The 90855-nt window shown below is 59.3% G+C and carries 83 protein-coding genes, 5 tRNA genes and 2 pseudogenes; 40 read left to right on the top strand and 50 right to left on the bottom strand.

Annotation, left to right across the window (positions count from 1 at the left end; translation table 11 throughout):
• Positions 1–357 precede the first annotated feature (357 nt).
• From PMI30_RS10370 to PMI30_RS10390, 5 genes are all read left to right on the top strand, one after another.
• Positions 358–1713: an FAD/NAD(P)-dependent oxidoreductase gene (locus tag PMI30_RS10370; RefSeq protein ID WP_008011462.1), complete on the top strand. Its 1356-nt coding sequence runs from the start codon at positions 358–360 to the stop codon at positions 1711–1713.
• Positions 1710–2825 carry an NAD(P)/FAD-dependent oxidoreductase gene (locus PMI30_RS10375; protein WP_008011461.1) on the top strand — a complete coding sequence of 372 codons (1116 nt, stop codon included), beginning with the start codon at positions 1710–1712 and terminating at the stop codon, positions 2823–2825. Before PMI30_RS10370 ends, PMI30_RS10375 begins: the two co-directional genes overlap by 4 nt.
• An 18-nt stretch (positions 2826–2843) precedes the next feature.
• The gene (locus tag PMI30_RS10380) at positions 2844–3890 is read left to right on the top strand and encodes an ABC transporter substrate-binding protein (RefSeq protein ID WP_008011460.1); all 1047 of its coding nucleotides are present in this window, start codon (positions 2844–2846) and stop codon (positions 3888–3890) included.
• 289 nt (positions 3891–4179) lie between these two features.
• Positions 4180–5304, top strand: a complete 1125-nt coding sequence (zapE, locus tag PMI30_RS10385; protein ID WP_032835705.1) for a cell division protein ZapE — start codon at positions 4180–4182, stop codon at positions 5302–5304.
• 204 nt (positions 5305–5508) lie between these two features.
• Positions 5509–6810, top strand: a complete 1302-nt coding sequence (locus PMI30_RS10390) for a leucine-rich repeat-containing protein kinase family protein (protein ID WP_008011456.1) — start codon at positions 5509–5511, stop codon at positions 6808–6810.
• A gap of 112 nt (positions 6811–6922) precedes the next feature.
• Here PMI30_RS10390 and PMI30_RS10395 read toward each other — a convergent pair whose 3' ends face one another.
• Entirely contained in the window at positions 6923–7627 is a 705-nt protein-coding gene (locus PMI30_RS10395; RefSeq protein WP_007903391.1) for a YebC/PmpR family DNA-binding transcriptional regulator, read from the bottom strand.
• Between the two features lie 231 nt (positions 7628–7858).
• Between PMI30_RS10395 and PMI30_RS10400 the strand changes: the two genes are divergently transcribed.
• Positions 7859–9283 (top strand): type VI secretion system Vgr family protein, encoded by a 1425-nt coding sequence (locus tag PMI30_RS10400; RefSeq protein WP_008011454.1) that lies wholly within the window; start codon positions 7859–7861, stop codon positions 9281–9283.
• Positions 9284–9286: 3 nt separating this feature from the next.
• Here the strand turns inward: PMI30_RS10400 and PMI30_RS10405 are convergent, their stop codons facing one another.
• Positions 9287–10678, bottom strand: coding sequence for an FAD-dependent oxidoreductase (locus tag PMI30_RS10405; protein ID WP_008011453.1), 1392 nt, complete (start codon positions 10676–10678; stop codon positions 9287–9289).
• 12 nt (positions 10679–10690) lie between these two features.
• The gene (locus PMI30_RS10410; RefSeq protein WP_008011450.1) at positions 10691–12016 is read right to left on the bottom strand and encodes an MFS transporter; all 1326 of its coding nucleotides are present in this window, start codon (positions 12014–12016) and stop codon (positions 10691–10693) included.
• A 267-nt stretch (positions 12017–12283) separates the two neighbouring features.
• Here PMI30_RS10410 and PMI30_RS10415 point away from each other — a divergent pair, with 267 nt between their 5' ends.
• Positions 12284–13156: a LysR family transcriptional regulator gene (locus tag PMI30_RS10415; protein ID WP_008011448.1), complete on the top strand. Its 873-nt coding sequence runs from the start codon at positions 12284–12286 to the stop codon at positions 13154–13156.
• A gap of 202 nt (positions 13157–13358) precedes the next feature.
• On the opposite strand, the gene PMI30_RS10420 is transcribed toward PMI30_RS10415, so the two are convergent.
• Complete coding sequence (locus PMI30_RS10420) at positions 13359–14222, bottom strand: LysR substrate-binding domain-containing protein (RefSeq protein ID WP_008011446.1); 864 nt, start codon at positions 14220–14222, stop codon at positions 13359–13361.
• A gap of 113 nt (positions 14223–14335) precedes the next feature.
• Between PMI30_RS10420 and PMI30_RS10425 the strand changes: the two genes are divergently transcribed.
• The 3 genes from PMI30_RS10425 (at position 14336) to PMI30_RS10435 (ending at position 17135) form a co-directional block, all read left to right on the top strand.
• Positions 14336–15445 carry a 2-aminoethylphosphonate--pyruvate transaminase gene (locus PMI30_RS10425; protein ID WP_008011443.1) on the top strand — a complete coding sequence of 370 codons (1110 nt, stop codon included), beginning with the start codon at positions 14336–14338 and terminating at the stop codon, positions 15443–15445.
• A gap of 122 nt (positions 15446–15567) precedes the next feature.
• Complete coding sequence (phnX, locus tag PMI30_RS10430) at positions 15568–16395, top strand: phosphonoacetaldehyde hydrolase (RefSeq protein ID WP_008011441.1); 828 nt, start codon at positions 15568–15570, stop codon at positions 16393–16395.
• A gap of 191 nt (positions 16396–16586) precedes the next feature.
• Positions 16587–17135 (top strand): cytochrome b, encoded by a 549-nt coding sequence (locus PMI30_RS10435; RefSeq protein WP_008011439.1) that lies wholly within the window; start codon positions 16587–16589, stop codon positions 17133–17135.
• Positions 17136–17261: 126 nt separating this feature from the next.
• Here PMI30_RS10435 and PMI30_RS10440 read toward each other — a convergent pair whose 3' ends face one another.
• The gene (locus PMI30_RS10440; protein WP_008011437.1) at positions 17262–18194 is read right to left on the bottom strand and encodes a 1-aminocyclopropane-1-carboxylate deaminase/D-cysteine desulfhydrase; all 933 of its coding nucleotides are present in this window, start codon (positions 18192–18194) and stop codon (positions 17262–17264) included.
• Between the two features lie 171 nt (positions 18195–18365).
• Positions 18366–20405: an NADPH-dependent 2,4-dienoyl-CoA reductase gene (locus PMI30_RS10445; RefSeq protein WP_008011435.1), complete on the bottom strand. Its 2040-nt coding sequence runs from the start codon at positions 20403–20405 to the stop codon at positions 18366–18368.
• A gap of 208 nt (positions 20406–20613) precedes the next feature.
• On the opposite strand from PMI30_RS10445, the gene PMI30_RS10450 reads away from it, so the two are divergent.
• Together PMI30_RS10450 and PMI30_RS10455 are read left to right on the top strand one after the other, a co-directional pair.
• Positions 20614–21744: a carbon-nitrogen hydrolase family protein gene (locus PMI30_RS10450; RefSeq protein ID WP_008011433.1), complete on the top strand. Its 1131-nt coding sequence runs from the start codon at positions 20614–20616 to the stop codon at positions 21742–21744.
• 4 nt (positions 21745–21748) lie between these two features.
• Complete coding sequence (locus tag PMI30_RS10455; protein ID WP_008011431.1) at positions 21749–22789, top strand: AraC family transcriptional regulator; 1041 nt, start codon at positions 21749–21751, stop codon at positions 22787–22789.
• A 3-nt stretch (positions 22790–22792) separates the two neighbouring features.
• Here the strand turns inward: PMI30_RS10455 and PMI30_RS31320 are convergent, their stop codons facing one another.
• From PMI30_RS31320 to PMI30_RS10515, 13 genes are all read right to left on the bottom strand, one after another.
• Positions 22793–22975, bottom strand: a complete 183-nt coding sequence (locus PMI30_RS31320; protein ID WP_008011429.1) for a hypothetical protein — start codon at positions 22973–22975, stop codon at positions 22793–22795.
• A gap of 162 nt (positions 22976–23137) precedes the next feature.
• Positions 23138–23977, bottom strand: coding sequence for a DUF2242 domain-containing protein (locus PMI30_RS10460; RefSeq protein ID WP_008011428.1), 840 nt, complete (start codon positions 23975–23977; stop codon positions 23138–23140).
• A 212-nt stretch (positions 23978–24189) separates the two neighbouring features.
• Entirely contained in the window at positions 24190–26061 is a 1872-nt protein-coding gene (locus PMI30_RS10465; protein WP_008011427.1) for a SurA N-terminal domain-containing protein, read from the bottom strand.
• Positions 26062–26163: 102 nt separating this feature from the next.
• Positions 26164–26240, bottom strand: a tRNA-Asp gene (locus tag PMI30_RS10470).
• 53 nt (positions 26241–26293) lie between these two features.
• Positions 26294–26566, bottom strand: a complete 273-nt coding sequence (locus PMI30_RS10475; protein WP_002552737.1) for an HU family DNA-binding protein — start codon at positions 26564–26566, stop codon at positions 26294–26296.
• Positions 26567–26715: 149 nt separating this feature from the next.
• The gene (gene lon, locus PMI30_RS10480) at positions 26716–29112 is read right to left on the bottom strand and encodes an endopeptidase La (RefSeq protein WP_007901802.1); all 2397 of its coding nucleotides are present in this window, start codon (positions 29110–29112) and stop codon (positions 26716–26718) included.
• Between the two features lie 264 nt (positions 29113–29376).
• Entirely contained in the window at positions 29377–30660 is a 1284-nt protein-coding gene (gene clpX / locus PMI30_RS10485) for an ATP-dependent Clp protease ATP-binding subunit ClpX (RefSeq protein WP_007946893.1), read from the bottom strand.
• A gap of 113 nt (positions 30661–30773) precedes the next feature.
• Positions 30774–31409 (bottom strand): ATP-dependent Clp endopeptidase proteolytic subunit ClpP, encoded by a 636-nt coding sequence (gene clpP, locus PMI30_RS10490; RefSeq protein WP_007901795.1) that lies wholly within the window; start codon positions 31407–31409, stop codon positions 30774–30776.
• A gap of 93 nt (positions 31410–31502) precedes the next feature.
• Positions 31503–32813, bottom strand: a complete 1311-nt coding sequence (tig, locus tag PMI30_RS10495; protein WP_008011426.1) for a trigger factor — start codon at positions 32811–32813, stop codon at positions 31503–31505.
• 399 nt (positions 32814–33212) lie between these two features.
• Positions 33213–33288, bottom strand: a tRNA-His gene (locus tag PMI30_RS10500).
• A gap of 78 nt (positions 33289–33366) precedes the next feature.
• Positions 33367–33451 (bottom strand) — tRNA-Leu (locus PMI30_RS10505).
• 57 nt (positions 33452–33508) lie between these two features.
• A tRNA-His gene (locus PMI30_RS10510) sits at positions 33509–33584 on the bottom strand.
• Positions 33585–33616: 32 nt separating this feature from the next.
• Positions 33617–33693 (bottom strand) — tRNA-Arg (locus tag PMI30_RS10515).
• A gap of 275 nt (positions 33694–33968) precedes the next feature.
• Here PMI30_RS10515 and folD point away from each other — a divergent pair.
• Positions 33969–34823 carry a bifunctional methylenetetrahydrofolate dehydrogenase/methenyltetrahydrofolate cyclohydrolase FolD gene (gene folD / locus PMI30_RS10520; RefSeq protein ID WP_007901791.1) on the top strand — a complete coding sequence of 285 codons (855 nt, stop codon included), beginning with the start codon at positions 33969–33971 and terminating at the stop codon, positions 34821–34823.
• A gap of 239 nt (positions 34824–35062) precedes the next feature.
• Positions 35063–36001: a D-alanyl-D-alanine endopeptidase gene (gene pbpG, locus PMI30_RS10525; protein ID WP_008011424.1), complete on the top strand. Its 939-nt coding sequence runs from the start codon at positions 35063–35065 to the stop codon at positions 35999–36001.
• Positions 36002–36057: 56 nt separating this feature from the next.
• On the opposite strand, the gene PMI30_RS10530 is transcribed toward pbpG, so the two are convergent.
• The 3 genes from PMI30_RS10530 to PMI30_RS10540 all read right to left on the bottom strand — a co-directional run bounded on the left by PMI30_RS10530 (position 36058) and on the right by PMI30_RS10540 (position 37331).
• The gene (locus tag PMI30_RS10530) at positions 36058–36282 is read right to left on the bottom strand and encodes a hypothetical protein (RefSeq protein WP_007901789.1); all 225 of its coding nucleotides are present in this window, start codon (positions 36280–36282) and stop codon (positions 36058–36060) included.
• A gap of 7 nt (positions 36283–36289) precedes the next feature.
• Positions 36290–36508: a DUF6021 family protein gene (locus PMI30_RS10535; protein WP_008011421.1), complete on the bottom strand. Its 219-nt coding sequence runs from the start codon at positions 36506–36508 to the stop codon at positions 36290–36292.
• A 94-nt stretch (positions 36509–36602) separates the two neighbouring features.
• Positions 36603–37331 carry a peptidase C39 family protein gene (locus tag PMI30_RS10540; RefSeq protein ID WP_008011419.1) on the bottom strand — a complete coding sequence of 243 codons (729 nt, stop codon included), beginning with the start codon at positions 37329–37331 and terminating at the stop codon, positions 36603–36605.
• A gap of 171 nt (positions 37332–37502) precedes the next feature.
• Here PMI30_RS10540 and PMI30_RS10545 point away from each other — a divergent pair, with 171 nt between their 5' ends.
• Complete coding sequence (locus PMI30_RS10545) at positions 37503–37673, top strand: hypothetical protein (RefSeq protein ID WP_177318849.1); 171 nt, start codon at positions 37503–37505, stop codon at positions 37671–37673.
• Positions 37674–37752: 79 nt separating this feature from the next.
• Here PMI30_RS10545 and PMI30_RS10550 read toward each other — a convergent pair whose 3' ends face one another.
• Together PMI30_RS10550 and PMI30_RS10555 are read right to left on the bottom strand one after the other, a co-directional pair.
• Positions 37753–38502 (bottom strand): TerC family protein, encoded by a 750-nt coding sequence (locus PMI30_RS10550; protein WP_008011416.1) that lies wholly within the window; start codon positions 38500–38502, stop codon positions 37753–37755.
• Between the two features lie 28 nt (positions 38503–38530).
• Positions 38531–38773, bottom strand: a complete 243-nt coding sequence (locus tag PMI30_RS10555) for a hypothetical protein (RefSeq protein WP_008011414.1) — start codon at positions 38771–38773, stop codon at positions 38531–38533.
• Positions 38774–38909: 136 nt separating this feature from the next.
• Between PMI30_RS10555 and nhaR the strand changes: the two genes are divergently transcribed.
• Entirely contained in the window at positions 38910–39809 is a 900-nt protein-coding gene (gene nhaR / locus PMI30_RS10560; RefSeq protein WP_008011412.1) for a transcriptional activator NhaR, read from the top strand.
• 4 nt (positions 39810–39813) lie between these two features.
• On the opposite strand, the gene PMI30_RS10565 is transcribed toward nhaR, so the two are convergent.
• On the bottom strand, positions 39814–40968 hold the full coding sequence (locus PMI30_RS10565; RefSeq protein WP_008011410.1) for an MFS transporter: 1155 nt from the start codon (positions 40966–40968) through the stop codon (positions 39814–39816).
• A 336-nt stretch (positions 40969–41304) separates the two neighbouring features.
• On the opposite strand from PMI30_RS10565, the gene sstT reads away from it, so the two are divergent.
• Positions 41305–42537, top strand: coding sequence for a serine/threonine transporter SstT (gene sstT, locus PMI30_RS10570; RefSeq protein ID WP_008011408.1), 1233 nt, complete (start codon positions 41305–41307; stop codon positions 42535–42537).
• Positions 42538–42676: 139 nt separating this feature from the next.
• Here sstT and PMI30_RS10575 read toward each other — a convergent pair whose 3' ends face one another.
• Entirely contained in the window at positions 42677–43186 is a 510-nt protein-coding gene (locus PMI30_RS10575) for a DUF1993 domain-containing protein (RefSeq protein ID WP_008011406.1), read from the bottom strand.
• A gap of 126 nt (positions 43187–43312) precedes the next feature.
• Here PMI30_RS10575 and PMI30_RS10580 point away from each other — a divergent pair, with 126 nt between their 5' ends.
• Positions 43313–43960 (top strand): YceH family protein, encoded by a 648-nt coding sequence (locus PMI30_RS10580; RefSeq protein WP_008011405.1) that lies wholly within the window; start codon positions 43313–43315, stop codon positions 43958–43960.
• Between the two features lie 186 nt (positions 43961–44146).
• On the opposite strand, the gene PMI30_RS10585 is transcribed toward PMI30_RS10580, so the two are convergent.
• Positions 44147–44665 carry a cupin domain-containing protein gene (locus tag PMI30_RS10585; protein ID WP_008011403.1) on the bottom strand — a complete coding sequence of 173 codons (519 nt, stop codon included), beginning with the start codon at positions 44663–44665 and terminating at the stop codon, positions 44147–44149.
• A gap of 194 nt (positions 44666–44859) precedes the next feature.
• Entirely contained in the window at positions 44860–45678 is an 819-nt protein-coding gene (locus PMI30_RS10590; RefSeq protein ID WP_008011401.1) for a shikimate 5-dehydrogenase, read from the bottom strand.
• Between the two features lie 239 nt (positions 45679–45917).
• On the opposite strand from PMI30_RS10590, the gene PMI30_RS10595 reads away from it, so the two are divergent.
• The 3 genes from PMI30_RS10595 to PMI30_RS10605 all read left to right on the top strand — a co-directional run bounded on the left by PMI30_RS10595 (position 45918) and on the right by PMI30_RS10605 (position 46964).
• Positions 45918–46292, top strand: a complete 375-nt coding sequence (locus PMI30_RS10595; protein ID WP_008011399.1) for a hypothetical protein — start codon at positions 45918–45920, stop codon at positions 46290–46292.
• A 194-nt stretch (positions 46293–46486) separates the two neighbouring features.
• Positions 46487–46681, top strand: coding sequence for a hypothetical protein (locus PMI30_RS10600; RefSeq protein WP_008011397.1), 195 nt, complete (start codon positions 46487–46489; stop codon positions 46679–46681).
• A 100-nt stretch (positions 46682–46781) separates the two neighbouring features.
• Complete coding sequence (locus PMI30_RS10605) at positions 46782–46964, top strand: hypothetical protein (protein ID WP_007901757.1); 183 nt, start codon at positions 46782–46784, stop codon at positions 46962–46964.
• Here the strand turns inward: PMI30_RS10605 and PMI30_RS10610 are convergent.
• A complete protein-coding gene (locus tag PMI30_RS10610; RefSeq protein WP_008011394.1) occupies positions 46961–48022 on the bottom strand; it encodes an AI-2E family transporter in 1062 nt (353 codons plus the stop codon). The genes PMI30_RS10605 and PMI30_RS10610 overlap by 4 nt on opposite strands.
• A gap of 174 nt (positions 48023–48196) precedes the next feature.
• On the opposite strand from PMI30_RS10610, the gene trhP reads away from it, so the two are divergent.
• Entirely contained in the window at positions 48197–49522 is a 1326-nt protein-coding gene (gene trhP, locus PMI30_RS10615) for a prephenate-dependent tRNA uridine(34) hydroxylase TrhP (protein ID WP_032835713.1), read from the top strand.
• A 160-nt stretch (positions 49523–49682) separates the two neighbouring features.
• Here the strand turns inward: trhP and PMI30_RS10620 are convergent, their stop codons facing one another.
• Entirely contained in the window at positions 49683–50546 is an 864-nt protein-coding gene (locus tag PMI30_RS10620) for a LysR family transcriptional regulator (RefSeq protein ID WP_008011392.1), read from the bottom strand.
• A 96-nt stretch (positions 50547–50642) separates the two neighbouring features.
• On the opposite strand from PMI30_RS10620, the gene PMI30_RS10625 reads away from it, so the two are divergent.
• Entirely contained in the window at positions 50643–51554 is a 912-nt protein-coding gene (locus PMI30_RS10625; protein ID WP_008011391.1) for a DMT family transporter, read from the top strand.
• A gap of 148 nt (positions 51555–51702) precedes the next feature.
• Here the strand turns inward: PMI30_RS10625 and PMI30_RS10630 are convergent, their stop codons facing one another.
• Positions 51703–52419, bottom strand: a complete 717-nt coding sequence (locus PMI30_RS10630; RefSeq protein ID WP_008011390.1) for a FadR/GntR family transcriptional regulator — start codon at positions 52417–52419, stop codon at positions 51703–51705.
• A 283-nt stretch (positions 52420–52702) separates the two neighbouring features.
• Here PMI30_RS10630 and PMI30_RS10635 point away from each other — a divergent pair, with 283 nt between their 5' ends.
• The gene (locus PMI30_RS10635) at positions 52703–54049 is read left to right on the top strand and encodes an MFS transporter (RefSeq protein ID WP_008011389.1); all 1347 of its coding nucleotides are present in this window, start codon (positions 52703–52705) and stop codon (positions 54047–54049) included.
• Between the two features lie 23 nt (positions 54050–54072).
• Positions 54073–55416 (top strand): glucarate dehydratase, encoded by a 1344-nt coding sequence (gene gudD, locus PMI30_RS10640; protein WP_008011388.1) that lies wholly within the window; start codon positions 54073–54075, stop codon positions 55414–55416.
• A gap of 195 nt (positions 55417–55611) precedes the next feature.
• On the opposite strand, the gene PMI30_RS10645 is transcribed toward gudD, so the two are convergent.
• The gene (locus PMI30_RS10645) at positions 55612–56484 is read right to left on the bottom strand and encodes a LysR family transcriptional regulator (protein ID WP_008011387.1); all 873 of its coding nucleotides are present in this window, start codon (positions 56482–56484) and stop codon (positions 55612–55614) included.
• Positions 56485–56641: 157 nt separating this feature from the next.
• Here PMI30_RS10645 and ampC point away from each other — a divergent pair, with 157 nt between their 5' ends.
• Entirely contained in the window at positions 56642–57811 is a 1170-nt protein-coding gene (ampC, locus tag PMI30_RS10650) for a class C beta-lactamase (protein ID WP_008011386.1), read from the top strand.
• A gap of 222 nt (positions 57812–58033) precedes the next feature.
• Here ampC and PMI30_RS10655 read toward each other — a convergent pair whose 3' ends face one another.
• Both PMI30_RS10655 and PMI30_RS10660 read right to left on the bottom strand, forming a co-directional pair.
• Positions 58034–58309, bottom strand: coding sequence for a hypothetical protein (locus PMI30_RS10655; protein WP_008011385.1), 276 nt, complete (start codon positions 58307–58309; stop codon positions 58034–58036).
• A 16-nt stretch (positions 58310–58325) separates the two neighbouring features.
• Entirely contained in the window at positions 58326–58703 is a 378-nt protein-coding gene (locus tag PMI30_RS10660; protein ID WP_008011384.1) for a DUF6124 family protein, read from the bottom strand.
• 500 nt (positions 58704–59203) lie between these two features.
• On the opposite strand from PMI30_RS10660, the gene PMI30_RS10665 reads away from it, so the two are divergent.
• On the top strand, positions 59204–60571 hold the full coding sequence (locus PMI30_RS10665; protein WP_008011383.1) for an AAA family ATPase: 1368 nt from the start codon (positions 59204–59206) through the stop codon (positions 60569–60571).
• Positions 60564–61196, top strand: coding sequence for a hypothetical protein (locus tag PMI30_RS10670; RefSeq protein ID WP_008011382.1), 633 nt, complete (start codon positions 60564–60566; stop codon positions 61194–61196). Before PMI30_RS10665 ends, PMI30_RS10670 begins: the two co-directional genes overlap by 8 nt.
• Positions 61197–61339: 143 nt before the next feature.
• Here the strand turns inward: PMI30_RS10670 and PMI30_RS10675 are convergent, their stop codons facing one another.
• On the bottom strand, positions 61340–61873 hold the full coding sequence (locus PMI30_RS10675; RefSeq protein ID WP_008011381.1) for a DUF4174 domain-containing protein: 534 nt from the start codon (positions 61871–61873) through the stop codon (positions 61340–61342).
• Positions 61874–62052: 179 nt separating this feature from the next.
• Between PMI30_RS10675 and PMI30_RS10680 the strand changes: the two genes are divergently transcribed.
• Positions 62053–62421 (top strand): VOC family protein, encoded by a 369-nt coding sequence (locus tag PMI30_RS10680; RefSeq protein WP_008011380.1) that lies wholly within the window; start codon positions 62053–62055, stop codon positions 62419–62421.
• Between the two features lie 7 nt (positions 62422–62428).
• Here the strand turns inward: PMI30_RS10680 and PMI30_RS10685 are convergent, their stop codons facing one another.
• The 3 genes from PMI30_RS10685 to PMI30_RS10695 all read right to left on the bottom strand — a co-directional run bounded on the left by PMI30_RS10685 (position 62429) and on the right by PMI30_RS10695 (position 65669).
• Positions 62429–63787, bottom strand: coding sequence for an erythromycin esterase family protein (locus tag PMI30_RS10685; RefSeq protein WP_032835699.1), 1359 nt, complete (start codon positions 63785–63787; stop codon positions 62429–62431).
• A gap of 93 nt (positions 63788–63880) precedes the next feature.
• Entirely contained in the window at positions 63881–64666 is a 786-nt protein-coding gene (locus PMI30_RS10690) for a sulfite exporter TauE/SafE family protein (RefSeq protein WP_008011378.1), read from the bottom strand.
• 253 nt (positions 64667–64919) lie between these two features.
• Positions 64920–65669 carry a hypothetical protein gene (locus PMI30_RS10695; protein WP_008011377.1) on the bottom strand — a complete coding sequence of 250 codons (750 nt, stop codon included), beginning with the start codon at positions 65667–65669 and terminating at the stop codon, positions 64920–64922.
• Between the two features lie 250 nt (positions 65670–65919).
• Between PMI30_RS10695 and PMI30_RS10700 the strand changes: the two genes are divergently transcribed.
• The 3 genes from PMI30_RS10700 to PMI30_RS10710 all read left to right on the top strand — a co-directional run bounded on the left by PMI30_RS10700 (position 65920) and on the right by PMI30_RS10710 (position 68513).
• Complete coding sequence (locus PMI30_RS10700) at positions 65920–67068, top strand: aldose epimerase family protein (RefSeq protein ID WP_008011376.1); 1149 nt, start codon at positions 65920–65922, stop codon at positions 67066–67068.
• A gap of 122 nt (positions 67069–67190) precedes the next feature.
• On the top strand, positions 67191–68012 hold the full coding sequence (locus PMI30_RS10705; RefSeq protein ID WP_008011374.1) for an aldo/keto reductase: 822 nt from the start codon (positions 67191–67193) through the stop codon (positions 68010–68012).
• A 30-nt stretch (positions 68013–68042) separates the two neighbouring features.
• A complete protein-coding gene (locus PMI30_RS10710; RefSeq protein WP_032835709.1) occupies positions 68043–68513 on the top strand; it encodes a DUF1810 domain-containing protein in 471 nt (156 codons plus the stop codon).
• On the opposite strand, the gene PMI30_RS10715 is transcribed toward PMI30_RS10710, so the two are convergent.
• The gene (locus PMI30_RS10715) at positions 68478–70838 is read right to left on the bottom strand and encodes a DNA polymerase II (RefSeq protein WP_162130609.1); all 2361 of its coding nucleotides are present in this window, start codon (positions 70836–70838) and stop codon (positions 68478–68480) included. The two genes, PMI30_RS10710 and PMI30_RS10715, sit on opposite strands and share 36 nt — an antisense overlap.
• Before the next feature lie 292 nt (positions 70839–71130).
• Here PMI30_RS10715 and PMI30_RS10720 point away from each other — a divergent pair, with 292 nt between their 5' ends.
• The gene (locus PMI30_RS10720) at positions 71131–71571 is read left to right on the top strand and encodes a CBS domain-containing protein (protein WP_008011368.1); all 441 of its coding nucleotides are present in this window, start codon (positions 71131–71133) and stop codon (positions 71569–71571) included.
• 138 nt (positions 71572–71709) lie between these two features.
• Here the strand turns inward: PMI30_RS10720 and PMI30_RS10725 are convergent, their stop codons facing one another.
• Both PMI30_RS10725 and PMI30_RS10730 read right to left on the bottom strand, forming a co-directional pair.
• Entirely contained in the window at positions 71710–72330 is a 621-nt protein-coding gene (locus PMI30_RS10725) for a glutathione S-transferase N-terminal domain-containing protein (RefSeq protein WP_008011365.1), read from the bottom strand.
• A gap of 98 nt (positions 72331–72428) precedes the next feature.
• Positions 72429–73523 carry a DUF1615 domain-containing protein gene (locus PMI30_RS10730; RefSeq protein ID WP_008011363.1) on the bottom strand — a complete coding sequence of 365 codons (1095 nt, stop codon included), beginning with the start codon at positions 73521–73523 and terminating at the stop codon, positions 72429–72431.
• Positions 73524–73708: 185 nt separating this feature from the next.
• On the opposite strand from PMI30_RS10730, the gene PMI30_RS10735 reads away from it, so the two are divergent.
• Entirely contained in the window at positions 73709–75238 is a 1530-nt protein-coding gene (locus PMI30_RS10735) for an FAD-dependent oxidoreductase (RefSeq protein WP_008011362.1), read from the top strand.
• Positions 75239–75307: 69 nt separating this feature from the next.
• On the opposite strand, the gene hemB is transcribed toward PMI30_RS10735, so the two are convergent.
• From hemB to PMI30_RS10750, 3 genes are all read right to left on the bottom strand, one after another.
• Entirely contained in the window at positions 75308–76282 is a 975-nt protein-coding gene (gene hemB, locus PMI30_RS10740) for a porphobilinogen synthase (protein ID WP_008011359.1), read from the bottom strand.
• Positions 76283–76515: 233 nt separating this feature from the next.
• Positions 76516–77358, bottom strand: a complete 843-nt coding sequence (locus PMI30_RS10745; protein WP_008011357.1) for a PhzF family phenazine biosynthesis protein — start codon at positions 77356–77358, stop codon at positions 76516–76518.
• Positions 77359–77381: 23 nt separating this feature from the next.
• Positions 77382–78089, bottom strand: coding sequence for a glutathione binding-like protein (locus PMI30_RS10750; protein ID WP_008011355.1), 708 nt, complete (start codon positions 78087–78089; stop codon positions 77382–77384).
• 337 nt (positions 78090–78426) lie between these two features.
• On the opposite strand from PMI30_RS10750, the gene PMI30_RS10755 reads away from it, so the two are divergent.
• Entirely contained in the window at positions 78427–79098 is a 672-nt protein-coding gene (locus PMI30_RS10755) for a histidine phosphatase family protein (RefSeq protein ID WP_443216308.1), read from the top strand.
• Positions 79099–79293: 195 nt separating this feature from the next.
• Here PMI30_RS10755 and mnmH read toward each other — a convergent pair whose 3' ends face one another.
• Both mnmH and selD read right to left on the bottom strand, forming a co-directional pair.
• On the bottom strand, positions 79294–80397 hold the full coding sequence (mnmH, locus tag PMI30_RS10760) for a tRNA 2-selenouridine(34) synthase MnmH (RefSeq protein ID WP_008011351.1): 1104 nt from the start codon (positions 80395–80397) through the stop codon (positions 79294–79296).
• A complete protein-coding gene (gene selD, locus PMI30_RS10765; protein ID WP_008011350.1) occupies positions 80397–81431 on the bottom strand; it encodes a selenide, water dikinase SelD in 1035 nt (344 codons plus the stop codon). Before selD ends, mnmH begins: the two co-directional genes overlap by 1 nt.
• 481 nt (positions 81432–81912) lie before the next feature.
• Between selD and PMI30_RS10770 the strand changes: the two genes are divergently transcribed.
• From PMI30_RS10770 to PMI30_RS10780, 3 genes are all read left to right on the top strand, one after another.
• Positions 81913–82869, top strand: coding sequence for a nucleoside-specific channel-forming protein Tsx (locus PMI30_RS10770; protein WP_008011348.1), 957 nt, complete (start codon positions 81913–81915; stop codon positions 82867–82869).
• A 24-nt stretch (positions 82870–82893) separates the two neighbouring features.
• Positions 82894–83928, top strand: coding sequence for a purine-nucleoside phosphorylase (locus PMI30_RS10775; protein ID WP_008011346.1), 1035 nt, complete (start codon positions 82894–82896; stop codon positions 83926–83928).
• A gap of 317 nt (positions 83929–84245) precedes the next feature.
• The gene (locus PMI30_RS10780; protein ID WP_007907010.1) at positions 84246–84473 is read left to right on the top strand and encodes a DUF6555 family protein; all 228 of its coding nucleotides are present in this window, start codon (positions 84246–84248) and stop codon (positions 84471–84473) included.
• 70 nt (positions 84474–84543) lie between these two features.
• Here PMI30_RS10780 and PMI30_RS10785 read toward each other — a convergent pair whose 3' ends face one another.
• The 4 genes and pseudogenes from PMI30_RS10785 to PMI30_RS10795 form a co-directional block, all read right to left on the bottom strand.
• Positions 84544–84708: a metallothionein gene (locus PMI30_RS10785; protein WP_007907012.1), complete on the bottom strand. Its 165-nt coding sequence runs from the start codon at positions 84706–84708 to the stop codon at positions 84544–84546.
• Between the two features lie 328 nt (positions 84709–85036).
• Positions 85037–85792: a methyl-accepting chemotaxis protein gene (locus PMI30_RS32170; protein ID WP_427624553.1), complete on the bottom strand. Its 756-nt coding sequence runs from the start codon at positions 85790–85792 to the stop codon at positions 85037–85039.
• Positions 85793–85894: 102 nt separating this feature from the next.
• A pseudogene (locus tag PMI30_RS32165) lies at positions 85895–86713 on the bottom strand (cache domain-containing protein); the annotation flags it as partial.
• Between the two features lie 185 nt (positions 86714–86898).
• A complete protein-coding gene (locus PMI30_RS10795) occupies positions 86899–88215 on the bottom strand; it encodes a Na+/H+ antiporter family protein (protein WP_162130608.1) in 1317 nt (438 codons plus the stop codon).
• A gap of 387 nt (positions 88216–88602) precedes the next feature.
• Here PMI30_RS10795 and PMI30_RS32160 point away from each other — a divergent pair.
• A pseudogene (locus tag PMI30_RS32160) lies at positions 88603–89892 on the top strand (HAMP domain-containing protein); the annotation flags it as partial.
• Between the two features lie 102 nt (positions 89893–89994).
• Positions 89995–90750: a methyl-accepting chemotaxis protein gene (locus PMI30_RS32155; RefSeq protein ID WP_443216307.1), complete on the top strand. Its 756-nt coding sequence runs from the start codon at positions 89995–89997 to the stop codon at positions 90748–90750.
• The last annotated feature ends 105 nt before the right edge of the window (positions 90751–90855 follow it).

Here is a 90855-nt window from a genome sequence, read left to right as displayed (position 1 = left end):
CTCCCACAGGGGTTCCGTGCCGGTCACAAATAATGCGGCATACCTCAATCAACTGTGGGAGCGGGCTTGCTCGCGATAGCAATCTGTCAGCCACCATCGATGCTGAATCTACCGCCATCATCGCGGGCAAGCCCGCTCCCAAAGGGGTTCCGTGCCGGTCACAAACAATGCGGCATACCTCAATCAACTGTGGGAGCGAGCCTGCTCGCGATAGCAATCTGTCAGCCAGCATCGATGTTGAATGGGCCGCCGTCATCGCGAGCAGGCTCGCTCCCACAGGGGTTCCGTGCCGATCACAAGCAATGCGGCATACCTCGCTCCCACAAGGGTTCGGCGTCGATCACATATGAGGTGGGTATGAAGTCTGTAGTCATCGTCGGTGCCGGCCCGGCCGGAATCCGGGCGGCGCAAACCCTCGTCACCCACGGCGTGCGCCCGGTGCTGCTGGATGAAGCCGCGCGCGGTGGCGGGCAGATTTATCGGCGTCAGCCGGCCAATTTCAAGCGTTCGGCGGTCAAGCTATATGGCTTCGAAGCACGCAAGGCCAGCGCGCTGCATCAGACAATCGACACACTGCGCGAGCAACTCGATTACCGCCCCGACACCCTGGTGTGGAACGCCGAGGTCGGCGCGCTCGACACCTTGCATGAGGGCCGGGCCACACGGCTGGAATTCTCCCGTGTGATCGTCGCCACGGGCGCCACCGACCGGATTCTGCCAGTGCCGGGCTGGACGTTGCCGGGGGTCTACAGCCTCGGCGCGGCGCAGATCGCCTTGAAGTTTCAGGGCTGTGCCATTGGTGAACGCGTGGTGTTCGCCGGTAGCGGACCGTTGCTGTATCTGGTGGCGTATCAATACGCCAAGGCCGGCGCCAATGTAGCCGCCGTGCTCGACAGCTCGCCCCTCCGCGCTCAGGTCCGTGCCCTGCCCGGCCTGCTGTCGCAACCCTCCACGCTGGCCAAAGGCATTTATTACCGCACCTGGCTAACCGCCCACGGCATCCCGGTGCACCAGGGCGCCACCTTGAAACGCATCGATGGCGAACACCGCGTGCAATCGCTGAACTGGCATAACGCAGCAAGCGAACATCAAATCGAATGCGACGCCGTAGCCTTCGCCCACGGCCTGCGCAGTGAAACCCAACTCGCCGACCTGCTGGGCTGCGAATTCTCCTGGAATCCGCTCAACCGCGCCTGGCTGCCGCAGCGCGACAGTGCCGGTCGTAGCAGCATCGCCGAGGTGTACCTGGCCGGTGACGGCGCCGGCATCATGGGCGCCGACGCGGCCGAAATGGCCGGTGAACGAGCAGCCCTGGCGCTGCTCGAAGACATCGGTTACCTGATCCCACCACAGCGTGCCACCCAGCTGGAACAGTCGCTTAACACTATCGGCAGATTCCGCCAAGGCCTTGAGCGCGCCTTTATCTTTCCCGAAAGCTGGGCCACCGACGCCGCGGATGAACTGATGATTTGCCGCTGCGAAGAAGTGCGCGCCGGCGACATCCGCCAGGTGGTGCGCGAAGGCCATTGGGAGATCAACCGGGTCAAGGCCCATTGCCGGGTCGGCATGGGTCGCTGCCAGGGACGAATGTGCGGCGCCTCCGCCGCAGAAATCATTGCCTGCGAAAGCCGGCGCTCCATCTCCGACATTGGTCGCCTGAGGGCTCAGGCGCCGATCAAACCCCTGCCGTTCGGTCTGGAGGTCGAGCCATGATCGAGGTCGATGCAATCATTATTGGCGGCGGTATTGTCGGGGCTTCCGCCGCTCTGTTTCTGAGCAAGGCCGGCCGTCGCGTTGCGCTGCTGGAGCGGGATTTTTGCGGTTCACATTCCAGCGGCGTGAACTACGGCGGCGTGCGTCGTCAGGGCCGACCTCTGTCGCAATTGCCGCTGTCGCAACGGGCTCACGAGATATGGGGGCAACTGCCGCAGTTGATCGGCATCGACGGCGAGTACCAGCGCAGCGGTCACCTGAAACTCGCCCGCAGCCTCAACGACCTGCACGCCTTGCAGGCCTACGCCGCCAGCAGCCAGGGCTTCGGCCTCGATTTGCAGGTACTCGAGCGCAATGAGTTGCGCGCACGTTTTCCATGGGTCGGAGAGGTCGCGGTCGGTGCATCGTTGTGCCCAGACGACGGCCACGCCAACCCGCGCCTGGTGTCCCCCGCCTTCGCGCAGGCGGCGCGTCGGCACGGTGCGCAAATCCATGAACAATGCTCAGTAACGACGGTGGAGCATGACGGTCAGCGCTTTCGCGTCAGCACTCAAACCGGCCACGAGCTGCAAGCCCCCTGGCTGCTCAACTGCGCCGGCGCCTGGGCCGGAAACCTTGCCGCGCAATTCGACGAAGCGGTGCCGATGCACGCCGGGCACCCGGCGATGCTGGTCACCGAACCGTTGCCGCTGGTGATGAATGCCAGCACCGGCGTCGAGGGTGGCGGCATTTATGCCCGTCAGGTCGCTCGCGGCAATTGTGTGTTGGGCGGCGGCCAGGGCTTTGCCCTCGATGACGCCCGCGCCCGGCCTGGTCAGAACGCAGTGATCGAGATCCTGCGCCAGGCCGTCGAGCTCTACCCGTTTCTTGAGGGCGCCCAGGCGATTCGCACCTGGAGCGGCACCGAAGGTTATCTGCCCGATCGCCAACCGGTGATCGGCCACAGCAGCACCCAACCCGGTCTGTTGCACGCGTTCGGCTTTGCCGGCGCAGGCTTTCAGATCGGGCCCGCGGTGGGCCAGGCGCTCACCGAGATCATCTGTAGCGGCGCGTCAAAGACGCCGCTGGATGCGTTTTCCATCACCCGGTTTCACTCCATCTCCGTTGCTTGATAGAGGAAGGTCGCGCCAATGAATAACCTCAAACGCACTGCACTGCTCGGTTTGTCCTGCATGAGCGCTCTGCTCACGGTCACTCAGGCCCACGCCGAACCGACGCTTTACCTGGGTATGAACGGCGGAACCATGGAGCGGCTCTACGCCGACAAGGTGCTGCCGGCTTTCGAGAAAGCCAATAACGTCAAAGTGGTGATCGTGCCCGGCACCTCCGCCGATATTCTGGCCAAGGTCCAGGCCAGCAAAGGCAACCCGCAGATGCACGTGATGTTCCTCGACGACGGCATCATGTACCGCGCCATCGCCATGGGCTTGTGCGACAAACTCGAAGACAGCCCGACCCTGGCGCAGATTCCGGCCAAGGGCCGCATCAAGGATCAAGCCGTGGCGGTCAGCCTCGGGGTCACCGGGCTGGCGTACAACACGCGGTTGTTCAAGGAAAAAGGCTGGAGCGCGCCGACCTCATGGATGGACATGGCCGACCCACGCTTCAAGGACAAACTGGTGTTCCAGTCGATGGCCTCGTCGACCTTCGGCCTGCATGGTTTCCTGATGTTCAACCGGATTCAGGGCGGCAGCGAAACCGACGTCGAACCAGGGTTCAAGGCTTGGCCGAACACCGTCGGGCGCAACGTGCTGGAGTACATTCCGAGTTCGGCGAAGATTTCCGAAATGCTCCAGACCGACGAAGCGGCGCTATTCCCGCTGACGCCGACCCAGGTTACCGCGCTGAAACTGAAAGGTATGCCGGTGGAATATGCGCAGCCGAAGGAAGGCTCCGTGGTGCTCAACGTTGCCGAATGCGCCATCGCCAACAATACCCAACCGGAACTGGCGCAGAAACTCGCCGCCTTCCTGCTGACGCCCGAAGCGCAAGCGGCCGCGCTTGAAGACGGCGATCAGATTCCGTCCAACCCGAATACGCCAACCACCGACAAGACCCGCGGTCAGGTCGAGGCGATGAAGCAGTATCTGACGACCGCGATCGCCATCGACTGGGATCAGGTCAACGAACAGCGCCCGGCGTGGAATGCCCGGTGGAATCGCAGTATCGAGCGCTAAATAGCTGACCGCCCCAAACCTGTGGCGAGGGGGCTTGCCCCCGTTGGGTTGCGAAGCAGCCCCAAAACCATACACCCCGGTTTATCAGAAATACCGGGGGGAATGGTTGGGGGCGACTGCTACGCAGTCGAACGGGGGCAAGCCCCCTCGCCACAGGCAAGCTCCCTTGCCACAAAAACCTTCTCACCACAGTAGCTTCAGCAACACCAGTGGAAGGCAAATTCCCCATTTGGTTACACTACGCCGCCGCAGCTTGGGAGCGGCCTTAAGACTACGGGGTGACTTCACAGTGGCCATTCGACCACCCAACCGTCCGCGACTTACACCACGCTGGCCCGCGCTACGCCGTTTCTTCGGCAAGGCATTTGCGGCGCCGGCCAGTGGCAGCGCGCAGGGTCGGGTGATCCACGACTACTTCCACCACAAGGCCCATACCCAGGGCTACACCCTCAGTCACAGCCAGCAGCGAGTGATCGAGTGCATGACGCAGCACGCTTCGGCGCTGCTGGGCACATCGGCCCCGACACTCCCCGGTCTTTACCTCTATGGTGCAGTCGGGCGCGGCAAGAGCTGGTTGCTCGACGGTTTTTTCCAGGCCATCCCCATCGTGGAAAAACAGCGCCTGCACTTCCATGAGTTTTTTGCGCAACTGCACCAGGGTATGTTCAGCCAACGCAATCAGCCCGACCCGCTGGCGACCACCCTCGACGAACTGCTGCAAGATTGCCGGGTACTGTGTTTCGATGAATTCCACGTACATGACATCGGCGATGCGATGCTCATCACGCGGCTGTTCAAGGCGCTGTTTCGCCGGGGGATTGTGCTGCTGGTGACCTCCAACTACCCGCCAGAAGGTTTGCTGCCCAACCCGCTCTACCACGAACGCTTCAAACCGGTGATCGACCTGATCAACACGCGCATGCAGGTGATGGAAGTCGGCGGCCCGCATGATTACCGCAGTCAGGCGCGCGCCCACGCACAGCAGCTGTTCACCCAAGGCCAGTACGTCTGGCCGGCCACGGCGGCCCAGCGTCAGGTGTTGCAACTGCTCGAACACGATGCACCGGCGATTCAACTGCCCATCGGGACACGGCACCTGCAAGCCCGATACTGTGAAGGGCGAAGCGTCGGCTTCACCTTCGCCGACCTGTGCGAACACCCTACCGCAGTCATGGACTACCTCGAACTGTGCCGGCATTTCGATCGCTGGATCATCGACAAACTGCCCAGCCTCGCCGACTGTTCAATCGCCGCCCAGCAACGCTTCATCAACCTGATCGACGTCTTGTACGACCAGGACAAGCACCTGATTCTGCTTGGTCACCAGTCATTGCGCGAAAGCCTGGGTGGCGATGCTATCGACCTGGCGCGTACGCGCAGCCGGTTGGGGCAGTTGGTGGAGGTCAAGGAATAGGTTTGATCAAGACTCTTGTGTTGGGCGACCGGCCTCTTCGCGGGCAAGCCTCGCTCCTACAAGGGATCGAGGTACAACACAAAACCGTTGTAGGAGCGAGGCTTGCCCGCGAAGGCGCCCTGACAGCCACCACAACTTTCCCGCTATCATGTCGCCCATTTCCAGGCCCCCGCGCCCTCCTCCTGATCAATAGCGAACCTGCCCATGGATACCCTCGCCCAACTGCGCGCCGGCCAACTGTCGGGCATCACCCGTCTGGACTTGTCCTGCGGCCTGACCGAGTTCCCCCGGGAAATTTTCGACCTGGCAGACTCGCTGGAAGTGCTCAACCTCAGCGGCAACGCCTTGCGCAGCTTGCCGGACGACCTGCACCGTCTGACCCGCCTGCGTGTGCTGTTCTGCTCGGACAATCAGTTCACCGAACTGCCCGCCTGCCTCGGTCAATGCGCCGCGCTGACGATGATCGGTTTCAAGGCCAATGCCATCGAAAATGTGCCCGCCGCCGCCCTGCCGCCACTGCTGCGCTGGTTGATCCTGACTGACAACCGCATCACCGAACTGCCGACCGAACTGGGTGAACGCCCGCATCTGCAAAAACTCATGCTCGCCGGCAACCAGTTACAGCGTCTCCCCGAAAGCCTGAGCCATTGCCATCGACTTGAGCTGATCCGCATCGCCGCCAATCAGCTCACCGAGCTTCCCGAGTGGCTGCTGACCCTGCCGAGCCTGACTTGGCTGGCGTACGCCGGTAACCCGCTGGAAACCGAAGCCGATGCGGCTGCACTTGAAGCCACGGCGAGCATTCCCTGGTCCCAACTAAACCTTGAGAAAAAACTCGGCGAAGGCGCGTCGGGGGTTATTCATCAGGCATTGTGGGGGCAGACGAAACAGGTTGCGGTGAAACTCTACAAAGGCGAAATGACCAGCGATGGCTCGCCGTTGCACGAAATGAACGCCTGCATCACTGCCGGCATCCACCCCAACCTGATCCGGGTCGAGGGCCGAATTGTCGATCACCCGCAGCAAACGGCCGGACTGGTGATGCAACTGATCGATCCGAGTTACCGCAACCTGGCCGGGCTGCCGAGCCTGGCGTCCTGCACCCGCGACGTCTACGCCGACGACACCCGGTTCAGCGCTGACGTGGCGCTGTGCATCGCCAACGGAATTGCTTCAGTGGCTGAACATTTGCACCGCCAAGGCATCACCCACGGCGACCTCTACGGCCATAACATTCTGTGGAACGAGCACGGGGATTGCCTGCTGGGGGATTTTGGCGCGGCATCGTTCCATGCCACCTCGGACAGCCTTGAAAGCCGCGCGCTGCAACGGATCGAGGTGCGGGCATTCGGAGTACTGCTGGGGGAATTGCTGGCGCGGATCGACTCGGGGCTGAGCGATGAACAGCGCGTCGCATTAGAGGGTTTACAACAGCGTTGCTGTCAGCCAGATGTGCTGGCACGGCCGGGGTTCAGCGAGGTTGTGCGGGAATTAAAGGGACGGTGACCGCTGCGCGGTCAATCGCGAGCAGGCTCGCTCCCACAATTGATCTGTGGCGTTCACAAATCTCCTGTGGGAGCGAGCCTGCTCGCGATGGCGTTGTCACTGAAGAAGCAGATTAACCCGCCAACCCGACAAACATGTCCTGCACGTCATCGTGGTTATCGAGGCCTTCGAGGAACGCTTCGACTTCCGCCATCTGCTCATCGCTCAGGCCACTGACCGGGTTCTTCGGCTGGTAACCCAACTTGGCCGACAACACGGTGAAACCCTGCTCCGGCAGCGCTTTCTGTACCGCATCCAGGTCCGCAGGTTCGGTCAGGAACAGCGTCGCGCCGTCTTCACCCGGCTCGAAATCCTGGGCGCCGGCTTCGATTGCGGCCATTTCCGGATCGGCGTCAGGGCTGTCCGGGGACGCCTCGATCATGCCGACGTGGTTGAAGTCCCAGGCCACGGAACCGGAAGCGCCCAACTGGCCCTTGCGGAACGCGACGCGGATTTCAGCGACGGTGCGGTTGATGTTGTCAGTCACGCATTCAACGATCAGCGGCACCTGATGCGGTGCGAACCCTTCATACGTCACGCGATGGTATTGCACGGTTTCGCCGAGCTGGCCGGAGCCTTTCTTGATCGCGCGTTCCAGGGTTTCGCGGGGCATCGAGGCTTTTTTCGCCTGTTCGACCACCAGACGCAGGTGTGCGTTGGTGGTGGTATCGGCACCGTTGCGGGCAGCGATGGTGATTTCTTTCACCAGTTTGCCGAAGATCTTGCCTTTGGCGTTGGCTGCCGCTTCTTTGTGTTTAACCTTCCACTGTGCGCCCATTACTCACTCTCTTGATCTGTGGCGCCGAGACATCTATTGGCCGACGCGTTGCGCAAGTTTATACGGCCTAAAGATGCCAATCGACCAAAAATTCCAAGATCTTTACCCCAAGACCGATCGACATTTTCACCAGCGCTTGTAGGGCAATTCTGAAAAGTCGATTTACGGTGACGCTTAAGGGCTGTGGTTTCGTACCCTCTGCGCCCATCCTCCCTGGCAGAAGCGCGTTCGATGCATAACGACAAGGAAAGTCCCTTCACCCTGACACTGCTCGACGGCGGTTTGTGTTTGCAGGTGTTGCAGTTCAGTGGCCGTGAAGGTCTCAACCAGCCCTATCGATTCGACATCGACGTGATCGGCCTCGCCCCGGCGATGCACCTCAACCAATGGCTGCAACAACCGGCGTTTTTGACGCTGACGGATAACCAGGGCATTCACGGTGTGATCCACAGCATCAGTCGCGAACATCGCGGCCCGCACCGGGTCGGCTACTCCCTGGTGTTGGCGCCCCATCTTCAACAACTTCACCTGCACAGCTCGCGTCGGGTGTTTCATCGTCTCAGCGTGCCCGCGATCGTGCGCCAGTTGCTGGAGGAGCATCAATTGCCCGGGCACAGCTACCGCTTCGAACTGGCAAACGGGTGCTACCCGCCCCGGCCTTTTTGCATTCAATACGACGAGAGCGATCTGGCCTTCATGCAGCGGCTGTGTGAAGAAGAAGGCATCCACTATCACTTCGAACATCAGCACGACGGGCACGTGCTGGTGCTGGCCGATGACAGCCTGAGTTTCCCCCAGGCGCCGCTGCTGATGCCGTTCCAGGACGACGCATTCAACGACTCTGTCTTGCCGGTGATCAGCGAGTTGTTCCAGCGCCATGATCCGGATCCCTCCCCCGCACGATGGGAGGCCAGAAACCGCGGCGCACAGGTGATCGGCGATGGCGCGGCCAACCACACGCTCGCCAGAACGGGCCCGGTGACGGCACGCCCCGCGCCCGCACAGCTTCATCACGATCAGCTCAGCCGCCGACGACTGGAACGCCTGCGTTGCCAGCAACGGCAGATCCACGGCCAAAGCAACCAGAGCGAACTGTGCAGCGGACGGATCCTGCAAGTGGCGCAGCACCCGCTCTCGAGTTTCAACGATCAGTGGCTGCTCACCGATATCCGGCACCAAGGACAACAGCCGTCGATTCTTGCCGAGGACCAGCCTGGCATTGCCCGGCGCTACAGCAATCAGTTCACGGCCATCCCCTGGTCAACGGTCTTCAGGCCGGCGTTCAAACACGCCAGGCCGAGCATCCCGGGCTATCAGACCGCCCGGGTGCTGGGCCCCGTCGGGCAACCGGCGACGCTCGATGAGCAGGGCCGGATACAGGTCAGGCTATGGCCAGCGCCGGCGTTCGAGGCGGACGAATCCGCCGGTTTCTGGCTACCGGTCGCCCTCGCCACGCTGGATGGGCGGATCGATTCCTCCAAGTTGCCCATGGCCGGCACCGAAGTGCTGATCAGTTTTCTCGACAGTGACCCGGACCGGCCGGTGCTGTGTGCCGGCATGGGCCATCCCCAGCCTTCCCGGCCTGCTCCCGAGCCACGCCGCGATGGCCGTCTGCTGCTCGATTGGCTGGTCAACCGCTCGGATCTCGTACCTTGAGTTTCATCCCTTGTCGGCCTTGCCCGCCGCCGCGGCAAACTTCGCCAGGCGCACGTCGAGGTGCCGTGGCCGGCGCCCGTGATCCTCGGCGCGCTCCTTGCGGCGGATGGCGTTGCGCACCATCAGCGAACCCAGATAACGGATCGGCTCCGGCGGAAAAAATCCCAACGGGCCATTCACCAACGGCGAACGGGTCCAGGCATTGTCCAGCCCCAGCACCATCGAGGCGAGAATCTGTCCGCCCATATGGCAAGGCCCGACCCCACTGCCGGAGTAACCGAAACCGTAAAACACATTGCCGCTGGCGCTCATCTGGCCGAAGAACGGTAAACCGGTGACCGAGCGATCCGACGGCCCGTTCCAGGTGGCCTCGACCTTGACCTTGGCGAACGCCGGGAAGAATTCGCTCAGGCTGTGCTGCAACAAGCCGGCATAGGGCGATGGCTGATCGAACACCGGTAGCATTCGCCCACCGTAGGCGAAGGTATTGCCGCCCTTGCCGAGCATGATTCGACCATCCGGGGTGTTGTGGTAATAGTGCACAAAAATCCGCGAATCGAGCACCGTCACGCCGCTGGTCAAACCGATCTCGTTGAGCAGCTCCGGCCGTGGCTCGGTGATCAGCATGTCGCTGGAAACAATCGCCACACTGCGTTCGAACTGCGGAAACGCCCGGGCCATCCAGGCATTCATCGCCAGCACCACCCGGTCGGCGCGGACCGTGCCATTGGGGGTTTTAACCCCCGCTGGCTTGCCCTCCACCAAGCCGGTCATCGCCGTGTTTTCATGGATCCTCACCCCCAACTGCAAGGCCACCCGGCGCAGGCCGCGCACCAGTTTGCCCGGCTGAACACTCGCAGCAGCCGGGGAAAACCAGCCCTCCAAGTGTTTGCTGGAACCGGCCATGCGCTGTACATCCGCCAGTGGTCGCTGGGTGAAAGAATTGATGCCGTTGCGCTCCAGCGCCGCAATCACCGCGTCGGTCGAGCCGCATTGCGCGCGATTGGTGGCGGTGTAGAGCGTGCCGTCGAGACGGTAATCGGCGTCCACCGCGTACTGTTCGCAAAAGGCGCCGATGGCGTGGATGCTGCGCTCGGACTCCTTGACCAGTCGCACCGCCTCCTCGACGCCGAACAGCCGTTCCAGGGTGAAATACTTGGCCGACCACGACAGCGCACAACCACCATTGCGCCCACTGGCACCGGCACCGCAGATGTCCGCCTCGATCAGCAACACGTCCAGTTCGGGGTTCTGCTGCTTGAGCATGATTGCGGTCCACAAGCCGGTGTAGCCGCCACCGACAATGCAGACATCGGCGCGGGTATCACCGGGTAAAGGTTCGCACGGCGCGCAGGACTCGGCCGCCAGCGCCTGTTCCAGCCAGTAAGGTCTCATGGGGGGTAATCCTTATGTACGCAGGGGTTTTACGGTCATCGGCTGGTTAGGCACAAATGCTCTTTCGGGACGCAGACCCGCCGGGCGACTGTTCCAGTGGGGAATCAGCACCAGCGACGAGAACAACGCGCAGCCGGCAAAGACGATGAACACCGTGACCGAATCGAAGTAACCCGGCAGCAACCCGCCGAGAATCGCCCCGACCGAACCGCAACCATTGACGAAGCCCGCCGCCGTGGCACCGGCCTTGGCGGTGCCGAAATCGATCGCCGCCGCGCCGCTGATCATCGAGTCCGGCCCGTACAGGGTCAGGCCCATGACGAACAGCAGTGCCACCACCAGCAAGACACTGCCGGTATGCAAAGCGCCCATGAACAGCGCCAGGGAAACCGTGAGCGCCAACAGACTCAGCACACAGGCCGGCATGCGTCGGGCACCGAACAGTTTGTCCGAGGCCAGCCCCAGCAGAATCGGCCCGAGCAGCCCGGCCAGTTCGAACGCGGTAGGAATGATCGCCGCGCCGACCTTGCCCACCGTCGGCATTTGTTCGAAGACGATCACCGGCCCCCACAACAGGATCGCGTAGCGCGCCGGTTTCAACAGAAAGTACGCCAGCCCCAGCACCAACACCGTGCGGTTGCGCAGGATTTCCCGCAGCGGCTCCAGGACGCTGATCTTGCTTTGAGCGTGCGCCTCTTCGGCGGTTAATTCCGGCTCCGGCTCCACCGCCGGCAAGCCAACGTCTTCGGGTTTGTTACATTGAAAAATAAAAAACAGCACGGCGACCAGCCCAACCACCGCCGCACTGGAAATGAACGCCGCATGCCAGGTGCCGATCAGCGTATACGCCCACCAACCCGCAAACGGCGAGGCCACCAGCCCGCCAAAGGCGTAGCAGGAGCTCCATAAACCCAGCACCCGCCCACGCTGCTCGGCGGGAAAGAAACTGCCAATGTTCTTGCACAGCCCCGACCATCCGGTGGACTGCGCCAACCCTTGAATCAGCATGCAAGTGGCGAAAATCGGCAGCGTGGCAAAGCTGCCCATCACCAGCGCGGCCGCCGCGGAAATCAGCAATCCGCCGAGCACCACGACCCGTGGCCCGAAGCGGTCGGCCAGGATGCCCCAAGTGAATTGCCCGATGGCGTAAGCCGCCAGGTAGATGGCATCGAGGTTGGCCATGGCCATTTTATCGAGGGTGAAGGTGGGGTCTTCGGCGATCCCCAGTTTGGCCACGGAAAAGGCTTTGCGGGTGAAGTAGAACGCGGCATACGCGAGCCAGGTGATGGCGAAAATCTGCACGCGCCAACGCTTGATGGTACCGATGGGATTATTCATTGTGGTTCTGACCTCAGGGTGTGAGTGTGCCGGCAGAATTGGAAGAAAACGCCTGTGTTTTTTATTGTTGAGCACTGCGGTATCGCCTGTTCCCTAAGGCGATACCGGTCAGATGAGTCCTGCTGATTGCACGCACAGGCTCATGGCCACCAGTGCTGTTCGACTGAGCAGTCACCGGGGTTGAGGCGATAAAAACAATAACTGACTAATAAGTGAAATCGATTTATCGTATTTCAAATATAAGCTCAGCTTGTTATTGGAGGTTCGATGTCGGTGTCCCACGCCCAGCTCAAAGCCTTTCACGCCGTCGCCGTCCACGGAAGCTTCACCAAAGCCGCCGAGCGGCTGTTTCTGACGCAACCGGCGATTTCCGATCAAGTGCGCAAACTCGAAGAGCGTTTCGGTGTGTTGCTGTTCCACCGCAATAAACGTTCGGTGCGCCTGACCGATCTGGGCGAACGTCTGTTGAGCATCACCCAGCGGCTGTTTGTCATCGAAGCTGAAGCCCAGGAGTTGCTCCATGCGTCTCAGGCGTTGCAGACCGGCAGCCTGATTCTGGCGGTGGATGCGCCGGTGCATGTGCTGCCGCAGATTGCGCGGTTCTGCGAGCGCTACCCCGGCATCAGCGTGAAGATCGAAACCGGCAACACCGACGAATCACTGTTTCGGCTGTTTAACTATCAGGCCGATCTGGCCTTGCTGGGGCGCGATGTCAGCGACGAACGCTTGCTCTCGTTGCCGCTGCGCAATGACCCGATGGTGGCGTTCGTTTCGCGTCATCATCCGTGGGCCGATCGCGAGTCTATCTGCCTGGCGGACCTGGACGACACGCCGCTGGTGCTGCGGGAAATCGGTTCGGTGACCCGCCAGACCCTGGAAGAGGAAATGGCCCGGGCCGGTTTTCGCATCCGCCCGGCGATCGAGGTCGAAGGCCGGGAAGCGGCGCGCGAGGCGGTAGTGGTCGGGATTGGCGTGGGGGTGGTGTCGGCCGCTGAATTTGGCGCGGATTCGCGGGTATGCGCGTTGCCGATTACCGATTGCACACGGCGGCTGACGGAGACGCTGGTGTGCTTGCGCGAACAGAGTTCGCGGCGGGTGGTGGCGACGTTTCTGGAGATGGTTCGCGAGAGTCTGGTGTAGGCAGGTCCGGCCCCATCGCGAGCAGGCTCGCTCCCACATTGGCTTTGCATCGCTCACATAATTTGTGAACCACATAGCTCCCTTGTGGGAGCGAGCCTGCTCGCGATGCAGGCACCTTGGTCTCCCTACATCGCTCACATAATTTGTGATCCACATAGCTCCCCTGTGGGAGCGAGCCTGCTCGCGATGCAGGCACCTTGGTCTATCTGCCAGGCGCCAACCCAAAAAACGCCTGGATCAAGCGCAAATCCCGCCGCCGCTCCATGCACCCCATCATGTGCCGATTGACCAACCCCTCGCCAATAATCGGCACCGCCGCCACTCGCGGGTCGTGGCTGACTTCCACCGACGACACCACACCCACGCCCAGCTCTGCAGCCACCGCCTCGGTCACTGCCTCGCGACTGTCCAGTTCCAGCAGCACCCGTGGATTGACCCTGGCCTGAGCGCACGCCTCGTCGAACGTGCGTCGGGTAATCGAACTCGGCTCACGCAAGACCATGATCACCTGGTCCAGATCCTTGAGCTGAACCCCTTTCGACTGCTGCGCCCACGGATGACCCGCAGGCACCAACGCGCAAATCCTCGACTCGCTCAACGCTTGCAGGTGCAGGCCCTTGCGCGGCTCGACCTCGGTCAGCACCGCCACGTCGGCATGCTCCGACAACAACGCCGCTAATGTTTCCTGGGCATTGCCCAACCGCAGGTTCACGGTGATCCCCGGATAACGCGCACGCAAACTGGCGAGCATCGGCATGACCATATGCGGCCCGTCCGCCGCCACTTCCAGGCGCCCGGTCAGTAATTGCCGGTTGGCCTCCAGCATCACCTGCGCTTCTTCGGCCAAGCCAAACATCGCCCGGGTGATTGCTGCCAGTTTGGTGCCCTCTTCCGTCAGCTCTACGCGCCGCGCGGTACGGCGCAGCAAGGTGATCTGGTAGTGCTCCTCCAGCGCCTTGATGTGCCCGGTGACGGCCGGTTGACTGATGAACAGCCGCTCGGCGGCGCGGGTGAAGCTGCCCTCGCGGGCCACGGCGTCGAAGGCGCGTAGCTGGAACAGATTCATGAATAAACCTCACTGATGGCTGGCATAACAACAAACAATTTGATTGATAGCTCACCGAATTGCAATTTATGTCCCGTAGCTTCATCCCACTGAGCTTTTGCGAGGACACAAGAATGAGTACTGCCGAGCCCATCCTGCTCACCCCCGGCCCACTGACCACATCGGCCCGCACCCGTCAGGCGATGATGGTCGACTGGGGTTCATGGGATGACCGCTTCAACCAACTGACCGCCAGCCTCTGCGAACAACTGCTGACGATCATCAACGGTGCCAACAGCCATCACTGCGTGCCGTTACAAGGCAGCGGCACGTTCGCGGTCGAGGCGGCCATCGGCACATTGGTGCCTCGGGACGGTAAAGTGCTGGTGCTGATCAACGGCGCCTATGGCAAACGCCTGGCGAAGATCTGTGAAGTGCTCGGCCGTTCGTTCAGCACCTTCGAAACCGCCGAAGACGAACCAACCACCGCCGCCGACGTCGACCGCCTGCTGCGGGCCGATGCCAGCATCACCCACGTCGCGCTGATTCACTGCGAAACCAGCACCGGCATCCTCAACCCGCTGGCGGACATCGCCCACGTCATCGAGCAACACGGCAAACGCCTGATCATCGACGCCATGAGCTCGTTTGGCGCCCTGCCGATCGACGCCCAGGATGTGCCGTTCGATGCGCTGATCGCCGCCTCGGGCAAATGCCTGGAAGGTGTTCCGGGGATGGGCTTCGTCTTTGCGCGCAAAGAAGCACTGGCCAACGCCGCCGGTAACTCGCACTCACTGGCGATGGACTTGTTCGACCAGCACACCTACATGGCCAAGACCGGCCAATGGCGCTTCACCCCGCCGACCCACGTGGTCGCGGCGCTGCACGAAGCGCTGCTGCAATACAACGAAGAAGGCGGCTTGCCCGCACGGCATCAGCGCTACGCCAATAACTGCCAGGTGCTGCTCGATGACATGGCCAAACTGGGGCTGCGCAGCTTCCTTCCGGCCGCGATCCAGGCGCCGATCATCGTCACCTTCCACGCGCCGAAAGACCCGCGCTATCAGTTCAAGGAATTCTACGAACGGGTCAAGGCCAAGGGATTCATCCTCTACCCCGGCAAACTGACCCAGGTCGAAACCTTCCGCGTCGGCTGCATCGGCCACGTCAACCAGGCCGAAATGCACGCGGCAGTGACGGCGATCGCCGACGTGCTGCGCGAGATGGAAGTACTCGAAATCTGAAACGACGCCCCCGTCCCCTGTAGGAGCGAGGCTTGCCCGCGAATGCAGACGACACGGTCCGTCATTAAAACCTCGTTATCGTTCTTCGCGGGCAAGCCTCGCTCCTACAAGGGACACCTCACATGAACTACAGCAACCCAACCAAACTCCAAGCCGCCATCCTCGACTGGGCCGGCACTGTCGTCGATTTCGGCTCTTTCGCCCCAACGCAGATTTTCGTCGAAGCCTTCGCCGAGTTCGACGTCCAGGTGTCCATCGAAGAAGCCCGCGGGCCAATGGGCATGGGCAAATGGGACCACATTCGTACCCTGTGCGATCAACCGCAAGTCGCCGAGCGTTACCGCAACGTGTTTGGTCGCGCCCCGACCGACGATGACGTCACCGCCATTTACAAGCGCTTCATGCCGCTGCAGATCGAAAAAATCGCCGAACACTCGGCCCTGATTCCCGGCGCCCTGGACACCATCGCCAACCTGCGCCAGCAAGGGATCAAGATCGGTTCGTGCTCCGGCTACCCGAAACAGGTCATGGACAAAGTCGTCGAACTGGCCGCCACCAACGGCTACATCGCCGATCACGTGGTCGCCACCGACGAAGTGCCCAACGGCCGCCCATGGCCGGCTCAGGCACTGGCCAACGTGATTGCCCTGGGCATCGACGACGTCGCGGCCTGTGTGAAGATCGACGACACGGTGCCGGGCATTCTCGAAGGTCGCCGCGCCGGCATGTGGACCGTGGCACTGATCTGCTCCGGCAACGCGCTGGGTCTGGACTACCAAGGCTATCGCGCCCTGAGCAGCGATAAACTGGCCAGCGAACGCAAGCGCATTCACGCCATGTTCGAAGGCTCGCGGCCGCACTACATGATCGACACCATCACCGACTTGCCCGAGGTGATTGCCGACATCAACAAGCGCCTGGCCAACGGCGAGATGCCGCAAACCGACTGATTCCACCTCTCGTTTCATAAAAAAGCGCCAGCTCCTTTAACGGAACTGGCGCTTTTTTGTGGCCGATCACTTGATCCAGAGCATTGAACAGCCGATTCACCTCAGGCAAACCCACCGAAACAGGATTACAGTTAACCCACGCCGTCGAACAAGAACGGTGACTTCAGACCAGACCTGTGAGGAAACACCGTATGCCCTGGAAGAATTCCGAATCACGCTACAGCACCGTATCGATCGCGCTGCACTGGTTGATGCTGGTTCTGTTAATACTGGTTTATGCCTGTATCGAATTTCGCGGGATCTTTCCCAAAGGCAGTGGCGGCCGGACGCTGATCAAGGAAGCGCACTTCATGCTCGGCCTGACGGTGTTCGTACTGGTCTGGCTGCGGCTGTTCGCGCGCAGCCTGGGGCCCGCGCCGCAGATCTTCCCCGCCTCGCCACGCTGGCAGACCCTGCTCGCCAAACTGATGCATTGGGCGCTGTATATTTTCATGATCACCATGCCGATTCTGGGCTGGCTGATTACCAGCGCCGAGGGGCATCAGGTGATGTTCTATGGCATTGATCTGCCGTTGCTGATCGAAGAAAACAAACCGCTGGCCAAGCAGCTTGAGGGCTGGCATGTGCTCGGCGGGACGATCGGTTATTGGCTGATCGGACTGCACGCCGTGGCCGGGCTTTACCACCACTATGTGGTACGCGATAACACCCTGCTGCGGATGATGCCCAAGCGCGGATGAGCCCGGCTGAGGCTACCTGTAGGAGCGAGGCTTGCCCGCGAAGAATGCACCGCGGTTTTTCAGGTATTACGCGTCATCGTTCTTCGCGGGCAAGTCGGATCGCCGCACCGCTCGCTCCTACAGGATTTAGCCCTCTCGCCGTGAACTGAAACCCCGGCGGCCCTGCAAGCCGCCGGTGTGGATGAAGATCAAGCGCGTTCCCCGGGCAAATTTACCCGCCTCGATTTGCTGCTTGAGCGCCAGCAGCGCTTTGCCGGTGTACAGCGGTTCGAGGGGAATGCCGCTGGCTTGCTCGGTCTGCTCGATGAACGCAAGCAACGGCGGATCGACTTTGGCAAAACCACCACGGCTGGCGTCCAACAGTTCATAGACGGGATCCACTAGTCCAGCTTCCTGCACAATCATCTCGACCTGCTGCGCCACGCCATGATCGTCAGGCACCGCCAGCGCACCATACACAGGATGTTCACCCGCCTCGGCCAAAACCAGGCCGGCCAGGGTGGTGCCCGTTCCGCAGGCCAGCCACCAGCCGTCATAGTTGCTCCAGCCCAGACCGCTCAATTGCTCGCAGGCCAGAGTCACCAGTTGCCCGCAGCCCTTCGCCCCAGGCAAGCCGCCCCCCCCTTCCGGTACAGGATGTAGCTCGGGGTATTGCTCCCGCCATGGCGCCCAGAAGCCTGGTTCGTGCCGCGCTCGATAACCGCCATAACCCAACCAATGCAAGTGCATGCCGAACGCCTGCAAGTCCTTCACCGTCGGGGTGTCTTGCGGATGCCCGCGCAGCAGGCCGACGGTGGTGAAACCGAAGCGTTTGCCCGCCGCAGCCAATGCATGGAGATGATTGGAATGGGCACCACCCAGACTGATGATGCCTTGGGCACCATTCTGGTCGGCGGCTTTGAGGTGTTCGATGAGTTTGAACCACTTGTTGCCGCTGATCAGCGGGTCAATCTGGTCCAGACGCAGGATCGCTACTTCGATGCCGGCAGTGGTGAGCCAGTCGAGGTGAAGGGGTTCGAGGGGGGCTTGGGGTAGCCAGTCTGTTGGTGGGGAAAGCATTGATGCCTGATTGTTCTCAGAAAATGCCCGCATTCTAGTCGCTCAAAGGAACCCATCGCGAGCAGGCTCGCTCCCACATTAGATTTGCGTCGGTCACAAAATACGTGAACACCACAAAACCTGTGGGAGCGAGCCTGCTCGCGATGGCCATTGGCACGTTAAACCTGCGTATTACAACTCAGCCGCCAACCGCGAACCCTGGTTGATCGCGCGCTTGGCATCCAGCTCCGCCGCCACGTCCGCGCCGCCGATCAAATGCACGTTCTGCCCCGCCGCGAGCAAACCGTCCTGCAACTCACGCAACGGATCCTGCCCGGCGCAGATCACGATGTTGTCCACCGGCAGCACCTGCGGTTCGCCGCTTTCGCCGATGCGGATGTGCAGGCCTTCGTCGTCGATCTTCAGGTACTCGACGCTGTTGAGCATCTGCACCTGCTTGTTCTTCAGGCCAGTACGGTGAATCCAGCCAGTGGTCTTGCCCAGGCCATCGCCGACCTTGGATTTCTTGCGTTGCAGCAGGAATACCTCACGGGCCGGCGCATGCGGCTCAGCCTTGATCCCCGCAACACCGCCGCGCGCTTCGAGGTGTGTATCGATGCCCCATTCTTTCCAGAACGCTTCGCGGTCCTGACTGGTGGCCACACCCTCGTGAACGAGGAATTCCGACACATCGAAACCGATACCACCGGCGCCGATCACTGCGACGCGCTTGCCCACCGGTTTACGCTCGAGGATCACATCCAGGTAGCTCAGCACCTTGGCGTGCTCGACACCCGGAATCGCCGGCACCCGTGGCGCAATACCGGTCGCCAGGATGATTTCGTCGTAACCGCCCTCGACCAACTGCGCCACATCCACACGGGTGTTCAGGCACAGCTCGACGTTGGTGGTCTGCAATTTGCGGTTGAAGTAGCGCAGGGTTTCGAAGAATTCTTCCTTGCCCGGTACGCGCTTGGCGATGTTGAACTGGCCGCCGATTTCGCTGGCCGAATCGAACAGCGTCACCTGATGACCACGTTCGGCTGCCACAGTGGCGGCGGACAGACCGGCAGGACCGGCACCAACCACGGCGATTTTCTTGATCTGCTGCACCGGCAGGTAATTGAGTTCGGTTTCATGGCAAGCACGCGGGTTAACCAGGCAACTGGTCAACTTGCCGCCAAAGGTGTGATCCAGGCACGCCTGATTGCAACCGATGCAGGTGTTGATTTCATCGCCACGACCGGCCGCAGCCTTGTTGACGAAATCCGGGTCGGCGAGAAACGGCCGCGCCATGGACACCATGTCGGCATCGCCTTCGGCCAGAATCTGCTCGGCGACTTCCGGGGTGTTGATGCGGTTGGTGGTGATCAGCGGAATATTCACCGAGCCACGCAGCTTGGCCGTGACCTTGCTGAACGCCGCACGCGGCACTTTGGTAGCGATGGTCGGAATCCGCGCTTCGTGCCAGCCGATGCCGGTGTTGATGATCGTCGCACCGGCCTGCTCGATGGCCTTGGCCAATTGCACGATCTCTTCCCAGCTGCTGCCGCCTTCCACCAGATCGAGCATCGACAGGCGGAAGATAATGATGAAGTTCGGGCCGACCGCTTCGCGCACCCGGCGGACGATTTCCACCGGCAGGCGCATGCGGTTTTCGTAAGCGCCGCCCCAGCGGTCAGTGCGATGGTTGGTGTGGGCCGCGAGGAACTGGTTAATGAAATAACCTTCAGAGCCCATGATCTCGACGCCGTCGTACTCGGCTTTTTGCGCCAGGGTCGAGCAGGTGACGAAGTCGCTGATCTGCTTCTCGATGCCTTCCTCGTCCAGCTCTTTAGGCTTGAACGGGTTGATCGGCGCCTGGATCGCGCTCGGCGCCACTTGCTTTGGGCTGTAGGCATAACGCCCGGCATGGAGAATCTGCATGCAGATCTTGCCGCCCGCCTCGTGCACTGCTCGGGTGACGATCAAGTGCTTGAGTGCCTCTTCCTCGGTGGTGAGTTTGGCTGCGCCGGAGTAAACCCCGCCCTCATCATTCGGGCCGATACCGCCGGTGACCATCAGGCCAACGCCACCACGGGCACGCTCGGCGAAGTAAGCGGCCATGCGCTCGAAACCACCGGGCTTTTCCTCAAGACCCGTGTGCATCGAGCCCATCAGGGTGCGGTTGCGCAACGTGGTAAAACCCAGGTCCAGCGGGGCCAACAGGTGCGGGTAATGAGCGGCGGCCATCGGTAACTCCACAACGAGCGATCACGGAAAAAATGCAGGAGCTCTTCGGCCCCCATCAGTCATGTTCGACAGACTAAGAGTCGCACCGCTGTCACTCAATGACCGTAACTGACAACTTATTGATCCAAATGTGCAGCGCCCCTTGGCAAGCGCGGGCATGGGCCCTACCCTAGTTGCGAACCCTGCACACGGTCGTTGACTGTTTCCCATGCGCAAACTTTTGTACCTGACGTTCTCCATGGCGTTGATCGCCGCCCTCACGACCTACGCCATGTGGGCCGCGGACCGCCCGGTGGGTCATTACCTGTCGGACCTGCGCATCAGTCTTGCGGTTGATCTGGGCACTCCTGCCGATCGCGGCAATCTGCTGGGCATCCAGCCCGAGCTGTTCCCCACCGACTATCAAAGCCCCGAGCGCCTGCACCGCAAGCTCGCAGCTTATTTGCAGAAGGCTCAGGACCAAGGCCTGCTGAATGAAAAGACCATCGTCGTACTGCCTGAACATATCGGCACCTGGCTGATGGTCAGCGGCGAGAAAGACGAGCTGTACCAGGCCACTACGCTCAAGGAAGCCATGAACTGGCTGGCGGTGAGCAACCCGTTGCAGTTCATCCGCGCCCTGATCAGCGCCGAAGGTGGTAGCCGCCTCGACGACGCGCACTTGCGGATGAAAGCCAGGAAAATGGCCAAGGATTACCAGGCGCTGTTCGGCGGTCTGGCGAAAGACTTCCACGTGACGCTGGTAGCCGGCTCCATCGTGTTGCCCGAGCCGAGTGTCATCGACGGAACCCTGAAGATTGGCCACGGCGCGCTGTACAACAGCAGCATAGTGTTCGGGCGTGACGGCTTGCCGATCGGCCAGCCGCAGCGGCAATTGCACCCGACTTTCGCTGGGCGCGACACTGTCGAAGCCAATTCCGCGCACACGATCAACGTCGTCGATACACCGGCCGGACGCCTGGGCGTATTGATCGGCAGCGACAGTTGGTATCCGGACAACTATCGCAAACTCGACGATCAAGGCGCGCAACTGGTGGCGGTCCCGGCGTTCGTCGTCGGGCGCGAGTCCTGGGATCAACCGTGGCCCGGCTACAAAGGTCAGTCCACGCCGAATTCTGTCAGCCTCAAGGCTGGCGAACTCAGTGAAGGTCAGGCCTGGCATCGGTTGACGCTGATTGCCCAACCGTCCGGCAGCCAGGCCATCGCCGGCATGAGCGTGTTCCTGCGCGGTCAGTTCTGGGACAAGAGCAGCGCCGGTCAAAGCTTCCTCAGCAGCAACGGGCAACAATTCGCCGACGGCGATGCCCGGGGCGCGCGTTTGCTGAACCTCTGGCTGTAAGCCGATGAAACCGCAGCCGATGCGCCTCGGGGATTTGTCGGTCGGCTTCGTCCATAGCCTGGCTGACGCCGTGCGCAGCCATGGCCTGGACCCACAACCGCTGCTCGAACAGTACGGCCTCGATGCCGCGCGACTGGCCGAGGCCGGCGCCCGCCTCTCGATCCCGCGCTACATGCGCCTGGGTCACGGCGCTATTCAACTGACCGACGACCCGACACTGGGCTTGCGCATGGGCCAGCTCAGTCGCCTGAGCCAGGCCGGCCTGGCCGGAGTCACCGCCGCTCAGGCACCCACTGTGCGCGAAGCGGCGCGCTGCCTGATTCGCTTCGAAGCGCTGTACGGTTCCAACTATCGCGGCCAGTCGAGCTTTCATGAAGATGCCCAAGGCGCCTGGCTGCGGTTCTATTCCATCAGCCCCTATAACGCCTACAACCGCTTCGTGGTGGATTCGATCATCACCGGCTGGTTGCAGCAATTGTCCAGCGTAAGCCCTGCCCCGCTACGTGCTGAACGGATCGAGATCGAGTTTGAAGCGCCGGATTACCGCGAGGCGTACGCCGTGCTGGGGGATTGTCCGATTCAGTTTGGCGCCGAACAGAATCAACTGCGCCTGAGCCTGGAGAGCCTCGCCCAGCGCAACCCGGAACATTGCCCGAGCACCTGGCGGCACCTGCTGCAACTGTGTGAACGGGAACTGGAGCAACTGACACGCACCCGCAGCCTGCGTGAACGCATCACTCAGTTACTGGGGCCATTGCTCAATGGTGGTCGGGAACCCGACCTGGAAGAAGTGGCGGCACGCCTGAAGCTGCCAACCTGGACCTTGCGTCGCAAACTCGCCGAGGAAGGCACGCAGTTTCGTGCAATTCTCAACGACACACGTCGCGACCTCGCCATGACCTACATCCGCGACACCGAACTGGCGTTCGGGGAAATCGCCTACCTGCTGGGTTTTGCCTCAGCCGAAGCCTTCCAACGGGCCTTCAAACGCTGGAACGGCCAGACCCCCGGCGAGTTTCGCCGCAGTCATCGCCAGTCCGCGTGAAGTTTACAACTCGGTAGCGTCTTCGGCCGGTTCCAGCGGGTCCAGTTCAAACGCCTGGTACTCGAGCAGTTCTTCTTGATAATCGTCCATTATTAAACCCCCATCGCTTGTTGAAAAAATCGTCTGAATTAATGACCAGCGCCCTGAGCATAAAGTGCCCGCATGAAAGAAAAATGACGCGGGCATGACACTCCATCGCTACTGAATAAAACGTAGCAGGTGGTCAGGAATTTATCACAGGATTTTTTCGATACGAGCCGTAGGAATACAGCTCGATTTGATGTGGATCAATCTTGGAAGGTGTTACGGGATCGGAGCCGTCTGACCCGATCCCATGACATAGGCCAATTACTGGCCGGAGACAGGCATGGCCGAAATGGGCTCGGTCGGTGCCGGCATGGTGCTTGAATCCGCCGATGGAGTTACCGTTTCGGTGGACGAACTCGGCTCGCTGCTCTGCGCCGGGGTAATCGGCGCCGTTTCAGCCGGTGGTGCAACAGGCTCCGAACTGGCTGGAGCGGTTTCAGCTGCCGGCGCTGGAGCAGGCGCAGGTTCTGCCGCTGGGGTCGAGGTCGGCGCCAACTGAGCCGGCGCAGCCTTGGCTTCGGGCACACCCAGATCAGTCTTCGGCTTCTCGGTAATGTGCGCGGCCTTTTTCGCTTCCGGCGGCAGGAACAACTCGACCAGGGCAAAGAAACGCTCGTAGAACTTGGCCGAGGACACGGTTTCACTGGCGACCTTGACCATCGAGTCGTCGGACGAGCCGATCGGCATCGATACCGAGCCCAACACACCAACACCGAGGCTGGCGGAGTTGTTGGTCTTCTTCAGCGCATAACGGTCCTGCAAGGCGTTGGCGAACATCGTCGCGTGATGCCCTTCGCTGCCGTCATCGGCACAGACCACGCTGAAGCTGATCTCCATGTGGGTCTCGCCAGTCTGCTGGAAGCTCTTGTGTCCACTGACCAGCTTCGGATCGGCGCTGGTGATGATGTAACCCTGGCTGAGCAAAGCCCGACGGGCGGCCTCGCAGGTTTGCGCATCGGTCACCGGGTAATTGCGCGAGAACGTTCCGGAGTCGTCGAAGTTCTCATGCTCGTAGATGGCGGCCTTCTTCGACGAACAACCGGCAGCGGCGGCCAGCACCAAGGCCAGCCCGACAACACGCATGGGAATTGATCTAAACATTGAACATCCTGAGGAAAACGGTTCGGGGCGTATTGTGCAACAGATCGATGCTTAGCGTCGCACCGTTTAGTGTCTTGAAACAGTTACAAGTCTACTGACTGTCATTGACAGGAAAAAGTCCCGTTCGCACGGCGATCTTTTGATCTTCGCCCATAAAAAAACCCCGGCCGTCTGGCCAGGGTTTTTTATGTGGCAGGAAACTCAGTCAAGCATCAGAAACGCTTGATCTCAGCCTCGCTTTCCAACAGTTTGCGGTAAGCCGCGAAGTCTTGCTGGCCAATGCGCGAGGCGAGGAAGCGACGGTACTGAACCTTCTCTTCTTCGCTCGGCGCCGCAGCTTCGTTCACACCGTTCAGACGCACGATCACCAGGCTACCATCGGCCAAGGTCACGCTACTGAAGGTCGGCTTGTCTTTGGCAACCGGCTTGGGCATACGGAACAGTGCTTGCAGCACGGTTGGGTCGACCCCTTCCTGAGCGCGAGTCGCAGCTTGAGTCACTTTCCAGTTCTGGCCATCGATCGCCTTGTCCAGTGCAGTCTTGCCATCGCGCAGGCTGACGATCAGTTGATCAGCCTTGGTCTTGGCGGCAGCACTGGCGTGCTCCTTGGTCAGTTGCGCACGAATGCTGGCAGACACGCTTTCCAGCGGCAGTTGCTCAGGCTTGCGGTGTTCCTTGGCGCGCAGCACGATCACGGTTTCCGGGTCCAGCTCGATGGCGGTGCTGTTGGCACCCTCATCCAGCACTTCAGGACTGAACGCAGCGGTCACTACGGCACGGTTGGCCGCGACACCTTCACCACCTTCACGGCCGAATGGCGCGGAGGTATGGACGGTCAGCTTCAGGTCTTGTGCTGGCTGGGCCAGATCGGAGGCCTCGAACGAAGAGTCTTCCAATTGCTTGGTCGCCTCGACGAAACGCTGCTCGACCTGCTGGGTTTTCAGCTCGCGGGTCAGCTTGTCTTTCAGGCTGGCAAACGTAGGCACTTCAGGGGCTTCAACGCCCAGCAGCTTGATCAGGTGGAAACCGAAGTCAGTGCGAACCGGCTCCGAAACCTTGTCCTTGGCCAACGAATACAGGGCTTTTTCAAACGCTGGATCGTAGACACCTGGACCTGCATAACCGAGGTCACCGCCGTTGTTCGCCGAGCCTGGATCCTGGGAGAATTCCTTGGCCAGGGCCTCGAATTTCTCGCCTTTGGCCAGACGCGCCTGCACTTCTTCGATTTTGGCCTTGGCTTGCGCCTCGGTCATCTTATCGTTCACTTCGATCAGAATATGCGCAGCCCGGCGTTGCTCGGACAGGTTCGCGGTTTCTTTCTGATACGCCGCTTGCAGGTCTTCGTCCTTGACGCTGACCTGATCAAAGAAGGAGGCCTTCTTCAATTCGAGGTAATCGATGACCACCTGATCCGGCGTCATGAATTCCTTGGCGTGTTCGTCGTAGTAGGCTTTGACTTCGTCGTCAGTCAGTTTCACCGCCGCAGGATCCGCCTTGACGTTCAAGGTGGCGAAATCGCGGGTCTGCTTTTCCAGACGGGCGAAGGCCAGAACCTGTGCATCGGTGACAAAACCGCTACCGGCCAAGCCAGCGCGCAGCTGACCGATCAGCATTTCCTGAGCCAGCATCTGGCGGAATTGCAGACGGCTATAGCCCAGTTGACGGATCACCTGATCGAAACGCTCGGCGCTGAACTTGCCGTCCACCTGGAATTCAGGCGTTTGCAGGATCACCTGATCCAAAGCCGCTTCGGAGAAAGCGAATTTCGATTTTTCTGCGCCTTGCAGCAGCAGTTTGCGATCGATCAGGCCTTTGAGGGCCGATTCGCGCAGCATTTTTTCGTCGAGCAAGGAAGCATCGAAATCCTTGCCAAGCTGTTGCATGAGCTGACGGCGTTGCATATCAACCGCCTGGTTCAGCTCATTTTGACTGATTTCTTCACCGTTGACCTTGGCCGCATCCTGGCTGTTGGTCGTCGCCTGGAAAATGGCCTCGATACCGGTGAAAGCCATCAGTACAACGATGATCCCGATAATGGTCTTGGCAATCCAGCCTTGTGAATTGTCCCTGATATTCTGCAGCATGCGTCCCCCAGAAACGGTTGAACTTCAAAATTAGGCAACCGTGGAGCGTGGGTAGAATCCGGATAGAAGAAAGGCGCATCCGAGGATGCGCCTTCTCGTAACTGGCGGAGCGGACGGGACTCGAACCCGCGACCCCCGGCGTGACAGGCCGGTATTCTAACCGACTGAACTACCGCTCCGCTGCCAAGTCAGGAATGACCCCGACCCGGATAGGCAAAAACCTGAATCGAACTTAGTTGACAGCTTCTTTCAGTGCTTTACCGGCTTTGAAACCTGGCTTTTTGGCGGCGGCGATTTCCAGCGTCTTACCGGTCTGTGGGTTACGACCGATGCGAGCTGGACGATCGGTCACGGAGAAGGTACCGAAACCAACCAGAACAACAGAGTCGCCAGCCTTGAGAGCGCCAGTGACGGATTCGATTACAGCGTCCAGCGCACGGCCAGCAGCAGCTTTCGGGATATCAGCGGATGCAGCGATAGCATCAATCAGTTCCGACTTGTTCACTCTAAGTCCCCTTATATCTATTTGAGTTTGATTCTAAGTTTTTTGGTGAAAGCAAAAAAACGAGTGCTGAATGGCCTACAGACACTTAAGAGCCGCTTTATAACAAGGGCTCTAAAAAACTGTCAACAAGCCCCCCAGGCAAATGCGTACTAATGCGTGCTAATTCTTTCCTTAGAGTCAGACTCGCGTTTTTCATCCTTTGCAACGATCTCCGGAACCACATCCGGCAAGGGCTCCGGCGCGTATTGCAGCGCAATTTGCAGGACCTCGTCAATCCATTTAACTGGTTTAATCTGTAGATCTTGCTTGATATTGTCAGGAATTTCCTTCAGATCGCGTACGTTCTCTTCAGGAATGATCACCGTCTTGATTCCGCCACGGTGAGCAGCCAGCAGTTTTTCCTTCAATCCACCAATCGCCAGCACCTGGCCACGCAAGGTGATTTCGCCGGTCATGGCAACATCTGCGCGTACAGGAATGCCAGTCAATGCTGACACCAGGGCCGTGCACATGCCTACACCGGCGCTAGGGCCATCTTTCGGCGTTGCCCCTTCAGGCATATGGATATGCGTGTCGCGCTTCTCGTGGAAGTCCAGAGGAATCCCCAGGCTCTTCGCACGGCTGCGGACAACGGTCAGGGCTGCGGTGATCGATTCGACCATCACGTCACCCAGAGAACCCGTCTTGATCAACTGGCCTTTACCCGGCACGACCGCGGCTTCGATGGTCAGCAATTCGCCGCCCACCTGAGTCCACGCAAGGCCCGTTACCTGGCCAATCTGATCCTGCGATTCAGCCAGGCCGTAGCGGAACTTACGCACGCCCAGGAAGTGCTCGAGCATGTCGGCAGTGACCTTCACCGAGAAGCGTTTTTCCATTGCATGCTCTTTGACTGCCTTGCGGCAAACCTTGGCAATCTGGCGCTCCAGCCCACGTACACCGGCTTCGCGGGTGTAGTAGCGGATGATGTCGCGGATCGCTTCGGCGTCAAATTCCAGCTCGCCCTTCTTCAGACCGTTGGCCGTGATCTGCTTCGGCGAAAGGTATTTGACAGCGATGTTGATCTTCTCGTCTTCGGTGTAACCCGGCAGACGAATCACTTCCATCCGGTCCAGCAGCGCCGGCGGAATGTTCATGGAGTTGGAGGTGCAAAGGAACATCACATCGGACAGGTCGTAATCGACTTCCAGATAGTGATCGTTGAAGTTGTGGTTCTGCTCGGGATCGAGCACTTCCAGCAACGCCGACGCCGGATCGCCACGCATATCGCTGCCCATTTTGTCGATTTCATCGAGCAGGAACAGCGGGTTGCGGACGCCCACCTTTGTCATCTTTTGAATCAATCTTCCTGGCATCGACCCGATATAAGTCCGGCGATGACCACGAATTTCCGCCTCATCGCGCACACCACCGAGGGCCATGCGCACGAATTTGCGGTTGGTGGCGTGAGCGATCGACTCCGCCAGAGAGGTTTTACCCACCCCAGGAGGACCGACCAGGCACAGCACCGGACCACGAATCTTCTTCACGCGCTTCTGCACAGCGAGGTATTCGAGGATCCGCTCTTTGACTTCTTCCAGACCATAGTGGTCGGCGTCGAGAATGTCTTCGGCACGAGCGAGGTCCAGACGCACCTTGCTCTGGGCCTTCCACGGCACTTGAACCAGCCAGTCGATGTAAGAACGCACCACCGTCGCTTCCGCGGACATTGGCGACATTTGCTTGAGCTTGTTCAGTTCGGCCTGAGCCTTGGCCAACGCGTCTTTTGGCAGACCAGCGGCATCGATACGCTTTTTCAGCTCCTCGATTTCGTTGTGGCCTTCGTCGCTGTCGCCCAGTTCTTTCTGAATGGCCTTCATCTGCTCATTCAGGTAGTACTCGCGCTGGCTGCGCTCCATTTGCTTTTTAACGCGGCCGCGAATGCGTTTTTCGACTTGCAGCAGATCGATCTCGGCATCCAGCAACGCCAGAACGTGCTCGACCCGGGCCGACAAATCGATGATTTCGAGGATTTCCTGCTTCTGCTCGATCTTCAGGGCCATGTGCGCGGCCATGGTGTCGACCAGGCGGCCTGGCTCGTCGATGCTGTTAAGCGACGACAGGACTTCAGCGGGGACTTTCTTGCCCAACTGCACATATTGTTCGAACTGAGCCAGCAGGCTGCGGACAAACACTTCCGACTCGCGCTCGGGCGCGTCGACTTCGTCGATCAGCGAAACTTCGGCACGGCAGTGGCCGTCGACTTCGCTGAAGCGCTCAACGGCGCCCCGCTGCTCACCTTCGACAAGAACCTTGACCGTGCCGTCAGGCAGCTTGAGCAGCTGCAGAACGGTAGCGATGGTGCCTACGCGATAAAGTGCTTCTTCACCGGGATCGTCGTCAGCAGGATTTCGCTGAGCCAGCAGAAGGATCTGCTTGTCACCCGTCATCGCTGCCTCGAGGGCTTCGATGGATTTCTCGCGCCCCACGAACAGCGGGATAACCATGTGCGGATAAACCACGACATCACGCAATGGCAGGAGAGGCAATTCGATGGTTGTCTTCATGATTTCGCCTCTACGGCGGCCATAAGGCCGTAAACAGATGGAAGTAAGCTTGAAACCAAGATGGGGGCTGTTTTCAAAAAAAACAAGCGGATAAAAGAACCACTTTAAAGATCGCTGCTTACGGCAGCGCCTGCATTGGTCCAGATGCATCAAAAATCAGGTCGACTGTTATGCCGCCTTCGCAGCGGGCGGCGATCCGACAAGCCAGCTCCCACAATAGCAAAGGGGCCCGAAGGCCCCTTCTTTATTCCAGCAGTGTGACGCTTAGGCGTCCGGCGCTGCCTTGGCAGCCGGCTCACTGTTTTCGTAGATATACAGTGGCTTGGACTTGCCTTCTATAACGCTTTCATCGATCACTACTTTACTCACCTCGGACTGCGAGGGGATTTCATACATAGTGTCGAGCAATACACCTTCGAGAATCGAGCGCAGTCCACGGGCACCGGTTTTGCGTTCCAGGGCACGTTTAGCGACCGATTTCAGTGCGTCAGCCCGGAATTCCAGGTCCACGCCTTCCATCTCGAACAGCTTGGCATACTGCTTGGTCAGAGCATTTTTCGGCTCGGTGAGAATCTGCATCAACGCAGCCTCATCAAGCTCGTCCAGCGTGGCAAGTACCGGCAGACGACCGACGAATTCCGGGATCAGACCGAACTTGACCAGATCGTCAGGCTCGACTTCACGCAGGGATTCACCGACTTTCTTGCCTTCTTCCTTGCTGCGCACTTCCGCGTTGAAACCGATGCCGCCCTTGGTGGAACGGTTTTGAATAACCTTTTCCAGACCGGAGAACGCACCACCGCAGATGAACAGGATGTTACGGGTATCGACCTGAAGGAATTCCTGCTGCGGATGCTTGCGACCACCTTGAGGTGGGACGGAAGCGACCGTGCCTTCGATCAACTTGAGCAGGGCCTGCTGCACGCCTTCACCGGAAACGTCCCGGGTGATCGACGGATTGTCGGATTTACGCGAGATCTTGTCGATCTCATCGATGTAGACAATGCCCATCTGGGCTTTTTCTACGTCGTAATCGCACTTCTGCAGCAGCTTCTGAATGATGTTCTCGACATCTTCACCCACATAACCCGCCTCGGTGAGGGTGGTTGCGTCGGCGATGGTGAACGGAACGTTCAGCAAGCGGGCCAGTGTTTCGGCAAGCAGGGTTTTACCCGAGCCTGTCGGGCCGATCAGCAAGATGTTGCTTTTGCCGAGTTCGACGTCGTCATTCTTTTTGTCACGCTGGTTCAAACGCTTGTAGTGGTTGTACACCGCTACGGCCAGAACCTTTTTCGCACGTTCCTGACCAATCACGTACTGATCAAGGATGCCGCTGATTTCTTTAGGCGAAGGCAATTTATGCGCGCTGCTTTCGGCCTGGGCTTCCTGCACCTCCTCACGGATGATGTCATTGCACAGGTCGACGCACTCGTCGCAGATAAAGACCGAGGGGCCGGCAATCAATTTGCGCACTTCATGCTGGCTTTTGCCACAGAAGGAGCAATAGAGCAGCTTGCCGTTGTCCTCGCCGTTGCGGGTGTCAGTCATTCGTTCGATCCAAATCCGATAGGCTTGCAACACAAGATGAAGGCTATTGCGGGCTTTTTCAAGCCCGCCAGTGATCAGACCAGCTGACCAACCCTATTTTGAGCTGCTTATTATTAAGCGGGGCGCTGGTTGATCACTTCATCGATCAACCCGTATTCACGCGCGGCTTCAGCGCTCATGAAATTATCGCGGTTGGTATCGCGCTCGATTTCTTCAAGCGTGCGCCCGCTATGCTTGGCCATCAGCGTGTTGAGACGCTCACGAATGAAGAGGATTTCCTTGGCGTGGATTTCGATATCCGAGGCCTGGCCCTGGAAACCGCCCAGTGGCTGGTGAATCATCACACGCGAGTTCGGCAGGCAGTAACGCTTGCCCTGGGCACCGGCCGTCAGAAGAAACGCGCCCATGCTGCACGCCTGACCGATACAGGTGGTCGATACGTTTGGCTTGATGAACTGCATGGTGTCATAGATCGACATGCCCGCCGTCACCGAACCGCCCGGGGAGTTGATATAGAGATGGATGTCCTTGTCCGGGTTTTCCGCTTCAAGGAACAGCAGTTGCGCACAGATCAGGTTGGCCATGTAGTCCTCTACCGGGCCAACCAGAAAAATCACTCGCTCCTTGAGAAGACGCGAGTAGATGTCATAGGCGCGCTCGCCACGAGCAGACTGCTCGACAACCATCGGGACCAGGCCGCCTGCGGCCTGGATATCAGAGTTCTGCTGAATATACGAATTACGGAACATGCTCTGCAGTCACTCCCAAATAGTTATGTCTTGAATACGCATAAGCCAGCACGAAGGCTGGCTTATGGTGTGTGCTTCTTACCGCAAAAACGATCAGTCGGCTTGTGGAGCTTCTACCGGCTTGACTGCTTCTTCGTAAGAGACCGATTTGTCGGTCACGCTAGCTTTCTGCAGAACAGTATCCACAACTTGTTCTTCCAGCACAACCGAACGGACTTCGTTCAGTTGCTGGTCATTCTTGTAGTACCAAGACACAACCTGCTCAGGCTCCTGGTAAGCCGAAGCCATTTCCTGAATCATCTCGCGAACACGGGCTTCGTCAGGCTTGAGGTCGAATTGCTTGACCACTTCAGCCACGATCAGACCCAGCACAACGCGGCGCTTGGCTTGCTCTTCGAACAGCTCGGCCGGCAGTTGGTCAGGCTTGATGTTGCCGCCGAACTGCTGAACAGCCTGCACGCGCAGACGGTCAACTTCGTTGGACAGCAGAGCCTTCGGTACTTCGATCGGGTTGGTGGCCAGCAGACCGTCCATAACCTGATTCTTGACCTTGGATTTGATCGCCTGACGCAGTTCGCGCTCCATGTTCTTGCGAACTTCGGTGCGGAAGCCTTCCAGACCGGTTTCCTTGATGCCGAATTGAGCGAAGAATTCTTCGGTCAGTTCTGGCAGTTTAGGCTCGGAAACGGTGTTCACGGTCACGGTGAACTCAGCGGTTTTGCCTGCCAGGTCGAGGTTCTGATAGTCCTCAGGGAAGGTCAGGTTCAGAACGCGCTCTTCGCCGGCTTTAGCGCCGACCAGACCGTCTTCGAAACCAGGGATCATGCGGCCGGAACCCAGCACCAGCTGGGTGCCTTTGGCGGAACCGCCAGCGAACACTTCACCGTCGACTTTGCCGACGAAATCGATGTTCAGTTGATCTTCGTTCTGAGCAGCGCGATCGGCGACTTCGAAACGGGTGTTCTGCTTGCGCAGGATTTCCAGCATCTTGTCCAGATCGGCATCAGCCACGTCAGCGCTCAGGCGCTCGACAGCGATACCTTCGAAACCGGCAACGGTGAACTCAGGGAACACTTCGAATACGGCTACGTATTCCAGGTCCTTGCCTGCTTCCAGGGATTTAGGCTCGATCGAAGGCTGACCAGCCGGGTTCAGCTTCTGCTCAACCACAGCTTCGTAGAAAGAAGACTGGATTACGTCGCCTACAGCTTCCTGGCGAGCGTCAGCACCGAAACGGCGCTTGATTTCGCTCATTGGCACTTTGCCTGGACGGAAGCCAGCGATCTTGGCCTTTTGGGCAGTCTGCTGCAGACGCTTGTTGACCTGGCTCTCGATACGCTCAGCCGGCACGGTGACGCTCATGCGGCGCTCAAGAGCAGTAGTATTTTCAACAGAAACTTGCATGGATATTCCTCGTTGCACAGACGTTAGCCGGCCGTTTCCGACCCCAGAATCAAGGGCATGCATTCTAGTGGGTCAAACTCAAGAAGTCACCCTACTGAAAACGGGTAAAAAAGCAGCAGGCAATTTATAGGCGGGGACAAACGGTTGTGCCTCGCCCTGTTAGCGAATACAGCCAGTCATGCCAAGGCTCTGCACCCATCCTTCTATATATAGAAGGAATCGGCAATCCATCCCTGACAGCCAACCCCGCGAGGGGATCGGCGGGCAAATCGAGCATCATCGAGAAACATAAATACGACGAAGCGACCAGCCCCTGCGGCCCACAACGGCAGCCGCCGATACTCAAACCACTGAAACAAAAAAGGCGCCAGACTGTTAAATCTGGCGCCTTTCGAAATATGGGGTGGACGATGGGGATCGAACCCACGACAACGGGAGTCACAATCCCGTGCTCTACCAACTGAGCTACGCCCACCATATTGCGTGACAAAGAAGCCAAACAACTTCTTTGTTGAGCCCCAACCAAGCCAAGCGGCAAGAGTGAAGCTTTATTTGGTGCGGATGAAGAGACTCGAACTCTTACGCCTCGCGGCGCTGGAACCTAAATCCAGTGTGTCTACCAATTCCACCACATCCGCGGATTGAAGCCGTTAAAGCAAAGGCGCCAGACTGTTAATCTGGCGCCTTTCGAAATATGGGGTGGACGATGGGGATCGAACCCACGACAACGGGAGTCACAATCCCGTGCTCTACCAACTGAGCTACGCCCACCATATCGCGCTACTTGTGCCAAAGCTGCCTAATGGCGCACCCGGCAGGACTCGAACCTGCGACCATCCGCTTAGAAGGCGGATGCTCTATCCAGCTGAGCTACGGGCGCCTTGTTAATCTGTACCCTTGAAGGACTACAAACTAAGTGCTTTTCAGCCTTGCGGAACCGTAACTCCGCTCGACCTTATCAACCAGTGCTAGGCTGTGCCCGACAAGTGCGACGAATAGTATAGAGCCCCCCAGAGGTCGTCAAATCCTTTTTATAAAAAATTCATTTAATTAAAGGAGTTAGGGGAATTTGCAGACCAAGCGCCTTTGCCCTCACCTCATGACATGCGAGAATGCGCTCTCTTTTTTTCCCCTCTCGATGGTTAATCACGCGCAATGACTGCACAACTAATCGACGGCAAATCGATCGCCGCCAGCCTGCGCCAGCAGATCGCCAAACGAGTCGCCGAGCGTCGCCAGCAAGGCCTGCGCACGCCCGGCCTCGCGGTGATCCTGGTCGGCAGCGATCCTGCCTCTCAGGTTTATGTCTCGCACAAGCGTAAAGACTGTGAAGAGGTCGGCTTCCTTTCCCAAGCCTACGACCTGCCTGCCGACACCACTCAGCAAGCGCTGGCCGATCTGATCGATCGCCTGAACGACGACCCGGCGATTGACGGCGTTCTGCTCCAGCTGCCTTTACCTGAACACCTGGACGCCTCCAAATTGCTGGAGCGCATTCGTCCTGACAAGGACGTCGACGGTTTCCACCCTTATAACGTCGGCCGTCTGGCCCAGCGTATTCCGCTGCTGCGTCCGTGCACACCTAAAGGCATCATGACGTTGCTGGAAAGCACCGGTGCCGATCTATACGGGATGGACGCGGTGATTGTCGGGGCTTCCAACATTGTCGGCCGCCCGATGGCGATGGAACTGCTGCTGGCCGGTTGCACCGTGACCGTTACCCACCGCTTCACCAAGGATCTGGCAGGCCATGTCGGTCGCGCCGACCTGGTGGTGGTTGCCGCCGGCAAACCGGGCCTGGTCAAAGGTGAATGGATCAAGGAAGGCGCGATCGTGATCGACGTCGGCATCAATCGTCAGGAAGACGGCAAGCTGGTCGGTGACGTGATCTACGAAACCGCCCTGCCCCGCGCCGGCTGGATCACTCCGGTACCGGGCGGCGTTGGCCCGATGACGCGCGCCTGCCTGCTGGAAAACACGCTGTACGCCGCGGAAACACTGCACGCCTGAGTTCACGCTTGCGTGCAGCACCGTATAAAAGAACCCCGCCCATCGCGGGGTTCTTTTTGCCCATGAAAAAAGACAGACCACCCGCCGGAAATTAACCTTTTTTTCATGTTTCCAAGGACTTTGACCTGAACATCGAACAACCATCGACAGTTCTTCAGCCATACTCCTAAAATGCGTCGCTTTTTAAAGAAACAGCCCGTTACAAAAACGGTATATCCACCCTTTATGAGTCCGCCAGCGTGAAAATCCGCCTTTCAATCCTGAGCTTGTTTTTTGCATTTACAGGGACTTTCACCACGCCAGCAATTAATGCCGCCGAAACCATCGAGGCGCCCCGAAACACTTCGCAACTGAAGATCGCTTCCGGCAGCGCATTGCTGATGGATCTGCAAACCAACAAAGTCATCTACGCCAACAATCCGGATGTTGTGGTGCCGATTGCTTCCGTCAGCAAACTGATGACTGGCCTGGTGGTGGTAGAAGCGCGACAAAACATGGACGAATACCTTTCCGTCAATATCAGCGACACCCCGGAAATGAAAGGCGTGTTTTCCCGAGTCAAACTCAAAAGCGAATTGCCGCGCCGGGAAATGCTGCTGATTGCCCTGATGTCGTCGGAAAACCGTGCTGCCGCGACGCTGGCCCATCACTATCCGGGCGGTTATGTCGCGTTCATTGCCGCCATGAACGCCAAAGCCAAAGCGCTGGGCATGACCAGCACCCACTTTGTCGAACCGACGGGCCTCTCCCCTCGCAATGTGTCCACTGCCCGCGACCTGAGCAAACTGCTGATCGCCGCACACAAGTACCCGCTATTGACTCAGCTGAGCACCACCAAGGAAAAAACCGTTTCGTTCCGCAAACCCAACTACAGTCTGGGTTTCCGCAATACCGACCACTTGGTAAACAAGCCTAACTGGGACATCCAACTGACCAAGACCGGTTTTACCAACGAGGCCGGTCATTGCCTGGTGCTGGTCACCAGCATGGGTAATCGTCCAGTAGCCCTGGTGATTCTCGATGCCTTCGGCAAGTACACGCACTTTGCCGATGCCAGCCGGATTCGCAGCTGGGTCGAAACCGGCAAGAGCGCCAACGTGCCGTCCGTCGCCCTGCAGTACAAATCTGACAAGAACCTCAAGCATCGCCAGAGCGGTGTGGTTGAAGCATCGAAATAAGGTCGAACCGCCTCCAAATGAAAGCCCCGAATATTCGGGGCTTTTTTTGTCCGGGTTTAATCATTGGGCAACGGCATCTGATCGTCATCCGGGATGCCATCCCCGGCACTCGGGTCTCTCCAGCCCTGTGGATGCTTGGTCGGCACCACTGTCGGCCTGGCCAAGGGATCCCTTAACGGGCTGTCCGGATCCATCACCGGGTCCAGGTCCGCTTCAGGGGTTGTCGGAACACTGTCTGGAGGGTCTGGCCGTTTGTCGTCAAAGCTCGAATCGGTAGACATACGCACCTCACTGAGACTTGGGTTTCAGATTACCGAGTGGGTCGTAAGGCTTCGCGGGTGCCTTCTTGCCCTCCTCGCCCGGCTTTATATCCCTGGGCGCCCTGGCAGGCCCGATGGGGTCGACCTGAGGATCGGCAACGTCTGGAGAATCGGGGTCGAACCCCAACTCATTATCAGACGAATGCTCAGACGAGTGCGGGCCGGTGGGGGTATTGGACTGTGCCATGGACGCCTCCTGTTCATGGTCCCGGAAAAATCCGGGCCCTCTACTTGAGACTTCAGCATAGCGTGGCGGTGCCATGCTGATGACGAGCGGAAACTTACTGCGCGGTCAGCGCCTTCTTCGCCCGGGCTGCCGCCTGTTCCTGACCTGACTGGGCAAGATCGCTCGCCGCTTTCAGCCAGCGCGACTGATCGACATTGGCTGGAATCTGATCCGGTTTCTGGATCAATACGGCCCAACCGCCGGCATTCTCGAATGCTGATTCAAAGGAGCTGAACCCCATCAGCAACCGACGATCCATCCCGGCGCGCAGCAGCACGGTCTGCTTCTGACGGTTGTAGCCAGCGAGAATGGCGTATCGGGGCTCCGCCCAGAACGCCGAGCCTTCCGTGAAGCGCACCATCACCGGATAACCGGCGGCGACCTGGGTCAGCAGCGCCGGCAAATTTTTGTCGAGGGGGTAGACCACCATCCCGTATTCGCGGGCGAGGTTCTGCATGTTCTGCTGCAGGCGGTCTTCGGCACCCGGCAAATGCAGAGGTTTGTCGAGCAACCCCGGGGTTATCACGATGCCCTGCTGGGACAGCAGACTAGCCAGCACCTGAGGCCCGCTTTGATAACTTTGCCCACGGTAGAACGTACCGCTGAGTTCGACCCGCTCCGGCAGACGCTTGATCTCGGGCGCCACGCTCCCCGCACAGCCAGCCAGGCCGGCAACGCAGCCAACGATCAGCACCAAAGATCGAATTCGAGAAAATACCCGCACCATCATCACTCTCTTGTTCAGACGCCAGGCAATCGCACAGCCGGCTTGGCCGTCGATCATAGGATGCCGCGCGGCAGCGGTATAGCCTTAACCGGCAGTTGATTGCATTCGATAGAGCGAACTGTTTGATGACAGACGACCTTTGGTCAATAGCCTGAAATACAGCAGCGGCTAGACTGTCACTTACCAAGGACGAATGTGTGCCCGATGCAGGGCAAAGAGGAGGCACTGATGAGCCTGACAATGACCATTGTAATGTTGATTTCCGGCTGGCTGGCCGTGGCCGCCGCCATGCTGTGGGGCGTTTTGCGTATTACCCGCCGGCACCATCACCACCCGGTTCAATCGGCACCTGTGGCGAAAACCGATAAAGCGGCTGCACACCCCGCTACCGCGCACTGACCGGCGCTTTTCGGTCGTCCAGACAAAAACGGCCGCCTGGACTCTTTCGAGTTCAGGCGGCCGCTTCGTTTAACGCAGGTTAAGCTTCAGCGGCGATGCGCTTCTGCCTGGCCCGACGCGACAGCATGTTCAAGCCTTCAATCGTGGCCGAGAACGCCATGGCCGCGTAGACGTAGCCTTTGGGTACGTGGGCGCCAAAACCTTCGGCGATCAGCGTCATGCCGATCATGATCAGGAAGCCCAGCGCCAGCATCACCACCGTCGGGTTGTCGTTGATGAACTTGGCCAGAGGGTCAGCCGCCAGCAACATCACCAGTACCGACACCACCACCGCAATGATCATGATCGGCAAATGCTCAGTCATGCCGACAGCGGTAATGATGCTGTCGATAGAGAACACCATGTCCAGCAGCAGGATCTGACCGATCGCAGCGGCAAAGCCCAGGGTCACCGTCGAGGTGGCCGACGTCGGATCATCCGGCGCAGGGTCCATGCTGTGATGGATCTCGGTGGTCGCCTTCCACAACAGGAACAGGCCACCCGCGATCAGGATCATGTCCTTCCAGGAGAACGCGTGGCCGAGAATCTCGATCACCGGCTCGGTCAGTTGGACGATGAACGCGATGGTGCTCAACAGTGCCAGGCGCAGGATCAACGCCATGCCGATACCGATCCGCCGCGCCTTCTGACGATGCTGTTCGGGCAGCTTGTTGGTGAGGATCGAGATGAAGATCAGGTTATCGATGCCGAGCACGATTTCCATCACCACCAACGTGGCCAGGGCGACCCAGGCAGTGGGGCTTGCAGCAAGTTCTAAAAGGTATTCCATGGGTCAGTCCTGACTCGTTGTAGACGGTTTAGATTTCCTGGGACGAAGATTCGGATTTGTCCGTCTCTTTGGCCGATTGTTCTTTCTTGCTGATCAAGCCGCCGGTGGCATCGCTCAACGCTTGCTCGGCGGCTTTGTGGGTATCGTCAATCGCCTGTTTGGCGGTTTCGGCGGCCTTGCCCATCAATTGCTGAGCGCTTTTCTCGGCCTGGTCGCAACCGGCCAACACCAGTACAGACGCAATCAGCAGCGCGGTGGTTTTAAGCTTCATGATGCTTTCCTCGATAGAACAGACAGAACCGAAAAGGCGATCCGTCGATAGCGAGGCATTCTAAGGAAGCAAATACTTCAGTAAAATTCGTATTTTTAGCGGTTATACTTCGGTTTTAACGAACTATAGGCCCGCTATGCTCAACTATCGGCAATTGCATTACTTCTGGGTGGTGGCCAAGACCGGCAGCATCGTGCGCGCCTGCGAGCAGCTGAACCTGACGCCACAGACCATCAGCGGGCAAATTTCCCTGCTCGAGCAAACCTATGGCATCGAGTTGTTTCGCCGGGTCGGCCGGCAGCTGGAACTCACCGAAGCCGGGCGTCAGACCCTGCCCTACGCCGAGCAGATGTTTCAACTCGGTGGCGAGCTGGAGTTGATGCTGCGGGCGCAGCCCAATGAGCAACAGATTCTGTTTCGGGTGGGCGTCGCCGACGTAGTCCCCAAATCCATCGTTTATCGCCTGATTGCGCCAACCATGGAGTTGAGCGAGCCCCTGCGTATCACCTGTCGCGAAGACAAACTGGAACGCTTGCTTGCCGACCTGGCGATTCAGCGCCTCGATCTGGTGATCTCCGACAGCCCGATGCCCTCGCATCTGGACATCAAGGGCTACAGCCAGAAACTCGGCGAATGCGGCATCAGTTTCTTCGCCACCGCAGAATTGGCGGCGCGGTATGGCCAGGACTTCCCGCGCAGCCTGCACGGCGCCCCGCTGCTGATTCCCGGGCCGGAAACCGTGGTGCGCAGTCGCTTGCAACGCTGGTTTGCCGAACAGCAGATCCAGCCGCAGATCGTCGGCGAGTTCGACGACAGCGCCTTGATGCAGGCCTTCGGCCAATCCGGCAGCGGGATATTCATCGGCCCGAGCGTGATTGCCGACGAAGTGAAACGCCAATGCGGCGTGGAATTGATCGGCCAGACCGATGCGGTGAGCGAGTCGTTCTACGCCATCTCGGTGGAACGCAAGATCAAGCACCCCGGCATTGTCGCGATTACCGAAGGTGCCCGACGCGAGTTGTTCACCGAAATGTGAAGCCTCAGGCGCAGATTTCCCGGGGCTTGAAGGTCATCAGCGCCATCGCCAACAGGATCGAGACCAAGATAAAACCGGCCGCCGCGAAACCCAGGCCGCCCAGGCCAACACTGTCGATCACTCGCCCACCGACCATCGCGCCCAGACCGATCCCGAGATTGGCCCCGGCAATGTTCAACGACGCAGCAAAGGCCGGCGCCTCAGGCGCAGCCTTCATCAAACGCACATGGCTGACCAGGAACAGCGCGGCCTGAGTCACGCCCCAAATCCCCATCGCCGCCGCCAGACCCAGCGGCGAATGAATGTTCGGTACCAGCGTCACCATGCCGGCGATCATGAACGCGCAAAACGTCACAGAAGCGATCAGTGGATGCCGATCCACCGCACGACCACCCAACGAATTGCCGATCAAGCCGACCGCACCGAAGCCCATCAGGCACCAGCCGACCACCGTGCCGTTGAAACCGGCGAGGCGCTCAAGAATGTCCGCCAGGTAGGTGTAAGCGGTGAACATGCCGCTGAACACCAGGATCGATAACAGCACATGCCCCAACATCAACGGGCTGCGCAGGATTTTGAACTGCGAACGGAAACTCACCTGATGCTGGTGCAGGTTGGTTTTCGGCAGGTAAATAAACAGCAGCAACGCCTTGGCAAACGCGATCACCGCCAGAATGCCGAAAGCACTGCGCCAGCCGAACGCATCGGAAATCAGCGTGCCCACCGGAATGCCGAACACCGTGGCGCAGACAATGCCGAAACCGATCTTGGCGATGGCCCGCCCGGCGTAGTCCGGCCCGACGATGTCCACCGCGGTTTCACTGGCCAACGCCCAGAACACCGGCAACCCCAGCGCCGGAATCAACCGGGCAATGGCCATCACCCCGATGTTCGGCGCCAGTGCCGCCAGTGTGTTGGCCAGACCGAACATGATCAGCACGCTGATAAACAGTTTGCGCCGTTCAAACCTGGCGAAGTACGCCGTCAGGAACGGCCCGAACGCGGCGACGGTAAAGGCGAACAGGGTCACCAGCAAACCCGCTTGAGGGATGCTGACGTCCAGATCACGAGCGATTGCCGGCAACAGGCCGACGATGATGAATTCCGTGGTCAGCACCGTAAAACCGGCGGCGGACAACAGAAGAATGGGCAACAGCATGCAGAACTCCAGAAAAACGACGACACCAGCGACAGCCCGAAGGCTCACTGGCAGAACTTGAAAATGAGGATGGCGAAGCTTAACAGAGAGTTTCCGGACGAGGTTGCACGAACCTGCAAATCGCGTTGAGCAATCGGGTGGCAGATCGTCACAGGTCTGAAGGATCACGGCTACGCTGTGATAAAGTCCGCGACCCTGCGGTACTTACACTTTGCTCATCGGCCATTCACTGGCATTGATGTCGCGATCCCCTTCGGTTCCCTCCATGTGGCCTGCCCGGCTTTTTGCTGCATGAGCCAAGGAACCCTGCACCCTAATAAAATCAGAGATGCCGTTATGACCGCTTCATCCCCTTCTCTCTTGCAACGCCTGAAACACAGCAGCCTGGTCACGCAAATCATCATCGGCCTGATCGCCGGGATTACCCTGGCGCTGTTCGCGCCCGAACTGGCCAAGTCCACCGCCTTCATCGGCAAAGTGTTCGTCTCGGCGCTGAAGGCTGTCGCGCCGATCCTGGTGTTCGTGCTGGTCATGGCCTCGATTGCCAATCATAAGCACGGCCAGGAAACCCACATCCGGCCAATTCTGTTTCTGTACCTGCTGGGCACCTTCGCGGCGGCCGTGGTGGCGGTGATCGCCAGTACGCTGTTTCCGTCGAGCCTGGTGCTGTCGACCCAAGACGTTGCGGTGACCGCGCCGGGTGGCATCAGCGAAGTGTTGCAGAGTCTGTTGCTCAGCGTGGTCGACAACCCGGTCAGCGCGCTGATGAATGCCAATTTCATCGGCATTCTGGCGTGGGCAATCGGCATGGGCGTTGCGATCCGCCATGCCGGCGAAACGACCCGAGAAGTGCTGGGCGATCTGTCCAACGGCGTGACCTTGATCGTGCGCCTGGTGATTCGCTTCGCGCCGTTGGGGATCTTCGGCCTGGTGGCTTCGACCCTTGCCACTTCCGGTTTCGGCGCCTTGATCGGTTACATGCATCTGTTGGCTGTATTGCTGGGCTGCATGCTGTTCGTAGCGCTGGTGATGAACCCGGCCATCGTGTTCTGGAAGCTGCGTCGCAACCCGTATCCGCTGGTACTCACCTGCCTGCGCGAGAGCGGCATCACTGCGTTTTTCACTCGCAGTTCGGCGGCGAACATTCCGGTCAACCTGGAATTGAGCAAGCGCCTGGGCCTGCACGAAGACACCTATTCGGTATCGATCCCGCTCGGCGCCACCATCAACATGGCCGGTGCCGCGATCACCATCACCGTGCTGACCCTGGCCGCCGTGCACACCCTGGGCATCGCCGTGGATATTCCGACAGCCATCCTGCTCAGCATCGTCGCGGCGATCTGTGCCTGTGGCGCCTCGGGCGTGGCCGGCGGTTCGCTGTTGCTGATTCCACTGGCGTGCAGCCTGTTCGGCATCCCGAGCGAAATCGCCATGCAGGTGGTGGCAGTCGGCTTCATCATCGGTGTATTGCAGGACTCGGCGGAAACCGCGCTGAACTCCTCCACCGACGTACTGTTCACCGCGGCGGCGTGCCAAGGTGAGGAGTTGAAGGCGCAGCGTTTGGCGTAAAACGCACCTGTAGGAGCCAGGCTTGCCGGCGAAAGCGATCTTACGTACGCCTTCGCCGGCAGCCTGGCTCCTACAGGGGGTAAAACGAAAAAGCCCGCCAAGGCTTACACCTTGGCGGGCTTTTTTGTACCTGGGCGGTTTAGAACGCGCCCATGTAATCACGCTTGCCGACTTCCACACCGTTGTGACGCAGCAGTGCGTAAGCAGTGGTGACATGGAAGAAGAACTGCGGCAGACCGTAGCTCAGCAGGTAAGCCTGGCCAGAGAAGCGCTTCTCTTTAGGGGTGCCTGGGCGGGTAACGATCTCGATGCCTTCCTTGCCGTCGATCTGCTCGGGTTTGATCTCGCCAATGAAGGCCAGGACCTTGGCGATCAACGCTTGCAGCTCGGCGAAGGTGGTTTCTGTGTCGTCGTATTTCGGCAGCTCGACTTCAGCCAGACGCGACGAAACGCCTTTGGCGAAATCAACAGCAATCTGCACCTGACGCACCAGCGGGAACATGTCCGGGTACAGACGGGCTTGCAGGAATGCGTTCGGGTCGATGTTTTTCGCCGTGGCGTGGGCTTCGGCCTTGCTCAGGTTATTGCTCAGGGCATTGAGCATTTGCTGGAAAACCGGAATAGAAGCGGCGTACAGAGAAATGGTCATAGTGGTCTCGTGTGGTGACAGGAGTAAAAACGTGGAGCGATTATAGCCATGCCCGACCGACCTGCGGCTTGTCTTTTATCCAGCAAGGATTAGGCTAGCCGCTTCGACTGCCTAGGGAAAAGCGCGATGAGCACTGAGCAAGAAACGACTTTCGACGAACCGCGGCTCAACAGCACGGAAATCCGCATCCTGGGCTCGTTGATCGAGAAACAGGCCACCAGCCCGGAAACCTATCCGCTGACCCTCAATGCACTGGTGATTGCCTGCAACCAGAAAACCAGCCGCGAGCCGGTGATGAACTTGAGCCAGGGCCAGGTTGGCCAGAGCCTGCGCGCTCTGGAAGGTCGTGGTTTCACCCGACTGGTGATGGGCAGCCGTGCTGACCGCTGGGAACATCGGGTCGACAAGGCGCTGGAACTGGTGCCGGCGCAGGTGATTCTGACGGGGCTGTTGTTTCTACGCGGTCCACAGACAGTCAACGAACTGCTGACCCGCAGCGGCCGCATGCATGACTTCGAAGATGCCGAGCAGGTTGTGCATCAGCTCGAGCGCCTGATCGCCAGGGGGCTGGCGCTATTGATCCCGCGCCAGGCCGGTCAGCGCGAAGACCGTTACATGCACGCACTGGGTGATCCGGCGGATATCGAAACGATCCTGGCTGCCCGGCAAAATCCTGTGGAACGTGGCGCCAGTGGCGGTGTGTCGGTTGAGCGAATCGAAGAGCTTGAAGCACGGATTGCGGCGCTGGAAGAACGGCTGGCACGCCTCGAATAACCAAAGGGCGGACCTCTGTGGCGAGGGGGCTTGCCCCCGTTCGGCTGCGAAGCAGTCGTCAATCGATGACTGCGTTTTTTCTGAAGTAACACGCTGAGTGGTTTTGGGAGCGCTTCGCGCTGGAGCGCCAGCCCGGTCCAACGGGGGCAAGCCCCCTCGCCACAGGTCCGCGTTCAACCCTAATAGCTACTCACCGTCCCAATAATCCACACCATCGGCCTGCCTGGCGACGGCGGCGAAACCTGAAGCGTTGCCCTGGGCATCGACCTTGAAATCGTCCATCACCACGTATTTTCCGGAATCCGGGTATTCGCAAATGTCCGGCGATTGCTGGCTGCTGACCGCCAGATAACGCAATTCGCCGTTGCTGTTATTGATGATCTGGTGCGCGGTTTCAGGACCGCCCGCCGGGCAGGCGATCACGTCACCGGCGCGGATCGCAAAGCGTTCGGCGCCAAGACGAACTTCCCCCTCGCCGGCCACGATGTAGAACATCTCCTCGTTGACCCGATGGCTATGAAACGGACTGCCACGCATGCCCGGCTCCAGGGCATACAACCGATACCCCAGCTTTTGCGCGCCCAATTGCTGGCCGATGCGGGCCAGGCGTTGCTGATAGCGGCCGGCGGCGTCTCCGGTGGGGGCAAAACCTTCGGGCAATGGTGCAAGTTCGACCTGATCCAGGTTGAGAATGGCGGGATGCATGAGAACCTCGGTCACGGTGGCTGGGGAGCAAGTCTTCGCTTGCTGGCGGCCAGTATAGGCGGGGATATTCGTGGGCAAGTGCCAGGGCAGGCAGGAAACCGAGTCGAGACAATCGCGAGCAGGCTCGCTCCCACAGGTTCAGCGCTGACCTTGCTCGCGAAGGGGCCGGTTCAGCCGGCACATGATTGGAATAATCAGCTGCGGGCAAACGCCACGGCTTTCTGGAACTGTTCATCGGTCGGCCGCACGCCGGTGTACAACACGAACTGTTCCAGTGCCTGGATCGCAATCACTTCCAGCCCGGTGATCACCCGCTTGCCTTCGGCACGACCGCGCACGATCAGCGGTGTTTCCGAGGGGATCGCTACTACATCGAAGACAGTTTCGGCCGCAGCGATAGCGTCAGGCTCAAACGCCAGTTGATCGGCCTCCGGCCCGCCGGTCATGCCGATGGGCGTGACGTTGATCAGCATCTGCGGGCGTTGGCTTCCCAGCTCCGCCTGCCATGAGTAACCCAACGATTCAGCCAAGGCACGTCCGGCACGCTCGTTACGAGCCACGATCAGGCCGTTTTTGTAGCCGCCATCGCGCAAGGCACTGGCCACAGCCTTGGCCATGCCGCCACTGCCGCGCAGGGCAAAGGTCGAATCCTTGGGCACCTGATGGGTTTCAAGCAACTGGGCGATGGCGATGTAATCGGTGTTGTAGGCCTTGAGGTGACCGTTGGTATTCACAATAGTGTTGATCGATTGAATGGCTTCAGCCGATGCATCCAGTTCATCGACCAATGCAATACAAGCTTCCTTGAACGGCATCGACACGCCGCAACCCCGAATGCCCAAGGCACGGATGCCGCCAACGGCGCCCGGCAAGTCCTGGCTGCTGAAGGCTTTGTAGTAGAAATTCAGGCCCAGTTGTTCGTACAGATGGTTATGAAACCGCAGGCCGAAATTGCCGGGGCGCCCCGAGAGTGACATGCACAGCTGAGTGTCTCTGTTGGGGTTCATCTGCATTGGAATCTCCTTCGATAGCACTTTCGGATGGACGGGATTAGCCACTTCACCGGTTCTGATTGATCATAAAAGCCAGTCTGCACTTGGCACACAGCCGTAAAGAAGCCGGTACAGACCTTACACAAAATTTACCCAACGGCTGTGCTGATTTTCAAAAAAATGCTGTCTTAGAAGTATCCCCGCGACAACTTGTGTCTATTGCAGACGCGAGCGCCGGGTCGAAGAACCGAGGACTTATCATGATCCGTAAAATCCCCACAGTAGCCTTGCTGATCGGTGCTCTTGCTATCGCAGGGCAGGCAGAAGCAGGTGGTCATGGTCATGGCGGCTGGGAAGGTCCGGCAGTGTTTGGTGCGATCGTCGGCTCGGCAATCATTGGCTCAGCAATAATCGGCCGCGACCGTCCCGTGTATGTGGAGCAACCGGTCTACGTTCAGCCACAACCGGTGTACGTGCAGCCACCGCCTGTTTATTACCAACCGGCGCCGGTCTACGTTCAACAACCGATGTACTACCGCCCCGCACCGATCTATTACGGTCCGCCACGCGGGTATGGTCCACCACGCAGCTATTACGGCCCTCCCCACGGTTATTATCGTGGCGACCGCTGGTAACACGCTCATAAGGCCCCGCTTTAACAGCGGGGCCTTTTTTGTGACCACTGGCCGGACGAAGTCTGAATAAATCTCGTCAAGGTCGCTGTCGGGACAGTACCGGCAGGTAAAGTTGGTCATATTTATGTCATGTCCGATCCGCAAGCTTGGATCTGTCCGTAAACAACAGGTTGATAAAAACAAGGACGACCTTCATGCCCACACAAAACCCGCATCGCATTGTCGGCTTGTGCACTTCCGACAAGGTGTACAACGCACTGACCGAGCTCAAACACCTGGAAGGCCATCGCAGCGCAAAATTTCTTTCGCTGCTGGCAGAAAACCTGGTGCGCAAAGGCCTGCTCAATGAGCAGGAAGTGGTGCATATGCTCGATCTAGTGGTGGATTGACCGCAGAACTCATTGGCATCAATGACGACTATCGAAAGCGTTGATTGTCCGTTCAAGCGTCCGATCCGTAAGGTAGCTCCATAGATTAATGGAGGTACTTATGGCTCAGGTTCAGATCATGTCCGTTATCGGCAGCGCCGTTCCCGCACAGCTCAGAGCGCGAGGATTGCTTGCCTGTTGGTATCTGGTGCAGGACGGCGAACCGATCAGCGGCCCGCTCACCTCGCTTCCCGCCGCCCAAGCCTTGTCGCAACGTATCGACTCAGGCCAGCTCAGCGCTTAAGGCAGCTGAACCTTGGGCTTGGAATCGATGAAAATCGCCCAGCTCGACACGAACAACGCCGCGATCAACGGCCCGATGACAAAGCCGTTCAGGCCAAAAAGCGCCAAGCCGCCCAGGGTCGAGATGAGGATCAAGTAGTCCGGCATTTTGGTGTCCTTGCCCACCAGGATCGGTCGCAGAACGTTGTCCACCAGGCCGATCACGAACACTCCGAACAAGGTCAGCACCGTGGCCTGCCAGATCGCGCCGCTGAACAGGAAATACGCCGCCACCGGTATCCAGACGATCCCCGCGCCCACCGCCGGCAACAGCGACAGAAACGCCATCAACACCGCCCAGAGCAGCACGCTAGGGATGTCCAGAAACCAGAAAATAAAACCTCCCAATGCCCCTTGCGTGATCGCCACCACCACATTGCCCTTCACCGTGGCCCGCACCACTCGATTGAACTTCAGTTGCAAACGACGTTTCTGGTTGTCTTCCAGCGGTATCGCCGCACGTACTTTACGGGCCAGTTCGGACCCGTCACGCAGGAAGAAAAACAGCAGGTACAGCATGACGAAAAAGCTCACCACGAATTCGAACGTGCCCTGACCAAAGTTGAACGCCTTGGTCGCGACAAACTGGCTGCCCTGCATCGTGCTCTTGATGATGTTCTCCCGAAGCCCGCTCAGCTCACCCATGCCGAAACGGTCGAGCAAGTACTGAACATAGGGCGGCAGACTTTGCTTGAACTGCGACACATACCCGGCGATGTCCAGTTCACCGCTTTCGATTCGGTTGTACAGCGCCGCCCCTTCCTGAACCAGCAAGGTACTGATGGTGATTACCGGCAGGATCGCGATCACTACACAGAGACTCATGGTGAACAGGGCCGTCAGGTTGCGTGGCCAGCCGAACCTCTGTTGCAACTGATGCTGCAAGGGCGAAAAAAGAATGCCGAGGATGACCGCCCAGAACACCGCGCCATAGAGCGGCAGCAGAATCCATATGAAGGCAATGCTCACCAGGGTCAGCAAGACCATCAGCGAGGTGTTTTGCAGCTTCGTTTCGTTCATGTCCGATCCATGCCAGTGCACAGGGGCGCCAACGCGCCTCTTGATGTTTAGTCCGCCACGGCTCGCGCGAGTGCCATCCGTTTTTCATCAAGCATAGATCCAGATCAATAAACCCCGCGGGCAGGCCGCTTACCCTTGCCGGCTTTTGCGATCGACACTGCCATGACCAGCGCCATGACGCTCACGCCCCCGGAACTGCTCGCCCCTGCCGGCACCCTGAAAAACATGCGTTATGCCTTCGCCTATGGCGCCGACGCGGTGTACGCCGGCCAGCCGCGCTACAGCCTGCGGGTGCGCAACAACGAATTCGATCACGCCAACCTCGCGCTCGGCATCGCCGAGGCCCAGGCTCAGGGCAAGCGTTTCTATGTGGTGGTGAACATCGCCCCGCACAACGCCAAGCTCAAAACGTTCTTGAAGGACCTGGAACCGGTGATCGCCATGGCCCCGGACGCACTGATCATGTCCGACCCGGGCCTGATCATGCTGGTGCGCCGGCACTTCCCACAGATGCCGATCCACCTCTCAGTGCAGGCCAACACAGTGAACTGGGCCAGCGTCGAGTTCTGGCAGCAACAGGGCTTGAGCCGGATCATTCTGTCTCGCGAACTGTCGCTGGAAGAAATCGCAGAAATCCGCCAGCACGTCCCGGCGATGGAGCTCGAAGTGTTCGTCCACGGCGCGTTGTGCATGGCCTATTCCGGGCGCTGCCTGTTGTCGGGTTACATGAACAAGCGCGATGCCAATCAGGGCAGCTGCACCAACGCCTGTCGCTGGAAATACTCGGCGACGGAGGCCAGCGAAAATCAGCTCGGCGAAATCGTTCAACAGTTCCGGCCCGAACCGACGCTGGGCATCGGCGAGCCGACCGATCAAGTGTTCCTGCTGCAAGAAGCCAATCGCCCCGGCGAACTGATGCCGGCGTTCGAGGATGAACACGGCACCTACATCATGAACGCCAAGGACCTGCGCGCCGTCCAGCACGTCGAGCGCCTGACACAGATAGGCGTGCACTCATTGAAGATCGAAGGCCGGACCAAATCGCACTTCTATTGCGCGCGCACCACCCAGGTGTATCGCCGCGCGATCGATGATGCGGTGACGGGCCGAGCATTTGATCGCAGCTTGATGACCGATCTGGAATCCCTGGCCCAGCGTGGCTACACCGAAGGTTTTCTGCGCCGGCATGTGCATGACGAATATCAGAATTACCAGAACGGCAGCTCGGTTTCAGAGCGCCAACAGTTCGTGGGCGAGCTGACTGGCGAACGCCGGGATCGGCTGGCCGAGGTGCGGGCGAAGAATCGCTTTGGCCTGGGCGATCACCTGGAACTGATGACGCCCCAGGGCAACTTCCACTTCGATTTGCATCAGCTGCAGAACGTCAAAGGCGAGGCGATCGAAGTGGCCCCGGGGGATGGGCACACGGTGTATTTGCCGATACCGGACGCGGTGGATTTGCGTTTTGGGTTGTTGATGCGGGATGTGGGCGTGAGTTGAAAATCATCATGGGCACGACACCGAACCTGTGGGAGCGAGCCTGCTCGCGATAGCGGCGTGTCAGTCACATTGATGTTGAATGTACCGGCGTCATCGCGAGCAGGCTCGCTCCCACATGAATAGCGCGTGACTGCCTGGCATCAGGGCAAGCCCCAAGTGATCACGCAAACTCCTCGCGCAACATCGCCACAAACGCTTCCCGCGCCGGGTGAACCCCGGCGTTTTCATGCCAGTAAAACAGGTTATCGATAGCCGTCAGCTCGGGGAATTCATACCCCGCGCACCCTGCCCCTTTGGCGTACTGATCGAAGATCCCCTTAGGCACCAGTGCTACACCGGCCCCGGCGCTGACGCAGCCAACAATCGCGCCATAACTGGCCAGGCTGACAATCGGCAATGCCTGCCCCTGACGCAGCAACCAATGCTCCAGCGCCGCCCGGTAAGGACAACCCTGAGGCCACATGAAGACGGTCTTGTCCTGCAAATCGGTGATCTCGCGCACCGGTCCCAACGACGTCGAAGCAATCAGCAGCAGCTCTTCGCGGTACATCGGCGTGCGCTTGAGGTGTGAGCGCTCGACATCCACCGCGACGATCGCGCCATCGAGCCGGTGATTGAGCGTGTCATCGAGCAATTGGCCCCAGCTGCCGGTAGTCAGTTCCAGCGCAACACCCGGATAGCGCTTATGAAACTTGGCCAGTAACCGCGGCAATCGACCGGTCGCCGATGACTCGATGGCGCCAATGCGCAACGGCCCGGAGGGCTCGGCCGACGGGTCCAGCGCGCGCTTGGCTTCAGCCGTCAGCGCGAGAATTTTCGCGGCGTAAGCCAGAAAGGTCTGGCCTGCCGGGCTGATTCGCAACCCTCGGCCCTCGCGCAGAAACAGCGCGACACCCAGCTCGGTTTCCAGGGACTTGATGCGCGCTGTGATATTCGACGGCACACAGTGCAGCAACTCGGCCGCCCGGGCGATGCTGCCGACGTCGGCGACGGTCTTGAACATGCGAATCTGTGCCAGCTCCATACATCACCCAAAGTGAACAGTTGACGCAGTATAAGTCAGTTGTGGCGAACGGTCAGGCTTCCGATACTCGGCGCATACGCCCACAGGTGCCTGACCATGCAACCACTCACACCCGCCTCCAATCACTCCGTCAAAATCATTCTGGCGATGGCGTTTGTCGTCGCCAGCTGGGGGTATTCCCCGACCGGTATTCATATCGGTTTGCAGGCCTATGACCCGGGGCATCTGGCGCTGCTGCGTTTTTTGCTGGCATCAGTGTTCATGGCAGTAGTCGCCGTGTTCCGAGGCATCCGCCTGCCGAACATTCGCGACTGGCCACTGCTGATCGTCCTCGGTTTCTTTGCCGTGAGCCTGCATCACGTCGCGCTGAATTTCGGCCAGCAAGGGGTCAGCGCCGGGGCGTCCAGTGTGTTGGCGCAAACCACGCCCTTGTTCAGCACGCTGCTGGCGCGTTTCGTGTTCAAGGACCGGGTGAGTGTCTGGCGCTGGGGCTGCGTGTTTCTGGGTTTGACCGGCGTGGTGATTGTGGTCGCCGGCGATCATGGATTGGGGAGTATCGACGCTCACGGCTTGCTGATTTTGCTGGCGGCGGTGTCCTGGAGTTTCTACTTCGCGCTGCAGAAACATCAGTCCGGGCGCTACGACGGGTTGACGCTGGTCTGCTACACCGTCTGGTCGGGAACGGCGTTGTTGCTGGTTTATCTGCCGGGGCTGACCAGCGAAATCGTCACCGCGCCGCTTCACGTGCAATGGGCAGTGCTTGCATTGGGCGTGTTTCCCAGCGCCCTCGCCTATCTGGCCTGGGCGTTTGTGTTGGCTCATGTGGATTTGAGCCGTGCGACGATGACGATGTATTTGATTCCGCCCGCGGCCATGGCCATTGCCTCTGTTGGCTTGGGCGAGCAGCCGACGCTGATGGTGGTGATGGGGGCGGTGGTGGTGCTGGTCAGTGTGTTGGCGCTGAATCTGGAGCGGCGGTTTTTTGGGATTCAGGTGACCAGTGTTTGATCACTTATGTGCGTTGATGCATCCGGCGCCTTCGCGAGCAAGCCCGCTCCCACACTGATCGTGTGAACACTGGAGATCCCTGTGGGAGCGGGCTTGCTCGCGAAGAACGATGACTGGCTGCCACTGACACAACGCCGAACAGCCAGAATCAAGAAACGCCCGCCGAAAAGCGGTCGCGGCTGTTAGTCAGGTGCAACCACATCGCCGCCCGCGCCGCGTCCGGGTCCTGGCGTCTGATGGCGTTGAGAATCGCCTCGTGTTCGAGGTTGGCGAGTTGCCCGAGCTTGCTCAAATCCGCCGACCCGCGCTCGGCGGCATTGACACGGGTCCGGGGGATCATGGCGCTGCCCAGGTGCTGCATGATCTCGGTGAAGCAGACGTTGCCGGTGGCTTCGGCAATCAGCAGATGGAAGCGTTTGTCCGCCTCGACGCAGCTGTCGTTGTTGGCCAACAGGCTTTGATAATCATCCAGCGCCTCACGCATCTGTACCAATTGCTGGTCTGTGCGACGAACCGCTGCCAGCGCCGCCGCCTGGGTCTCCAGGCCCATGCGCAACTCCAGAATACTGCGCACGCCCAGCGCGGTATCGACATTCAGCCGCAGCCCCTGATCCGGTGCTCGCTCGAGGACAAAAGTACCGATGCCGTGACGGGTTTCCACCAGCCCAGAAGCCTGCAACTTCGAGATTGCCTCGCGCACCACCGTGCGACTGACGCCATGCTCCTGAACAATCGAGTTCTCCGACGGCAGCTTGTCCCCCGGCAGCATCTGCCCGAGCAAGATGCTCTGGGTCAGCTTGCTCACCAGATCATGGGCCAGGTTGTGGGCACGCTTGCGGGCGGGTGCGTCGATGTCTTCTTGCATGGTGATTATCCGGAGAGCAGGGCTATCCGGATCGTAGCACCGGGATCGATGGGAATCTTCAGAAAATAAAACCCTACTTGTATGACAACACTCAACAATCGTACCTATCAAGCAGCATTACGAACCCACTCCAGATCAGAAAAAGCATAGAAAACTCCAAGTAAATAGCCATTTTATTGGACTGCGGTGCTTGTCGAATCAAAAAACTCAGTTGTATGATGTCTATCAACAACGCAACACCCAGCCACACCCCGCATAAAAATAACGAGTGGGAGAAAACGAAGTGAATACATCCATATCCGGGATGAACGATGGCGCCGATTCGGTCCTGCAATCCGCCATCTCGAAAGTGAAACGCCACGTCCTGCCGCTGTTCGTGATCATGTTCATCGTCAACTACATCGACCGTGTGAACATCGGCTTCGTCCGCGCCCACATGGAACATGACCTGGGCATTGGCGCTGCCGCCTACGGCCTCGGAGCCGGACTGTTCTTCATCGGCTACGCGCTGTTCGAAGTCCCCTCCAACATCCTCCTGCAAAAAGTCGGCGCACGAATCTGGCTGACCCGCATCATGCTGACCTGGGGCCTGGTGGCCGCCTGCATGGCGTTCATCCAGAACGAAACCCACTTCTACATCCTGCGGTTTCTACTGGGCGTGGCCGAAGCCGGTTTCTTCCCCGGGGTGATTTATTACTTCACCCGCTGGTTGCCCGGTGTGGAGCGCGGCAAGGCGATTGCGATCTTCCTCAGCGGTTCGGCCATTGCATCGCTGATCTCCGGCCCGCTGTCCGGGTTGCTGCTGCAAATCAGCGGTTTTGGCATGCATGGCTGGCAGTGGATGTACTTCATCGAAGGCATGTTCTCGGTCGGGCTGTGCGTGTTCGTCTGGTTCTGGCTGGACTCCAAACCCCACGACGCCAAATGGCTGACCCTTCACGAGCAGGACGCGCTGGTCAAAGCCATCGATGACGAACAACGGGCCCGCGAAGCCGCAACGCCGATCAAACCGTCGCTGGGCACGCTGCTCAAGGATCGTCAGATCATCCTGTTCTGTCTGATCTATTTCTTCATCCAGCTGACCATCTACGCCGCGACCTTCTGGCTGCCGAGCATCATCAAGAAGATGGGCGACCTGAGCGACATTCAGGTCGGGTTGTTCAACTCGATTCCGTGGTTGCTGTCGATCGTCGGCATGTACGCCTTCGCCACGCTGTCGGCCAAGTGGAAACACCAGCAAGCCTGGGTCGCCGCTGCGTTGCTGATCGCTGCCGCCGGGATGTTCATGTCCACCACCGGTGGACCGATCTTCGCCTTCGTCGCCATCTGCTTCGCCGCGCTGGGTTTCAAATCGGCATCGTCGCTGTTCTGGCCGATTCCCCAGGCGTACCTGGATGCACGAATCGCCGCCGGCGTGATCGCCTTGATCAACTCGGTGGGCAACCTCGGTGGCTTCGTTGCGCCGACCACCTTCGGTCTGCTGGAACAACATACCGGCTCGATTCAGGGCGGGCTGTATGGCCTGGCCGCCACCTCGATCATTGCCGCAATCATCGTCTTTGCCGCGCGCAACAAACCGAAACCTGCACCTGTGGTTGCCCTGGGCAAACCAGCACCTAATCACGCCTGAACATTGGTTTTAAGGACAAGAAAATGAACCCACAAGAAGCCGCAAAAGCCCCGATCATCACCAGCATGCAGGTTGTGCCGGTGGCCGGTCACGATGGCATGCTGCTCAATCTGAGCGGCGCCCACGGCCCGTTTTTCACCCGCAATATCGTGATCCTCAAGGACAACGCCGGCCACACCGGCGTCGGTGAAGTGCCAGGTGGCGAGCGCATTCGCCAGACGCTGGAAGACGCGCGCTCATTGGTGGTCGGCAGCCCGATCGGCACGTACCAGAAGATCCTCAATCAAGTGCGCCAGACCTTTGCCGATCGCGATGCTGGCGGTCGCGGCCTGCAGACCTTCGACCTGCGCATCACCATTCACGCGGTCACTGGCCTTGAAGCCGCCCTGCTCGACTTGCTCGGCCAGCATTTGGACGTACCGGTCGCGGCCCTGCTCGGCGAAGGCCAGCAGCGCGACGAAGTGAAGATGCTCGGTTATCTGTTTTATGTTGGTGATCGCAACGAAACCGATCTGGCCTACCGCAGCGAACCGGACGCCGATAACGACTGGTTCCGTGTGCGTCACGAAAAAGCCATGAGCGCCGGCGCCGTGGTGCGCCTGGCCGAAGCTGCCCACGCCCGTTATGGCTTCAAGGACTTCAAACTCAAGGGCGGCGTGTTAAGTGGCGACGAGGAAATCGAAGCGGTCACCGCCCTCGCCGAACGTTTTCCCGATGCGCGCATCACCCTTGATCCGAATGGCGCCTGGTCGCTCAAAGAAGCGATCCGCCTGTGCCGGGATCAGCATCACGTTCTCGCTTACGCCGAAGACCCATGCGGTGCGGAAAACGGTTACTCGGGCCGTGAAGTCATGGCCGAGTTCCGTCGTGCCACGGGCCTGAAAACCGCGACCAATATGATCGCCACCGACTGGCGGGAAATGGGTCATGCCATCCAGTTGCAGTCTGTGGATATTCCTTTGGCAGACCCGCACTTCTGGACCCTGCAAGGCTCGGTTCGAGTCGCGCAAATGTGCCACGAATGGGGCCTGACCTGGGGTTCGCATTCCAACAACCACTTCGATATTTCACTGGCGATGTTCACCCACGTCGCGGCGGCTGCGCCGGGTGAGATCACGGCCATCGACACCCACTGGATCTGGCAGGACGGCCAACGCCTGACCAAAGCGCCACTGCAAATCGTCGACGGCTGCGTGCAGGTGCCGAAAAAACCTGGCCTGGGGGTTGAGCTGGACATCGATCAACTGGCCAAGGCCCATGAGCTGTACAAAGGCATGGGGCTGGGCGCGCGGGATGACAGCGTGGCGATGCAGTTTCTGATTCCTGGGTGGAAATACGATAACAAGCGGCCGTGCCTGGTGCGATAGGCTACTGAAAGCACCTCAATCCCTGTGGGAGAGCCTGTGTGGCGAGGGGGCTTGCCCCCGTTCGATTGCGAAGCAGTCGCAAAAATGGCCAATCGGTTCTTTAAGACGAAACCCGGTGATGGTATTGGGAGTGCTGCGCACTCCAACGGGGGCAAGCCCCCTCGCCACATAAGCCCGCTCCCACAGGGTTTTGTATTAATGCGAAGCTCGCAGCAACCAGTCCTTGAACGCGGCCATCGCCGACGTTTCAGGGCGCGACTGCAAGCGGGTCAGCCAGTAGCTGCCCGTGGTGATCCCAATGGCGAACGGTTGCTCGATTGCACCCGCCGCCAGTTGTCGAGAGAACATCAAGGGCGGCGCCAATGCTACGCCCGCCCCTTGCAATGCCGCTTCCATCATCGCCAGCGACGAGTCGAAGACGATGCTCCGGGGCGGTGCGGCATGGGCCGAGAGACCGGTCGCCTGAAACCACTCCGGCCACTCATCCGTGCGATAGGAACGCAACAGCGTTTGCTGCAACAGATCGGCCGGTGTGTGCAATTGCCGCGCAATCTCGGGAACGCAGAGCACCGACAGCGGCGCCTCGATCAACCGTACCGCTTCGATCCCATGCCACGCCCCCGCGCCAAATCGAATGGCGTAATCCAGACCTTCAGCGGCCACATCCACCCGGTTGTTATTGGTCGACAGGCGCAAATCTATGAACGGATGTTTCTTCTGAAAGTCCGCCAATCGCGGCAACAGCCAACCGACCGCGAAAGTCCCCACAGCGCCCACCGTCAGCACCTCACGAAAATGCCCGCCCTCGAAACGCTCCAGGGTCTCGGCGATCCGGTCGAAGGATTCGCGCAACACCGGCAGCAGGGTTTCACCTTCGCTGGTCAGCATCAGGCCTCGGGGCAGGCGTTTGAACAAAGTCACGTTAAGCTGGGCTTCAAGGCTTTTGACCTGATGACTAACCGCTGCCTGCGTGACGCACAACTCCACCGCCGCCCGGGTAAAACTCAAATGGCGCGCCGAAGCCTCGAAAGCGCGTAGCGCATTCAGCGGCAGATGAGGTCGAATCATGCCAACTCCCAAAATTTTCTAATGGCTCATCCGAAATATCGTCGTTTGTCGGTCTTCGCCAAACTGCATAGATTTGGCTCGCCCAGCAGCGGACAAGCTTGAAAAAACCGCTCGGAGTGTAGCGGTTAACACCACGAAAAATCATGGAATTGAAACAATGACGAACAACAGAAGTACGGCCAGATTGAAGATTCTTGCGGCTTGCGTGGCGGTATTCGGCGCCAGCCATTGTGTTGCCGCGGCCCAGACGGATCAGCCCATCGAGACGATTGTTAACGACGCCATCCGGCCTGTCATGCAGGCCCAGGGTATTCCCGGCATGGCCGTGGCCATAACGCTCAACGGAAAGCAGCATTACTTTAACTACGGCGTGGCCTCGAAAGAAACCGGGCGCCCGGTAGCAAAGGACACCCTGTTCGAGGTCGGTTCGGTGAGTAAAACCTTCACCGCCACCCTCGCCGCCTATGCCCAGGCGACAGGCAAACTGCCCCTGTCGGACAAAGCCAGTCAGGTGCTGCCAACATTGCGTGGCAGCGCGTTCGACAGCATCAGCGTGCTGCAACTCGGCACCTACACCGCTGGTGGCCTGCCGCTGCAATTCCCCGGTGATGCGGACCATCAGGACAAGATGCTCGGCTATTTCAAGCAGTGGAAACCGACCTACGCCGCCGGCACTCATCGCCAATATTCAAACCCCAGCATTGGGTTGTTCGGCTATCTGGCGGCCCACAGCATGGGGGCACCGTTCGATAAACTGATGGAAAAAACCTTGCTGCCGAAACTCGGCCTCAAGCACAGCTACCTCAAGGTACCGCAGGATCAGATGGGGCTTTACGCTCAGGGTTACAACAAGGACAACAAACCGGTGCGGGTCGAACCGGGCGCGCTGGATTCCGAAGCGTATGGCGTGAAAACCAGCGCCTCGGACCTGCTTCGTTATGTTGAGGCGAACATAAATCCGACGTCGTTGGAAAAGCCCTTGCAGCAAGCTATCGCCCTCACTCACACCGGCTACTACCAAGTCGGCGAGATGACTCAAGGGTTGGGGTGGGAGTTCTACAACTATCCGGTAACGCTCGATACCTTGCTGGCGGGCAACTCGTCGCAGATGGCGCTTGAGGCGCATGAGGTCCAGTGGCTGAACCCGCCCCGACCTCAACACAATACGGCGCTGATCAACAAAACGGGCTCAACCGGCGGCTTTGGTGCCTATGTAGCCTTTATTCCGGCGAAGGACATCGGCATCGTGATCCTGGCCAACAAAAACTACCCGAACCCGGAGCGAGTCAAAATCGCTTACGAAATAATGAATGCGCTGGCTGAATGATCCCGACAATCCATCGAGGCTGGGTAACCGCGCACCTGTGGCGAGGGGGCTAGCCCCCGTTGGGCTGCGCAGCGGCCCCAAACCAGCCACCGCGTTGTATCAGATAGACCTCTGATGCCGGGTTTACGACTGCTGCGCAGCCGAACGGGGGCTAGCCCCCTCGCCACAGGGTTTGGCGTTGGCAAACAAAATGGGCGACCTCTTGAGGTCGCCCATTTTTCTTTACTGCACTTGAACCTGCGCCCGCAATCGGCGCCCGATCACATCCATCAAATCACAACCGTCGCGCATTGGAATCGCCAGCACCCGCGCGAAGTCCTGCAACAGCAATGCATCGCGGCTGATCCCTTCGCCGATGGACAGGGTTTCCAATAGCTGGGTCACGCTTCTGATGCGATAGGCCGCTGTGTCATGCAACACGTCCACAGGCGCCTCGGTATCAATCAGCAACGATGCAATTGTGCAGTCGATGCCCGTAATCGGCATGTATCGAGCCATAACGGAACCTCCCTGATCAATGTTGAGTGCTTGGCTGAATGGCAGACGCGCCTTCGGACGAATCGATGTTGTCCATTGCGCGGTTCACCAGCAATTGCGCGACTACCGCCAACTGCTGGATCGACAGCGCCACGTTGCGGTTGGAGCTTTCCAGCTTGCAGGCCAGGTCGGTGATCAGCACGTTCAGGGATGCGAGGGTTTCACAGGCGTGGCTTAGCAGGGTTTCTGTATGGACGCCGGGGACGATGGTGAAGATATGGCTGATAGGGTCAGCGTGGTTGGGGTTACGTAAGCGAGCGCTGACGGCGGGCTCGGTGATTTCAGATAGTGGAACGGGATCTAGGGGGTCGGAATCGGTTGGGGTTTCGGGCGGGTTAGGAGTTATTTTTTTCATGGGTGAAGAACCTCGGTAATTAAGAAAACTGCCGATCTCACTTCCACAGAGAGGGTGGCAGCTGTACGCAGGTGTGGAAGTCCGGGATACCGAGAGAAACCCAGTGCACTCAAGAGTGCTCCTGCGCACAGCCGCCATAAGCAACAATGTTGGCATAAAAAAACGCCAACATGTGTTTACAGGTGCACATGCGCTCTCGGTACTCACCGGACTTCCACATCCGACCACTGATTTTGCAGCGGCTGGAGAAGGTTATCGGCATGCTCGCCAGCGCACCAGTTCATGAAGTGCTCTGCGTTTTGCAGGAAATGTCCGACGCAATTGCAGTCCTTTGCCCCAGCTCATTTTCATGGGCATACACTGCAACTAACTTTTTATTGATGACCGTTGTGATGCGACCGAAACCGTTGTATCTAAACGGCATCGGATCAATCCGTAGCAGGGAATGACATAATGCGCGCTCAAGCCTTCAAACCGACTGACCCCCAAAGGGCGTTGTAATGGAAATCACCAGCTTCAAGCTCAAGGATGTCGGTCGGTTCACCGATTTGACCGTTTCCTTGGCCCCTACCGCGAAACACCCCTCAAACGTGACGGTTCTGGTGGGGAACAACGGCGCCGGTAAAACCACTCTTTTAAAGTCGCTGGCCACCTCACTGAGTTGGTTGGTCGCCAGAATTCGTACTGAGAAAGGCAATGGCAATCACCTGGCAGAAGAAGACATTCGAAACGGTGCTTCATCTGCATTAATTTTGATTGGCATAGAAGACGAGTCACAGGCGCGCTCGAGTCCTCCCGATGCGAACCCCGAAGATGCTCTGTTCACGTGGGGCATTGCCCGCGGCAGGCAGGGGCGCAAGGCTCATATCCATAGCTCGTTAGGAGGTGTGAGTCGTCTGGCGGACCACTACCGAAACCAACTTACCGCGTTTGATAAAGCATCACTTCCGTTGATTGCCTACTATCCGGTTGAACGTTCGGTTCTGGAAATCCCCCTGAAAATCCGAACCAAACATACATTTGATCAGTTGGACGGCTATGACAACTCGTTGAATCGTGGCGTAGATTTTCGACGTTTCTTTGAATGGTTTCGCGAGCGCGAAGACAGCGAAAATGAAACCGGCGTGTCCGACGCAGCCTTGGCAGAGATCTCCGACAAATTCGGCAAGGACAGTAAGGTCTGGAAAGCCCTTTCCCAAGTGAAAGCCTCCTCCCGCGATCGTCAGCTGACAGCTGTTCGCTCCGCCATCGCCGCGTTCATGCCCGGTTTCAGCAACTTGCGAGTGCAGCGCAAGCCACGCCTGCACATGGCGATAGACAAAGACAGCGCGACGCTTAACGTCTCCCAGCTCTCACAGGGTGAAAAATCCATGATGGCGTTAGTCGGGGATATCGCGCGCCGACTGGCGATGATGAATCAGTCTTTGGACAATCCGTTAGAAGGCGATGGCATCGTACTGATCGACGAAGTCGATTTGCACCTGCATCCCAAATGGCAGCGCAGTTTGATTCGGCAGTTAAGAGAGACCTTTCCCAATTGCCAGTTTGTGCTGACAACGCACTCTCCGCTCGTCATCAGCGACGCAAAGGATGTGCTGTGTTACGTGCTGAATGACGGGGAACTACGAGAGCACAATGGTCTTTATGGACTTGATGCTAATCAGGTTCTGTTGGAAGTAATGGACACCGACATCCGCAACAGCGAGGTGCAGCAGCGCTTGAATCGGTTGATGGAGCGCTTGCAGGACGGTGATCTGGACGAAGCGAAGAAATTGTTTTCCGAACTCTCACTGGAGCTTTCTGACGGTCATCTGGAGCTGGCGAAAGCCGCACTATTGATCCGAAAACTGGAGTTGCGTCGTGCGTAAGATCAACAAGGGTATTGAGCCGGAGGCGCTGACTCGATGGAAGCGCTTGAACAGCACATTACGTTACCGGGATTTACCCGTTGAAGAGAGTCGGTCCATTCGCTCAGCGTGTATCTCGGAACAATACGGCTTATGTGCGTATTGCTGCCAGGCAATCACGATTGACGACGCTCATAACGAGCACATTGAGGCCCAGGATCGCGCGCAAAATCGCACTTTAGACTTATCCAACATAATCGCAAGTTGCCAACGCTCCCATCAATGCGGCCACGGTCGAGGCACGCGAGCACTGCCACTGACACCTTTGATGGATGAATGCGAAACCGAGTTGAAGTTCTATCTGTCTGGACTGGTGAAGGGGCATACCGACCGAGCCAATACTTCCATTGAGGCGTTGAATCTGGGTCATACCGAGGAAAGCAATCGTGGTCTTGTCGGCGCACGTAAAACTCTGGTTGATGCGTTGATTTATACCCAGAACCTGCCACCCGACGAGCTGCAGAATGAGGACGAAGATTTCTTGGGCTTACTTCTGGAGGACTTGCAAACGCCTGATGCCGGGCGCCTGCAGCCCTTCTCACCTGTATTGGTTAATGTAATCCGTCATTTGCTGGCTCGACCTTAAAACAGTCAGGACCGTCTACCAGAGGGCTGAGGCGGTTGAAACGACCACCTCAGTCATTTTCAACACACCCTCTGGAAGAAGGACTAATCCCCTCACAGTCATCCCTCCTTCCTGAAAAGATCACCACAGAGTTCAGTGGCAATTCAATCATCCGGCATTTCAGGCGGTTTGGCGGGTTTCGCCGGTTTGCCCTTTGCACCTTTGGCCGGTGCAACTTCAGCCACCGGTGCTGGCACCGGTACCGTTGCTTCTTTCTCGGCCGCCGGCAACTGGTCGACGGTGCTGAAAATCTCTTTCAGCTCGACCGCATCCTTTACAAGCTTCTTTTCACCGTCCTTGCCGACCAGGATGATTTTGCTCTTCGCCCCGGCGCCCAGATTGAGCGAGCGGATCAACGCCATCGTCGTTTGCGGGTCGAGGTCTTTGCCGTCGCGTTGGCCCATCGTATTGATCACGGTGTACAGCACCATGTTTCGCTCGGTGAAGCCCTGGCGACTGGCGGGTTCATCCAGTGACTTTTTCAGGCTGACCCAGGTGGGATCGACCGAACTGGGCGCGATGACAATCAAGGGACGGGCCCTGCCCACGTCTTTAACCAGAGGGGAATCGTTATCGGCGGCGAACAGGGGGCCGACGAAAGCCAGCAGAGTAGCCAGGGTCAAAGACCTGATGAGCATGCGCATCTCCTTTTGATATCCACGCTCTAATGATTGCGCATCGCGGCGAACGTTCCGGGTGATGCACTGCAATTGTGTTCGCCTTGCCCCAAGCTTAGGTCAGGGCGGTCATTGCGCAACAGCCTGAGCTAATCTCATGGCTCGACTTGCACGACCTGATTCGCCGTGAGGATTTTTCCATGAGCGCTCAGCTGAACCACACCATCGTCTGGTGCCGTGACAAACAGGTGTCGGCCCGCTACCTGACCGACCTCCTCGGCCTGCCCGATCCCGAGCCGTTCGGGCCAATGCTGGTGGTCAAATTCGATAACGGTGTGTCGCTGGATTTCTACAACAACGACCCGCCGATTGCCTCCCAACACTATGCGTTCCTGATTGGCGACGAAGACTTCGATGCGGCTTTCGCTCGCCTGCAAGCGCGCAAACAGCCCTGGTGGGCAGATCCTGGCAAACAACGGCCCAACGAGATGAATGATTACGGCGGTGGCCGACGGGTGTATTTCGATGACCCGGACGGGCATCTGCTGGAGATGTTTACCCGGGAATAGAGATACGTCATATACCGAACGGAAAGGTGTCGTCCTCGTGCTCCATGAACTCAGGCGCCGGCAATGGCGAGACCGCATGGGTTTTTTCGATCCAGACGAAAGCGTCGAACTGCTCCGCCAGCACGGCCTGAAAGTAATGGCTCTGGCGCTCGGTCCTGGGGCGATAGATGACGCCGATGGCACGCTCAAGTAATGGCTCGGCCAGCACGTCCAGCAATTCCTCGCTCGGTGACGTCCGCCAGTCGAGCAGTGCTGCGGGGATGCCGGCCTTGAGAAACAGTTGTTCCCAGCTGTCGGCCAATGCCGGGGTCACCTGTTTGACCTGCATCGGCTCATCCCAGTCGTCGGCGGCAGCGACGGTGCCGTGGTCGGTGCCCATGCCGATCAGCACCGCTTGTGAGCCGTAGGCCGTGCGGCACAACTGGCCGATGTTGAACTGCCCCTCCCAGCCCATTTGCGTGGCGGCGGCGTTGCCGATGTGTGAGTTATGCGCCCACACCACCGCTTTGGCGCCTGCCCCGCGATGCTCCATCAGAGTTTGCAAGGTGTCGAACATGTGCAGGTCACGCAGGTTCCACGAGGCGGTCGAGCCTCGGTACATGGCGCGGTAATACTGCTCGGCGGCCCGCACGACGCGGGCGTTCTGGGTGGCGCTGAAAAACTCTTCGTCGTCGGCGACCATCGGATCAAGCCGTTCGCCCAGCAGCACATTCAATTGCTCGACCACAGCGTCCTCGCACGTGGCCATATTGCCCCGTTCGGCGAAATGACCGTACAGCGCCGGGTCGTCATGCCACGGCGTAAGGCAGCTGTAGCGATGGCGGGCCTCCTTCGCCAGCTGCGGGTCGGTCTTATCGAGATAGCCCAGTACTTCGTCGATGGAGTGACGCATGCTGTAAACGTCCAGCCCGCGAAATTCCACCCGCTGCTCAAGCGCCAAGCCGCGATTATGGTGGTGCAGCCAACGGGTAAAGGTCTGCACGGCCGTGTTGCGCCACATCCAGGTGGGGAATCGGGCGAAGGCCTGTTTTTTCCAGGCGGAGCGCCCCAGGTCGCGGACACATCGATCGATCTGCCCTGCATCGGGCCAGTCGGCCTCGACCGCGACGATGCCGAAGCCGTGCTGCTCGATCAGGCGGCGGGTGATCGCCGCTCGGGTCTGGTAGAAGTCCTGGGTGCCGTGGCTGGCTTCGCCGATCAGCACCACGCTGGCATCGCCAAAGCGGTCGAACAGTTCGCCGAATTCAGGTGAGTCGAGTGCAGGCAACGGCTCGGCATGACGGCGCAGCACTTCGGCCGCGTTGCCGGGTGGCTCGCCGCGGGGGCGGCGGAACCGTCGTAGAAGATCGTTTACGGGGCTGTTCATAGACGTCATGACCTCATCTCAGCGTGGTCATAGTTTTGACTACGCCAGCGAGAGCATGATTCCGCTAAATTCAGCGATCTATACGGTGCCGGATCAGAACGCCAGCTTGTAGCCGATCAGCACCAGCATCGTGGCCAGGCATGGACGCAACAGTTCGTCGGAGATCCGCCCGGTCAAATGGCTGCCCAGGTAAATCCCCGGCAGCGAGCCGACTAGCAAGTAGCCCAGAACGTGCCAATCCATATTGCCCATGCTCGCATGGCCCAGGCCGGCGACCAGGGTCAGGGGCACTGCGTGAGCGATTTCGGTGCCGACCAGGCGGCGAGTAGGCAGCAGCGGATACAGGATGAACAGCGCGACGGTGCCCAGGGCGCCGGCGCCGATGGAGGTCAGGGCCACCATGGTGCCCAGGATCAGACCGGTGATGACGGTCAGCACATTCAACCGCGAACCGCTGGGGTTGTAATGCCCGCCCGCCCGTTTGTGGGCGAAATCGAGCAAGCGCTTCTTGAAGAAAATTGCCAGCGCCGTGGCGAACAATACGAAGCCCAAGGCTTGTTTGATAACGGCGTTCATCGCGTCGGGCGAGGTCTGCAAACTGCTCAAAAACCACAGCGTCAGCGCCACCGCTGGCACACTGCCGAGGGTCAGCCAACCGGTGATCGCCCAGTCGATGTTTTTGTTCTTGCGATGAACCAGCACACCACTGGATTTGGTAATGGCCGCGTACAGCAAGTCCGTGCCCACCGCCGTCGCCGGGTTGATCCCGAACCACAGCAGGATCGGGGTCATCAGCGACCCGCCGCCCACGCCGGTCATGCCGACGATAAAACCGACCACCAGCCCGGCAACGACCAACCCGAAGTTAACAAAATCCATTAATCCGTCCACATCGACCGCAGGAAAAATCTGGCCCGCAGCATAGCGATTTTTCTTATAACCACTTATATCGATGCGGTCTATCGTTATGCCAACTCATGGGGTCCGAACACAGTTTCCCCTCTCCACCACATCCCCTTGTGGGAGCGGGCTTGCTCGCGAAAGCGTCGTGTCAGTCGATACTCATGGTGACTGACACGACGCCTTCGCGAGCAAGCCCGCTCCCACAGGGGATTGGGGTTCAGCCCTCGTTTTACTGCACTGGCAAGAAATTCAGGAACAGCAAACTCTGGGCGTAGTTGAGGCCGATCCGCCGGTAGCGTTCGTCGAGCATCTGGGTCAACAGGTCCAGCCGCGCGACGATCTTGCCGAACTCCACGGCAAAACTCAGGTTGCTGCCCTCCTCCGAGATTTCGTTGGAAAACAGCAACGGCTCGCCTTGCTTGTTTTGCCGCTGACTCAAGATCCAGGTGGCCTTCTCGATGTTGCGCGCGGCATTGCTGACGAAGGTCGGGTTGATCGCATCCGTCATGTAGAACTCCAGCCGATTGCCATGAGCGGTGACCAGCATGCTGCCGATGGCATAGATGAAGGCACCGACCCGGTCACCGAGAAATTCCGGGCTCATGGCATAGCTCAGCGCGGCCAGGTCTTTTTTGCCACCGAGAGTGGGTAGCGGCTCTTGCTGTTCGATGGCCATGCGCACTTGCTTTTCCGCGGTGCCGACATCGAGGAAGCCGGATTTCTTCAGCTCCTCCGGGTTGCGCAGGTAGAGCTTGTTCATCAGCAGGTAAAGGCTTTCGAGGTTGTCACGCATCGTCAGGGTCGCCATGCGGTCGACGCTGGTCTGGAGGAATTCCTGGGGTTGGCCGTTGCGAAACTGGCTGACGATATCGTTGCCCGGCTGATGGCTGCAGCCACTGGCGAAGAGCATCGACAGGCCAATCAACAGCAAGCAATAACGGCGAATGTGCGGGGTAAAGCGGGGTAAAACTCGAGCCATGGGTTCTTGAACTTGGGCATGGGCCGGCGGTGGGGATCGCCGCGGGCTGGCCAAGGATAGAACCGCGAAAGCCGAAAAAGTGCAGTGCCGGTGGTCCGCAAACGCGGATCACCGTGAAAACGGCTTCGCATTAGTCATACTTTATGATTGCAACACTGCATAGATAAGCTATAAATCCTTCCTTGATCGCGTTAAAACTCGATTATTAGTATGACTACTTCTCACAAAACAACAAAAAGGAAGGTCAACCATGCTTCAATCACGATACCTGCTCTCCGGCCTCGGACTGTCCCTGATGATCGCCACCCTCCCCGCTCATGCCGCCGGCTTGTCCAGCGAACAGAAAGCCTTCGGCAAAACCAATGACGGCACGCCCGTCGAGCAATACATCTTGCGCAACAGCCATGGCCTGCAAGCCACGGTCATTACCTACGGCGGGATTTTGCAGTCGCTGAAAGTGCCGGACAAAAACGGCAAGCTCGACGATGTGGTGCTGGGCTTCGACGACGTGCAGGGTTATCAAAGCGGCACCGCGTACTTCGGCGCGACCATCGGCCGCTTCGGCAATCGCCTGGCCAACGGTGCCTTCGAGCTGGACGGCAAGCGCTATCAGGTGCCACTCAACGACGGCAGCAATTCACTGCACGGCGGGGCCCAGGGTTTCGACAAACGGGTGTGGAAAGCCGAACCGAGCAAAGGCAAGGATTCGGTGGGCGTGACCCTGACGTATCTGTCGGCGGGCGGTGAAATGGGTTTCCCGGGCAACCTGAAAACCGAAGTCACCTACAGCCTCACCGAGAACAATGAGTTGCGCATCGAGTACAAGGCCAGCACCGACCAACCCACCGTGCTGAACCTGACCAACCACAGTTACTTCAATCTGGCCGGCGCGGGCAACGGCGACGTACTGAAGCAGCTTACGACTTTGCATGCAGCCCGTTACACGCCGGTCACCGGCAAACTGATTCCCACCGGCGAGCTGGCCCCGGTCGCCGGCACACCCATGGACTTCACCCAACCGACCGCCATCGGTCAACACATCAAGGCTGATCACCCGCAGCTGAAATTCGCCGAACCGAAACAAGGTGGCTTCGATTTCAATTGGGTGCTGGACGCCAAGGGTGATCTGGGCAAACTCGCCGCCGATGTCAGCGATCCGCAATCCGGGCGTCGTTTGCAGCTCTACACTACTGAACCGGGTGTACAGTTCTATACCAGCAACTTCCTCGATGGCACGGTCAAGGGCAAGGCTGGCAAGGTTTATCCGCATTGGGGGGCGTTTACTCTGGAGACCCAGCATTATCCGGATTCGCCGAACCAGCCGAACTTCCCGTCCACACGGCTGGATCCGGGCAAGCGCTATAGCCAGACTACGGTGTACAAGTTTTCTACCCTGTAGATTAAAAGATCGCAGCCTTCGGCAGCTCCTACGGAGGCTGCGATCTTTCGAGAGATCCACGGAACCACCGGACTATTTTGCTGCCAACTGAAGTATCGATCGGGCTTCGGTAAGGAGGATTCATGCGTACTCTTGAGCTGGCCGGCAGCCATGTGCCGGTCATCGGCCAAGGAACCTGGCGCATGGGAGAGGAACGCTCCCGACACACAAAGGAAGTTGCAGCGTTGCGTTTGGGCATTGAGTTGGGCATGACCCTGATCGACACCGCTGAAATGTACGCCGAAGGAGGCGCTGAAGAAGTGGTGGGTGAAGCCATCGCAGGCCTTCGCGACCAGGTTTTTCTGGTCAGCAAGGTCTATCCCTTCAACGCCAGCCGCAAAGGCATCCCCCAGGCCTGCGAGCGCAGCCTGCGGCGGTTGAATACCGATTACATCGATCTCTACCTGTTGCACTGGCGCGGCGACTATCCCCTTGCGGAAACCGTCGAAGCCTTCGAACGCCTGCGCGAAGATGGCAAGATCGGCCGTTGGGGTGTGTCCAATTTCGACCTGGATGACCTGGAAGAACTGGCCTCACCGGCCTGCGCCACCAATCAGGTGCTGTATAACCTGGAAGAACGCGGCATCGAATTTGATTTGCTTCCCTGGAGCCAACATCAAAGGATGCCGGTAATGGCTTATTGTCCGATCGGCCAGGGCGGGCACATGCTGGCCAACTCGACGCTCAAGCAGATTGCCGCCCGTCATGAGGCGACACCTGCGCAGGTAGCGCTGGCATGGATTCTGCGTCAGAACGGCGTGATCGCCATCCCCAAGGCGGTCCGTTCCGAGCACGTGCAGCTCAATGCCCAAGCGGCGCAATTGCAGCTTGAAGTCGGGGATCTGGAGGCGCTGGACCAAGCGTTTCGCGCGCCACAACGCAAGCAGCGGTTGGCCATGGTCTGAGCCATCGCGATGCTGTCAGAGGGCATCGGCATGAGAAGTACCGATCAGCTCGACTCTTTCAACTTGCCACGCTTCGTCCAGGCGCAGGACCCTGTGTTCGAGTGGGTACAGGAGGAGCTGCGCGCGGGTCAGAAACGCCGGCACTGGATGTGGTTTATCTTTCCGCAGTTTTGCGGGTTGGGCGACAGCGAGATGTCCCGCTACTTTGCCATTCGCTCCAGTGAAGAAGCCACCGCGTATCTGAAGCATCCGTTACTGGGGCCACGCTTGCGCATGTGCACGCAACTGGTTCTGGACATTCCTCAAAGCTCGATCGCCAAGATTTTCGGTCACCCCGACAACCTCAAGTTTCACTCATCGATGACGCTGTTCGCCCAGGTTTCACCAAAAGGCAGCTTGTTCCATAAGGCGCTGGATCAGTATTTTCACGGCATACCGGATGACTGGACGTTGTCGCTGCTGGACTCAAAACAGGCCCAGTTGCCCCCCAATCAGCGTTGAGAAATCGTCATCCACGAACGGCAGGATCGCATCCGCCACCGGCTGCAGCTGCCGGGTGACGTAATGGTCGTAGTCGATGGCCGCGCTGCGGATTTCCAGCGGCTCGGGGCCGGCGACGGTGATCACATAACTGATCCAGCCGCCATTCTGATATTGCCGCGGGCGTCCCTGCCGGTCGTTGTAGTCGTCGGCGATTCGCGCGGCCCGCACATGGGGTGGCACGTTGCGCTGATAATCATCGAGGGTACGACGCAGGCGTTTGCGATAGATCAGTCGCTCGTCGAATTCGCCAGCCAACGTCTTGCGCACATAGTCACGTACGTAATCCTGATAGGGCTTGCGATTGAAGATGCGCAGGTACAACTCCTGCTGGAATTGCCGGGCCAGCGGCGACCAGTCGGTACGCACGGTTTCCAGGCCCTTGTAGACCATTTCATCGGTGCCATCGGCGCGGGTGACCAATCCGGCATAGCGCTTCTTGCTGCCCTCCTCGGCGCCGCGAATGGTCGGCATCAGAAAGCGCTTGTAATGGGTTTCGAACTGCAATTCCAGGGCACTTTCCAGCCCGTATTGCTGTTTCACATGCTCGTGCCACCACTGGTTGACGTGGTCCACCAGCGCATGACCGATCTGCGCGGCTTCTGCCTGCCCGTGGGCGCGACGGAGCCAGACAAAGGTCGAGTCGGTGTCGCCATAGATCACCGCGTGGCCTTGGGCTTCGATCAACTGGCGGGTGCGCAACATGATCTCGTGCCCGCGCAAGGTGATGGACGAGGCCAGCCGTGTATCGAAGAAGCGGCAACCGCTGGAACCGAGGACGCCGTAGAAGGCATTCATGATGATCTTCAGGGCCTGGGACAACGGCGCATTGTGTTCGCGCTTGGCGGTTTCACGGCCTTCGGCGACCCGGGCGACGATGGCCGGCAGGCAATGCCGGGTTCTTGAGAAACGCGCACCGCGAAAGCCCGGCACCGACTCGCTGTCGTCGGGATGCTTGAGCCCTTCGATCAAGCCCACCGGGTCGATCAGGAAGGTGCGGATGATCGACGGATAAAGGCTTTTGTAGTCGAGCACCAACACCGATTCGTACAGACCCGGTTGCGAGTCCATGACAAAACCGCCGGGGCTGGCCTCCGGTGGTTTGCCGCCGAGGTTCGGTGCGACGAAGCCCTGCCGGTGCATCAACGGCATATACAGGTGAGTGAACGCCGCCACCGAACCACCGCTGCGGTCCGCCGGCAAACCGGTGACGCTGGCGCGCTCGAGCAGGAAGGTCAGCAGTTCGGTCTTGGTGAAGATCCGCGTCACCAGTTCGCAGTCCTTGAGGTTGTATTTCGCCAGGGCCGGTTTGTCCTCGGCGAACATGCGATTGATTTCGTCCATGCGCTGGTACGGGTTGTCGATCGACTTGCCCTCGCCCAACAGGGTTTGCGCGACGTTTTCCAGGCTGAACGAGGGGAAGCTCCAGGTCGCCGAGCGCAGCGACTCGATGCCGTCGATGATCAACCGGCCGGCGGCCGAGGCGAAGTAATGATTGCGACTGCCGTGCTCGCGCCAGTGCATTTCTTCGCCGCCGCGCCCCAGCTTCAGCGGTACCGCCAAGCGCCGAGCATGTTCGTGCAGTACGCGCAGATCAAACTGCACGACGTTCCAGCCAATGATGGCATCGGGGTCGTGCCGGGCGAACCATTCATTGAGTTTTTTCAGCAGCAGGGTTCGCGAATCACAGTATTCGAGCTGGAAATCCACCGCGCTGTCATCGCCATTGGGCGGCCCGAGCATGTACACCTGCCGCTCGCCGCAGCCTTCCAGGGCAATGGAATACAACTCGCCCTGAGCGGTGGTTTCGATGTCCAGCGAGACCAGCCGCAGGTTCGGTCGGTAGCCGGGATCGGGTTTCATTTGTGCGTCGAGCAGCAGGCCTTCGGCGCTGGGTGTACCGCCGAACAAAACGGGGGCTGTGATGAAACGCTCCATCATGTAGCGTTCCGGCGGGCGGACGTCAGCTTCGAATACCTCGACGCCTGATTTGCGCAGCGCGGTTTCCAGGCGCATCAACTGACCGTGCTGCTGGCAATACAGGCCGAGCACCGGGCGGTGTTCGAAGTCCAGAAGGGCCAAGGGCTTCAGCTCGACATTTTTTTCGCCGTGCAGCAGCCCTTCGGCTTGCTCACGCTGGGCTGCCGGAATGAACGCTACCGAGGGTTGATGCGGCAGGCGGATGCGTCGGGGACCGGCATCGGTCGCCAGCCAGAACTCGACTTCCGTGCCGGCCGGGGTATCGCGCCAATGCCGGGTCAGGACGAAGCCCTGCTGTAAATCCACCACTGCAACCTCAACGATCTGATTCAAGGGGTAATTCTACGCGTGATCGCCGGTCAAGACGCAGAACCTGTAGGAGCGAGGCTTGCCCGCGAAGAATGCACCGCGTTTTTTCAGGTATTACGCGTCATCGTTCTTCGCGGGCAAGCCTCGCTCCTACTGGATTTTCGGCGGGCATTTACAAAGAAAAATCACTGAATGACGCTATTTGCGTGTTATCTGCCGCTTTGCGCCTTGCTCTGCGAGCGCGTCTCTACGATTCTTCAAGAACAACGACAACACCCGAGAATCCGCCATGAAAACCGTCGCCCAACTGCTCAAGTTAAAGGCCCAACAGAATCAGCAAGTCCACTCTATTGCACCGCATCAAATGGTGCTGGAAGCGCTGATGGTGATGGCCGCAAAAAACGTCGGTGCGTTACCGGTGCTGAAAGATGGCAAGGTCGTCGGCATCATCAGCGAGCGTGACTATGCGCGCAAACTGGTGCTCAAGGGGCGCTCCTCTGTCGGCACACCGGTCAGCGACATCATGGTGTCGCCAGTGATCACCGTGGACACCCATCAAACCGTCGAAACCTGCATGGGCATCATGTCCGAAAAACGCCTGCGGCATTTGCCGGTGGTGGAAAACGGCGAGTTGATCGGCTTGCTGTCCATCGGCGACCTGGTCAAGGAAGCCATCGCCGAACAGGCTGAACTGATCCGGCAGCTGGAGCAGTACATTCGCGGCGAGTGATTACGGCAATCCCGATGCAGCGAAAATCTCCTGTAGGAGCGAGGCTTGCCCGCGAAAGCTGTTATGCGGTGGAACTGATGAATCGTGTCATCGTTCTTCGCGGGCAAGCCTCGCTCCTACATTGGACTGGCGGTGATCCTATGGCCAATGCCGCGCGAAAACCGGTGCCAATGCAGGGTGCCGGTCGAAGCGTTCGAGCCAGGCGCAGAACCCCGGCCGCGCAGCGCGCAAGTGCTCCCGAGTGCCCGCCCACCGTGTTACCACCGCCGCCAGAATATCCAGCGCGCCCGGCGCTCCCTCGCCCAGGTACAACTTGCCGGCGAACTGATCGGCAAACACCTCCCAACTCCAGTGCAGGCGCTGGCGGGCACCGGCCATAAGGTTTTCCCTGGATGATTCGTCCGCCTCGGCCAGCCAGCGCTCGGGGTAGTCGATGATGCCGATGGCGGCATAGCAATTGCTGACGATGTACACCAAACCCCGAATAACCTGATCACGCTTGAGCGGGTTTTCCGGCAGCAGGTTCGACTCCGGGAACGTGAGGCCCAGATGAATCAGGATGGCAGCACTCTCGGTCAGAACACCGCCATCGGGCAATTGCAGAGTGGGAATCTGCTTCAGCGGGTTGAGCTTCTCCAACGCCTGAACCGCCTCCGGGGACGATGAAACATCGATGAAGCGATAAGCAACCTCGCACAGTTCCAGCGCGGCTTCGATGGCGGCCGCACCCGAATTCTGATGCCCGTAGAGCTGGTACATGACTAAATCTCCTCTGCGACTCTCTCTTTGTAGCAGCTGCTGAAGATTGCGTTCGAATTGTCAGCCAAGCGTTGGTTTTTTGACCATCTTCGGTCCAGTCACGTCCCTGCGCGCTTCATACAACGCTGATAACGCTCATCGACCCGCTTGGCAAACCACGCCGTGGTGAGCTTGCGGGTGATTTTCGGGCTTTGCAGCACAATCCCCGGCAACACCGCTCGGGGTAATGGCCGGCCTTCGGCCTGTTCGGCCAAGGCAAAGACGCGCCGATAAAGCTTGGTGTCCTCGAACTCGAGACCTTTCCCCTCCTCCAATTGATCCCGAATGGTCAGGTTGCGCATGTCCAGTTGCTTGCCGAGAGTGCGCACCGCCAATTCCGTGGTGCCAGGCATGATCGAGCCGTAGCGCACCAGATCGCCATCCAGCGCCAGCGGAATGCCCGTCGCACGACTTAGCGCATTTTGAAACGCCGCATTGCGGCTGGCGTACCAACCGGCGTTGAAATCGGCGAAGCGATACAGCGGCTGCTCGTAGCTCACTGGATAACCGAGCAAATGGGCAATACCGAAATACAGGCCACCGCGACGCGTGAACACTTCACGGCGAATCGAGCCGTCCACCGGGTAGGGATAATCCCGCGCCTGCTGCTCCGCAAAATCGATGCTGACTTGCATCGGCCCGCCGGTGTGCACCGGGTTGAAACCATCGAACAGCGTCCGCCCCATGGGCACCATGCCGATGAAATCATCGAAAATCGCGCTGAGTTCTTTTTCGCTGCGCGCGGCATTCAGCCGGTCGCTGTAGCTTTTGCCATTGGGTGAACTGACCTGCAAGGCAGCGCTCACCAGCAGGCCGGGAATGTGGGCCTTGGCGGCGCGGCGGTCGATCTCGTCCCGGGCGATCTTGCCCAGGCCCGGCACCCGCGGATCAGCCTGAAACGTCGATTCCTGCTCAGTGACCGCGAGTACCGAACACAGGTTTTGCGTGGTCGGTGAAATCTTTTGCGCGGCAAATGCCGCGTAGATGTCCGTGGCCCAGCCCTGGCGGTCGGCTGTCTTGGCCGGGAGCAGACGCATGATCTCGGCTTTGACCTCGGCAGGCTTGCGGGCCGGCGGCTCCTGCGTGCGTTGGCTACCGCAACCGGCCAGGACCAACAGTGCCGCGATGCTCATGATCAATCGATTGGCTTGCATGGTGCTCCATCAAAATCCGTTGAGCCGGGTTAACCATACGATCAATGGCATGGCGCAGGCTATGACTGTGACAGTCGCGGACTGTTCCCCCGTAGCGGTAGCGGGGTGTTTTCCGTTGGGCAGCCGGGAGGCCAGTGCATTCGGGCTGAACCATACTTGATCCACACACCGTGGAGGACAGGCTCATGAACCGTAGCGACGTGCTGATCATCGGCGCCGGCCCTACCGGGCTGGTACTGGCGCTGTGGTTGAGCAAACTGGGAATTCGGGTACGGATTATCGACAAGACGTCGACACCCGGCACCACTTCACGTGCGCTGGCGGTACAGGCGCGAACGCTTGAACTGTATAGCCAGCTCGACCTCAGCGACGCCGTTGTGCAAAACGGCCATAAAGTGGCCGCAGCGAATTTCTGGGTCAAGGGCGAACCCGTCGCACGCCTGCCGCTGAGCACCATCGGTGAGGGTCTGACGCCCTACGCGTTTCTGGAAATCTATCCGCAAGACGAGCACGAACGCCTGCTGATCGAACGCCTGGAGGCCTTCGGTATTACAGTGGAGCGCGATACCGAACTGCAAAGTTTCGAGGAAACCGGCGACGGCATCACCGCCCGCCTGCGCTTGCCCGATGGTCAGCAGGAAACCTGCCAGGCCTGTTACCTCGCCGGCTGCGACGGCGCCCGGTCGATTGTGCGCAAGACGCTGGACACCGGTTTTCCAGGCGGCACCTATCAGCAGATTTTCTACGTGGCGGACGTGCAAGCTCGCGGCCCCACATTCAACGGAGAACTGCATGTGGATCTCGACGAAGCCGACTTCCTCGCCGTTTTTCCCTTGTCCGACGAAGGTCGCGCACGCCTGATCGGCACGGTTCGTGATGAGCGCGCCGACCGTGCCGAAACCCTCCAGTTTGAAGACGTCAGCCACCGGGCCATCGAGAACTTAAAGCTGCAGATCGATCAGGTGAACTGGTTCTCGACCTACCGCGTGCATCACCGGGTTGCGGATCATTTTCGCACCGGGCGCGCGTTTCTGTTGGGTGACGCCGCCCATGTCCACAGCCCGGCGGGTGGCCAGGGTATGAACACCGGGATTGGCGATGCGATCAATCTGGCCTGGAAGCTCGCGGCGGTGTTGAGCGGTGGCGCCACGACCAAACTGCTCGACAGTTATGAAACCGAACGCATCGCCTTTGCCCGGCGACTGGTGGCCACCACCGACCGGGTCTTCAGTTTCGTTACGGCCGATGGGCCAATAGCCGACTTGGTGCGTATTCGCGTGGCACCCTTTTTGATCCCGAAAATGATCTCGTTTGAGGCGGCCCGGGAATTCATGTTTCGCACGGTATCGCAGACCACCCTCAACTATCGCGGCATGCCGTTGAGCGAAGGTGTTGCTGGCCATGTTCACGGCGGTGATCGCCTGCCCTGGGCACACGACAGTGAAGGGGATAATTTTGAGTCACTGAAAAATCCGACCTGGCAGGTGCATGTGTATGGCGACACCAGTGACGAGATGATCGCCTGGTGCACCGAGCATCACCTGCCATTGCAGGTGTTCGACTGGCGGCCGGTGTTTGAAACGGTAGGGCTGGCGCGCAACGGGTTTTACCTGCTGCGGCCGGATACCTATGTGGCGATTGCCGACTACAGCGCCGATCCGAAGGTGATCGAGCGGTATTTCCGGGACCGTGGGATTCGGCCTTTTTTCGGCTGACCCCAAGAACGGCGAAGATCAAATGTGGGAGCGGGCTTGCTCGCTCCCACAGTGATTATGTGGTGGTCTTTAGATCCCGGCCAGGGCCAGGTCCATCGCGAAGTAGGTGAAGATCAAATCCGCCCCGGCCCGTTTGATCGCTCCCAGGCTCTCACGCACCACTCGGTCTTCATCGATTGCCCCGGCCTGCGCGGCGAATTTGATCATCGCGTACTCGCCACTCACCTGATAGGCCGACAGCGGCAAACGCGATGCTTCGCGGATGTCGCGGATGATGTCCAGGTACGCGCCGGCGGGTTTGACCATCAGCGCGTCAGCGCCTTCCTGTTCGTCCAGCAACGACTCACGCACGGCCTCGCGGCGGTTCATCGGGTTCATTTGATAGCTTTTGCGGTCGCCCTTCAGCGCACTGCCGCCGGCCTCGCGGAATGGACCATAAAGCGCTGAAGCGAATTTGGTCGAATAGGCCATGATCGCGGTCTGGCTGAAACCCGCTGCATCAAGCGCCCGGCGAATGGCCTGGACCTGCCCGTCCATGGCCGCCGACGGTGCAATCACATCGGCGCCAGCCTGGGCGGCCGCCACGGCTTGCTTACCGAGGTTGATCAAGGTCTGGTCGTTGTCGACTTCGTGGTGGTGCAGCACGCCGCAATGGCCGTGGTCGGTGTACTCACAAAAACAGGTGTCGGACATCACGATCATTTCCGGCACGGCGTCCTTGGCGATGCGCGACATGCGCGAGACCAGACCATTGTCGCTCCAGGTGTCGCTGCCATTGCTGTCCAGATGATGGGACACACCAAACGTCATCACCGATTTGATCCCGGCCCGAGCGTAGCGCTCGATCTCGCCGGCCAGCTTCGACTCGGGAATGCGCATCACCCCGGGCATGCTCTTGATCGGCACGAAATCGTCGATTTCTTCCTCGACGAAAATCGGCAGCACCAGGTCGTTCAAGCTGAACTCGGTTTCCTGGAACAGGCTGCGCAGGCTCGCATTGCGGCGCAGACGGCGTGGACGTGCTTCGGGGAACTGACTGGGCATGGGCCTTCCTGAAAAACGGCGGATGAGACAAAAGTCGCAGGGGGGCGAAGCTTATGCCCTGCAAGGCGCGGGGCACAAACCTCAGACACGGAACAAAGCGTTACCCGTTCGGCAACAATCACCGAATTCCGCACAGAACCCTGTGGGAGCGGGCTTGCTCGCGAAGGCGGCCTATCATTCAACATTGATGTCGACTGACCCACCGCTTTCGCGAGCAAGCCCGCTCCCACAGGTTAAAGTGTCATCGTACCGCTGATACACGTCACCACTGCGCCGCCAATCCAGATCTCATCCCCCACCTGCTCGACCTGAATCCGCCCGCCCCGCCCCATGGTCAGACCCTGGCTAACGACATAAGACGCCGGCGCCAGCCCTTCGCTGAACAACCATTGGGCAATCCCGGCGTTCAGGCTGCCGGTGGCCGGGTCTTCTGGCATGCCGTCGCCGGAGATGAACGCACGCACTTCGAACTGCGCCTCAGCGCCATCGCGCTCGACGCACCACGGCGCGATGACACCCACGGCGAGGCCCAGCATCTGCGCATGATCCGGCTGCAAGTCCAGTACCTGCTGACGATCCTCGACCATCACCGCCAGCCAGCCGGCACCGTTGTCGACCCATTGCGCCCGCACAATCGTGCCCGGCGCCAATCCGAGGCCCCGCCGTACGCGCTCGACCAGTTCGGCGTCCACCGGGCCGGACCTGAGCAGCGGTGGCGCGAGAAACGCCAGCTCCGCACCCTGTCGACGCACCCGCACCAGGCCGACGGCGCATTCCTGAATGATCTCCTCGCCCTTGGGCACTCCACCGGCCTCGAGCCAGGCATGACAGGTACCGAGCGTCGGGTGACCGGCGAACGGCAACTCCTGAAGCGTGGTGAAGATACGAACTCGATAGTCGGCCCGAGGGTCCCGGGGTTCGAGCACGAAAGTGGTTTCACTGAGGTTGGTCCAGGACGCGAACGCCGCCATGCGCTCATCGCTGAGCCGGTCTGCACCGAACACCACCGCCAACGGGTTGCCCTTGAGCGCGACGCGGCTGAAGACATCTACTTGCTTGAAATCGAATGAACTCATTGCCTGCCTTGGTGATGAGGGGCTCAAAGGGGTTGCTTGGGGATTTCCAGCCCGCGAATCACCGCTGGCCTTGCCAGGAAACGTTCCAGCACGCGGATGACGTTGGGGAAATTCTGGATGCCGACCAGGTCGCCGGCCTCATAGAAGCCGATCAGGTTGCGCACCCATGGAAAGGTCGCGATGTCGGCGATGGTGTAGCGCTCGCCCATGATCCAGTCACGTCCTTGCAAACGGCCCTCAAGAACGCTGAGCAAGCGCTTGCTTTCATCGACGTAGCGATCGCGGGGGCGCTTGTCTTCGTAGTCCTTGCCGGCGAATTTGTTGAAGAAACCGAGCTGGCCGAACATCGGCCCGATACCGCCCATCTGAAACATCAACCACTGAAGGGTCTCGTAACGCGCCGCCGATTCCTGTGCCAGCAGTTGCCCGCTCTTGTCGGCGAGGTAAATCAGAATCGCCCCGGACTCGAACAGCGCCAGCGGTTGATCCCCCGGACCGTGGGGGTCGAGGATCGCCGGGATCTTGTTGTTGGGGTTCAGCGAGAGAAATTCGGAGGACAGCTGATCGTTGGTGTCGAAGCCCACACGATGCGGCTCGTAGGGCAGCCCGATCTCTTCGAGCATGATCGAAACCTTGACGCCATTGGGCGTTGGCAAGGAATAGAGCTGGATCCACTCCGGGTACTGGGCCGGCCATTTTTGAGTGATGGGGAATGCAGACAAATCGGTCATAAGGAGCATCCGGTACAAAGAAAGGGTTGAGCATAATCTGTAGGAGCTGCCGAAGGCTGCGATCTTTTGATCTTTCTACTTGCTGAAAAGATCGCAGCCTTCGGTAGCTCCTACAACCGTAACATCCTGTCGATAACCTTTCCCCCAATCCATTAAAGGTTCCCGCTAAAGTGCCGGGCACCTCGTTCGGATCGAACCAAAGGGCTTCAGAGGACTCTGAGCATTGCCCTGTAGGAAACGGACCGGGTCAATGACATGGAATACACCGATGCCGGACGCTCGCGGTGTCAAGGTTTGTCAGCCTTAACCGAATGCGCTGAAGATGACCAATTCGATGATGAATCCATTGAAATTCGCCAAACGCTTCAAGCATCGCGCCTATATCTTCCTGCCCTCCCTGCTGGCGGTCAGCGCGTTGTTCTTGTCGCTTGAGTCCAGTGAAAGCCGCGCCCAACCAGAGGACGGCACTCAGACGCTGGTATTTCTGCGCCACGCGGAAAAACCCGCCGGCGGCCTGGGTCAGCTCAATTGTCAGGGGCTGAACCGCGCCATCGACCTGGCCACCTTGTTGCCGGAAAAATTCGGCAAGGCCAACTACGTGTTTGCCGCCAACCCGACGCGCAATGTCGAGGAAGGCGAACTGGATAATTCCTACAGTTACATCCGCCCCCTGATGACCATCAGCCCCAGCGCGATCAAGCTCGGCTTGCCGGTGAACATCAACTTCTCGGCCAACGACACCAGCGATCTGGCGGATGAACTGCTGCGCGACAAGTATCACAACTCGATCATTTACACGGCCTGGTCCCACGGCTACCTGCCCGAGCTGATCAACAAGGTCGCCGGGGAAGCTGTTGGAAAAAAACAGAACATTACCGATGACTGGGAATCGAGCGACTACGACTCGCTGTACGTGCTCACGCTGACCTGGCACAACGGCAAGGCCAGCCTGCAGAGTCACAGTTACAAGCAGGGGCTGGATAACGGTCGGGAGACTTGTCCGACTTAAGTTGTCGGCCGCTTCCTACACTCGGTCGCGGCGGTTGATCGGGGCGGCTGTGCTTCAGGATATTGAGTGCCTGTCTGGGCCCCTTCGCGAGCAAGCCCGCTCCCACACTGGATCTCTGCGGTACACAAAACCTGTGTTCACTGAAGATCAAATGTGGGAGAGGGCTTGCTCGCGAAGAGGCCTGAACAAACGACATCACCCTCGCTGATTACCCCGCTCCCGCAGGTATTCAAGCACCGCCCCCCGCTCCCCGACAAACTCGATCCGCGCGCCCTTCTTCTCCCGCTGAAACGCATACATCGGGTCGTAATACTCGCGCAGCAACCCTTCGATCCACCCCCGGTGCAAATCCACCGCGCCGCTGTTCGCCTGTTCTGCCAGTGCGTCTTCCATCAAGGCCAACATCCGCTGATGACGTTCGCCGCCCAAACGTTTCTGGACATTGTTCAGGCTCGCCAGCAAACGCTCGGAAAACATTGCGAAGCCTTCATCGCCATGCACTTCGATGAACTCGGCGCACAAGTCCACCACGTAATCGTGCAGGATCCGCTCGATCCGCCCTTCCAGGCTGTCTTCCAGCCAGACCATCGGAAACTGCTGCATGCCCTGATACAGCGGCAGCGGCAAGGCGCAACTACCAATAGCGCGGCTCTCGTCTTCCAGTACGAACTGTTCGATACCCCGGGCACGTTTCTTCAGCACATCCACGGCCAGGCGGTTTTCAAAGTCGATGTTGGAGGGTTGGCCGGTGGCGCGCTTGCCGAAACTGGAGCCGCGATGATGGGCGTGGCCTTCAAGGTCCAGCCCGTTGCTCAATTGCGTGAGCACCTCGGTCTTGCCGGTGCCGGTCATGCCGCCCAGCAAAACGAAATCACACTGGACAATGGCTTGATCGAGCGTGTCGAGCAAGAAGGTGCGCATGGCCTTGTAGCCGCCACCGACCCGCGGATAGTCGATACCCGCTTCGTCTTTGAGCCACTGCTGAACGATCTGCGAACGCAGCCCGCCACGAAAACAGTACAAATAACCATCCGGATGAGCCCGGGCAAATTCGGCCCAGGCCTGGATGCGCTCGGCCTTGATCTCACCGGACACCAATTGATGTCCCAGCGTGATGGCCGCTTGCTGACCTTGCTGCTTGTAGCAAGTGCCGATCCGTTGCCTCTCGAGGTCATTCATCAACGGCAGATTGACCACCCCAGGGAATGAGCCCTTGAGGAATTCGACCGGCGCGCGGGTATCCATCATCGGCCGGTCGTTGAGAAAGATGTCGCGGTAATCGGTGAAGTCGATGGACATCAAATCACCTCTACCGCGTTAGTCTGTCGCTCAACCAGTTCGCCGATCGGCGCAAGGGCCAGACCGAGTTCGGCCGCCACCGCCAAAAACTGTTCGTTGCCCTCGGGCGTGACCGCAATCAGCAGGCCACCGCTGGTCTGCGGATCGCAGAGCACGCGTTTGTGCAACTCCTGGAGCCGGCCGACCTTACTGGCGTAGCTGTCGAAATTGCGCAGTGTGCCGCCCGGCACACAGCCCTGATCGAGGTAATACTCGACGCCCGGCAGGCGTGGCACACGGTCGTATCCGATGCGGGCGGTCACGTTGCTGCCGTCGGCCATTTCCACCAAGTGCCCGAGCAGGCCAAAACCGGTGACATCGGTCATCGCAGTCACGCCGTCGAGTTTGCCGAAACGGCTGCCGGGTTTGTTCAGGGTGCACATCCAGTCGCGGGCCAGGCCGATGTCGGCATGGCGCAACTTGCCCTTCTTCTCGGCCGTGGTGAGGATGCCAATGCCCAAGGGTTTGGTGAGGTACAGCAAGCAACCGGCGGTGGCGGTGTCATTGCGCTTCATGTGGCGTTTTTCCACCAGTCCGGTCACGGCCAGGCCGAAGATCGGCTCTGGCGCGTCGATGGAATGGCCGCCAGCCAGCGGAATCCCCGCCTCGTCGCAGACCGAACGCCCGCCACGAATCACTTCCCGGGCAATCTCCGGCGCCAGCACATTGACCGGCCAGCCGAGGATCGCAATCGCCATCAACGGATCGCCGCCCATGGCGTAGATATCGCTGATAGCGTTGGTGGCGGCAATGCGACCGAAGTCGAACGGATCGTCGACGATCGGCATAAAGAAGTCGGTGGTCGAGACCACGCCGCGTTCTTCGTCGATGGCATACACCGCTGCGTCATCACGCGAAGCGTTGCCGACCCAGAGTTTAGGGTCCAGGTTTTGCGCGCCGCTGCCGGCCAGAATCACCTCCAGCACCTGAGGCGAAATCTTGCAGCCACAGCCTGCGCCATGGCTGTATTGGGTCAGACGAATCGGCTCGCTCATCGGGGTACCTCATGAAGTCAATGCCGCCGATTCTAACAGAGCACTGGTGCGACAAGGCGCTCCGCCTGGCACTGACCTTGTGGGAGCGGGCTTGCTCGCGAAGAGGGAGTGTCAGTCGGCATTAATGTTGTTTGGCACACCGCCTTCGCGAGCAAGCCCGCTCCCACATGAATTGCGCTGTCCCCTCTCCACAAAAGCTCTTTGCCACAGATCGGACTAATCATCTGACAGTCGACACCACTTTGGTGCATATCCCCGCCAGATCCCCTTCGCCCTGAAAACCACTCCTTCTGCTAATCCCCCCGAAATCCTTGACCAAAAGGACAGTAAAACTACCAATTCCCTCTATTTTTCAGAATATTGAACAAAACTGGTATGCCTTGTGCAAACGTTTGCGAGTCGCCGATACCGGCCTGTTCGCCACCTAACCGCGTAAAACCCGCACCAGCGGGCTTTCGATCCGCACGAAAAGGGACTTTTAATGCATTGCACCTCCAGCCGCGTGACTTGCTCGCGCACTTTGGCTGTTTCCTTGCTGCTGGCCAGCGTTACAGGACTACTCAGCAGCCACGTTTTGGCCCAACCGGCCACCGCCGAAGAATCCGCCCAGGGCGAAGCCCTCAGCCCTGAAGCCAACCCGCCGAAAAAAGGCGCCTACCTGTCGGACTGGTTCAACCAGGACCTGACTGTCATCGGCAGTAAAGACATCAGCTTCGGCCCGCAACCGGCCGACGACATCTACCTGGAATATGAATACTTCGGCCGCAAGGGCCCGTTCGAGTTGTACGGTTACATCGATATTCCAAAGATCTTCGACATCGGCAACAGCCATGACAAAGGCGTGTGGGACCACGGCTCGCCGGTGTTCATGGAGCACGAACCGCGGATCTCCATCGACTATCTGGCCGGCCGCAGCCTGGCCGTCGGGCCGTTCAAGGAATGGTATGTGGCGTTCGACTGGATCTACGACCACGGCAGCAACAGCGCCAACCGCGCAAACACGCTGTACAGCGGCCTCGGCACCGACATCGACACCCATTCGCGGGTCAACCTGTCGGCCAACTTCTATGGCCGCTACCAGTGGGAAAACTACGGTGCCAGCAATGAATACTCGTGGGATGGCTACCGCGCCCAGCTCAAATACATTGTGCCCATCAGCAGTTTCAGCAATGGCGCTTCGTTGACCTACATCGGTTTCACCAACTTCGACTTCGGCTCCGACCTGCACAAAGACAACCCGGCCCGCACCGCCAACGCCACCGTGGCCACCAACGTGTTGCTCTACGCCTTCACCCACTTGCGTTTCACCCTGGTCGGCCGTTACTTCCACAACGGCGGCAACTGGGACGACGGCAGTGAGTTGAATTTCGGCGATGGCGACTTCCGCGCCCGTTCCAACGGCTGGGGTTACTACGCCGGTGTCGGTTATCAGTTTTAAGGCTCATTTGAATCAGGAGGTTTTATGAAGGCAATAACCCGTCTGTCCCTGTGCGTGGGCCTGGCCTGCGGCGCCCTGCTCTCTTCTGCCGCGCGGGCTGGTGACGCGCCGATCCAACCGAAAGTGATGCTGATCACCATGTTCGCCCCCGAGGCGCAGAACTGGATCGATCGCCTGGAACTCAAGCAAGAAGTGCGCGTACCGGGCCTGTCCGCCGAGTACCCGAATATTCGCTGCAACACCCAACAGGTGTGCCTGATGGTCACCGGCATGGGCCAGACCAATGCCGCAGCCTCCACCCTGGCTTTGGCGCTGTCGTCGAAATTCGACCTGCGCAAAAGTTACTTCCTGATCGCCGGGATTGCCGGCATCAGCCCCCACCACGGCACCATCGGCACCACCGCGTGGGCGCACTATCTGGTGGAATTTGGCACCCAGTGGGAGCTGGATTCCCGCGACGCGCCGAAAGACTGGCCGACCGGTTACCTGGGCATCAACACCAAAGGCCCGAACGAAAAACCGCCGCTGGACTACAAGACTGAAGTGTTCGAACTCAATCCGAAGTTGCAGGCCAAGGCGTTCGCCCTGAGCCACAAGGTCCAGCTGAGCGAGAGCAAGGAATCGGCGGCGTGGCGCTTGAAGTATCCGTCTGCGCCAGCCAATCAGCCGCCAGTGGTGACCCAGTGCGACACACTGGCGGGCAATACCTGGTTTTCCGGGACGCGGTTGAGTGAGCGGGCCGAAGTCTGGACCAAGCTGTTGACCAACAATGAAGGCGTCTATTGCACGACTCAGCAGGAAGACAACTCCACCTACGAGGCGCTGCTGCGCGCTAGCCGCGAGGGGCTGGTGGATGTCCGGCGCCTGGCGGTGGTGCGCGCCGGTTCCGACTTCGACCGGCCGGCGCCGGGCCAGAGCGAGGTGGATAACCTGCTCAAATACGCCGATCAAGGCGGTTTTGTGCCGGCGCTGGAGAACCTGTACCGCACGGGGAATCCGTTGGTGCAGGAGATTTTGCAGAATTGGTCGGTTTGGGAGAAAGGCGTACCTGAGGCCTGAGTTCGGCTTGAGGACGCCTTCGCGGGCAAGCCTCGCTCCTACAGAGGTCTGTGTCGGTCACAAATCATGTGAGCGACGCAGATCCACTGTGGGAGCGTGCCTGCTCGCGATAGGGCCAGAACATTCGACAAAGATACCGACTGGGACGACTCCGCCGGCGCACCTTGGGCCATAGACTAGGATGATCGGGAGTCAGGAAGGCTCCAAGATCACGAGGCGCCCGGCTGTCGCCAGGCACTGTCACCGTCCGACAATTCGACTGAATTTTCGCCGCGCCTCGCGATCCCTCTATAACTACAGGGAGGAATACAGGCTTTATGAACAATGCAAAACTTTTCGTTATTGAATACACCCTTCATGGCAAACCCAAGTCTTTCATTATCCGCCTGGACAAAATGGACAATGCAGAGGCTTGGCACTGGGCAAGTTGCGACGCCGGAGTCGGCCGGATCCCGCGCTTTGGCCGTGAACGGGTGCAAAAGACCAGCAAACCGCTGGCGGAAAAATTCGGCATCGAGAATGTGACCTGGCGACCGGCCAGTTGAGCGTCAAAAGGGAGGGGAAAGATTCAAACCGAAGTGGAGCCTGGACGGCTCCACTTTTTTGGCTGAATGGTCAGTGTTGAGCACACTTGCAGCCTTTGGTGGCGCATGCTTCGCCGTGTTCGTGATGTTTGGCGCAGGCTTCACAGCAATAGTGCTTGCCGTGACGCGCGATCGGATGTTCGCCCAGTTTGCAGGAACATTTGGGGCAGTCGCAGATACTTTCACTGTCGATCATGAGTCTGACTCCATTGTTGTGGTCGTCAAGGTGACGCGGGTGCGCGACACCTGAAGCAAATGACCGCTCGTCCCCCAAACGGGTTCAAACAAACCCTTGGACGGTGTTTGCTTACTACTGAGGGTAGTCGCGATGCAGCTACTCATGGACGAACACTGCCCTGTGGCGAGGGGAAAGCACAGCACTTGTAGGAGCGAGGCTTGCCCGCGAAGAATACGCCGCGGTTTTTCAGGTATTACGCGTCATCGTTCTTCGCGGGCGAGCCTCGCTCCTACAGGTTCTGCGTCCTGTTCGGGGGCAAGCCCCCTCGCCACACGAGCACTATCAATCAAATACGGAATTGCCCGACCAGTTGCCCCAGGCGCTGACCGAGGTCGGCCAGGCTGCGCGAGGTCTGGGCGCCGAGCTGGGTTTCGTCGGCGACGCTGTCTACGGCCACGGCGATCTGGTGCACGCTGCGGTTGATTTCTTCGGCCACAGCGGTTTGCTCTTCGGCGGCGCTGGCGATCTGGGCGTTCATCGAGTTGATGGTGCCGATCAACTGGGCCATGGCGTCCAGAGATGCCCCCGCCTCGTTGGCCTGGGCCGACGTGCCGTCGCCAGCCTCACTGGAGCGGCGCATGGCCTCGACTGCCGATTGGGTGCCGGCCTGCAAGCGGTCGATCATACCCTGGATTTCCTGCGTGCTGATTTGCGTGCGACTGGCCAATGCCCGCACTTCGTCGGCGACCACCGCAAAACCACGCCCGGCCTCGCCAGCGCGAGCCGCTTCAATGGCGGCGTTGAGCGCCAGCAGGTTGGTCTGTTCGGCAATCGAACGGATCACCCCGAGTACGCTGACAATCGACGACACGTCTTTCTGCAAGCTGTCGAGGGACACGCCGCTGCTGCGAATGTCGTTCACCAACGCATGAATCTTCACGATGCTGCCGGCTACCACGCGCTTGGCGGCCTGACCTTCTTCGTCGGTCTGCTGGGCAGCGACCGCCGCGTTTTGTGCGCTCTTGGCCACTTCCTGGGCCGCCGCCGACATCTCATTGATCGCCGTGGCCACCTGATCGGTTTCGTGACGCTGGCGCTCCATGGCTTGATCCGAGCGCTGGGCCTGATCGGAGACCTGATTCACCAGCCCGGTCAGTTGCGAGGTCATTTCAGTGATCTGGCGTACCAAACCGTGGATCTTGTCGACGAAACGGTTGAACGAGCCGGCCAGTTCGCCGAGTTCATCCTGGCTGGTGATGGACAGGCGTCGGGTCAGGTCGCCCTCGCCCGCCGCGATGTCGTCAAGGTTGGCTTTCATCAGATTCAGCGGACGCAGAATGGTATTGGCCAGCAACATCCCGGCGGCAGCGATCAACAACAGCACCACCACGGCAATCCCGACAATGCTCAGCACCACGCCTTGCATGCGCTCATGGACCTTGATCTCAACCAGTGCCACTTGAGCTTCAATGCCGTCGAGGTTGACCGAGGTACCGACCGCCATGTCCCACTTCGGCAGGTATTCGGTGTAGCCGAGCTTGGGCACCAGCACTTGGGTGTTGCCGGGCAGCGGCGAGCTGTATTGCAGGTAGTGAGTACCGTCCTTGGCGACTTTCACCAGGTCACGGTTGACGTAGACGCCGTTCGGGTCGCGGTTGTCCTTGAAGCTCTGGCCCACGCCTTCGGGGCTGTTGGCCTTGAACAGGCGCACGGTATTGGAGTCGTAGCCGAAGAAGTAGCCGTCCTTGCCGTAGGTGATACTCGACAGCAACTTGACCACCTGCGCCCGTGCCGCGTCATCGCCGGGAGCGGCTGCGTCGTAGAGCGGTTTGATCGTGGTCATGGCCACGGCGACGTAACTTTGCAGGGTCGCCTTGGCATCGCTGAGCAGGCGCTGACGGGTTTCCTCGACTTCCTTGCGGGCCTGCTCCTGCAGAATGAACAACGTGGTCAGGCTGATGACCAGCGCAAAGAGCAGCACCGGTAGGACGGCAAGGGACAGGACTTTGGCCTTCAGGCTCATGCGCATGACGTTCACTCTTTTGATTTTGTTGGCGTGGTTAAAGGCTATAACGGCAGGCCAATTCAAAAGTTGAACGCGGTCATTGTGGGAGCGAGCCTGCTCGCGATGGCGGCGATACATTCAGCATCAATGTGACTGACAGATCGCCATCGCGAGCAGGCTCGCTCCCACAAGGGTAGTAGTCGTTACAACACCATCGCCGCCACCCAGCCAAACGCCAGCAATGGCAGGTTGTAGTGCAGGAAGGTCGGGACCACGGTGTCCCAGATGTGGTGATGCTGGCCGTCGATGTTCAGACCGGAGGTCGGGCCCAGGGTCGAGTCCGACGCGGGTGACCCGGCATCGCCCAATGCGCCAGCAGTGCCGACGATGCACACGATGGCGATCGGGCTGAAGCCCAGTTGCACGCACAGCGGCACGAAAATCACCGCCAGAATCGGGACGGTGGAAAACGACGAGCCAATGCCCATGGTTACCAACAGGCCCACCAGCAACATCAGTAACGCGCCGATGGCTTTGCTGTGGCCGATCCACGAGGCCGAGGTTTCGACCAGTGTCTGCACTTGCCCGGTGGCTTTGATCACTTCGCCAAACCCGGACGCGGCGATCATGATGAAGCCGATCATTGCCATCATCTTCATGCCTTCGGTGAACAGGTCATCGGTGTCGCGCCACTTCACAATTCCCGACACCGAGAAAATCAGAAAACCCGCCAGCGCCCCGATAATCATCGAGTCCAACAGCAACTGAATAATGAACGCGGCGGCAATGGCCAGGCCGGCCACCATCAAGCTCAACGGGTTGTATTGCACCGCGACCTGTTCGACTTGCTCGATCTTTTCCAGATCGTAAACGCGCTTCTTGCGATAGCTGATGAAGGCTGCCGCGAGACCGAAAACCATGCCAAGTGCCGGAATGCCCATGGCATGGGTGACGTTGATTCCGCTGATATCCACGCCACTGCGGGCGACGTTGGCCAGCAGGATTTCATTGAGGAAGATGTTGCCGAAGCCCACGGGCAGGAACATGTACGGCGTGATCAAACCGAAGGTGATAACACAGGCAATCAATCGACGGTCCAGTTGCAGCTTGGTCAGCACATATAAAAGAGGCGGAACCAGCAACGGGATAAAGGCGATATGAATCGGCAAAATGTTCTGCGAGGCGATGGCCACCACCCACAGCAAACCGATCAGCAGCCATTTGACATTTCCGCCACCGTTGGCGTGCTGACGATCGACCATGGCCAGGGCTTTGTCGGCCAGGGCATGAGCCAGGCCGGACTTGGCGATGGCCACCGCGAATGCGCCGAGCAAAGCGTAGGACAACGCAACCGTCGCCCCGCCGCCGAGGCCATTGTTGAAGGCTTTCAGGGTCGCGTCGATGCCCAGGCCACCGGTCAAGCCACCGACCAGCGCGCCCACGATCAGTGCGATCACCACATGCACGCGGGACAGGCTGAGTATCAGCATGATGCCGACCGCGGCAATTACTGCATTAATCATCGTTACCTCAAGGCAAACGGAATGAGTCCGGCCAGCAGTCTGCATGAGCTGCCGGCGGATTGAAGAATGGGTTTTATTAGAGGGCGCGCACTGTGCCGGACCGCTGCGGCCTTGTCAAAGCCAACACCCCGTTTGGACCGTGGACGTGGTTTACCCTGTGGCGAGGGGGCTTGCCCCCGTCCGGCTGCGAAGCAGTCGCAAAACCTGCCGATGCGGGTTGTCTGACCAAATGCTGGGGGCCGCTTCGCGACCCAACGGGGGCAAGCCCCCTCGCCACAGGCAATCCCCCTCGCCACAAAGCTTCGGCTTGCTACATAAAGAAAGCCGAATCACAGCCGCTACAGTGCAAAGTCTCAGATATTTATCGAATAAAAGGACGTTTCCATGTCGCTCAGACAACTTTCCATCCAATGGAAAATCACCCTGTTGGCCGGGCTGTGCCTGGCGGGCATCGTGACCCTGCTGGTAGGTCTTTCGCTGTATCGCATGGAGCACAGCTCCGCGCTGGTGAAAGCCTCGAGCATGGAGATGCTCACCGAAGCCGCCCAGGCGCGCATCGAGTCCCAGGGTGAAGTCCAGGCGCTGGGCATTCGTCAGCAGTTCATGGACGCCTATCAATATGGCCATGGTTTCTCGCGGCAGGTGCTGTTCCTGCGCGATCAGGCCGAGAAGCGCTTTCTCGACGCCTTCGACCTGCGTGAAGACTTGACCCGGCAGGTCAAGTCGGCCCTGCAAGCCAACCCGGAACTGCTTGGCCTGTCCCTGGTGTTCGAGGCCAATGCGCTGGACGGCAAGGACGAACTGTTCGCTGACCAGACAGAGATTGGCAGTAACGAGAAGGGTCGTTTCGCCCTCTACTGGTCGCAACCTGTGCCTGGCAAGGTGACCTCCATGGCCCTGCCGGAAAGCGACATGGCCGATACCAGCACCGGCCCCAGCGGCGAGCCGGCCAACGCCTGGTTCACTTGCCCGCGCACCACGCTCAAGCCTTGCGTGATTGAACCCTACTTCTATGTAATCGACGGCCAGAATGTGCTGATGACCAGCATCGTGTTCCCGCTGATGGTCAACGGCAAAGTCATCGCCTCGCTGTCGGTGGACATCAACCTCAACAGCCTGCAAGCGATCAGCCAGAGCGCCAGCAAAAAACTCTATGACGGCCAGACCAATGTCAGCATCGTCAGCCCGGTCGGTTTGCTTGCCGCCTACAGCCCGGACGCCAGCAAGCTCAGCCAGCGCCTGGACGCCGTCGACACAACCAACGGTGCCGAATTGCTCCGCAGGCTGACCACCAGCAGCAAAACCGAAAGCCTGCACAGCAACCAGCAATTGAAAGTGTTGTCACCGTTCCAGCCGATTCCCGGTGGCAAATCCTGGGGGGTGTTGCTGGACGTGCCGGAGAAGGTCCTGGTCGGCCCCGCCGAAGCGCTGAAAAAACAACTCGACGACAGCAACACCACCGGTACGCTGATTGAACTGGGCCTGGGTGTGCTGGCGGCGCTCGTCGGTCTGCTGTTGGTGTGGCTGATGGCGCGTAGCGTGACCCGACCGATCCTCGGCGTGGCCCGCATGCTGGAAGACATTGCCAGCGGCGAAGGCGACCTGACCCGGCGCCTGGCCTACGACAAGCAGGATGAACTGGGCCAGTTGGCCGGTTGGTTCAACCGTTTCCTCGACAAGCTGCAACCGATCATCACCCAAGTGAAGCGCTCGGTGCAGGATGCCCGCAGCACGGCGGACCAGTCGTCCGCCATCGCCACCCAGACCAGCGCCGGCATGGAACAGCAATACCGTCAGGTCGATCAGGTGGCGACCGCGTCCCACGAAATGAGCGCCACCGCCCAGGACGTCGCCCGTAGCGCCGCGCAAGCAGCACAAGCGGCGCGCGATGCCGATCAGGCGACCCGTCAGGGTTTGACCGTGATCGACCGCACCACCGCCAGCATCGACCACCTCGCTGCCGACATGAGCGCAGCCATGGTGCAGGTCGAAGGGCTGGCAACGAACAGTGAGAAAATCGGTTCGGTGCTGGAAGTCATTCGTGCCATTGCCGAACAGACCAACCTGCTGGCGCTGAACGCCGCCATCGAAGCCGCCCGGGCGGGTGAAGCCGGACGTGGTTTTGCCGTGGTGGCCGATGAAGTGCGCAACCTGGCACGGCGTACTCAGGAGTCCGTGGAGGAAACCCGCCTGGTGATCGAGCAGTTGCAGAGCGGTACTCAGGACGTGGTGAGTTCGATGAACAACAGCCATCGCCAGGCTCAGGGCAGTGTCGATCAGGTTAGTCAGGCGGTGACAGCGTTGCGTCAGATTGGTGATGCGGTGACGGTGATCAGCGACATGAACCTGCAGATTGCCAGTGCGGCTGAAGAACAGAGCGCGGTGGCCGAGGAGATTAACAACAACGTGGCGACCATTCGGGATGTGACCGAATCGCTGTCAGGGCAGGCCAATGAATCGGCACGGGTGAGTCAGTCGCTTAACAGTTTGGCGAATCAGCAGCAGAGCTTGATGGATCAGTTTCGCGTGTGACCCCGATGCTGCGTCCACAGAAGATCCAGTGTGGGGGCTTGCTCGCGAAGGCGTTGTGTCAGGCGACATCAATATTGACTGTACCGCCGCTATCGCGAGCAGGCT

The sequence above is a fragment of the Pseudomonas sp. GM50 genome (genome assembly GCF_000282375.1).
In the GTDB taxonomy this organism is placed as follows: Bacteria; Pseudomonadota; Gammaproteobacteria; order Pseudomonadales; family Pseudomonadaceae; genus Aquipseudomonas.
This window is presented reverse-complemented; position numbering and strand designations above follow the sequence as displayed.

Coding starts and splice junctions, on each gene's coding strand:
- PMI30_RS10775 (WP_008011346.1), top strand. CDS start 82,894: ATGAAGGCAATAACCCGTCTGTCCCTGTGCGTGGGCCTGGCCTGCGGC.
- trhP (WP_032835713.1), top strand. CDS start 48,197: ATGACGCTCACGCCCCCGGAACTGCTCGCCCCTGCCGGCACCCTGAAA.
- mnmH (WP_008011351.1), bottom strand. CDS start 80,397: ATGTCCATCGACTTCACCGATTACCGCGACATCTTTCTCAACGACCGG.
- PMI30_RS10755 (WP_443216308.1), top strand. CDS start 78,427: ATGAATCCATTGAAATTCGCCAAACGCTTCAAGCATCGCGCCTATATC.
- PMI30_RS32170 (WP_427624553.1), bottom strand. CDS start 85,792: ATGGAGCGCCAGCGTCACGAAACCGATCAGGTGGCCACGGCGATCAAT.
- PMI30_RS10445 (WP_008011435.1), bottom strand. CDS start 20,405: ATGGCCGCCGCTCATTACCCGCACCTGTTGGCCCCGCTGGACCTGGGT.
- PMI30_RS10705 (WP_008011374.1), top strand. CDS start 67,191: ATGCGTACTCTTGAGCTGGCCGGCAGCCATGTGCCGGTCATCGGCCAA.
- PMI30_RS10535 (WP_008011421.1), bottom strand. CDS start 36,508: ATGGCACAGTCCAATACCCCCACCGGCCCGCACTCGTCTGAGCATTCG.
- PMI30_RS10585 (WP_008011403.1), bottom strand. CDS start 44,665: ATGCATCCCGCCATTCTCAACCTGGATCAGGTCGAACTTGCACCATTG.
- PMI30_RS10450 (WP_008011433.1), top strand. CDS start 20,614: ATGCGCAAACTTTTGTACCTGACGTTCTCCATGGCGTTGATCGCCGCC.
- PMI30_RS10395 (WP_007903391.1), bottom strand. CDS start 7,627: ATGGGCGCACAGTGGAAGGTTAAACACAAAGAAGCGGCAGCCAACGCC.
- gudD (WP_008011388.1), top strand. CDS start 54,073: ATGAACCCACAAGAAGCCGCAAAAGCCCCGATCATCACCAGCATGCAG.
- PMI30_RS10660 (WP_008011384.1), bottom strand. CDS start 58,703: ATGAAAAAAATAACTCCTAACCCGCCCGAAACCCCAACCGATTCCGAC.
- PMI30_RS10440 (WP_008011437.1), bottom strand. CDS start 18,194: ATGCTTTCCCCACCAACAGACTGGCTACCCCAAGCCCCCCTCGAACCC.
- PMI30_RS10665 (WP_008011383.1), top strand. CDS start 59,204: ATGGAAATCACCAGCTTCAAGCTCAAGGATGTCGGTCGGTTCACCGAT.
- PMI30_RS10685 (WP_032835699.1), bottom strand. CDS start 63,787: ATGAACAGCCCCGTAAACGATCTTCTACGACGGTTCCGCCGCCCCCGC.
- PMI30_RS10400 (WP_008011454.1), top strand. CDS start 7,859: ATGCATAACGACAAGGAAAGTCCCTTCACCCTGACACTGCTCGACGGC.
- PMI30_RS10680 (WP_008011380.1), top strand. CDS start 62,053: ATGAGCGCTCAGCTGAACCACACCATCGTCTGGTGCCGTGACAAACAG.
- PMI30_RS10725 (WP_008011365.1), bottom strand. CDS start 72,330: ATGTACCAGCTCTACGGGCATCAGAATTCGGGTGCGGCCGCCATCGAA.
- PMI30_RS10370 (WP_008011462.1), top strand. CDS start 358: ATGAAGTCTGTAGTCATCGTCGGTGCCGGCCCGGCCGGAATCCGGGCG.
- PMI30_RS10545 (WP_177318849.1), top strand. CDS start 37,503: ATGAGCCTGACAATGACCATTGTAATGTTGATTTCCGGCTGGCTGGCC.
- PMI30_RS10435 (WP_008011439.1), top strand. CDS start 16,587: ATGCCCTGGAAGAATTCCGAATCACGCTACAGCACCGTATCGATCGCG.
- PMI30_RS10745 (WP_008011357.1), bottom strand. CDS start 77,358: ATGAGTTCATTCGATTTCAAGCAAGTAGATGTCTTCAGCCGCGTCGCG.
- PMI30_RS10460 (WP_008011428.1), bottom strand. CDS start 23,977: ATGTTTAGATCAATTCCCATGCGTGTTGTCGGGCTGGCCTTGGTGCTG.
- PMI30_RS10565 (WP_008011410.1), bottom strand. CDS start 40,968: ATGCTGTTGCCCATTCTTCTGTTGTCCGCCGCCGGTTTTACGGTGCTG.
- PMI30_RS10390 (WP_008011456.1), top strand. CDS start 5,509: ATGGATACCCTCGCCCAACTGCGCGCCGGCCAACTGTCGGGCATCACC.
- PMI30_RS10750 (WP_008011355.1), bottom strand. CDS start 78,089: ATGACCGATTTGTCTGCATTCCCCATCACTCAAAAATGGCCGGCCCAG.
- PMI30_RS10600 (WP_008011397.1), top strand. CDS start 46,487: ATGCCCACACAAAACCCGCATCGCATTGTCGGCTTGTGCACTTCCGAC.
- PMI30_RS10735 (WP_008011362.1), top strand. CDS start 73,709: ATGAACCGTAGCGACGTGCTGATCATCGGCGCCGGCCCTACCGGGCTG.
- sstT (WP_008011408.1), top strand. CDS start 41,305: ATGACCGCTTCATCCCCTTCTCTCTTGCAACGCCTGAAACACAGCAGC.
- PMI30_RS10710 (WP_032835709.1), top strand. CDS start 68,043: ATGAGAAGTACCGATCAGCTCGACTCTTTCAACTTGCCACGCTTCGTC.
- clpP (WP_007901795.1), bottom strand. CDS start 31,409: ATGTTCCGTAATTCGTATATTCAGCAGAACTCTGATATCCAGGCCGCA.
- PMI30_RS10415 (WP_008011448.1), top strand. CDS start 12,284: ATGTCGGTGTCCCACGCCCAGCTCAAAGCCTTTCACGCCGTCGCCGTC.
- PMI30_RS10575 (WP_008011406.1), bottom strand. CDS start 43,186: ATGACCATTTCTCTGTACGCCGCTTCTATTCCGGTTTTCCAGCAAATG.
- ampC (WP_008011386.1), top strand. CDS start 56,642: ATGACGAACAACAGAAGTACGGCCAGATTGAAGATTCTTGCGGCTTGC.
- PMI30_RS10555 (WP_008011414.1), bottom strand. CDS start 38,773: ATGAAGCTTAAAACCACCGCGCTGCTGATTGCGTCTGTACTGGTGTTG.
- PMI30_RS10785 (WP_007907012.1), bottom strand. CDS start 84,708: ATGATCGACAGTGAAAGTATCTGCGACTGCCCCAAATGTTCCTGCAAA.
- PMI30_RS10700 (WP_008011376.1), top strand. CDS start 65,920: ATGCTTCAATCACGATACCTGCTCTCCGGCCTCGGACTGTCCCTGATG.
- PMI30_RS10580 (WP_008011405.1), top strand. CDS start 43,313: ATGAGCACTGAGCAAGAAACGACTTTCGACGAACCGCGGCTCAACAGC.
- PMI30_RS10655 (WP_008011385.1), bottom strand. CDS start 58,309: ATGGCTCGATACATGCCGATTACGGGCATCGACTGCACAATTGCATCG.
- nhaR (WP_008011412.1), top strand. CDS start 38,910: ATGCTCAACTATCGGCAATTGCATTACTTCTGGGTGGTGGCCAAGACC.
- selD (WP_008011350.1), bottom strand. CDS start 81,431: ATGAGCGAGCCGATTCGTCTGACCCAATACAGCCATGGCGCAGGCTGT.
- PMI30_RS32155 (WP_443216307.1), top strand. CDS start 89,995: ATGGAACAGCAATACCGTCAGGTCGATCAGGTGGCGACCGCGTCCCAC.
- PMI30_RS10410 (WP_008011450.1), bottom strand. CDS start 12,016: ATGAATAATCCCATCGGTACCATCAAGCGTTGGCGCGTGCAGATTTTC.
- tig (WP_008011426.1), bottom strand. CDS start 32,813: ATGCAAGTTTCTGTTGAAAATACTACTGCTCTTGAGCGCCGCATGAGC.
- PMI30_RS10540 (WP_008011419.1), bottom strand. CDS start 37,331: ATGATCGACGGCCAAGCCGGCTGTGCGATTGCCTGGCGTCTGAACAAG.
- PMI30_RS10550 (WP_008011416.1), bottom strand. CDS start 38,502: ATGGAATACCTTTTAGAACTTGCTGCAAGCCCCACTGCCTGGGTCGCC.
- PMI30_RS10620 (WP_008011392.1), bottom strand. CDS start 50,546: ATGGAGCTGGCACAGATTCGCATGTTCAAGACCGTCGCCGACGTCGGC.
- PMI30_RS10420 (WP_008011446.1), bottom strand. CDS start 14,222: ATGAATCTGTTCCAGCTACGCGCCTTCGACGCCGTGGCCCGCGAGGGC.
- clpX (WP_007946893.1), bottom strand. CDS start 30,660: ATGACTGACACCCGCAACGGCGAGGACAACGGCAAGCTGCTCTATTGC.
- PMI30_RS10630 (WP_008011390.1), bottom strand. CDS start 52,419: ATGCAAGAAGACATCGACGCACCCGCCCGCAAGCGTGCCCACAACCTG.
- PMI30_RS10595 (WP_008011399.1), top strand. CDS start 45,918: ATGATCCGTAAAATCCCCACAGTAGCCTTGCTGATCGGTGCTCTTGCT.
- lon (WP_007901802.1), bottom strand. CDS start 29,112: ATGAAGACAACCATCGAATTGCCTCTCCTGCCATTGCGTGATGTCGTG.
- PMI30_RS10590 (WP_008011401.1), bottom strand. CDS start 45,678: ATGCAGATGAACCCCAACAGAGACACTCAGCTGTGCATGTCACTCTCG.
- PMI30_RS31320 (WP_008011429.1), bottom strand. CDS start 22,975: ATGCCCGCGTCATTTTTCTTTCATGCGGGCACTTTATGCTCAGGGCGC.
- PMI30_RS10695 (WP_008011377.1), bottom strand. CDS start 65,669: ATGGCTCGAGTTTTACCCCGCTTTACCCCGCACATTCGCCGTTATTGC.
- PMI30_RS10425 (WP_008011443.1), top strand. CDS start 14,336: ATGAGTACTGCCGAGCCCATCCTGCTCACCCCCGGCCCACTGACCACA.
- hemB (WP_008011359.1), bottom strand. CDS start 76,282: ATGCCCAGTCAGTTCCCCGAAGCACGTCCACGCCGTCTGCGCCGCAAT.
- PMI30_RS10455 (WP_008011431.1), top strand. CDS start 21,749: ATGAAACCGCAGCCGATGCGCCTCGGGGATTTGTCGGTCGGCTTCGTC.
- PMI30_RS10645 (WP_008011387.1), bottom strand. CDS start 56,484: ATGATTCGACCTCATCTGCCGCTGAATGCGCTACGCGCTTTCGAGGCT.
- PMI30_RS10375 (WP_008011461.1), top strand. CDS start 1,710: ATGATCGAGGTCGATGCAATCATTATTGGCGGCGGTATTGTCGGGGCT.
- phnX (WP_008011441.1), top strand. CDS start 15,568: ATGAACTACAGCAACCCAACCAAACTCCAAGCCGCCATCCTCGACTGG.
- PMI30_RS10720 (WP_008011368.1), top strand. CDS start 71,131: ATGAAAACCGTCGCCCAACTGCTCAAGTTAAAGGCCCAACAGAATCAG.
- PMI30_RS10380 (WP_008011460.1), top strand. CDS start 2,844: ATGAATAACCTCAAACGCACTGCACTGCTCGGTTTGTCCTGCATGAGC.
- PMI30_RS10625 (WP_008011391.1), top strand. CDS start 50,643: ATGCAACCACTCACACCCGCCTCCAATCACTCCGTCAAAATCATTCTG.
- PMI30_RS10730 (WP_008011363.1), bottom strand. CDS start 73,523: ATGCAAGCCAATCGATTGATCATGAGCATCGCGGCACTGTTGGTCCTG.
- PMI30_RS10405 (WP_008011453.1), bottom strand. CDS start 10,678: ATGAGACCTTACTGGCTGGAACAGGCGCTGGCGGCCGAGTCCTGCGCG.
- PMI30_RS10675 (WP_008011381.1), bottom strand. CDS start 61,873: ATGCTCATCAGGTCTTTGACCCTGGCTACTCTGCTGGCTTTCGTCGGC.
- PMI30_RS10690 (WP_008011378.1), bottom strand. CDS start 64,666: ATGGATTTTGTTAACTTCGGGTTGGTCGTTGCCGGGCTGGTGGTCGGT.
- PMI30_RS10770 (WP_008011348.1), top strand. CDS start 81,913: ATGCATTGCACCTCCAGCCGCGTGACTTGCTCGCGCACTTTGGCTGTT.
- PMI30_RS10465 (WP_008011427.1), bottom strand. CDS start 26,061: ATGCTGCAGAATATCAGGGACAATTCACAAGGCTGGATTGCCAAGACC.
- PMI30_RS10605 (WP_007901757.1), top strand. CDS start 46,782: ATGGCTCAGGTTCAGATCATGTCCGTTATCGGCAGCGCCGTTCCCGCA.
- folD (WP_007901791.1), top strand. CDS start 33,969: ATGACTGCACAACTAATCGACGGCAAATCGATCGCCGCCAGCCTGCGC.
- PMI30_RS10780 (WP_007907010.1), top strand. CDS start 84,246: ATGAACAATGCAAAACTTTTCGTTATTGAATACACCCTTCATGGCAAA.
- PMI30_RS10530 (WP_007901789.1), bottom strand. CDS start 36,282: ATGTCTACCGATTCGAGCTTTGACGACAAACGGCCAGACCCTCCAGAC.
- PMI30_RS10610 (WP_008011394.1), bottom strand. CDS start 48,022: ATGAACGAAACGAAGCTGCAAAACACCTCGCTGATGGTCTTGCTGACC.